Annotated in this window: 92 protein-coding genes, 1 tRNA gene and 1 pseudogene (2 of these 94 running past the window's edge); 53 read left to right on the forward strand and 41 right to left on the reverse strand. The window is 55.0% G+C overall.

Translation table 11 applies throughout. The annotated features are described in order from the left end of the window. From hcp to aqpZ, 3 genes are all read right to left on the reverse strand, one after another. Positions 1-497 carry the start of a hydroxylamine reductase gene (hcp, locus tag HMPREF0201_RS05890; protein ID WP_016535587.1) on the reverse strand. The gene continues 1,156 nt to the left of window position 1, outside the view, so 497 of the gene's 1,653 nt are visible here — the first part of the coding sequence; it begins with the start codon at positions 495-497; the stop codon falls past the left edge of the window. A gap of 141 nt (positions 498-638) precedes the next feature. Further along, a complete protein-coding gene (locus HMPREF0201_RS05895) occupies positions 639-1,538 on the reverse strand; it encodes a LysO family transporter (protein ID WP_016535588.1) in 900 nt (299 codons plus the stop codon). Positions 1,539-1,683: 145 nt separating this feature from the next. After that, positions 1,684-2,379, reverse strand: a complete 696-nt coding sequence (gene aqpZ, locus HMPREF0201_RS05900; RefSeq protein ID WP_016535590.1) for an aquaporin Z — start codon at positions 2,377-2,379, stop codon at positions 1,684-1,686. Positions 2,380-2,776: 397 nt separating this feature from the next. Here aqpZ and HMPREF0201_RS05905 point away from each other — a divergent pair, with 397 nt between their 5' ends. After that, the gene (locus HMPREF0201_RS05905) at positions 2,777-4,432 is read left to right on the forward strand and encodes an ATP-dependent endonuclease (protein ID WP_039898038.1); all 1,656 of its coding nucleotides are present in this window, start codon (positions 2,777-2,779) and stop codon (positions 4,430-4,432) included. Between the two features lie 22 nt (positions 4,433-4,454). Here HMPREF0201_RS05905 and HMPREF0201_RS05910 read toward each other — a convergent pair whose 3' ends face one another. Then, positions 4,455-5,402 carry a VirK/YbjX family protein gene (locus tag HMPREF0201_RS05910; protein ID WP_016535595.1) on the reverse strand — a complete coding sequence of 316 codons (948 nt, stop codon included), beginning with the start codon at positions 5,400-5,402 and terminating at the stop codon, positions 4,455-4,457. A 141-nt stretch (positions 5,403-5,543) separates the two neighbouring features. Between HMPREF0201_RS05910 and macA the strand changes: the two genes are divergently transcribed. Both macA and macB read left to right on the forward strand, forming a co-directional pair. Next, the gene (macA, locus tag HMPREF0201_RS05915; RefSeq protein ID WP_016535596.1) at positions 5,544-6,659 is read left to right on the forward strand and encodes a macrolide transporter subunit MacA; all 1,116 of its coding nucleotides are present in this window, start codon (positions 5,544-5,546) and stop codon (positions 6,657-6,659) included. Beyond that, entirely contained in the window at positions 6,656-8,602 is a 1,947-nt protein-coding gene (gene macB, locus HMPREF0201_RS05920; protein WP_016535597.1) for a macrolide ABC transporter ATP-binding protein/permease MacB, read from the forward strand. The genes macA and macB overlap by 4 nt, the downstream gene beginning before the upstream one ends. A 77-nt stretch (positions 8,603-8,679) precedes the next feature. On the opposite strand, the gene cspD is transcribed toward macB, so the two are convergent. Continuing rightward, positions 8,680-8,907 carry a cold shock-like protein CspD gene (gene cspD, locus HMPREF0201_RS05925; protein ID WP_016535598.1) on the reverse strand — a complete coding sequence of 76 codons (228 nt, stop codon included), beginning with the start codon at positions 8,905-8,907 and terminating at the stop codon, positions 8,680-8,682. A gap of 322 nt (positions 8,908-9,229) precedes the next feature. Between cspD and clpS the strand changes: the two genes are divergently transcribed. Beyond that, on the forward strand, positions 9,230-9,550 hold the full coding sequence (gene clpS / locus HMPREF0201_RS05930; RefSeq protein WP_008461103.1) for an ATP-dependent Clp protease adapter ClpS: 321 nt from the start codon (positions 9,230-9,232) through the stop codon (positions 9,548-9,550). A gap of 28 nt (positions 9,551-9,578) precedes the next feature. After that, positions 9,579-11,852: an ATP-dependent Clp protease ATP-binding subunit ClpA gene (gene clpA, locus HMPREF0201_RS05935; protein ID WP_016535599.1), complete on the forward strand. Its 2,274-nt coding sequence runs from the start codon at positions 9,579-9,581 to the stop codon at positions 11,850-11,852. 105 nt (positions 11,853-11,957) lie between these two features. Here clpA and infA read toward each other — a convergent pair whose 3' ends face one another. The 5 genes from infA to trxB form a co-directional block, all read right to left on the reverse strand. Next, positions 11,958-12,176, reverse strand: coding sequence for a translation initiation factor IF-1 (gene infA, locus HMPREF0201_RS05940; RefSeq protein ID WP_002211347.1), 219 nt, complete (start codon positions 12,174-12,176; stop codon positions 11,958-11,960). A gap of 283 nt (positions 12,177-12,459) precedes the next feature. Further along, a complete protein-coding gene (gene aat, locus HMPREF0201_RS05945; protein WP_016535600.1) occupies positions 12,460-13,155 on the reverse strand; it encodes a leucyl/phenylalanyl-tRNA--protein transferase in 696 nt (231 codons plus the stop codon). A gap of 51 nt (positions 13,156-13,206) precedes the next feature. Then, on the reverse strand, positions 13,207-14,928 hold the full coding sequence (gene cydC, locus HMPREF0201_RS05950; protein ID WP_016535601.1) for a heme ABC transporter ATP-binding protein/permease CydC: 1,722 nt from the start codon (positions 14,926-14,928) through the stop codon (positions 13,207-13,209). Further along, on the reverse strand, positions 14,928-16,694 hold the full coding sequence (cydD, locus tag HMPREF0201_RS05955; protein WP_016535602.1) for a heme ABC transporter permease/ATP-binding protein CydD: 1,767 nt from the start codon (positions 16,692-16,694) through the stop codon (positions 14,928-14,930). Before cydD ends, cydC begins: the two co-directional genes overlap by 1 nt. A 113-nt stretch (positions 16,695-16,807) precedes the next feature. Next, positions 16,808-17,776 (reverse strand): thioredoxin-disulfide reductase, encoded by a 969-nt coding sequence (gene trxB, locus HMPREF0201_RS05960; protein ID WP_016535603.1) that lies wholly within the window; start codon positions 17,774-17,776, stop codon positions 16,808-16,810. Between the two features lie 492 nt (positions 17,777-18,268). Between trxB and lrp the strand changes: the two genes are divergently transcribed. From lrp to HMPREF0201_RS06010, 10 genes are all read left to right on the forward strand, one after another. Beyond that, positions 18,269-18,763 carry a leucine-responsive transcriptional regulator Lrp gene (gene lrp / locus HMPREF0201_RS05965; protein ID WP_000228469.1) on the forward strand — a complete coding sequence of 165 codons (495 nt, stop codon included), beginning with the start codon at positions 18,269-18,271 and terminating at the stop codon, positions 18,761-18,763. 122 nt (positions 18,764-18,885) lie between these two features. Beyond that, a complete protein-coding gene (locus HMPREF0201_RS05970) occupies positions 18,886-22,620 on the forward strand; it encodes a DNA translocase FtsK 4TM domain-containing protein (protein WP_016535604.1) in 3,735 nt (1,244 codons plus the stop codon). A gap of 176 nt (positions 22,621-22,796) precedes the next feature. Further along, complete coding sequence (lolA, locus tag HMPREF0201_RS05975; protein ID WP_016535605.1) at positions 22,797-23,408, forward strand: outer membrane lipoprotein periplasmic chaperone LolA; 612 nt, start codon at positions 22,797-22,799, stop codon at positions 23,406-23,408. Positions 23,409-23,416: 8 nt separating this feature from the next. After that, positions 23,417-24,760: a replication-associated recombination protein A gene (locus tag HMPREF0201_RS05980; RefSeq protein ID WP_039898039.1), complete on the forward strand. Its 1,344-nt coding sequence runs from the start codon at positions 23,417-23,419 to the stop codon at positions 24,758-24,760. 94 nt (positions 24,761-24,854) lie between these two features. After that, a complete protein-coding gene (gene serS, locus HMPREF0201_RS05985) occupies positions 24,855-26,147 on the forward strand; it encodes a serine--tRNA ligase (RefSeq protein ID WP_016535607.1) in 1,293 nt (430 codons plus the stop codon). A gap of 348 nt (positions 26,148-26,495) precedes the next feature. After that, complete coding sequence (dmsA, locus tag HMPREF0201_RS05990) at positions 26,496-28,937, forward strand: dimethylsulfoxide reductase subunit A (RefSeq protein ID WP_016535608.1); 2,442 nt, start codon at positions 26,496-26,498, stop codon at positions 28,935-28,937. 10 nt (positions 28,938-28,947) lie between these two features. Next, the gene (locus tag HMPREF0201_RS05995; protein ID WP_016535609.1) at positions 28,948-29,565 is read left to right on the forward strand and encodes a DMSO/selenate family reductase complex B subunit; all 618 of its coding nucleotides are present in this window, start codon (positions 28,948-28,950) and stop codon (positions 29,563-29,565) included. Between the two features lies 1 nt (position 29,566). Then, entirely contained in the window at positions 29,567-30,427 is an 861-nt protein-coding gene (locus tag HMPREF0201_RS06000) for a dimethyl sulfoxide reductase anchor subunit family protein (RefSeq protein ID WP_039898040.1), read from the forward strand. Positions 30,428-30,723: 296 nt separating this feature from the next. Then, positions 30,724-31,872, forward strand: coding sequence for an MFS transporter (locus HMPREF0201_RS06005; protein WP_016535611.1), 1,149 nt, complete (start codon positions 30,724-30,726; stop codon positions 31,870-31,872). Between the two features lie 95 nt (positions 31,873-31,967). Continuing rightward, on the forward strand, positions 31,968-32,849 hold the full coding sequence (locus HMPREF0201_RS06010) for a LysR family transcriptional regulator (protein ID WP_016535612.1): 882 nt from the start codon (positions 31,968-31,970) through the stop codon (positions 32,847-32,849). Positions 32,850-32,880: 31 nt separating this feature from the next. On the opposite strand, the gene pflA is transcribed toward HMPREF0201_RS06010, so the two are convergent. The 4 genes from pflA to ycaO all read right to left on the reverse strand — a co-directional run bounded on the left by pflA (position 32,881) and on the right by ycaO (position 39,172). Then, on the reverse strand, positions 32,881-33,621 hold the full coding sequence (pflA, locus tag HMPREF0201_RS06015; RefSeq protein ID WP_016535613.1) for a pyruvate formate lyase 1-activating protein: 741 nt from the start codon (positions 33,619-33,621) through the stop codon (positions 32,881-32,883). 193 nt (positions 33,622-33,814) lie between these two features. After that, positions 33,815-36,097 (reverse strand): formate C-acetyltransferase, encoded by a 2,283-nt coding sequence (gene pflB, locus HMPREF0201_RS06020; RefSeq protein WP_016535614.1) that lies wholly within the window; start codon positions 36,095-36,097, stop codon positions 33,815-33,817. Between the two features lie 51 nt (positions 36,098-36,148). Next, on the reverse strand, positions 36,149-37,006 hold the full coding sequence (gene focA, locus HMPREF0201_RS06025) for a formate transporter FocA (RefSeq protein WP_039898041.1): 858 nt from the start codon (positions 37,004-37,006) through the stop codon (positions 36,149-36,151). A 402-nt stretch (positions 37,007-37,408) separates the two neighbouring features. Beyond that, positions 37,409-39,172 carry a 30S ribosomal protein S12 methylthiotransferase accessory factor YcaO gene (gene ycaO / locus HMPREF0201_RS06030; protein ID WP_016535616.1) on the reverse strand — a complete coding sequence of 588 codons (1,764 nt, stop codon included), beginning with the start codon at positions 39,170-39,172 and terminating at the stop codon, positions 37,409-37,411. Positions 39,173-39,479: 307 nt separating this feature from the next. Here ycaO and serC point away from each other — a divergent pair, with 307 nt between their 5' ends. From serC to HMPREF0201_RS06090, 12 genes are all read left to right on the forward strand, one after another. Beyond that, on the forward strand, positions 39,480-40,565 hold the full coding sequence (serC, locus tag HMPREF0201_RS06035; protein WP_016535618.1) for a 3-phosphoserine/phosphohydroxythreonine transaminase: 1,086 nt from the start codon (positions 39,480-39,482) through the stop codon (positions 40,563-40,565). A 77-nt stretch (positions 40,566-40,642) separates the two neighbouring features. Continuing rightward, a complete protein-coding gene (gene aroA, locus HMPREF0201_RS06040) occupies positions 40,643-41,926 on the forward strand; it encodes a 3-phosphoshikimate 1-carboxyvinyltransferase (protein WP_039899165.1) in 1,284 nt (427 codons plus the stop codon). Positions 41,927-42,118: 192 nt separating this feature from the next. Continuing rightward, positions 42,119-42,802, forward strand: a complete 684-nt coding sequence (gene cmk, locus HMPREF0201_RS06045) for a (d)CMP kinase (protein WP_016535620.1) — start codon at positions 42,119-42,121, stop codon at positions 42,800-42,802. A 118-nt stretch (positions 42,803-42,920) separates the two neighbouring features. Continuing rightward, positions 42,921-44,594 carry a 30S ribosomal protein S1 gene (gene rpsA, locus HMPREF0201_RS06050; RefSeq protein WP_016535621.1) on the forward strand — a complete coding sequence of 558 codons (1,674 nt, stop codon included), beginning with the start codon at positions 42,921-42,923 and terminating at the stop codon, positions 44,592-44,594. 117 nt (positions 44,595-44,711) lie between these two features. Then, the gene (gene ihfB, locus HMPREF0201_RS06055; protein WP_016535622.1) at positions 44,712-44,996 is read left to right on the forward strand and encodes an integration host factor subunit beta; all 285 of its coding nucleotides are present in this window, start codon (positions 44,712-44,714) and stop codon (positions 44,994-44,996) included. 201 nt (positions 44,997-45,197) lie between these two features. Beyond that, complete coding sequence (locus HMPREF0201_RS06060; protein ID WP_016535624.1) at positions 45,198-47,465, forward strand: ComEC family protein; 2,268 nt, start codon at positions 45,198-45,200, stop codon at positions 47,463-47,465. Positions 47,466-47,502: 37 nt separating this feature from the next. Then, positions 47,503-49,251 (forward strand): lipid A ABC transporter ATP-binding protein/permease MsbA, encoded by a 1,749-nt coding sequence (gene msbA / locus HMPREF0201_RS06065; protein ID WP_039898042.1) that lies wholly within the window; start codon positions 47,503-47,505, stop codon positions 49,249-49,251. Next, positions 49,248-50,231, forward strand: coding sequence for a tetraacyldisaccharide 4'-kinase (gene lpxK / locus HMPREF0201_RS06070; RefSeq protein WP_016535626.1), 984 nt, complete (start codon positions 49,248-49,250; stop codon positions 50,229-50,231). Before msbA ends, lpxK begins: the two co-directional genes overlap by 4 nt. Before the next feature lie 43 nt (positions 50,232-50,274). Next, positions 50,275-51,507 carry a winged helix-turn-helix domain-containing protein gene (locus HMPREF0201_RS06075; RefSeq protein WP_039898043.1) on the forward strand — a complete coding sequence of 411 codons (1,233 nt, stop codon included), beginning with the start codon at positions 50,275-50,277 and terminating at the stop codon, positions 51,505-51,507. Between the two features lie 48 nt (positions 51,508-51,555). Then, a complete protein-coding gene (gene ycaR, locus HMPREF0201_RS06080) occupies positions 51,556-51,738 on the forward strand; it encodes a protein YcaR (RefSeq protein WP_016535628.1) in 183 nt (60 codons plus the stop codon). Further along, entirely contained in the window at positions 51,735-52,481 is a 747-nt protein-coding gene (gene kdsB / locus HMPREF0201_RS06085) for a 3-deoxy-manno-octulosonate cytidylyltransferase (RefSeq protein ID WP_016535629.1), read from the forward strand. Before ycaR ends, kdsB begins: the two co-directional genes overlap by 4 nt. A 134-nt stretch (positions 52,482-52,615) precedes the next feature. Continuing rightward, entirely contained in the window at positions 52,616-53,509 is an 894-nt protein-coding gene (locus HMPREF0201_RS06090) for a YcbJ family phosphotransferase (RefSeq protein WP_016535630.1), read from the forward strand. Here the strand turns inward: HMPREF0201_RS06090 and elyC are convergent. After that, the gene (gene elyC, locus HMPREF0201_RS06095; RefSeq protein WP_039899167.1) at positions 53,489-54,265 is read right to left on the reverse strand and encodes an envelope biogenesis factor ElyC; all 777 of its coding nucleotides are present in this window, start codon (positions 54,263-54,265) and stop codon (positions 53,489-53,491) included. The two genes, HMPREF0201_RS06090 and elyC, sit on opposite strands and share 21 nt — an antisense overlap. Positions 54,266-54,397: 132 nt before the next feature. Here elyC and cmoM point away from each other — a divergent pair, with 132 nt between their 5' ends. The 7 genes from cmoM to HMPREF0201_RS06130 all read left to right on the forward strand — a co-directional run bounded on the left by cmoM (position 54,398) and on the right by HMPREF0201_RS06130 (position 65,077). Next, on the forward strand, positions 54,398-55,174 hold the full coding sequence (gene cmoM, locus HMPREF0201_RS06100; RefSeq protein ID WP_016535632.1) for a tRNA uridine 5-oxyacetic acid(34) methyltransferase CmoM: 777 nt from the start codon (positions 54,398-54,400) through the stop codon (positions 55,172-55,174). 3 nt (positions 55,175-55,177) lie between these two features. Next, positions 55,178-56,500 (forward strand): chromosome partition protein MukF, encoded by a 1,323-nt coding sequence (gene mukF / locus HMPREF0201_RS06105; protein WP_016535633.1) that lies wholly within the window; start codon positions 55,178-55,180, stop codon positions 56,498-56,500. Continuing rightward, positions 56,481-57,197, forward strand: coding sequence for a chromosome partition protein MukE (mukE, locus tag HMPREF0201_RS06110; RefSeq protein ID WP_039898045.1), 717 nt, complete (start codon positions 56,481-56,483; stop codon positions 57,195-57,197). Before mukF ends, mukE begins: the two co-directional genes overlap by 20 nt. Beyond that, positions 57,194-61,657: a chromosome partition protein MukB gene (gene mukB / locus HMPREF0201_RS06115; RefSeq protein ID WP_016535635.1), complete on the forward strand. Its 4,464-nt coding sequence runs from the start codon at positions 57,194-57,196 to the stop codon at positions 61,655-61,657. The genes mukE and mukB overlap by 4 nt, the downstream gene beginning before the upstream one ends. Before the next feature lie 160 nt (positions 61,658-61,817). Next, complete coding sequence (gene ldtD / locus HMPREF0201_RS06120; RefSeq protein ID WP_016535636.1) at positions 61,818-63,656, forward strand: L,D-transpeptidase; 1,839 nt, start codon at positions 61,818-61,820, stop codon at positions 63,654-63,656. A gap of 184 nt (positions 63,657-63,840) precedes the next feature. Continuing rightward, positions 63,841-64,389: a peptidoglycan L,D-endopeptidase MepK gene (gene mepK, locus HMPREF0201_RS06125; RefSeq protein ID WP_016535637.1), complete on the forward strand. Its 549-nt coding sequence runs from the start codon at positions 63,841-63,843 to the stop codon at positions 64,387-64,389. A 40-nt stretch (positions 64,390-64,429) separates the two neighbouring features. Then, positions 64,430-65,077 (forward strand): MBL fold metallo-hydrolase, encoded by a 648-nt coding sequence (locus HMPREF0201_RS06130; RefSeq protein WP_016535638.1) that lies wholly within the window; start codon positions 64,430-64,432, stop codon positions 65,075-65,077. 59 nt (positions 65,078-65,136) lie between these two features. Here HMPREF0201_RS06130 and HMPREF0201_RS06135 read toward each other — a convergent pair whose 3' ends face one another. From HMPREF0201_RS06135 to pncB, 4 genes are all read right to left on the reverse strand, one after another. Beyond that, on the reverse strand, positions 65,137-66,327 hold the full coding sequence (locus tag HMPREF0201_RS06135) for an amino acid aminotransferase (protein ID WP_039898046.1): 1,191 nt from the start codon (positions 66,325-66,327) through the stop codon (positions 65,137-65,139). A gap of 185 nt (positions 66,328-66,512) precedes the next feature. After that, complete coding sequence (locus tag HMPREF0201_RS06140; RefSeq protein ID WP_016535641.1) at positions 66,513-67,613, reverse strand: porin; 1,101 nt, start codon at positions 67,611-67,613, stop codon at positions 66,513-66,515. A 598-nt stretch (positions 67,614-68,211) separates the two neighbouring features. Further along, positions 68,212-69,612, reverse strand: coding sequence for an asparagine--tRNA ligase (gene asnS / locus HMPREF0201_RS06145; RefSeq protein WP_016535642.1), 1,401 nt, complete (start codon positions 69,610-69,612; stop codon positions 68,212-68,214). A 177-nt stretch (positions 69,613-69,789) separates the two neighbouring features. Continuing rightward, on the reverse strand, positions 69,790-70,992 hold the full coding sequence (gene pncB / locus HMPREF0201_RS06150) for a nicotinate phosphoribosyltransferase (protein WP_039899169.1): 1,203 nt from the start codon (positions 70,990-70,992) through the stop codon (positions 69,790-69,792). A gap of 380 nt (positions 70,993-71,372) precedes the next feature. Here pncB and pepN point away from each other — a divergent pair, with 380 nt between their 5' ends. Then, on the forward strand, positions 71,373-73,985 hold the full coding sequence (gene pepN, locus HMPREF0201_RS06160) for an aminopeptidase N (protein ID WP_016535645.1): 2,613 nt from the start codon (positions 71,373-71,375) through the stop codon (positions 73,983-73,985). Between the two features lie 65 nt (positions 73,986-74,050). Here pepN and ssuB read toward each other — a convergent pair whose 3' ends face one another. Genes ssuB through ssuE form a run of 5 tightly spaced genes read right to left on the reverse strand, consistent with a single transcriptional unit; the run spans position 74,051 to position 78,305 of the window. Further along, complete coding sequence (ssuB, locus tag HMPREF0201_RS06165; protein ID WP_016535646.1) at positions 74,051-74,821, reverse strand: aliphatic sulfonates ABC transporter ATP-binding protein; 771 nt, start codon at positions 74,819-74,821, stop codon at positions 74,051-74,053. After that, complete coding sequence (gene ssuC, locus HMPREF0201_RS06170; protein ID WP_016535647.1) at positions 74,818-75,609, reverse strand: aliphatic sulfonate ABC transporter permease SsuC; 792 nt, start codon at positions 75,607-75,609, stop codon at positions 74,818-74,820. The genes ssuB and ssuC overlap by 4 nt, the downstream gene beginning before the upstream one ends. 8 nt (positions 75,610-75,617) lie before the next feature. Then, complete coding sequence (gene ssuD, locus HMPREF0201_RS06175; RefSeq protein WP_016535648.1) at positions 75,618-76,763, reverse strand: FMNH2-dependent alkanesulfonate monooxygenase; 1,146 nt, start codon at positions 76,761-76,763, stop codon at positions 75,618-75,620. Next, complete coding sequence (locus HMPREF0201_RS06180) at positions 76,760-77,737, reverse strand: sulfonate ABC transporter substrate-binding protein (protein WP_016535649.1); 978 nt, start codon at positions 77,735-77,737, stop codon at positions 76,760-76,762. The genes ssuD and HMPREF0201_RS06180 overlap by 4 nt, the downstream gene beginning before the upstream one ends. Beyond that, positions 77,730-78,305: an NADPH-dependent FMN reductase gene (gene ssuE, locus HMPREF0201_RS06185; protein ID WP_016535650.1), complete on the reverse strand. Its 576-nt coding sequence runs from the start codon at positions 78,303-78,305 to the stop codon at positions 77,730-77,732. Before ssuE ends, HMPREF0201_RS06180 begins: the two co-directional genes overlap by 8 nt. Before the next feature lie 247 nt (positions 78,306-78,552). On the opposite strand from ssuE, the gene pyrD reads away from it, so the two are divergent. Both pyrD and zapC read left to right on the forward strand, forming a co-directional pair. Next, positions 78,553-79,563 (forward strand): quinone-dependent dihydroorotate dehydrogenase, encoded by a 1,011-nt coding sequence (gene pyrD / locus HMPREF0201_RS06190; protein ID WP_039898047.1) that lies wholly within the window; start codon positions 78,553-78,555, stop codon positions 79,561-79,563. 153 nt (positions 79,564-79,716) lie between these two features. Further along, positions 79,717-80,259 carry a cell division protein ZapC gene (zapC, locus tag HMPREF0201_RS06195; protein WP_016535653.1) on the forward strand — a complete coding sequence of 181 codons (543 nt, stop codon included), beginning with the start codon at positions 79,717-79,719 and terminating at the stop codon, positions 80,257-80,259. Here the strand turns inward: zapC and HMPREF0201_RS06200 are convergent. Further along, entirely contained in the window at positions 80,256-81,371 is a 1,116-nt protein-coding gene (locus tag HMPREF0201_RS06200; protein ID WP_039898048.1) for a YcbX family protein, read from the reverse strand. The two genes, zapC and HMPREF0201_RS06200, sit on opposite strands and share 4 nt — an antisense overlap. A 103-nt stretch (positions 81,372-81,474) precedes the next feature. Here HMPREF0201_RS06200 and rlmKL point away from each other — a divergent pair, with 103 nt between their 5' ends. From rlmKL to rmf, 6 genes are all read left to right on the forward strand, one after another. Further along, positions 81,475-83,598 carry a bifunctional 23S rRNA (guanine(2069)-N(7))-methyltransferase RlmK/23S rRNA (guanine(2445)-N(2))-methyltransferase RlmL gene (gene rlmKL / locus HMPREF0201_RS06205; RefSeq protein WP_016535655.1) on the forward strand — a complete coding sequence of 708 codons (2,124 nt, stop codon included), beginning with the start codon at positions 81,475-81,477 and terminating at the stop codon, positions 83,596-83,598. 5 nt (positions 83,599-83,603) lie between these two features. Next, the gene (locus HMPREF0201_RS06210; RefSeq protein WP_039898049.1) at positions 83,604-85,511 is read left to right on the forward strand and encodes an ABC transporter ATP-binding protein; all 1,908 of its coding nucleotides are present in this window, start codon (positions 83,604-83,606) and stop codon (positions 85,509-85,511) included. A 16-nt stretch (positions 85,512-85,527) separates the two neighbouring features. After that, a complete protein-coding gene (gene pqiA / locus HMPREF0201_RS06215) occupies positions 85,528-86,796 on the forward strand; it encodes a membrane integrity-associated transporter subunit PqiA (protein ID WP_039898050.1) in 1,269 nt (422 codons plus the stop codon). Next, positions 86,786-88,426: an intermembrane transport protein PqiB gene (gene pqiB, locus HMPREF0201_RS06220; protein WP_016535658.1), complete on the forward strand. Its 1,641-nt coding sequence runs from the start codon at positions 86,786-86,788 to the stop codon at positions 88,424-88,426. The genes pqiA and pqiB overlap by 11 nt, the downstream gene beginning before the upstream one ends. After that, positions 88,423-88,989 carry a membrane integrity-associated transporter subunit PqiC gene (gene pqiC, locus HMPREF0201_RS06225; RefSeq protein ID WP_016535659.1) on the forward strand — a complete coding sequence of 189 codons (567 nt, stop codon included), beginning with the start codon at positions 88,423-88,425 and terminating at the stop codon, positions 88,987-88,989. The genes pqiB and pqiC overlap by 4 nt, the downstream gene beginning before the upstream one ends. Positions 88,990-89,248: 259 nt before the next feature. After that, entirely contained in the window at positions 89,249-89,416 is a 168-nt protein-coding gene (gene rmf / locus HMPREF0201_RS22425; protein WP_008461244.1) for a ribosome modulation factor, read from the forward strand. Between the two features lie 69 nt (positions 89,417-89,485). Here the strand turns inward: rmf and HMPREF0201_RS06230 are convergent, their stop codons facing one another. The 5 genes from HMPREF0201_RS06230 to HMPREF0201_RS06250 form a co-directional block, all read right to left on the reverse strand. Then, positions 89,486-90,556, reverse strand: coding sequence for an ABC transporter ATP-binding protein (locus HMPREF0201_RS06230; RefSeq protein WP_016535661.1), 1,071 nt, complete (start codon positions 90,554-90,556; stop codon positions 89,486-89,488). Then, positions 90,549-92,318, reverse strand: a complete 1,770-nt coding sequence (locus tag HMPREF0201_RS06235) for an ABC transporter permease (RefSeq protein ID WP_016535662.1) — start codon at positions 92,316-92,318, stop codon at positions 90,549-90,551. Before HMPREF0201_RS06235 ends, HMPREF0201_RS06230 begins: the two co-directional genes overlap by 8 nt. 87 nt (positions 92,319-92,405) lie before the next feature. Next, positions 92,406-93,494, reverse strand: coding sequence for an ABC transporter substrate-binding protein (locus HMPREF0201_RS06240; protein ID WP_016535663.1), 1,089 nt, complete (start codon positions 93,492-93,494; stop codon positions 92,406-92,408). 232 nt (positions 93,495-93,726) lie between these two features. Beyond that, complete coding sequence (gene fabA, locus HMPREF0201_RS06245; RefSeq protein WP_016535664.1) at positions 93,727-94,245, reverse strand: bifunctional 3-hydroxydecanoyl-ACP dehydratase/trans-2-decenoyl-ACP isomerase; 519 nt, start codon at positions 94,243-94,245, stop codon at positions 93,727-93,729. Between the two features lie 68 nt (positions 94,246-94,313). Beyond that, a complete protein-coding gene (locus HMPREF0201_RS06250; protein WP_039899171.1) occupies positions 94,314-96,068 on the reverse strand; it encodes an AAA family ATPase in 1,755 nt (584 codons plus the stop codon). 176 nt (positions 96,069-96,244) lie between these two features. Here HMPREF0201_RS06250 and matP point away from each other — a divergent pair, with 176 nt between their 5' ends. Next, positions 96,245-96,697, forward strand: coding sequence for a macrodomain Ter protein MatP (gene matP, locus HMPREF0201_RS06255; protein WP_016535666.1), 453 nt, complete (start codon positions 96,245-96,247; stop codon positions 96,695-96,697). Positions 96,698-96,787: 90 nt separating this feature from the next. On the opposite strand, the gene ompA is transcribed toward matP, so the two are convergent. Together ompA and sulA are read right to left on the reverse strand one after the other, a co-directional pair. Beyond that, entirely contained in the window at positions 96,788-97,843 is a 1,056-nt protein-coding gene (gene ompA, locus HMPREF0201_RS06260) for a porin OmpA (RefSeq protein WP_039898052.1), read from the reverse strand. A gap of 357 nt (positions 97,844-98,200) precedes the next feature. After that, positions 98,201-98,710 (reverse strand): SOS-induced cell division inhibitor SulA, encoded by a 510-nt coding sequence (gene sulA / locus HMPREF0201_RS06265; RefSeq protein ID WP_039898053.1) that lies wholly within the window; start codon positions 98,708-98,710, stop codon positions 98,201-98,203. 217 nt (positions 98,711-98,927) lie between these two features. On the opposite strand from sulA, the gene HMPREF0201_RS06270 reads away from it, so the two are divergent. Further along, positions 98,928-99,557: a TfoX/Sxy family DNA transformation protein gene (locus HMPREF0201_RS06270; protein ID WP_016535669.1), complete on the forward strand. Its 630-nt coding sequence runs from the start codon at positions 98,928-98,930 to the stop codon at positions 99,555-99,557. On the opposite strand, the gene yccS is transcribed toward HMPREF0201_RS06270, so the two are convergent. Further along, complete coding sequence (yccS, locus tag HMPREF0201_RS06275; RefSeq protein ID WP_016535670.1) at positions 99,542-101,683, reverse strand: YccS family putative transporter; 2,142 nt, start codon at positions 101,681-101,683, stop codon at positions 99,542-99,544. The genes HMPREF0201_RS06270 and yccS overlap by 16 nt on opposite strands. A 9-nt stretch (positions 101,684-101,692) precedes the next feature. Then, positions 101,693-102,139, reverse strand: a complete 447-nt coding sequence (locus tag HMPREF0201_RS06280; RefSeq protein WP_016535671.1) for a YccF domain-containing protein — start codon at positions 102,137-102,139, stop codon at positions 101,693-101,695. A gap of 129 nt (positions 102,140-102,268) precedes the next feature. Here HMPREF0201_RS06280 and helD point away from each other — a divergent pair, with 129 nt between their 5' ends. Continuing rightward, complete coding sequence (gene helD, locus HMPREF0201_RS06285) at positions 102,269-104,323, forward strand: DNA helicase IV (RefSeq protein ID WP_016535672.1); 2,055 nt, start codon at positions 102,269-102,271, stop codon at positions 104,321-104,323. Here helD and mgsA read toward each other — a convergent pair whose 3' ends face one another. Both mgsA and csgI read right to left on the reverse strand, forming a co-directional pair. Beyond that, positions 104,324-104,782 carry a methylglyoxal synthase gene (gene mgsA, locus HMPREF0201_RS06290; RefSeq protein WP_016535673.1) on the reverse strand — a complete coding sequence of 153 codons (459 nt, stop codon included), beginning with the start codon at positions 104,780-104,782 and terminating at the stop codon, positions 104,324-104,326. It abuts the gene before it with no gap. A gap of 102 nt (positions 104,783-104,884) precedes the next feature. Continuing rightward, positions 104,885-105,541 (reverse strand): curli synthesis inhibitor, encoded by a 657-nt coding sequence (gene csgI, locus HMPREF0201_RS06295; protein ID WP_016535674.1) that lies wholly within the window; start codon positions 105,539-105,541, stop codon positions 104,885-104,887. A 169-nt stretch (positions 105,542-105,710) separates the two neighbouring features. Between csgI and HMPREF0201_RS06300 the strand changes: the two genes are divergently transcribed. After that, complete coding sequence (locus HMPREF0201_RS06300; RefSeq protein WP_016535676.1) at positions 105,711-106,124, forward strand: CoA-binding protein; 414 nt, start codon at positions 105,711-105,713, stop codon at positions 106,122-106,124. Positions 106,125-106,153: 29 nt separating this feature from the next. Here HMPREF0201_RS06300 and hspQ read toward each other — a convergent pair whose 3' ends face one another. Both hspQ and rlmI read right to left on the reverse strand, forming a co-directional pair. After that, positions 106,154-106,471, reverse strand: a complete 318-nt coding sequence (hspQ, locus tag HMPREF0201_RS06305) for a heat shock protein HspQ (RefSeq protein WP_016535677.1) — start codon at positions 106,469-106,471, stop codon at positions 106,154-106,156. Positions 106,472-106,532: 61 nt separating this feature from the next. Further along, complete coding sequence (rlmI, locus tag HMPREF0201_RS06310; RefSeq protein WP_016535678.1) at positions 106,533-107,723, reverse strand: 23S rRNA (cytosine(1962)-C(5))-methyltransferase RlmI; 1,191 nt, start codon at positions 107,721-107,723, stop codon at positions 106,533-106,535. 260 nt (positions 107,724-107,983) lie between these two features. Between rlmI and HMPREF0201_RS06315 the strand changes: the two genes are divergently transcribed. Together HMPREF0201_RS06315 and yccX are read left to right on the forward strand one after the other, a co-directional pair. After that, on the forward strand, positions 107,984-109,900 hold the full coding sequence (locus HMPREF0201_RS06315) for a M14 family metallopeptidase (protein ID WP_016535679.1): 1,917 nt from the start codon (positions 107,984-107,986) through the stop codon (positions 109,898-109,900). Between the two features lie 106 nt (positions 109,901-110,006). Then, a complete protein-coding gene (yccX, locus tag HMPREF0201_RS06320) occupies positions 110,007-110,303 on the forward strand; it encodes an acylphosphatase (RefSeq protein ID WP_016535680.1) in 297 nt (98 codons plus the stop codon). Here yccX and tusE read toward each other — a convergent pair. Both tusE and yccA read right to left on the reverse strand, forming a co-directional pair. Beyond that, on the reverse strand, positions 110,300-110,629 hold the full coding sequence (gene tusE / locus HMPREF0201_RS06325) for a sulfurtransferase TusE (RefSeq protein ID WP_039898054.1): 330 nt from the start codon (positions 110,627-110,629) through the stop codon (positions 110,300-110,302). The two genes, yccX and tusE, sit on opposite strands and share 4 nt — an antisense overlap. Positions 110,630-110,758: 129 nt before the next feature. Beyond that, positions 110,759-111,418 carry an FtsH protease modulator YccA gene (gene yccA / locus HMPREF0201_RS06330; protein WP_016535682.1) on the reverse strand — a complete coding sequence of 220 codons (660 nt, stop codon included), beginning with the start codon at positions 111,416-111,418 and terminating at the stop codon, positions 110,759-110,761. A gap of 227 nt (positions 111,419-111,645) precedes the next feature. Here yccA and HMPREF0201_RS06335 point away from each other — a divergent pair, with 227 nt between their 5' ends. Both HMPREF0201_RS06335 and HMPREF0201_RS06340 read left to right on the forward strand, forming a co-directional pair. After that, entirely contained in the window at positions 111,646-113,271 is a 1,626-nt protein-coding gene (locus HMPREF0201_RS06335; protein ID WP_016535685.1) for an ABC transporter substrate-binding protein, read from the forward strand. Positions 113,272-113,429: 158 nt separating this feature from the next. After that, positions 113,430-113,517 (forward strand) — tRNA-Ser (locus HMPREF0201_RS06340). 98 nt (positions 113,518-113,615) lie between these two features. On the opposite strand, the pseudogene HMPREF0201_RS06345 reads toward HMPREF0201_RS06340, so the two are convergent. After that, positions 113,616-113,771: pseudogene (locus tag HMPREF0201_RS06345) on the reverse strand (tyrosine-type recombinase/integrase); the annotation flags it as partial. 621 nt (positions 113,772-114,392) lie between these two features. Here HMPREF0201_RS06345 and HMPREF0201_RS23305 point away from each other — a divergent pair. Both HMPREF0201_RS23305 and tssK read left to right on the forward strand, forming a co-directional pair. After that, the gene (locus HMPREF0201_RS23305) at positions 114,393-114,572 is read left to right on the forward strand and encodes a type VI secretion system contractile sheath large subunit (RefSeq protein WP_016535689.1); all 180 of its coding nucleotides are present in this window, start codon (positions 114,393-114,395) and stop codon (positions 114,570-114,572) included. An 18-nt stretch (positions 114,573-114,590) separates the two neighbouring features. Further along, positions 114,591-115,343, forward strand: partial view of a type VI secretion system baseplate subunit TssK gene (gene tssK, locus HMPREF0201_RS06355; RefSeq protein WP_016535690.1) — the 5' portion only. 597 nt of this gene lie beyond the right edge of the window; the window shows 753 of its 1,350 coding nt (coding positions 1-753); its start codon is at positions 114,591-114,593; its stop codon lies off the right edge, out of view.

The raw sequence follows: 115,343 nt of genomic DNA on the forward strand, positions 1-115,343 counted from the left end.
ATGTAGGCGGCGGCACCTTTCATGCCGTACAGGCACAGCAGACGCAGGCCCAGAATATCTTCCCCGATGGCGGCTTTGTCGCGGTTTGGGGTGAATTCAGCCGCCTGGCGTTGCAGGTCGCCGAGATCGCTGCTGACCAACTGAAGGTCGGCCATTGGGTTGGCAACGGTTGCCGCCGGGTCAACGGCTAAGGTGCGGCTTTTGAGGCTTTCGCGCATGGCAATGGCGTCGCGCGCGTAGCCGACGATGCGAGCGGAGTCGAAGTTAACGTTGGTCAGCGTGGAGAAGAAAGCGCGAGGGGCGAAGTTATCAATATCATGATCGATAATTCCGCGTTCACGAGCGGCAACCGCCCAGGCGGAAAGCCCCTGCAAAGTGGCGATCAGCAGATCCTGCAGATCTGAAGTCTGAGCCGTTTTGCCGCAGACGCCCTGAGCGTAAGCGCAGCCGTCGCCCGCCGGGGTACGGATAGTTTGTTCGCATTGCACACAAAACATAATCACACCTTAAAGTTATATTTAGAATACATGTTTAAGGTTAGAGCGAGCTTTATAAGCTGAAAAGGACTTTTTGGCGCAACTTAAAAGGAGCTTGATGTAGCTCAATTTTGGCGGTAGCGGACTACCGCCAATGAGGTATCACGAGGCGAAGAAGGCAATAAGTAGCGGAGTGAGCAGGCTAAGAATAAAGCCGTGAACGATGGCGGCAGGAACAATTTCGACGCCGCCGCTGCGCTGTAAAACCGGCAGCGTAAAGTCCATAGAAGTGGCTCCGCACAGGCCAAGCGCCGTCGAGCGGCTGCGGCGTACCAGACCCGGGATCAGCATTATTGCCAGCAACTCTCGCACCAGATCGTTAAAGAAGGTGGCGCTGCCGATAACCGGCCCGTAAGACTCGGTCATCAGGATGCCCGAAAGAGAATACCAGCCGAAGCCGGAGGCCATCGCCAGCCCGGTTTTGATCGGCAGGCCGAGGATCAGGGCGTTAATCGCGCCGCCAACCAGCGAGCTGAGCACCACCACAATAGCAACAATCATCCCGCGCCGGTTGAGAACGATTTGCTTAAAGGTCATGCCGCTGTTTCTGAGCTGGATACCCACCAACAGCAGAAGGAAGATGAGCGTGTATTCGCTGGCTTCGGTGGCGTATTTAAGCAGTTCGAACCCGGTCAGACCCAGCAGAAAACCCAGCGCTACCACGCCGCACAGCTGCAAGGACTCCAGCGCCATTGCGAGGCGAGAAGGTAATTTTTCCTGCTTATGCTGGTGGTGCCACGGCAGCGAGCGCTCAAGCAGCAGCAGCCCGGCGGCGTTACACAGCAGAATGACCACCACGCTGATTGCCGAATAGTGCAGAATAGTCAACAGGTTGCTCGCCAGGTTATCGAGAAAAGCGAGGCTGATGCCCATAAAAAACAGGATCACATAAACAATCCAGCTGAGCAGGCGGTTGATAAGCCTTAACAGGCTGGTTTGTTTGAGCGGAATGAGGTAACCGACGATCAGCGGCACCAGGATAATTAATAATCCCGAAAACATGAGGGCGACAATCCTTGCAGGTAAAATGTAACGGCGAATGTCACACTACCGAAAGAAATGAAGCGAGTAAAGGTGAAGAAAAAGAGGGGGTTGGCGAAGCAGCAGGGAAAATATCAGGCTCGCCTGAGCGAGCCTGAATAAAACGTTAGCTACGTTTTTCCAGCAGGGTGCGGTAAATAACCCCGCCGAGGATCCCACCGATAATTGGCATGACCCAGAATAGCCACAGCTGATCCAGCGCCCATCCGCCCTGGAAAATAGCCACGGCGGTGCTACGAGCCGGGTTAACGGAGGTATTAGTTACCGGAATGCTAATCAGGTGGATTAAAGTCAGCGCCAGGCCAATAGCAATTGGCGCAAAGCCCGGAGCGGCAAATTTGTCGGTCGCACCGTGAATGACAATTAAGAAGCCGCAGGTTAATACGATTTCAATAACAATTGCCGACAGCATGGAGAAACCGCCAGGTGAATGCTCGCCGTAGCCGTTAGAAGCAAAACCGCTCGCCGCTGCATCGAAACCAGCTTTACCGCTGGCGATTAAATAAAGCACACCCGCAGCAACAATACCGCCGATTACCTGAGCAATGATGTAGCCAATAACGTCTTTGGCCGGGAAGCGGCCGCCGGCCCACAGGCCGAGAGTGACTGCCGGGTTAAAATGGCCGCCAGAGATATGGCCAACCGCAAATGCCATAGTGAGAACGGTTAAACCGAAGGCCAGCGCAACGCCGGCAAAACCAATCCCTAATTCCGGGAATGCTGCCGCTAATACTGCGCTACCGCAGCCACCAAATACCAGCCAAAACGTTCCGAAGAACTCGGCCGCTAATTTTCTGAACATAACCACCTCTGCTAAAAATCCACGAATAATCTGCGTTAGTGCAGTTACCGCTAATTCACCGTCATTAAGTGAATGACGAAAGTAATATTAAATGCGCGCTAATATTAGGTATTTCGTCAATTCGCCACCAGCACAATAAATTCAATTAATTTGATTTAGGGCAATGAGGTGTTATTCCTTTTATGAGGGTGGGTGTCAGAAGTATAGATTATCTTTGAATGAAGTAAGAATAATCCTGATAAGGAAAATAAATTCCCGTGAAGAAAGAAACAGCCTGCGGCCAGGTCCGGCAGTTTAGCGTTGTAACGCTTTGACATTGTGCGGTTACATTGGCATCGCGCTTGCCGCTATACTCGGAAAGAACGATGGAATTTAAGCTGCTGGCACAGGAGGGAATATGTTTCTCGAGCGGGTAGAGATTGTTGGCTTTCGCGGTATTAACCGGCTGTCGTTAATGCTTGAGCAAAACAACGTGCTGATTGGCGAGAATGCCTGGGGTAAGTCGAGCCTGCTGGATGCTCTGACGCTGCTGCTTTCCCCACATCGCGAGCTGTATCATTTTGTACGTGAAGACTTTTATTTTCCGCCCGGAGATATGCACGGCCGCGAGAGCCATCTGCATATCATCCTTACTTTCCGCGAGGCGGCTTCCGGCCACCATTTAGGGCGACGCTATCGCAACCTTGCTCCCGTTTGGGTTGCTGGCAATGACGGGTTCCACCGTATCCATTATCGCCTTGAGGGCGAGCTGGGTGAAGAGAATACCGTGCTGACGCTGCGTAGCTTCCTCAATGCAAACGGTCAGCCGCTGGAGCTGGAACAAATCGACGACCTGGCGCTGCATATCACCCGGCTTAACCCGGTATTGCGGCTGCGGGATGCCCGCTTTATGCGGCGTTTGCGTAACGGCAGCATGCCCGAAATGCCGGAAACGGAGCTGACGGCGCGGCAGCTGGATTTCCTCGCCCGCGAGCTGGTGTCGCGCCCTCAAAACCTTACTGATTCCCAGCTGCGCCAGGGGCTTTCCGCGATGGTGCAGTTGCTGGAGCATTATTTCTCCGAGCAGGGCGCCGTTGCCCATCAGCGGCTCATTCGGCGACGCTCCCACGACGAGCAAAGGAGCTGGCGCTATCTCGACGTGATTAACCGTATGATCGACAAGCCCGGCAGCCGCTCGCACCGGATGATTCTGTTGGGGATGTTTTCTACTCTATTGCAGGCGAAGGGGAGCGTGGCGCTGGATCGTGATGCCAGGCCGCTGCTGCTGGTGGAAGATCCTGAAACGCGCCTGCACCCGATTATGCTGTCGGTGGCCTGGCATCTGCTGAATTTGCTGCCGCTGCAAAAAATCACCACCACCAATTCAGGCGAATTGCTTTCTCTTACGCCGGTAGAGCAGGTTTGCCGCCTGGTGCGCGAGTCCTCTAAAGTCGCTGCGTGGCGGCTTGGACCGGGAGGCATGAGCGCCGAAGACGGCCGACGCATTGCGTTTCATATCCGCTTTAACCGGGCTTCTTCGCTATTTGCCCGCTGCTGGCTGCTGGTTGAAGGAGAAACGGAAGTCTGGGTGATGAACGAGCTGGCACGTCAGTGCGGGCACCATTTTGATGCCGAAGGGGTGAAGGTGATTGAATTTGCCCAGTCGGGGCTGAAGCCGCTGATCAAATTTGCCCGCCGCATGGGAATCGAGTGGCATGTGCTGGTGGACGGCGACGAAGCGGGTAAAAAATATGCCGCGACGGTGCGAGGGATACTGGACAACGACCGCGACCAGGAGCGGGATCATCTTACCGCGCTACCGGCGCTGGATATGGAGCACTTTATGTACCGTCAGGGCTTTTCCGATGTTTTTCATCGCGTAGCGCAATTGCCCGAAAACGTGCCAATGAACCTGCGCCGGGTGATAACCAAAGCGATTCATCGTTCGTCGAAACCGGATCTGGCCATTGAGGTTGCTATGGAGGCCGGGCGCAGAGGCGTGGATGCTGTGCCGCCCCTGCTGAGAAAAATGTTTTCCCGGGTACTTTGGCTGGCTCGCGGCCGGGCGGATTAACATCCCGGCCTGCTGAGCTGGTTTAGAAGTGAGAGTTGATGCTGCTCATCATGCCGTCCAGCAGCTCGTAGCGGCGGCGGTATTCCGCACGTTTTTTACTCGCAATGTCTTCCAGCGGCTTACGTTCCACTTTAGACGGCAGGGCAAACAGGCCGTCAGGGCGGAGTTCGCCGCTCATAGACAGCCAGAAACTGTCATAGTCGGCGTGTAAGCTGTCTTTTTTCTTTTTCTCATAGCGCCATGAGCGATAGATATGGGTGCTGTTACTCACCGCCAGGAGGCGCTCTGCATCGAGAAGTTTGGCCAGCTCGCAGGCAACTTCGAGCAGCATGCGTTTTGGGAACAGGCCGTGGCAGGCCTTGGTAGCGGCCTGAATGGCTTCGTGCGGAACCCAGGGCTTTGCCCCCTGCAGGCAGCCGATGAACAGCGTGTTTTTGCCTTCGAACTGGTTAAGGGTGAAGGTCATTCGCGCCAGCGGAACCCCGTCTTCATTACAGAAGTTGAGGAAAGACTCGCCTTCCTTGCCTTCCAGGTCATGGGAACTGAGATCGACAAACATCAGCTCGTTGTTTTTACCTACCAGAGTTGCCAGGCGATATCCTTCTGTCGAGAAGTGGCCGTTAAGCAATTTTTTCGGCATCTTCTCGTTAATTTTCTGGTAGTGGTAACCGATAGTATCGCGCGTATCCTTGCGGTTAAGGGGCAGCGCAATGTAGGGGCGATGCAGGCGGCAAGGCAGACCCTGCTGGGCTTTCAGCATGCTGGCCAGATGCGGCTGGCGGGCGAGGGTATTCATCAGGCTGATGGTATGCAGTGGCATCACCAGCGAGCGTAAAATAAACTTGCGGCGATAAGCCTTTTTGCCCCAGGATGCACCCGGCTGCCACTCTCCCGTTGCTAACGAAAGGAAGAGTTTCCAGCCAGTCTGTGGCAGGGTTTCGGTGACATGAGCGGCAGCAATCTGGGACATAATAAAAACCTGAATTCAACTAAGATGGCGTTATTTCACCACGTCGGATGTCAACCGATATTCAATCACTGTTACACTTCTTCACATTGTGCAGTTTGTTTAAGAATTGTTTAACCAAGCGTTAGCTATTTCAGGATTCATATGAAAATTAAGGGAAATTTCAAAAAGCGTTACTGGATTTATGCGCTGCTGCTGGTGATATTTTTCCTCTGGCTTTGGCAGTTTTTGCACGCACCGACTCCCCAGTACCAGACCATGATCGTGCGAAAAGGCTCGCTACAGCAAAGCGTACTGGCTACCGGGAAACTGGATGCGGTGCGCAAAGTAGATGTGGGCGCGCAGGTGAGCGGGCAGTTGAAAACGCTGTCGGTCAGCATTGGCGATAAAGTGAAAAAGGATCAGCTTCTCGGGGTTATCGATCCTGAGCAGGCGGAAAACCAGATAAAAGAAGTTGAGGCGACGCTAATGGAGTTGCGCGCTCAGCGTTTGCAAGCGGAAGCCGAAAGCAAGCTTGCCGCCGTCACGCTTTCGCGTCAGCAGGCGCTAGCTAAGAGCCTGGCCGTGTCGCGCCAGGACCTGGATAAAGCCGCGACCGATCTGGCGGTTAAACAGGCGCAAATTGGCACTATTGACGCACAAATCAAGCGCAATCAGGCTTCATTAAGCACCGCAAAAACCAATCTCGACTTTACCCGCATCGTGGCTCCGATGGCCGGAGAGGTCACGCAGATAACCACGCTCCAGGGGCAGACCGTTATTGCCGCGCAGCAGGCGCCGAATATTCTGACGCTGGCCGACCTCGGGACCATGCTGGTGAAGGCCCAGGTTTCAGAAGCGGACGTTATCCACCTGAAGCCGGGGCTGAAAGCCTGGTTTACCGTGCTTGGCGATCCAATGGTGCGCTATGAAGGCGTACTGAAGGATATTCTGCCGACGCCGGATAAGGTCAATGAGGCTATTTTCTACAACGCACGCTTTGAGGTGCCGAACCCGAAAGGCATTCTGCGTTTGGATATGACTGCCCAGGTTCATATACAGCTTGGCGGCGTGAAGGACGTGCTGACTATTCCTCTGGCGGCGCTGGGTGAGCCGATTGGCGACAATCGCTACAACATCACGGTGCTGCGTAACGGCGAAACCAAAGAGCGCGAAGTGACCATCGGCATGCGTAACGACACCCAGGTGCAGGTGGTTAACGGGCTTGAAGAAGGCGAAGAGGTGGTGATTGGTCGCTCCGGCACCGGGAGCAACAAATGACCGCGCTGCTTGAGCTAAAAGATATTCGCCGCAGCTATCCCTCGGGCGAAGAGCAGATCGAAGTGCTGAAGGGCGTCAGCCTGACGATTGAGGCCGGGGAGATGGTGGCGATTGTCGGCGCTTCCGGCTCCGGTAAGTCAACGCTGATGAATATTCTTGGCTGCCTGGATAAGCCAAGCAGCGGCAGCTATAAAGTTGCCGGTGTGGACGTCGCCGGGCTGGATAGCGATGCGCTGGCGACCCTGCGCCGCGAACATTTCGGCTTCATTTTTCAGCGTTACCATTTGCTCTCTCACCTTAATGCTTCCCAAAACGTTGAGGTGCCTGCGGTATACGCCGGAACAACGCGCGTTCAGCGTCAGCAACGTGCTCATGACCTGCTGGAGCGGCTTGGCCTGAAGGAGCGTGTTGAGTATTTGCCTTCTCAGCTTTCGGGCGGGCAGCAGCAGCGTGTCAGTATCGCTCGTGCGCTGATGAACGGTGGGCAGGTCATTCTGGCGGATGAGCCAACCGGCGCGCTGGACACACATTCCGGTGAAGAGGTAATGGCGACGCTGAAGCAGCTACGCGAGCGGGGGCATACGGTGATTATCGTTACCCACGATCCTTATGTTGCCGCCCAGGCCCAGCGGATTATTGAAATTCGCGACGGCGAAATTATTAGCAATCCTCCACCCACTGACCAGCCCGCGGCGCTCAAGGTTGAGAATCCGGCGCTGCGTAACGGCTCTTCGGTTCAGCAGGCCATCAGCAGCTTCCGCGAAGCGCTAAGCATGGCGTGGCTGGCGATGGCCGCCAATAAAATGCGGACTCTACTGACGATGCTCGGCATTATCATCGGCATCGCCTCGGTGGTTTCCATCGTCGTGGTCGGCGATGCGGCCAAGCAGATGGTGCTGGAGGACATACGCTCGATCGGCACCAACACCATTGACGTCTATCCCGGTAAGGATTTCGGCGATGACGATCCGCAGTTCCAGCAGGCGCTCAAGTATGACGATCTGGCGGCTATTCGCCAGCAGCCGTGGGTGAGTTCCGCCACGCCGTCCATCTCGAGCAATTTGCGCCTGCGCTATGGCAACGTGGATGCCGCCGCCAGCGTGAACGGCGTGAGCGGTGACTATTTTAATGTCTACGGCATGGTGATGAGCCAGGGCGCAAGCTTTAACGACGAGCAGATGGCCGGGCGGGCGCAGGTAGTGGTGCTGGACGCTAATAGCAAGCGGCAGCTGTTCCCGAATAAAAGCAACGTGGTCGGCGAAGTGGTGCTGGTTGGTAATATGCCGGCGACGGTAATTGGCGTGGCCGAAGAGAAGCAGTCGATGTTCGGCAGCAGCAAAGTATTACGCGTGTGGCTGCCTTACAACACCATGGCCGGGCGAGTGATGGGGCAAAGCTGGCTGAACTCCGTTACCGTGCGGGTGAAAGAAGGATATTCCAGCCACGAAGCGGAGCAGCAGCTAAATCGGCTGCTGTTGCTGCGTCACGGCAAGAAGGATTTTTTCACCTACAACATGGACGGGCTGTTGAAAACGGCGGAAAAGACCACACGTACTCTTCAGATGTTCCTGACGCTGGTTGCGGTTATTTCGCTGCTGGTGGGGGGAATAGGCGTGATGAATATCATGCTGGTGTCCGTTACCGAGCGAACCAAAGAGATTGGTATCCGTATGGCCGTCGGGGCCAGGGCGAGCGATGTACTGCAACAGTTTTTAATTGAGGCGGTGCTGGTTTGCCTGGTGGGCGGTGCGCTGGGGATCTCCCTGTCGCTGCTGATAGCCTTTACGCTTCAGATGGTGCTCCCGGGCTGGCAGATAGGTTTCTCGCCGGTTGCGCTGCTGACGGCTTTTGGTTGTTCCACCGCCACGGGCGTGCTGTTTGGCTGGTTGCCCGCGAGAAATGCGGCGCGACTGAACCCTATCGATGCTTTAGCTCGCGAATAGTCCGCGGCGGCAAAATAAAAATGCCAGCCTTACGGGCTGGCATTTTATCTGCGGGATGTACACAATTACTCAAGGGGTTACGCGACCGCTTCCGCTTCGGCTTCCTGAGGAAGGATCAGGCTGGCATGATTGCCTTTAGGTCCCTGATGTACATCAAACCTGACAACTTGCCCGGCTTTAAGCGTTCTGTATCCGTCCATCTGAATGGTGGAGTAGTGAGCGAATATATCTTCGCCGCCGCCTTCGGGGCAGATGAAGCCGAACCCTTTGGCGTTATTGAACCATTTAACAGTACCCGTCTCCATGCTTCGACATCCTTCGTAACTCTAATAGTGAGATGGAATCAACCGGTGGGTAAGGGCGGGCTGTTCAAAACCTCGCCAACTCACCCCGCTACAATGTAGATATTTTAAACACTGCGTCAAGCGTCGGGCGGGGTAGGGACGGCAACAATGAGTCAAAAATTTGAAGCAGTTAACGCTATTTTCATTAATGTGACGTGGCTCGCGAGCGGCGGGAAATGACAGCAACCAATACCAGGGAATGCGTTTGCTAAAAACGTATTACACTCAATCTAAGGCCTGGCCTGACGGTGCGTTGGGCTTTAACAAACGATGATAAATCGCAATGGGTAAGACGAACGACTGGTTGGACTTTGACCAAATGGCAGCGGATAAACTGCGCGAAACGCTAAAACCGCCATCCATGTATAAAGTTATACTGATGAACGATGACTACACGCCAATGGAATTTGTTATTGACGTACTGCAAAAGTTCTTTTCTTATGATGTTGAACGTGCCACGCAATTGATGCTCACGGTTCACTATCAGGGCAAAGCTATCTGTGGCATCTTTACCGCAGAGGTAGCGGAAACCAAAGTAGCGTTGGTGAACCAGTATGCAAGGGAGAACGAGTACCCGTTGCTGTGTACGCTAGAAAAAGCCTGACCAGGCCAATAATTTGGGGGAGGTGCCTATGCTCAATCAAGAACTGGAACTCAGTTTAAACATGGCTTTCGCCAGAGCGCGCGAGCACCGACATGAGTTTATGACCGTCGAGCATCTGTTACTGGCGTTGCTCAGTAACCCATCTGCCCGCGAAGCGCTGGAAGCGTGTTCTGTGGATATGGTGGCGCTGCGACAGGAACTCGAAGCCTTCATCGAACAAACTACACCGGTCCTGCCGGCAAGTGTTGAAGAGCGCGACACTCAGCCGACGCTCAGCTTCCAGCGCGTGCTGCAAAGAGCGGTGTTCCACGTACAGTCCTCCGGGCGCAGTGAAGTCACCGGCGCCAACGTGCTGGTCGCTATCTTTAGCGAACAGGAATCCCAGGCGGCCTATCTGCTGCGCAAACATGAAGTCAGCCGTCTCGATGTGGTTAATTTCATCTCTCACGGCACGCGTAAAGACGAACCAAATCAGTCATCGGGTTCTGAAAATCCGGTCAACGAAGAGCAAGCAGGCGGGGAGGAACGTATGGAAAACTTCACCACCAATCTTAACCAGCTTGCGCGCGTTGGCGGAATTGATCCGCTGATTGGCCGTGATAAAGAGCTGGAGCGTGCCATCCAGGTTCTGTGCCGTCGCCGTAAAAACAACCCGCTGCTGGTGGGTGAGTCCGGCGTGGGCAAGACCGCCATCGCCGAAGGGCTGGCGTGGCGTATTGTGCAGGGCGACGTGCCGGAAGTGATGGCCGACTGCACCATTTACTCTCTGGACATTGGCTCACTGCTGGCCGGAACCAAATACCGCGGTGATTTTGAAAAACGCTTCAAGGCGCTGCTGAAACAGCTCGAGCAGGATAAAAACAGCATTCTGTTTATCGATGAAATTCATACCATCATCGGCGCAGGTGCCGCGTCCGGCGGGCAGGTTGATGCTGCGAACCTGATTAAGCCGCTGCTCTCCGGCGGTAAAATTCGTGTTATCGGCTCAACGACTTATCAGGAATTCAGCAATATCTTCGAAAAAGACCGCGCCCTGGCGCGCCGTTTCCAGAAGATTGATATTACTGAGCCAAGCGTCGAAGAGACCGTGCAGATAATCAACGGCCTGAAGACCAAATACGAAGCTCACCACGACGTGCGCTATACCGCGAAGGCCATTCGCGCGGCGGTTGAGCTGGCGGTGAAATACATTAACGACAGGCATCTGCCGGACAAAGCGATAGATGTTATTGACGAAGCCGGGGCGCGTAGCCGCCTGATGCCGGTGAGCAAACGCAAGAAAACCGTCAACGTTGCGGATATCGAAACCGTGGTAGCGCGCATTGCCCGCATCCCGGAGAAAAGCGTCTCGGCGAGCGATCGTGATACGCTGAAAAGCCTTGGCGACCGCCTGAAAATGCTGGTGTTTGGCCAGGATAAGGCGATTGAAGCGCTGACCGAAGCCATCAAAATGAGCCGCGCCGGTTTGGGGCAGGATCATAAGCCTGTCGGTTCCTTCCTGTTTGCCGGGCCAACCGGGGTCGGGAAAACCGAGGTCACGGTTCAGCTTGCGAAGTCGCTCGGCATCGAGCTGCTGCGGTTTGATATGTCCGAGTATATGGAACGCCACACCGTAAGCCGCCTGATTGGTGCGCCTCCGGGCTATGTGGGCTTCGATCAGGGCGGGCTGCTGACCGACGCGGTGATTAAACATCCGCACGCGGTGCTGCTGCTCGATGAGATTGAAAAAGCGCACCCGGACGTCTTTAACCTGCTGTTGCAGGTCATGGACAACGGCACGCTGACCGATAACAACGGCCGCAAAGCGGACTTCCGTAACGTGATTCTGGTTATGACTACTAACGCCGGGGTGCGTGAAACCGAGCGTAAATCCATCGGGCTTATCCGTCAGGACAACAGCACCGATGCGATGGAAGAGATCAAGAAGATCTTTACGCCGGAATTCCGCAACCGTCTCGACAATATTATCTGGTTCAACCACCTCTCTACGGAGGTTATTCATCAGGTTGTTGATAAGTTTATCGTCGAGCTTCAGGTGCAATTGGATCAGAAAGGCGTGTCGCTGGAAGTTAGCCAGGAAGCGCGCGACTGGCTGGCAGATAAGGGTTATGACCGTGCGATGGGCGCTCGCCCAATGGCCCGCGTCATTCAGGACAGCCTGAAAAAACCGCTCGCCAACGAACTGCTGTTTGGCAGCCTTGTTGACGGTGGGCAGGTGACCGTTGCGCTGGATAAAGAGCAGCAGCAGCTGACCTTTAATTTCGCCAGTGCCCAGAAGCACAAGCCGGAGGCGGCGCACTAAGCGCCGTTTTACGGGCATAAAAAAGGCCGGGCAATGCCCGGCCTTTCTATTATTCACATATTCACACTCAACGCCGCCTGCTTTCAGGCCGCGGAATAAAAACTATCAACGGCTACGGAAGACAATGCGGCCTTTGCTCAGGTCGTACGGGGTCAACTCAACGGTGACTTTGTCGCCCGTCAGAATGCGGATATAGTTTTTACGCATTTTACCGGAGATATGAGCGGTTACCACGTGCCCGTTTTCCAGCTCAACGCGGAACATGGTGTTAGGTAACGTATCCAGTACGGTACCCTGCATTTCAATATTGTCTTCTTTGGCCATCTAATCCTCTGGGGTATCACTACCGTAGTTTGAACCGGCAAGATAATGCCGAAGTTCGCTTATCATGTAAAGAATTGTTGGTGAAATCACCAGTGAAAGTGCATTTTGCTTATTACCCGCCCGCTCCCTGCTTGTCGCACGGCGACGTCTGCGATGTAGTGCGCGAAGAGATAAACGGTGGGGCATTCCCTTGAACAATAAATCCCAAACGAGGCGGGGTAGCAGGCAAAAGCCACTTTGCGGCGCTAATTATAACACCCTCACATAAAATGTGCCGTAAACATTATTCACCGAGTTTTTGGGGAACCCAGCAGTGGCTGCTCAAATGTTTAGGGCGTAATTCAGCCAGCGCCTGAAGATAGTCCCGGCGCGGTATCTCCTGCACGCCAAGCGAAGCAGTGTGCTCGTTAAGTACCTGGCAATCAATAAGTTTCCCGCCGTGGCGCAGGAAATGCTGGCAGAATACCAGCAGGGCGGTTTTAGACGCATTAACCCGACGGCTGAACATCGATTCACCGCAAAACAGCGCGCCCTGAGCGACGCCGTACATGCCGCCAACCAGCTCGCCGCTTTCCCAGACCTCAATAGAGTGGGCATGCCCAAGTTCGTGCAGGCGCAGATAGGCTTCTACAATTTCGGCGGTGATCCAGGTTCCTTCGCTTCTGTCGCTCGCACAGCCGTAAAGTACGCGCTCAAAAGCGTGGTTGAGCGTGACGGAATAAGGCGAGGTGCGATGAAAGCGTTTCATGCTGCGGCTGAGATGAAATTGCTCCGGGTACAGTACGGCGCGAGGATCCGGTGACCACCATAGAATAGGATCGCCGGGAGAGAACCACGGGAAAATGCCGCGCTGATAGGCCATTAAAAGGCGTGCGGGGCCGAGATCGCCCCCCAGCGCCAATAAGCCATTGGGTTCACGTAACGCCCCTTCCGGCGAGGGAAAGGCAATCGAGTCACGAGACAGCTGCACCAGGCGCATGACGAACAACTCCAGGCGAATAATAAATTGATAATAGTCTATGTATAACGCTTACAGGCGCTGGCGGAATTGATAATAACGCCCGCCGGACGCCATCAATTCGGCGTGACTACCTTGCTCAATAATTTGCCCGTTGTCCATCACAATTATGCTGTCAAAAGCGTTCAAACCGCGTAACCGGTGGGTCACCATAAGAACGGTTTTGTTTTTTGTCACTTCAGCCAGTAAATCAAGGATTTGCCGTTCGGTTTCGGCATCAAGACCTTCGGTTGGCTCATCCAGCAACATCAGCGGTGCATTATGCAGAATTGCACGCGCAATCGCCATGCGGCGTAGCTCGCCGCCGGACAGCTGCCGGCCGCCTTCACCCAGCCAGCTATTCAGCCCGCCATCTTCCAGTAATTTGCCCAAACCTACCTGTTGGAGTGCCGCGCTCAGCTGTTCATCGCTCGCGTCCGGGGACGCCAACAGCAGATTATCACGCAGCGTAGCGCTGAACAGATGGACTCGCTGTGGAACGACGCTGGTAGCCGCCCGCAGGCTGGCTTCGTCGAATTCTTTGATAGCGATACCGTTAAGCCGGATCTCACCCTGCTGTGCATCCCACGCGCGGGTAAGCAGCTGTAGAAGGGTCGATTTCCCGCAGCCGGTGCGGCCCAGAATAGCCAGGCGCTGCCCCGCCTGTACGGATAAGGAAACGTCTTTCAGCGCCGTTTGTACCTGGCCTGGATAAGTGAAGCTAAGGCCGCTGATTTCCAGCGCTACCCGGCTTTGTACCTGCTGCTGAGCTGCCGGGAATACGACTTCCGGAGCCTGGCTGGTGATTTGAGTTACGCGCAGCGCCGAAGCGATAACCTGCCCGAGATGTTGAAAAGCGCCGGTAACCGGTGCCATGGCTTCAAATGCCGCCAGGGCACAAAACACAAACAGGGCGATAAGCGCTCCCGGCGACTGGCTTTCACCCACGCCCGCAGAGGCCATCCACAGCATGGCGATCACCGCTACGCCGCTAATCAGCAACATTACCGCCTGAGACAGCGCGGTGAGGCCTGCCTGGCGGCGCTGCGCTTCCTGCCAGCCGTTTTCCGTGGCGTCCAGCTGTTCGCGGGCGCGGGCGGCGGCACCAAAAATAGTGAGCTCGGCGTGACCTTGCAGCCAGGCGGTCAACTGTTGGCGGTAATTGCCGCGCTGTGCGGTCAGGGCCTCACCGGCAGGCTTTCCTGCGCGGTAGAACAGCGGCGGAAGCAGAAACAGGGTCGCGAGCAGAATGGCGCCGAGCGTTAAGGCCAGAGTGACATCCAGGAAGCTCAGGCCAAAGGTCACCACCAGAATCACGACAAAAGCGCCGATCAAAGGAGAAATAACCCGGAGGTAAAGATGGTCGAGGGTATCGACGTCCGCCACCATGCGGTTCAGCAACTCGCCCTGGCGGAAGCGAGCCAGTCCGGCAGGGGAGAGCGGCAGCAGCTTGCTGAAAGTTGAAACACGCAGGTGCTGGAGCACGCGGAACGTGGCGTCGTGGCTGACCAGTCGCTCAAAATAGCGACCAGCGGTGCGGGTAATGGCCGCGCCGCGGACGCCCGCTGCGGGCAGCATATAGTTGAAGCTGTAAAGCCCGGCCACGCCAACCACCGCAGAGGCAGAGAGGAACCAGCCTGAAAGCGTCAACAGGCCGATACTCGCGAGCAGGGTAATAATCGCGAGCACAACACCTAAAGAAAGTAACCATTTATGGCGGCGATAAAGCGCCAGATAAGGCAGCAGGGCGCGCATTAGATTTCCTCCTGACGGTTTGCCAGTAACCCGGCGAACGGCCCATCCTGAGCGGATAGCCCGGCATAGGTTCCTTGCTGGACGATTTGCCCGTCACGCATTACCCAAATTTGATTCCAGTCGCCGATATAATCCAGCTGATGGGTGACCATCAGCGTGGTTTGCTGGCGTGAGGCTTCGGTAAGCGCTTCCATCACCCGCTGCTCGCTATGTGCGTCGAGGCTTGCCCCCGGCTCGTCAAGCAGCAATACGCCGCACGGAGCAATCAGCGCCCGGGCAACCGCCACACGCTGGGCCTGGCCCACGGATAAACGCGTTGACTGGTCACCCAGAGGGGTATCTAACCCCTGAGGCAATAACGGCAGGAATTCGCTAACAGAGGCTTTATCCAGCGCGGCTTTCAGGCGGGATTCGTCTGCACCGGGCGAGCCTAATAATACGTTGTCGCGCAGAGTGGCTGCCGGTAGCTGAGGGTTCTGCCCGACCCAGCTTAGCTGCTCACGCCACCAGTCTGGAGAAAGCTGTGCCAGTTCTACGCCGTTTATCAGCAACTGGCCCTGATAAGGCAGGAAGCCGGAAATCACGTTAAGCAGCGAGCTTTTGCCCGCGCCGCTCTGCCCAACCAGCACCACGCGCTGCCCGGCAGGTAAAGAAAAGTTCAGCGGGCCCGCCAGCACTTTGCCTTCAGCGGAAAGAATGGTCAGCTCGCGAGCTTCAATGGCAAACGGACCGCTGCCGGAGAGCTGGCCGGTGCCCTGCTCGGGATGCTGTAGCGGCGAGTTGAGGAAAGTGGTCAGCGTGTCTGCCGCGCCAACGGCCTGCGCTTTCGCGTGGTAGAAAGTCCCCATATCACGCAGCGGCTGGAAAAATTCTGGAGCAAGAATCAGCGCCAGGAAACCGGCAAACAGCGTAACGCCGGTGCCATAATGGCCGAAATTGAGTTCGCCAAGATAAGAGAAGCCGAAGTAAACCGCGACCACGGCGATAGAGAGTGAAGCAAAGAATTCCAGCACGCCGGAGGAGAGGAAAGCCATGCGTAAAACTTCCATCGTACGCTGGCGGAAGTCCTGGCTTGCTGCCCTAATGTTTTCAGTTTCCGCCGCGCCGCGGTTAAATACGCGCAGCGTTTCCATACCGCGAAGGCGATCGAGAAAGTGGCCGCTAAGACGCGCCAGTGCCTGGAAATTGCGGCGGTTGGCATCCGCAGCGCCCATACCAACCAGCGCCATAAACAGCGGGATCAGCGGAGCCGTGACGAGCAAAATCAGCGCCGCCGCCCAGTTTATCGGGAAGATGGCAATGATAATCAGCAGCGGGACCATCACCGCGAGCGACATTTGTGGGAGATAGCGCGCGTAGTAGTCGTGCATATCTTCGATTTGCTCGAGCACCAGCGTAGCCCAGCTGCCGACGGGTTTGCCCTGAATCCACGCAGGCCCGGCCTGATGGAGCCGGTCGAGGACCTGGCGACGGATTTCCTGGCGAATATGCAGCCCGGCATGGAACCCCACCTTTTCCCGCAGCCAGACTATCCAGGCGCGCAGAATGAACACCAGCACCAGCAGAATAAACGGTATCAGCAGCGCTTCACGCGGAATATTCTCCATGATCATATGCTGCAAAATGCGGGCAAGCACCCAGGCCTGGGCGACAATCAATAAGCCGCTTATCAGGCCAAGCAGGCGTGAGAGCCCAAGCCAGCGGCGAGAGATAAAGCTTTGCTGCTTTAGCCAGAGGCTAAGTTCTTGTTCACGGGTTTTATTCATTGCGCGCCAGATGCTGGTAGAAGGAGGAATTCTCAGGCAATTTTGACTGGCAATGTTACATGGCAGGAAGAAGAAAGGCGACCAGTCAGGCCGCCTTTTTTAACATCTTTAAACTATTTACTCTGTTCGGCTAAACCGTCGAGGTAGCGTTCGGCGTCCAGCGCGGCCATACAGCCGGTGCCTGCGGAGGTGATAGCCTGGCGGTAAATATGGTCCATAACGTCACCGGCGGCGAATACGCCAGGGATGCTGGTTTGGGTCGCGTTACCGTGGATGCCGGACTGAACTTTAATATAGCCGTTTTCCAGTTCCAGCTGGCCGTTGAAGATAGCGGTGTTTGGGCTGTGGCCGATAGCCACAAACAGGCCGGCCACTTCCAGCTCTTCAACAATATCGGTGTTTTGCGTGTCGCGCAGGCGCAGGCCGCTCACGCCCATCTGATCGCCTGTTACTTCTTCCAGCGTGCGGTGGGTGTGCAGCACGATATTGCCGTTTTCCACTTTATCCATCAGACGTTTGATCAGGATTTTCTCGGCACGGAAGCTATCGCGACGGTGAATCAGGTGGACTTCGGAGGCAATGTTGGCCAGGTACAGCGCTTCTTCAACCGCCGTGTTGCCGCCGCCGATAACCGCGACTTTCTGGTTGCGGTAGAAGAAACCGTCGCAGGTTGCGCAGGCGGAAACGCCGCGGCCTTTGAACGCCTCTTCGGATGGCAGCCCCAGGTAGCGAGCGGAAGCTCCGGTGGCAACGATCAGCGCGTCGCAGGTGTATTCCCCGCTGTCGCCTACCAGGCGGAACGGACGGTTCTGCAAATCAACGCTGGTGATGTGGTCGAAGAGAATTTCGGTTTCAAACTTGGCCGCGTGCTCGTGCATACGTTCCATCAGCAGCGGACCGGTCAGGTCGTTAGGATCGCCAGGCCAGTTTTCGACTTCGGTGGTGGTGGTCAGCTGACCGCCTTTTTCCATTCCGGTAATCAGAACCGGTTTTAAGTTGGCGCGTGCAGCGTAGACCGCCGCGGTATAGCCCGCAGGGCCGGAGCCAAGAATAAGCAGCTTACTGTGTTTAGCTGTGCCCATGAGATCCTCATTGAACGTTTACTGACAATGAGGCTGATTGTAGGGAATTCGCTGCGTTAAAAAAAGAGTGCAGCGATGTTGTTAACGATGTGTGTCATCGTCGTTGCCTATAAGCGTAATGAATATGACCCACAGACTGCATAAAAAATCATTGTAATGGAGGGATAATCACGGGGCGAAAATGATGAATAATCATCAGCCAGAAGGAATATCTGGCACGTTCCACTAAAAATAGATGTTTTGCTTTGACAATCCCCTAAGCATTTGCGAAAACATTCGAGGAAGAAAAACATTTAGTGTTGAGCAAGCCTCATGCTTTTGCACAACCTGATGCAAATTTACCGAGTTATTGAAATTTACGCATAACGTGGACAGACGTTATACGTGATGTCGATAGTGGCCGTAAGGCATCGGTCTTCTCACGTACACCCTGAACAGTGACGTCATCAGGGTTATGGCAGGTGAAGGAAGGAATAGAGAGAGACTATAATAATGGTAGATAGCAAGAAGCGCCCGGGCAAAGATCTCGACCGTATCGATCGCAACATTCTCAACGAATTGCAAAAGGATGGGCGCATTTCTAACGTTGAGCTTTCCAAGCGTGTTGGGCTTTCGCCGACGCCGTGCCTTGAGCGCGTACGTCGTCTGGAACGTCAGGGTTTTATTCAGGGCTATACGGCGCTGTTGAACCCGCATTATCTGGATGCCTCATTACTGGTATTTGTTGAGATTACTCTGAATCGTGGCGCACCAGATGTGTTTGAGCAATTTAACGCCGCAGTGCAAAAACTTGAAGAAATTCAAGAGTGTCACCTCGTATCCGGTGATTTCGACTACCTGTTGAAAACACGCGTACCGGATATGTCGGCGTACCGTAAACTCTTAGGCGAGACCCTGCTGCGTCTGCCAGGCGTTAACGACACCCGTACTTATGTGGTCATGGAAGAGGTCAAACAGAGTAATCGTTTGGTCATTAAGACCCGTTAATACGGGCCAGGTGCAAAATTGGCGTATTTTGGTTACACTCCTGGGAATCCATACAGCAACAGTTCCGGTTAGCGCCGGTGCTGTTGTCTCCATTGCGTTTAAGGACACCTGGAGAGCCTTTCTTGAGCCAGGAATATACCGAAGATAAAGAAGTAACATTGAGGAAACTCAGCAGCGGGCGCCGTTTACTGGAGGCGTTGCTGATTCTTGTTGCCTTATTTGCCATCTACTTGATGGTAGCCTTGTTGAGTTTCAACCCATCAGATCCAAGCTGGTCCCAAACCGCGTGGCACGAACCTATCCATAATTTGGGTGGCGCGCCGGGAGCGTGGTTAGCGGATACGCTGTTCTTCATTTTTGGCGTAATGGCCTACACCATTCCGGTGATTATCATCGGTGCCTGCTGGTTTACCTGGCGTCAACGCGACAGTGAAGAGTTCATCGACTATTTTGCCGTGTCGCTGCGCCTCATCGGCGTGCTTGCTATGGTGCTGACCTCATGCGGGCTGGCGGCGATTAACGCGGACGATATCTGGTACTTTGCCTCAGGCGGCGTGCTGGGTAGCTTGCTCAGTACCGCAATGATGCCGCTGCTTAACAGCAGCGGCGGAACTATTGCGCTGCTTTGCGTTTGGGCTGCCGGGCTGACGCTGTTCACCGGCTGGTCGTGGGTAGGTATTGCCGAGAAGCTTGGCGGTGCGGTACTCACTGTTCTGACCTTCGCCAGCAACCGCACCCGTCGGGATAACACCTGGCAGGATGAGGATGAGTACGAAGAAGAAGAGCAATACGATCAACAGCCTCACGCATCACCAGAAAAACGTGAATCACGCCGCGCGCGTATTCTTCGCGGTGCGCTGGCGCGTAAACAGCGTCTGTCGCAGAAATTTGCTAACCCTAACGGCCGTAAAACTGATGCGGCGCTGTTCTCCGGTAAGCGAATGGATGACGAAGAAGATGATGTGTTGTTCAGCGCCCGTGGTGTTGAAGCCGATCCTGGCGATGTTCTGTTCTCCGGCAATAAAGCAACATTAGAGCAGGAGCAAGAGTACGATCCGCTGTTTAGCGGGCATTCTGCGGTTGAGCCCGTTGCAGCCGCTGCTGCGATGACGGTTGCCAGCCAGGCCTGGGCCGCACCTGTTCCGCCTGTTGCCCCTATGCCGCCGGTATCGACCCCGGCTCCGGTAGCCGAATCGGAACCTGCCGCACCGGCTATTGCATGGGAGCCTGCGCCTACTCCGGTCACGCCGGAGCCTGTGATTGCCCCCGCGCCGGAAGGTTATCTCTCTCCGCGCCCGGCCAATGTCCAGCAGCAGGTGCCGCATGAGAGCACCCAGAGCTGGTCAGAGCCCGTTGAGCCTGCGGTTGTTGAGCCTCAGCCGGAACCGCCGGAAGAGGTAAAATACGTTCGTCCGCCGATGTACCACTTCGAAGAAGTGGAAGAGAAGCGCGCCCGCGAACGCGAGCAGCTGGCGGCGTGGTATCAACCGGTTAACGATCCGAAGCCCGACCCGTATAACTATGCTCCGGCTCAACCAGCCAAAGTTGCCCCGGCTGAGCCGCCGGTTTCTACTCCGGCACCAGAACCGTTTACATCTCCGGTTTCTGCTCCGTTTACGGCGCCAGAGATCCCGGCGGTGGACGTCACACAAAGCGCTTCTGGCATTCAGCAGGGCGTCAAAGCTGCCGCAACTGCCGCCGCGTTTACGCCGATATTCAGTATTGCCGGAGATGCTCCGCGTCCTCAGGTTAAAGAGGGCATCGGCCCGCAGCTGCCGCGCCCTAACCGCGTGCGGGTGCCAACTCGTCGTGAACTGGCCTCCTACGGCATCAAGCTGCCTTCGCAGCGTATGGCTGAGGAACAGGCTCGCCAGGCGGAACTTCAGCAGCCTGAAGATGAGTATGGCGATGAAAATGATGCGCTCCAGCAACACGAACTGGCCCGCCAGTTTGCCGCTCAGCAACATCAGCGCTATGGCGAAGAGTACGAAGAAGAAAGCTGGTCTGAAGAAGACCAGGCCGCGGCGGAACAAGCCGAGCTGGCACGTCAGTTCGCCGCCCAGCAACAGCAGCGTTATTCCGAGCCGCAGCAGCAGAATGCATCTCCGTTCTCGCTCGATGATTTTGATTTCCAGTCATCGCTGAAAGAGCTGGTGGACGATACCCCGAGCGAGCCGTTGTTTATGCCGAGCGTGGAGCCCGCCCCTCAGCAACAGCCTCAGAGTTATCAAACTGCACCGCAGCAGGAGCAGTATGCTCAGGCCGCGCAGCATCAGCCAGCGGTACAGCAGCCTGCACCGCAGCAGCCAAAAGAGAGCCTGATCCATCCGTTCCTGATGCGTAACGGCGACGATCGTCCGCTGCAAAAGCCAACAACGCCGCTGCCGTCGCTGGATCTGCTGACTTCGCCTCCGACCGAGGTTGAGCCGGTAGACACCTTCGCAATGGAGCAAATGGCGCGCCTGGTTGAAGCTCGTCTGGCTGATTACCGTATCAAAGCCGACGTTGTGGATTACTCTCCAGGCCCGGTTATCACCCGTTTTGAACTCGACCTGGCTCCTGGCGTAAAAGCCGCGCGTATTTCTAACCTGTCCCGCGATCTCGCTCGTTCCCTGTCAACCGTGGCGGTGCGCGTGGTTGAGGTAATTCCGGGCAAACCTTACGTGGGCCTTGAGCTGCCGAATAAAAAGCGCCAGACCGTGTACCTGCGTGAAGTGCTCGATTGCGCGAAATTCCGTGATAACAGCTCGCCGCTTACGGTCGTGCTGGGCAAAGACATCGGCGGTGAGCCGGTGGTTGCCGATTTGGCAAAAATGCCGCATCTGCTGGTAGCGGGTACAACCGGTTCCGGTAAATCGGTTGGCGTAAACGCTATGATCATCAGCATGTTGTATAAGGCGACGCCGGAAGAAGTTCGCTTCATCATGATCGACCCGAAAATGCTTGAGCTGTCGGTGTATGAAGGTATCCCGCATCTGCTGACCGAAGTGGTCACGGATATGAAAGATGCCGCTAATGCGCTGCGCTGGAGCGTTAACGAGATGGAGCGCCGCTATAAGCTGATGTCCGCCCTCGGCGTGCGTAACCTTGCGGGTTACAACGAACGAGTGATGGAAGCCGAACGCATGGGCCGCCCAATTCCGGACCCGTTCTGGAAACCGGGCGACAGCATGGAAGTCGCGCACCCGATGCTCGAGAAACTTCCTTATATCGTGGTGCTGGTGGATGAATTTGCCGACCTGATGATGACGGTAGGTAAAAAAGTTGAAGAGCTGATTGCCCGCCTGGCGCAGAAAGCGCGTGCGGCCGGTATTCACCTGGTGCTGGCAACCCAGCGTCCGTCGGTGGACGTTATTACCGGCCTGATAAAAGCCAACATCCCGACGCGCATCGCGTTTACGGTATCGAGTAAAATTGACTCGCGTACCATCCTTGACCAGGGCGGCGCTGAGTCGCTGCTTGGTATGGGGGATATGCTTTATTCTGCGCCAAACTCCACTACGCCTGTGCGCGTGCACGGTGCCTTTGTCCGGGATGAAGAAGTTCATGCTGTGGTTCAGGACTGGAAAGCGCGCGGTCGTCCGCAGTACATCACCGGCATTACGGACGATGAAGGCAGCGGCGACGGCAGCGGCGGTGGCTTAGACGGCGACGAAGAGCTGGATCCGCTGTTCGACCAGGCTGTGGCATTTGTGGTTGAGAAGCGTAAAGCTTCCATCTCCGGCGTTCAGCGTCAGTTCCGCATCGGCTATAACCGTGCTGCAAGAATTGTCGAGCAGATGGAGAACCAGGGCATCGTTAGTCCGCAGGGGCATAACGGTAACCGCGAGGTTCTTGCGCCGCCTCAGTTTGAGTAATCCGGGCGAGCGCGAATCCACCGAGTGATAAAGAGCCGCACACGCGGCTCTTTTTGCAAAGATGGGTAAATTACCGGAAAATCAGCTTATTCTTCTGTTGCGGTAGCCAAAGACTTCACTACAGTGAGCAGCAGAAGCGCCATCGTCAGGTGGTCAATGAATCCAGAGGGAACATAATGAAAAAAATCGTAATTGCCTGTGCGCTGTTAACCGCGATGACTACAACCGGAGCCTGGGCTGATGCCGCCGGGGATTTGCAGGGCCGCCTCGGTAAAGTGGGCAGCTTCCACGCCAGCTTCACGCAGAAAGTGACCGACGGCAGCGGCGCTGCGGTGCAGGAAGGCCAGGGCGATTTATGGGTTAAACGCCCGAACCTGTTCAACTGGCATATGACCCAGCCGGATGAAAGTATTCTGGTTTCCGACGGCAAAACCCTGTGGTTCTATAATCCGTTCGTTGAGCAAGTTACGGCAACCTGGCTGAAAGATGCGACCAGCAACACGCCGTTTATGCTGATTGCGCGCAACCAGTCCAGCGACTGGAAGCAATACAATATCAAGCAGAGCGGGGATGATTTTGTGCTGACCCCGAAAAGCAGTTCCGGCAACCTGAAGCAGTTCACCATCAACGTTGGCAGCGATGGCACCATCCATCAGTTCAGCGCGGTTGAGCAGGATGACCAGCGCAGCAGCTATACGCTGAAAGCGCAGCAGAACGGCTCAGTGGATGCCGGTAAGTTTACTTTCACCCCGCCTAAAGGCGTAACGGTGGACGACCAACGTAAGTAGAGGCCTGAGTGAGCAATCTGTCGCTCGATTTTTCTGATAATACCTTCCAGCCTCTGGCCGCCCGTATGCGGCCAGAAAATCTGGAGCAGTATATTGGCCAGCAGCACCTGCTGGCCGCCGGTAAACCGCTGCCCCGGGCCATTGAAGCAGGCCACCTGCATTCGATGATCCTCTGGGGGCCGCCCGGCACCGGCAAAACCACCCTTGCCGAAGTGATTGCTCGCTATGCAAATGCCGACGTCGAACGTATTTCGGCGGTCACCTCCGGCGTGAAAGAGATCCGCGAAGCCATCGAGCGCGCCCGTCAGAACCGCAATGCCGGTCGCCGCACCATCCTGTTTGTCGATGAAGTCCATCGCTTCAACAAAAGCCAGCAGGACGCGTTCCTGCCGCATATCGAAGACGGCACTATTACGTTTATCGGGGCGACGACTGAAAACCCGTCGTTTGAGCTTAATTCGGCTCTGCTGTCCCGCGCCCGAGTTTATTTACTCAAGTCGCTGACCGTCGAAGACATTGAGCAAGTGCTCACTCAGGCGATGAGCGACAAAGAACGTGGCTACGGCGGGCAAAATATCGTGCTGCCTGACGAAACCCGAAAAGCCATTGCCGAACTGGTTAACGGCGACGCGCGTCGGGCGCTTAACACCCTGGAAATGATGGCCGATATGGCCGAAATTGATGGCGGCGGCCAGCGGGTGTTACAGCCTGAACTGCTGACGGAAATCGCCGGGGAACGTAGCGCTCGTTTTGACAATAAAGGCGACCGTTTTTACGACCTGATCTCCGCCGTACATAAATCCATTCGTGGCTCTTCGCCGGATGCGGCGCTTTACTGGTACGCCCGCATTATTACCGCCGGGGGCGATCCGCTCTACGTTGCGCGTCGGCTGCTGGCGATAGCTTCGGAAGACGTTGGGAATGCCGACCCACGCGGCATGCAGGTTGCCATCGCCGCCTGGGATTGCTTTACCCGTGTAGGCCCGGCGGAAGGCGAGAGAGCCATTGCTCAGGCGATTGTTTATCTGGCCTGCGCGCCGAAAAGTAATGCCGTTTACACCGCGTTCAAGGCGGCGATGAGCGATGCCCGCGAACGCCCGGACTTCGACGTGCCGGTTCATTTGCGTAATGCGCCAACCAGGCTGATGAAGGAAATGGGTTACGGCCAGGAGTATCGTTACGCACACGACGAACCCAACGCCTACGCCGCCGGGGAAGAGTATTTCCCGCCTGAAATGGCACAAACTCGCTATTATCGGCCGACCAACAGAGGTCTTGAAGGCAAGATTGGCGAAAAGCTAGCCTGGCTTACCGAGCAGGATCAGAAAAGCCCCACAAAACGCTACCGCTAATGCAGGCGTTGCGGTAAGGTTAGCAAGACTACATAGCGGCCGCAGGCTGTGGCCGCACTCCCTATAAATTCAATTCGATAAGCACAGGATAAGCATGCTCGATCCCAATCTGCTGCGTACAGAGCCAGACGCAGTCGCTGAAAAACTGGCACGCCGGGGCTTTAAGCTGGATGTAGAAACGCTGCGCTCTCTGGAAGAGCGTCGTAAAGTATTGCAGGTCAAAACGGAAAATCTGCAGGCTGAACGTAACTCGCGATCGAAATCCATCGGCCAGGCGAAAGCGCGCGGAGAAGACATTGAGCCGCTGCGTTTGCAGGTTAACCAGCTGGGCGAAGAGCTGGATGCAGCGAAAAACGAGCTTGATGCTCTGCTGGCTGAAATCCGCGATATCGCGCTGACCCTGCCAAACATTCCCGACGACTGCGTGCCTTTGGGCAAAGACGACAGCGAAAACGTTGAAATTAGCCGCTGGGGCGAGCCGCGCAAGTTTGATTTTGAAGTGCGCGACCACGTTACGCTGGGCGAAATGGCTAAAGGCCTGGACTTTGCCGCTGCGGTAAAATTGACCGGCTCACGCTTTGTCGTGATGCAGGGCCAGATTGCTCGCCTGCATCGTGCCCTGAGCCAGTTTATGCTGGATCTGCATACCGAGCAGCACGGTTACAGCGAAAACTACGTCCCGTACCTGGTTAACCAGGATACGCTGTACGGCACCGGCCAGCTGCCGAAGTTCGGCGGTGACCTGTTCCATACTCGCCCGCTGGACGAAGAAGCTGACAGCAGCAACTACGCGCTGATCCCAACCGCAGAAGTGCCGCTGACTAACCTGGTGCGCGATGAGATCCTCGACGAAGATTCTCTGCCGCTGAAAATGACCGCGCATACGCCGTGCTTCCGCTCCGAAGCGGGTTCTTACGGCCGCGATACGCGTGGTCTGATCCGTCAGCACCAGTTCGATAAAGTTGAAATGGTGCAGATCGTTCGCCCGGAAGACTCGATGGATGCGTTAGAAGAGCTGACCGCACATGCGGAAAAAGTTCTTCAACTGTTGAATCTGCCGTATCGCAAGGTGCTGCTGTGCAGCGGCGACATTGGTTTTGGTTCAGCTAAAACCTACGATCTGGAAGTCTGGCTGCCGGCGCAGAATACCTATCGTGAAATCTCATCTTGTTCAAACATGTGGGATTTCCAGGCGCGTCGCTTACAGGCTCGCTGCCGTAATAAAACGGACAAGAAAACCCGTCTGGTGCACACCCTTAACGGCTCCGGCCTGGCGGTGGGGCGTACCCTGGTTGCGGTGCTGGAAAACTACCAGCAGGCCGATGGCCGTATTGAAGTGCCGGAAGTACTGCGTCCGTATATGAAAGGCCTGGAATTCATCGGTTAATCGCCGTTTTCCCTGCTTTAAAAGCGCCTGCGGGCGCTTTTTTTATTGCTGAATAATCCCCACGCTCCGCGCCATTCCTGCCTTTCTTGATACCAGACAATAACCCCTACTCCCAAAGAAGTAATATGGCTCCCCGAAAGCGGGTGATGGTAGTTCAATTAAAACTTTAACCTAATCATCATTTGGCGGCCGTGCTTTACAAGGCGTAACGCGGCCAGGCCAATCCACAACATAACACTCTAATCGGACATCCCTTTCACGTTTTGGCTGCGCAACGGAATGCGGGCATTCAGCCCCGCGTGACCGCTGCTGGCTTATTCCAACTGTGAGCAAAACAAGTAGGTCCCTATGACTGATAAAACCCCTAACGCGATCCTCGCGGCAGAGGTCAGCCGTCGTAAGCTGGTCAAAACCACGGCAATCGGTGGTTTAGCTGCTGCAAGTAGCGCCTTTTCGCTTCCCTTTTCCCGGCTTGCATTTGCGGCTCAGCCCGCAAATTCCGCTGGCGCTGAGAAAGTTGTCTGGAGCGCCTGTACGGTCAACTGCGGCAGCCGCTGCCCGCTGCGTATGCACGTTGTGGATGGCGAAATCAAATATGTGGAAACCGATAACACCGGCAATGACGACTATGAAGGGCTGCATCAGGTCCGTGCCTGCCTGCGTGGCCGCTCGATGCGCCGCCGCGTCTACAATGCCGACCGCCTGAAGTATCCAATGAAGCGCGTGGGCGCGCGCGGTGAAGGGAAATTCGAGCGTATAAGCTGGGATGAAGCATTCGACACGATTGCCGACAGCATGAAGGGCATCATTAAAGAGTACGGCAACGAAGCCATATACCTGAACTACGGCACGGGTACGCTGGGCGGCACGATGACGCGCTCGTGGCCACCCGGTTCAACGCTGATTGCCCGCATGATGAACTGCTGCGGCGGCTACCTGAACCACTATGGTGATTATTCTACGGCACAGATAGCCGCCGGGCTGAATTACACCTATGGCGGCTGGGCGGACGGCAACAGCCCGTCCGATATTGAAAACAGCAAGCTGGTGGTGCTGTTCGGCAATAACCCGGGCGAAACGCGTATGAGCGGCGGCGGCGTCACTTACTACCTTGAAGAGGCTCGCCAGAAATCCAACGCGCGCATGATTATTATCGATCCGCGCTATACCGATACCGGCGCGGGGCGCGAAGATGAGTGGATCCCGATCCGTCCGGGCACTGACGCGGCGCTGATCTCTGCCCTGGCGTGGGTCATGATCGATGAGAACCTGGTTGACCAGGCGTTTCTCGACAAATACTGCGTAGGCTACGACGAAAAAACGCTGCCCGCCGGTGCACCGCGCAATGGCCACTATAAAGCCTATATTTTGGGGCAGGGTGCGGACGGCATCGCCAAAACGCCGCAGTGGGCCTCGCAGATTACCGGCATCCCTGTCGATCGCATTGTGAAGCTGGCCAGGGAAATCGGCAGCGCGAAACCCGCTTTTATTAGCCAGGGCTGGGGGCCTCAGCGCCATTCCAATGGGGAGCTGGTTTCCCGCGCCATCGCTATGCTTTCTATTCTCACCGGTAACGTTGGTATTCACGGCGGCAACAGCGGGGCGCGTGAAGGCTCCTACAGTCTGCCATTTGTCAGAATGCCAACGCTGGAAAACCCGGTACAAACCAGCATCTCGATGTTTATGTGGACCGACGCAATCGAGCGCGGCGCGGAGATGACGGCGACCCGGGACGGCGTGCGCGGCAAAGACAAGCTGGACGTGCCGATCAAAATGATCTGGAACTATGCCGGCAATTGCCTGATTAACCAGCACTCCCAGATCAACCGTACCCACGACATTCTGCAGGACGACAAGAAGTGCGAAATGATTGTGGTCATCGACAACCACATGACCTCTTCGGCGAAGTATGCGGATATTCTGCTGCCGGACTGTACCGCCTCCGAGCAGATGGATTTTTGCCTCGACGCCTCCTGCGGCAACATGGCGTACGTTATTTTTGCCGAACAGGCGATCAAACCACGCTTTGAATGCAAAACCATCTATGAAATGACCAGCGAGCTGGCGAAGCGCATGGGAGTTGAGCAGCAATTTACCGAGGGCCGCACCCAGGAAGGCTGGATGCGCCATCTGTATGCTCAATCGCGTCAGGCTATTCCCGAGCTGCCTGAGTTTGATGAATTCCGCCAGCAGGGCATGTTCAAAAAACGCGATCCGGAAGGACACCATGTCGCCTATAAGGCGTTCCGTGAAGATCCGCACGCCAATCCGTTAAGCACGCCTTCGGGTAAAATTGAGATCTATTCGGCCGAACTGGCGCAAATTGCCGCCACCTGGGAACTGCCGGAAGGTGACGTTATCGATCCGCTGCCCGTTTACAGCCCCGGCTTTGAAAACGTTGGCGATCCTCTGGTCGAAAAATGGCCGCTGCAAATGACCGGCTTCCACTACAAGGCCCGCGCACACTCCACTTATGGCAACGTTGACGTGCTTAAAGCCGCCTGCCGCCAGGAGATGTGGATTAACCCGCTGGATGCAAAACAGCGCGGCATCGCCAACGGCGACATGGTGCGTATCTTTAACGGCCGCGGCGAAGTGCGTATTAATGCCAAAGTAACCCCGCGCATCATTCCGGGCGTGGTCGCCCTTGGAGAAGGGGCCTGGTATAGCCCGGACGCAAACGGCGTGGACAGGGCAGGCAGCATCAACGTGCTGACCACTCAGCGCCCGTCACCGCTGGCAAAAGGCAACCCATCCCACAGTAACCTGGTTCAGGTTGAGAAGGCGTAAGGAGCAGTAAATGACAACCCAATACGGATTTTATATCGACTCCAGCCGCTGCACCGGGTGCAAAACCTGTGAGCTGGCCTGTAAGGATTACAAGAACTTAACGCCGGAAGTCAGCTTCCGCCGTATTTATGAATACGCGGGCGGTAACTGGCAGGAAGATAACGGCGTCTACCATCAGGATGTTTTTGCTTACTACCTCTCCATCTCGTGTAACCACTGCGAGGATCCGGCCTGCACTAAAGTTTGCCCGAGCGGTGCGATGCACAAGCGTGAAGACGGTTTTGTGGTGGTCAACGAAGAGGTGTGCATTGGCTGCCGCTACTGCCATATGGCCTGCCCATACGGGGCACCGCAGTACAACGAAGAGAAAGGTCACATGACCAAGTGTGACGGCTGCTACGAGCGGGTTGCGGAGGGTAAAAAACCGGTCTGCGTTGAATCCTGCCCGCTGCGTGCGCTGGACCTGGCTCCGATTGACGAACTGCGTAAGAAATACGGCACTCAGGCGGCCATTGCGCCGCTGCCTGCTTCGCACTTCACGAAGCCGAATATCGTTATCAAACCTAACGCCAACAGCCGCCCTAGTGGGGATACCAGCGGTTATCTGGCCAACCCGAAGGAGGTGTGAGATGGGAAACGGATGGCATGAATGGCCGCTAATGATCTTTACCGTGCTGGGGCAGTGCGTCGCGGGTGGTTTTATCGTTATGGCACTGGCTCTGCTGTACGGCGTGGACGACAAAGCAACCCGTAAACGTGCGGAACTGGCGATGGTGGTGCTTTGGGTGCTGATGGGCATCGGCTTTGTGGCTTCGGTGCTGCACCTTGGCTCGCCGCTGCGTGCTTTTAATTCGCTTAACCGCATAGGCAGTTCTTCGCTCAGTAATGAGATTGCGAGCGGCTCGGTGTTCTTTGCCGTGGGCGGTTTTTGGTGGCTGCTAACGGTGCTGGGGAAGATGCCGCAGGCGCTGGGAAAAGCCTGGGCGCTGGTCACGATGATTCTCGGCGTAGTTTTTGTCTGGATGATGAGCCGCGTCTACCTGATTGACACGGTACCAACCTGGTTCAGCATCTGGACGCCGCTGAGCTTCTTCCTGACGATGTTTATTGGCGGCCCGCTGCTCGGCTACCTGCTGCTGCGTGCGGCGGGTGTTAACGGCTGGGCGATGCGAGTCCTGCCGGTAGTCACGCTAATTGCGCTGCTGGTGAGCATGGTTGTGGTGCTGATGCAGGGGATGGAGCTGGCAACGCTGCACAGCTCTATTCAGCAGGCTTCGGCGCTGGTGCCGCAGTATGGGTCGTTGATGGCCTGGCGCATGGGGCTGCTGGTTGTCGCTCTGGTCTGCTGGGTTGCCCCGCAGTTAAAGGGGCGTCAGCCGGGCGTGGCGCTATTAACGCTGGCGATGCTGTTATTGCTGGCCGGTGAGCTTATCGGTCGCGGCGTATTCTACGGGCTGCATATGACCGTTGGTATGGCTATCGCGAGTTAACATTTCATCCGGTTATAAACGCGCCTCAGGGCGCGTTTTTTATCCCTTTCGCATAAGAAAATTTCACCTGAAGATCCATGAAATTTTTCTTTGTTCGCAGGAGGTGAATTTTCGCTATATCGCATCAAAAACAGAGAGATACATTTTACGTGACCTCTGTCACTTAATAGCAGGATAAGTTTTTCAAATCGTCGGGCCCAAAAACCGCTGTACCCCCCATTATTGCTGGATTGACAATCAATTTGCCGGTGGCATGATGCGCACAAATTTCCTTATTCCCTCACGGTTTTACACCCATGACCATCTATACCCGTCCCGTATTGCTGCTGCTTTGCGGGTTACTGCTGCTGACTCTGGCGATGGCGGTTTTAAACACGCTCGTCCCGCTTTGGCTGGCTCACGATAATCTTCCTACCTGGCAGGTCGGCATGGTCGGCTCGGCCTACTTCTCCGGTAACCTGGTCGGGACGTTGATTACGGGATGGGTGATTAAGCGCCACGGCTTCAACCGCAGCTACTACATGGCTTCGTTTATCTTTGCCGTCGGCTGCGTCGGCCTCGGGCTGATGGTAGGATTCTGGAGCTGGATGATCTGGCGTTTTATCGCCGGGGTTGGCTGCGCAATGATTTGGGTCGTGGTTGAGAGCGCGCTGATGTGCAGCGGCACCTCCCGCAACCGTGGTCGCCTGCTGGCCGCTTACATGACGATTTATTATATCGGCATGGTCGTTGGGCAATTGATGGTTAGCAAGCTGTCTACCGAGCTGATGAGCGTCCTGCCGTGGGCAACCGCTCTGGTGCTGGCGGCCATTCTGCCGCTGCTGTTTACTCATATCGTGAGCGACGGCGATGAGCACCGTGAAAATACTCCGGTGTGGCCGATGCTGCGCCTGCGACAGGCCCGGCTTGGTATCAACGGCTGCATTATGTCCGGCATTGTCCTGGGCTCACTGTATGGCCTGATGCCGCTGTACCTCAATCACCAGGGCGTTAGCGACTCCGGAATTGGTTTCTGGATGGCGGTGATGATTAGTGCCGGTATTGTCGGCCAGTGGCCGATGGGGCGCCTGGCGGATAAATATGGCCGCCTGCTGGTGCTGCGCGTGCAGGTCTTTGTCGTTATCCTCGGCTGCCTCGCCATGTTAAGCAATGCGGCGATGGGGCCAGCGCTGTTTGTGCTGGGCGCTTTCGGCTTTACGCTTTACCCGGTTGCGATGGCCTGGGCCTGCGAGCGAGTTGAGCGCCATCAGTTGGTGGCGATGAACCAGGCTCTGCTGCTTAGCTACACCATCGGCAGCCTGATTGGGCCAACGGTGACCGCGCTGCTGATGCAAAACTACTCCGATAACGTGCTGTTTATCATGATGGCCGCCGTATCGTTTGTCTATCTGATGATGCTCCTGCGCAAAGCTGGCCAGCATCCGACTCCGGTGGCTCACGCCTGAGTCTGAGCTCTCGTCGCTTTTCCCGCTGCGTATTCCTTTATCGGAATACGCAGCGATCTATGGGAAGATACCCCGGCAAATAAAAAGGGGAAGCGATGGATTCGGTAAACTTTACGCTGGCGCAAATAGAAGCTTTTGCCTGCGTCTGCGAATGTGGCACCTTGACGAAAGCCGCTAAAAAGCTGAAAAAAGACCGGACAACGGTCAGCCAGCTTCTGGACTACCTCGAAATCGATCTCGGCTACACGCTGTTCGATCGCGCAACCCGCCCTCTGACCTTAACTGAACCTGGAAAGTTACTTTATCGCCAGGCTCGGCTGTTTCTCCATGAAGCACGGGCGTTTTCCGAAGTCGCACGCCAGATGCCGGGGCAAATTGAGACCCGCCTGACCCTGTGTTACGACCCTTTGACTCCTCGTGAATTTTTACTCCGCCTGGTTGAGCGGCTGGCTCAGCAGCAAATCACCCTCGATTTATTACTGTGCGAGCGCGCCGATGCCGAGCGATGGCTCGACGAAGGGAAAGCGCATATTGGTATTTTTCAGGCGCTCAATCGTTCGGTTAATACTCATCTGCAGTGGCGCGCCGTGGGCAGCCTGGAGCTTGCGGTCTGGGCGAAGAGAGGGCTTTTCCCGGGCAAACCTGTCTCTCTTTTACACCTCGCAGCCGGTACGCAGCTGGTTCCCTTCCGCGAGATGCCGGACTCGCTGGCACAGCGCATCCAGATTGCCGACCGGGTAATACGGGTGAATGAGCTGACCCTGCTGGAGAAGCGGCTGTGCGCCGGGGAAGGGTGGGCCTTTCTGCCGCTGCATTTTGGGGTAGAAAACTGGCCGGGAATCGAACGGCTGGAAACGGAAATTGGGGATCGCGGGCTGATGCATCCTGTGGTGGCGCTCTGGAAGCCGGGGCACATAGCCCAAAGCCAGCTGGAGAAGGTGATAGCGGCAGTTGAATCCGCCTGGCAGACACAATAGCGCTCCCGTAAACGAGAGCGCCCGGTCTGAATTAGTACATGACCTTATGGCCGTACTGCTCCAGGATGCCTTTCACCCGCTCCATGGTCTCTTTTTTCGGCGGGTGAACGCCGTCCAGTTTGTATTCTTCGCCCATCGCAACCCATTTGTGTTTGCCCAGCTCGTGGTACGGCAGCAGCTCAATTTTCTCGACATTGCCCATATCACGCGTGAACTCACCGAGGCGATGCGCAGAATCATCATCGTCAGACCAGCCCGGTACAACCACGTAGCGGATCCACACTTTGATCTCTTTCTTAGAAAGATACTGCGCGAACTCCAGCGTGCGGTGGTTTGACACGCCAACCAGGTTTTGATGGATCTCGTCATTCATCTGCTTCAGGTCAAGCATGACCAGGTCGGTAACTTCAAGAAGCTCGTCAATGACCGGATCGTAGCGACGCACAAAGCCGTTGGTGTCCAGGCAGGTATGAATGCCTTCTTTGCGGCAGGCGCGGAACCAGTCGCGCACAAATTCGGCCTGCAGAATAGCTTCGCCGCCGGATGCGGTCACGCCGCCGCCGGATGCGTTCATAAAGTGGCGATAGGTCACCACCTCCTTCATCAGGTCATCTACCGTTACCTCTTTGCCACCGTGGGTATCCCAGGTGTCGCGGTTGTGGCAGTAGAGGCAGCGCATCAGGCAGCCCTGGAAGAAGGTAATGAAGCGAATACCGGGGCCATCCACGGTTCCGCAGGATTCAAAAGAGTGAATTCGTCCGATTGCTGACATTGCGGTGATTTCTCCAGGTGTGGCCCATCCGGGGCCTGTGGGTGCACAGCTCAAGCCGGCTGTGTTAAGTCTGTTTTGGCAGTTACCCAGAGTATAGATAGCTGGCAAAGCAGGCTGATAGCAGAGAGGTTAGTAAAAAGGCCCCACGGGTGTGGAGCCTTTATATATTACGCTTCTTCAGTCTAACAGGGAATTAGATGGACTGAGTGAAGGTACGGGTAATAACGTCCTGCTGCTGTTCTTTAGTCAGGGAGTTAAAACGTACTGCATAACCGGATACGCGGATGGTCAACTGAGGGTATTTCTCAGGGTTTTCCATGGCGTCCAGCAGCATTTCACGGTTCATCACGTTCACGTTCAGGTGCTGACCACCTTCGATGTTCGCTTCGTGGTGGAAGTAACCATCCATCAGGCCTGCAAGGTTGGTTTTACGCACGTCGTCGTCTTTACCCAGCGCGTTCGGCACGATAGAGAAGGTGTAAGAGATACCATCTTTAGCGTAGGCAAACGGCAGTTTTGCAACGGAGGTCAGAGAGGCAACAGCACCTTTCTGGTCACGGCCGTGCATTGGGTTAGCGCCTGGACCGAACGGAGTACCTGCGCGGCGACCGTCTGGAGTGTTACCGGTTTTCTTACCATAAACCACGTTAGAGGTGATGGTCAGAACGGACTGAGTCGCGATAGCGCCACGGTAGGTATTCAGTTTCTGAATTTTCTTCATGAAACGTTCTACCAGGTCAACGGCGATGTCATCAACACGCGGATCGTTGTTACCGAACTGCGGGTATTCGCCTTCGATTTCGAAGTCGATAGCCAGGCCATCTTCGTCGCGAATCGGTTTAACTTTGGCGTATTTGATTGCAGACAGGGAGTCAGCGGCAACGGACAGACCGGCGATACCGCAAGCCATGGTGCGAACAACGTCACGGTCGTGCAGAGCCATCAGAGACGCTTCGTAGCTGTACTTGTCATGCATGTAATGGATGATGTTCAGCGCGGTCACGTACTGCTTAGCCAGCCAGTCCATGAAGTGGTCCAGACGATCCAGAACGTTGTCGTAGTCCAGCACTTCAGCAGTGATTGGCGCTTCTTTAGGGCCAACCTGCATTTTCAGTTTTTCATCAACGCCGCCGTTGATAGCGTACAGCATGGTTTTCGCCAGGTTTGCACGAGCACCGAAGAACTGCATTTGCTTACCAACAATCATCGGGCTTACGCAGCAAGCAATCGCGTAGTCGTCGTTGTTGAAGTCAGGACGCATCAGGTCGTCATTCTCATATTGCAGAGAAGAGGTGTCGATGGAGACTTTAGCCGCGTATTTTTTGAAGTTCAGTGGCAGTTTTTCAGACCACAGAATGGTGATGTTCGGCTCCGGAGACGGCCCCATGGTGTACAGGGTGTTCAGGAAGCGGAAGCTGTTTTTAGTCACCAGAGTACGGCCGTCAACGCCCATACCGCCGATAGATTCGGTCGCCCAGATTGGGTCACCGGAGAACAGCTCATCGTATTCTGGGGTACGCAGGAAGCGAACCATACGCAGTTTCATGACCAGGTGGTCAATCATTTCCTGAGCGTCTTGCTCGTTGATTTTGCCTGCTTTGATGTCGCGTTCGATGTAAGCATCCAGGAAGGTGGATACGCGACCGAAGGACATTGCAGCGCCGTTCTGAGATTTAACCGCGGCCAGGTAGCCGAAGTAAGTCCACTGAATAGCTTCCTGAGCGTTGGTAGCAGGACCAGAGATATCGCAGCCATATTTAGCAGCCATTTCTTTGATCTGACCCAGCGCACGGTGCTGTTCGGAAATCTCTTCACGCAGACGGATAGTCGCTTCCAGGTCTTCACCGTTTTCCAGTTTGGTCTGCAGTGAGTTGAACTGAGCGAACTTGTCTTTCATCAGGTAGTCGATACCGTACAGCGCTACGCGACGGTAGTCACCGATGATACGGCCACGGCCATACGCATCTGGCAGACCAGTGATGACGCCGGATTTACGGCAGTTCAGGATGTCTTTGGTGTAAACGTCAAACACGCCCTGGTTGTGAGTCTTACGGTATTCGGTGAAGATTTTTTTCAGCATTGGGTCGAGTTCACGACCGTACACTTTGCAAGAACCTTCAACCATTTTGATGCCGCCGAACGGAATAATTGCACGTTTCAGAGGAGCATCAGTCTGCAGGCCCACGATGGTTTCGAGGGACTTGTTGATGTAACCAGCATCATGAGAAGTGATGGTAGAAGCAAGGTCGGTGTCAAAATCAACTGGCGCATGAGTGCGGTTTTCCAGTTTGACGCCTTCCATCACGCTGTCCCACAGTTTGGTAGTTGCGTCGGTAGCACCTGCCAGGAAGGACTCATCACCCTCGTACGGGGTGTAGTTTTTCTGAATAAAGTCACGTACGTTGACTTCATTCTGCCAGTCGCCTTTAGCAAAACCTTCCCAGGCTGTGGCTAACTTTTCATTAAGCTCGGACATGTAACACCTACCTTCTAATGTGGAGTTCTTAATCCTACGTGTTGGCTAAGCTTAGTGCTTATCGCCACCGCGCAGATAAATTACCCAGTATGTCAACCCAACCAGTAAACCCCCGCCGATGATGTTTCCGATGGTAACCGGAATCAGATTATCGGTGATGAAGTTCAACACGGTCAGATGCGAGAAACTTTCCGGAGAAGACCCTACTGCGGTCCAGAATTCCGGGCTGGCAAAATTGCGTACTACGATACCCATCGGGATCATAAACATGTTTGCGATACTGTGCTCAAAGCCGCTGGCAACAAACATGGCAACCGGAAGGATCATAGCAAACATTTTGTCCATCAGACTGCGGCCGGAGTAGCTCATCCAAACCGCCAGACAAACCATCAGGTTTGCGAGAATGCCGAGGCAGACCGCTTCGACAAACGTGTGGTGCATTTTATGGTCGGCGGTTTGCAGGACGTTCAGCCCCCATGCGCCGTTAGCCGTCATATACATTCCGGACAGCCAAATCAGCAGGACAAACAGCAGCGCGCCGATAAGGTTACCAATATAGACGTTGACCCAGTTACGCAGTAGCTGGCACCAGGTGATTCTGCCGCTGGCTTTGGCAACGACTATCAGGACGGTGGAAGTAAACAGGTCAGCACCGCAGATAACGCAAAGAATCAAGCCCAGCGAGAAACAGGTGCCGCCAATCAGTTTGGCAATCCCAAACGGGATAGTGGAAGTGCCGGTTGTGGCGGTAATGTAGAACACGAAGGCAATCGAAATGAAGACGCCTGCGGTAATCGCTAAGTAAAAGGTCGTTAGCGGTTGTTTTGTTGCTTTATAAACGCCAGCGTCTTCGGCAATTTTTGCCATCGCTGGTGGAAGCACTAGATCAAAAGGGTTGTCAGCTTTCACACTAACTCTCTCTTATTTAATTCGGCGAGGAGATACTAACAAAGCATTATAGAGTAAAATTTGATGTGGATCATATCTCGCCAAGCTAATAGGCACTGAAAAAGCAGGTCTATACCCGATTTTCAGCATAACTATTTGATTATCCCTGAAAAAATAAATTTTAATGTTTATAGATAAAATTGAATTTAGCCACAACTCCTTCTGAAATCGGTTAATTAAAATGGAGTATTTCAATATTTAAGCAACATTATTTTCTCTGTCGGCAAATAATGATTTACCCGAAATTAACCAAAAAATTACATAATAAATTATTATTGTTGCAATAATAAAAACGGGGCGCAAAAAGCGCCCCGTAATATAGCTCAGACCCGGTGCGGTTCGCACCCCTAAGTTGTTAATAAATCACTTTACCTGCCAATATTTGGCTTTGGCACGCTGCAATTTTTCGTAAGCGGCCAGCAAGGCCTGGTGAGCCGGGAAGGCTTTCAGGTCTTTATCCACCGGCTGGAGGCCGTAGAAGGCTGCTTCTCCGCTCAGCGCCGCGCTTGCCGCGTCTACCGCGTCCGCACCGTACATGCGCACGAAAGCGTTCAGATATTGCAGCGGCTCGCGTTCTTCTTCCTGAGACAGCAGCAGCAGAGTTTGCAGGCAGCGGTAGTAGTTGGCGCGCGCCGGGCTGAACAGCGAAGCGTTAAACTCCATGGTCCATTCGGTCCAGATAAGCGCCTGCTCCAGGTCGCCGCCCGCCAGCGCCAGCATCGCTTTCAGCTCGCCGATGCGCAGCGTGTACCAGCCGTTATCTTTCCCGGTCGCCAGGCCCAGCAGCTCGCGTACGCGGGTGAAGTCGTCATGGCCTTCGTCATCAAGCTGGGAGATAAGGTCCAGGTAATCCTGCTGTTCCCACTCGCTGTCCGGCAGCGCCAGGATCGTTTCGCGCAGGTGGCTGCCCATGCTGTTGTTGGCCAGCAGCAGGTCGTCCGCAGGGTAGATGTCGGACATGCCCGGAACGATAATACGGCAGGCGTACACGTCCAGATGCTCGTAGTCAGCGATATACACTTCCTGGTCTTCTGATTTGAAGATAGCCATCAGGGTGGCGAACTCTTCTTCCGTGGTGCCGGAGAAGCTCCAGTCGGCAAACGGATAATCGGCATCCTGCTTGAACATGTCCCAGGAGATCAGGCCGCTGGAGTCGATGAAGTGAGTTTCCAGGTTTGCATGCTCGGCCACTTCTTCATCGTCGAAGGTTGGTGGGGTGAAAACGTCCAGGTCTTTCAGACCACGGCCCTGCAGCAGCTCGGTTACGGTACGCTCAAGCGCGACGCCGAAGTCCGGGTGTGCGCCAAACGAGGCGAAGCAGGTGCCGTTCGCCGGGTTGAACAGCACCACGCAGATAACCGGATATTTGCCGCCCAGAGAACCGTCGTAGGCGAAGATTGGGAAACCTTCCGCTTCGAGCGTTTTAATCGACTCAACTACGCCAGGGTAGCGAGCCAGCACTTCCTGCGGGATCTCCGGCAGGCTGATGCTCTCGGCAATAATGCGGTTTTTAATATGGCGTTCGAACACTTCGGACAGGCCCTGAACGCGCGCTTCGTTGGCGGTGTTCCCGGCGGACATGCCGTTAGAAACGTACAGGTTGCCGATGATGTTCATCGGAATATAAACGGTCTGCTGGTCGGACTGACGGGTAAACGGCAGGGCGCAGATACCGCGCTCTTCGTTTCCTGACTGTAGATCAATAAGCATCCCGGCGGTTAATTCGTTTTCCGGATCGTAGAAGGCGCGCAGGCGGGCATCGAGGATACCTTCCGGCAGTTGTTCATCTTCCGGGATTGGGAACCACTTCTCATTTGGATAATGAACAAACGGGCCATTCGCGATAGTGTCGCCCAGCCAGAAGTCGGCAAAGAAGTAGTTAGTGGACAGACGTTCAAAATATTCACCCAGCGCGGAAGCCAGCGCCGCTTTTTTTGTTGCGCCCTTGCCATTGGTGAAGCAAAGCGCGCTGTCTTTATCGCGAATATGCACCGACCACACGTTCGGCACCGGGTTAAGCCAGGAGGCTTCTTCGATATTAAAGCCGAGGTCGGTCAGCTTGGTCTGGAAGCGAGCGATGGAGTCTTCCAGGGCGGCATCTTTGCCGGGGATAAAAGTCTGGGTCATGGGGTTCACTTTAATGGTACGCAAAACGCGCAATGATACGGGTTTTACCGGAGGGACGCTATCATCCGCCCGGTGCAGGCGACGCTAGCATAACAGGCTCTGCGGCATTGCTGTAACCCGGTGAGCTTAGAGTTTTTTGGCCTGACCGCCGGATATCGGGCAATTTTTTCTGCCGCCGGAAGATTGTGTTGTGTGATTTTGCGCACATTAACCCCCGGCACCGGATTAACCGTTGCAACACTGCGCCGCTGAATGATAAAACCGATAATGTAATAAAAACTTATTGCTCGAGGCGTGGTGAGGGGAAATGACACAGGTATACAATTTTAGTTCTGGTCCGGCGATGCTACCGGCTGAGGTTCTTCGTCGTGCACAACAGGAACTGTGCGACTGGCACGGGCTTGGCACTTCCGTAATGGAAATTAGCCACCGTGGTAAAGAGTTTATTCAGGTTGCCGAAGAGGCAGAAAAAGATTTTCGCGATCTGCTGCAAATCCCCTCCAACTATAAAGTTTTATTCTGCCACGGCGGCGGCCGCGGTCAGTTTGCTGGCGTGCCGCTGAATATCCTCGGCGATAAAACCAGCGCTGACTATATCGACGGCGGCTACTGGGCTAACAGCGCGATTAAAGAAGCGAAGAAATACTGCCAGCCAATTGCCCACGACGTGAAAATTACCGTCGATGGCAAACGTGCCATCAAACCGATGAGCGAATGGCAGGTTTCCGACAACAGCGCTTTCCTGCATTACTGCCCGAACGAAACCATCGACGGCATCTCAATTGATGAAACGCCTGACTTTGGCGATACCGTAGTGGCGGCGGACTTCTCTTCCACCATTCTTTCTCGTCCTCTGGACGTTAGCCGCTTTGGCGTGATTTATGCCGGTGCGCAGAAAAACATCGGCCCGGCTGGCCTTACGCTGGTTGTGGTGCGTGAAGATTTACTGGGCAAAGCACACAAAGCTTGCCCATCGATTCTGGACTACACCGTCCTTAACGATAACGATTCGATGTTCAACACGCCGCCGACCTTCGCATGGTATCTTGCTGGCCTGGTCTTTAAGTGGCTCAAAGAGCAGGGCGGCGTTGCGGCCATGGACCGTATCAATCAGGCGAAAGCCGAGCTGCTGTACGGCGTGATTGATAACAGCGATTTCTACCGCAATGACGTGGCGGCCTCTAACCGCTCCCGCATGAACATTCCATTCCAGCTGGCGGATAGCGCGCTGGATAAAGTGTTCCTCGAAGAGTCATTTGCCGCAGGCCTGCACTCCCTGAAAGGCCACCGCGTAGTGGGCGGCATGCGTGCCTCCATCTATAACGCGATGCCGCTCGACGGCGTGAAAGCGCTGACCGACTTTATGGTGGACTTCGAGCGCCGTCACGGTTAATTGTTGCCATAGCACTTTGCCCCGCGGCTTGCCTGCGGGGTTTTTATTCTGTTTGAGTTGAGAGTATTTTCCCCATGCTGGAATCCCTGACGTTACAACCCATCGCGCTGGTCGACGGCACCATCAATCTGCCCGGCTCCAAAAGCGTGTCTAACCGTGCGCTGCTGCTTGCCGCGCTGGCGAAAGGCACCACGGTTCTGAGCAACCTGCTGGATAGCGATGATGTCCGCCATATGCTTAATGCCCTGAAAGCGCTGGGCGTAAGCTATACGCTTTCTGCGGATCGTACTCGTTGTGAAGTCACCGGCGTGGCCGGGCCGCTGCAGGCGAAGGGCGAGCTTGAACTGTTTTTAGGCAATGCCGGAACGGCTATGCGCCCGCTGGCGGCCGCGTTGTGCCTCGGGAGCAACAACATTGTGCTCACCGGCGAACCGCGCATGAAAGAGCGCCCGATTGGTCACCTGGTTGACGCTCTGCGCCAGGGCGGGGCGCAGATTGATTATCTGGAGCAGGAAAACTACCCGCCTCTGCGCCTGCGCGGCGGCTTCAGCGGCGGCAAGGTTGAAGTGGACGGCAGCGTTTCCAGCCAGTTCCTGACCGCGCTGCTGATGACCGCGCCGCTGGCGGCAAATGACACCGAAATCACCATCAAAGGCGAGCTGGTTTCCAAACCTTATATCGATATCACCCTTCATTTAATGAAAACCTTTGGCGTTGAGGTGGAAAACCGCGACTACCGCAGATTTATTATTCGTGGCGCGCAGCAGTACCAGTCTCCGGGGGCATATCTGGTGGAAGGCGATGCCTCTTCTGCCTCTTACTTCCTCGCCGCCGGGGCGATTAAAGGCGGTACGGTGAAAGTGACCGGGATTGGCCGCAACAGCGTTCAGGGCGATATTCGCTTCGCCGACGTGCTGGAGAAAATGGGCGCGAAAGTGACCTGGGGCGATGATTTCATCAGCTGCGAGCGCGGGGAATTGAACGCTATCGATATGGACATGAACCATATCCCGGATGCGGCGATGACTATCGCGACCGCCGCGCTGTTCGCCAAAGGCACCACTACGATGCGTAACATCTACAACTGGCGCGTAAAAGAGACCGACCGCCTGAGCGCGATGGCGACCGAGCTGCGTAAAGTTGGTGCCGAGGTGGAAGAGGGCGAGGATTACATCACCGTCACGCCGCCTGCAAAGCTGCAGTTTGCCGAAATTGGCACCTACAACGATCACCGAATGGCAATGTGCTTCTCGCTGGTGGCGCTGTCCGATACGCCGGTGACCATTCTTGACCCGGGCTGCACCGCAAAAACCTTCCCGGACTATTTCGACCAGCTCGCCCGCATCAGCACCCTGGCCTGAGGCCACTCTAACCGCATCATATGATGCGGTTTTTTTATTCCCCTACGATTCCTTACAACCGTCGTTGCGCAATTCTTCTACACTCAGCCTGATTCCAGACGATATTTCCCCGGAAAGATAACAGTCCTGGCCGTTGCGGCGTATAATGCGCGGCGTTTATCAACCGCGAATCCAGCGAATGAGGAGAAAACGATGACGGCATCCGCCCCGGTAATAACGATTGATGGCCCAAGCGGCGCCGGTAAAGGCACGCTCTGCAAGGCCATGGCCGAAGCGCTGCAGTGGCATCTGCTGGACTCTGGTGCGATTTATCGCGTACTTGCGCTCGCTGCGCTGCATCACCATGTTGATGTCGCCTCTGAAGACGCGCTGGTGCCGCTTGCCGCGCATCTGGACGTCCGTTTTGTCTCTACGGAAGGTAACCTCGAAGTTATCCTCGAAGGGGAAGATGTGAGCGGCGAAATCCGTACTCAGGAAGTGGCCAACGCCGCATCGCAGGTCGCCGCTTTCCCTCGGGTACGTGAAGCGCTGCTGCGCCGCCAGCGAGCATTTCGCGAGGCGCCGGGCCTTATCGCCGACGGTCGCGATATGGGCACCGTCGTTTTCCCCGATGCCCCGGTGAAAATTTTCCTCGATGCTTCCTCAGAAGAGCGCGCCCACAGACGTATGCTACAGTTGCAGGGGAAGGGCTTTAGTGTTAACTTTGAGCGCCTTTTGGCCGAGATCAAAGAACGCGACGATCGCGACCGGAATCGGCCTGTAGCGCCGCTGGTACCCGCTGCCGATGCTTTAGTGCTGGACTCAACCAGTATGAGTATTGAGCAAGTGATTGAAAAAGCGCTACAATACGCCCGCGAAAAGCTGGCGCTCGCTTGAGATAGCGACCCTATTCCGATGTACCTGCTGCAATGGATTGTGAGCAGGCATGTGAAACAACCCCATCCGACATGAAGTCAGATGGACGTTAAATTGAAGAATCCTGAAGATTATCAATATGACTGAATCTTTTGCTCAACTATTTGAAGAATCCCTGAAAACAATCGAAACCCGTCCGGGTTCCATCGTTCGTGGTGTTGTTGTTGCTATCGACAAAGACGTAGTACTGGTTGACGCCGGTCTGAAATCTGAGTCCGCCATTCCGGCAGAGCAGTTCAAGAACGCCCAGGGCGAGCTGGAAATCCAGGTTGGTGACGAAGTTGACGTTGCTCTGGATGCAGTGGAAGACGGCTTCGGTGAAACCCTGCTGTCCCGTGAAAAAGCTAAACGTCACGAAGCTTGGATCACGCTGGAAAAAGCTTACGAAGAAGCTGAAACTGTGGTTGGTGTTATCAACGGCAAAGTTAAAGGTGGCTTCACTGTTGAGCTGAACGGTATTCGTGCGTTCCTGCCAGGTTCTCTGGTAGACGTTCGTCCAGTTCGCGACACCCTGCACCTCGAAGGCAAAGAGCTTGAGTTCAAAGTTATCAAGCTTGATCAGAAACGCAACAACGTTGTTGTTTCTCGCCGTGCGGTTATCGAGTCTGAGAACAGCGCAGAGCGCGATCAGCTGCTTGAAAACCTGCAAGAAGGCATGGAAGTTAAAGGTATCGTTAAGAACCTCACTGACTACGGCGCATTCGTTGATCTGGGCGGCGTTGACGGCCTGCTGCACATCACCGATATGGCATGGAAACGCGTTAAGCATCCAAGCGAAATCGTGAATGTTGGCGACGAAATCACTGTTAAAGTGCTGAAGTTCGACCGCGAACGTACTCGTGTATCCCTCGGCCTGAAACAGCTGGGCGAAGATCCATGGGTAGCTATCGCTAAGCGTTATCCAGAAGGTACCAAACTGACTGGCCGCGTGACCAACCTGACCGACTACGGCTGCTTCGTTGAAATCGAAGAAGGCGTTGAAGGCCTGGTTCACGTATCCGAAATGGATTGGACCAACAAAAACATCCACCCATCCAAAGTTGTTAACGTTGGTGATGTAGTGGAAGTTATGGTTCTGGATATCGACGAAGAACGTCGTCGTATCTCCCTGGGTCTGAAGCAGTGCAAAAACAACCCATGGCAGCAGTTCGCTGAGACCCACAACAAAGGCGATCGCGTTGAAGGTAAAATCAAGTCTATCACTGACTTCGGTATCTTCATCGGCCTGGACGGCGGCATCGACGGCCTGGTTCACCTGTCTGACATCTCCTGGAACGTTGCAGGCGAAGAAGCAGTTCGTGAATACAAAAAAGGCGACGAAATCGCTGCAGTTGTTCTGCAGGTTGACGCAGAGCGTGAGCGTATCTCCCTGGGCGTTAAGCAGCTGGCAGAAGATCCGTTCAACAACTACGTTGCGCTGAACAAGAAAGGCACTATCGTTACTGGTAAAGTAACGGCAGTTGACGCGAAAGGTGCTACAGTTGAATTGGCAGACGGCGTTGAAGGCTACCTGCGTGCTTCTGAAGCTTCCCGTGACCGCGTTGAAGATGCAACTCTGGTTCTGAGCGTTGGCGACGATGTTGAAGCTAAGTTCACCGGCGTTGATCGTAAAAACCGTGTTGTAAGCCTGTCTGTTCGTGCTAAAGACGAAGCTGACGAGAAAGATGCAATCGCTACTGTTAACAACAAACAGGAAGAAAGCAACTTCTCTAACGCAATGGCTGAAGCATTCAAAGCAGCTAAAGGCGAGTAATCGTCCGAGCGTTGTATCCTGGCTGTTGCTGGGGTATAAAATCAGGGCGGCTTCGGCCGCCCTTGTTCGATTGAGAGCTGTAAGCTAATTTTCCTGAATGGAAACCGGAGGAATCACATGACCAAGTCAGAATTGATAGAAAGACTTGCAACCCAGCAATCCCATGTCCCGGCGAAAGCGGTGGAAGATGCGGTTAAAGAGATGCTGGAGCATATGGCCTCTACGCTCGCCCAGGGTGAACGTATTGAAATCCGGGGTTTCGGCAGTTTCTCCTTACACTATTGCGCTCCTCGCACCGGACGTAATCCAAAAACCGGCGATAAAGTGGATCTGGAAGGTAAATACGTTCCGCACTTTAAACCAGGTAAAGAGCTACGTGACCGCGCCAATATTTATGGTTAATTCTTCGGAATTGACGAAAAAGGCACCTCGCCCGAGGTGCCTTTTTTTTGGCTTTACCAACGGGTTTGCGAACCATCTCCCTGCGGGAGATGTAACGTTGCTGGCTTAGCCGCTTAATGCATTACTCCGCGCTCATTTCCCCGCTAACCTTCTGATACTGATACCCGCTCAGCGCACACTGCTCCTGACAAGGAGGTGTGCATGTTTTCAATTCCGGGGGTTGCCTGCGTTGTTATATTGGCTTCATTGCCGCTGCTTTGGCTCCCGGTTATCCCGGCGACGTACTCTATTCTGCTGCTGCCCGTAGCGGCACTGCTACTCTGCGGCTGTTTTGGCCGTTATCGCTTTGCTCGTTATCTGGCTTTGTTTGTGCTGATGCTGAGCTGGAGCCTGCTGGCCGCCCGACAAACGCTGGATATGTTTGATGAGTTAGGGCAACAGCCGGTTTCAGCGCAGGTAAAAATAACCCGCAGCGACGGCGAGCGCCGCCATGAATTACGCATAGTGAGAGTCAACGGACGCTATCTGTTTCCTGCTCCCGGCGTGGCGCTCAAAAATAGCGTCTTTGCGCAGCCGGTATGCGAGGGGCAGGTATGGCAGATGAAGCTACGGCTTCGCCCGGTTCACGGGCAGCTAAACGAAGGCATATTTGACGGCCAGCGCTACGCGCTTTCACAGCTTCTCCCGTTCACTGGCCGGGTTCTGAGCGCTACGCTGCTATCAGAAAGCTGTAATTTACGTGGCGAATGGCTTCGCAGGGCAAAAGCGGCCACGCAGCACCTACCCTGGCAAGGTGTGATAATCGCACTCGGCTTTGGGGAACGGATAGATGTGAGCGGCGAAGTAAAAAAAATTATGCGTGATACCGGCACCGCCCATCTTATGGCGATATCCGGGTTACATATAGCGCTTGCGGGAGGCATTGGCTGGTTGTTTGCCAGGGTATTCCAGTTTTGCCTGCCGGCGCCCTGGATTGGTTATCGCCTGCCGCTGCTGGCGAGTTTTGGCGTGGCGTTGTTCTATACGTGGCTTTCGGGCATGAGCCCGCCAGCCGTTCGCACCATGGTGGGGATGGGCGTCTGGGCGGCACTCCGGCTGAGCGGCCGCCAGTGGCCATCGTGGCACGTATTGCTTTGCTGTGCAGCGGGCATCGTTTTCTGCGAACCGCTGGCTATCCTGGCGGACAGTCTTTGGCTATCGGCGCTGGCGGTAGGTGGGCTGATATTCTGGTATCAGTGGGTGCCGCAGCCGCGCCTGAATTTGCCCCGATATTTGAAGCCGCTAATCGATCTGCTCTATCTTCAGCTTGGCGTAACTCTTCTGCTGGTGCCGCTTCAGCTTCTACTGTTTCATGGCGTGAGCTTTACCTCACTGGTTGCAAACTTGTTTGCGGTCCCGGCAATTACGTTTATCAGCGTGCCGCTAATATTGTGTGGCATGGTTCTGGTCTCGCTGCCGGGGGCCGGTGCGGCGCTATGGTATCTGGCCGATAAATCTCTGGCCGTGGTGTTTGCTCTACTTGCGGGCCTTCCCGCCGGTTGGGTGGCGCTGGACCGGCGCTTTATCTGGCTGGCGTTTTTTGCCTGGTGGGGGATTGTTATCTGGCGATTTTGCCTTTGGCGCAGCTCTCCCGCGGCTGTCATCGCTATTCTGCTGTGCATGTCATCTCCTTTCTGGCGTAAACCTATTCCTGAAGGCTGGGCGATACATATGCTGGATGTCGGGCACGGGCTTGCCGTGGTTATTGAAAAAGAAGGGAAGGCCTTGCTGTATGATACGGGCAATGCGTGGCCCGGTGGCGATGCGGCAAGGCAAGTGATAATTCCGTGGCTGAAATGGCACAATCTTGAACCCGAAAACGCGATCATTAGCCATGAGCATCTGGACCACATCGGCGGACTTGGCAGCTTAGAGGAGGAGTGGCCCGGTCTGAAAGTCCGAAGCCCGCTGCCGGATAAAGGGCATCAACCCTGCTTTCGTGGCCAGCAATGGCGCTGGCAGGGGCTGCAATTTAGCGCTTTGTGGCCGCCGAAGGACACTCAGAACACGGGCAATAATCGCTCCTGCGTGGTGATGGTGAGCGACGGAAAATTCAGACTCTTGCTTACCGGAGATCTGGAGGCCGGGGCTGAACTGGCTATGCTAAGGAAGCGGTGGCAGGAATTAAAAGCAGATATTATTCAGGTTCCTCATCACGGGAGCCGCACATCTTCAAGCGGGCCGCTGCTGCGGGCGGTATCCGGCAGCGTGGCGCTGGCTTCCACATCGCGTTATAACGCATGGCGCTTACCTTCCCTGAATATTATTGAGCGCTACCACAAATATGGTTACCGCTGGTACGACACGGCTCTGTCGGGGCAGCTGACAATCACAATAAACAGTGATAAATGGCAAATCTCTGGCTTCAGAGAGCAAATATTGCCCCGTTGGTATCATCAGTGGTTTGGCGTCACCCGCGATAATGGGTAGAATATGCGGCTATTTCATAAAAGGCTGGTTCGACTTAATGCAGAACGATAAAGATCTCTCCACGTGGCAGACTTTCCGCCGGCTCTGGCCGATGATAACCCCATTTAGAACGGGTCTGATTGTGGCTGGGATAGCGTTAATCCTTAATGCTGCGAGCGACACCTATATGCTTTCGCTGCTGAAACCTCTGCTGGATGATGGTTTCGGCAAAACGGACTCATCGGTGCTGCTGTGGATGCCGCTGGCCGTTATCGCCCTGATGCTGCTGCGCGGTATCACAAGCTATGTCTCCAGCTACTGCATTTCATGGGTTTCGGGAATGGTGGTGATGAATATGCGTCGCCGCTTGTTCAGCCACATGATGGGCATGCCGGTCGCTTTCTTCGACCAGCAGTCGACGGGTACGTTGCTTTCACGTATTACCTACGATTCTGAGCAGGTTGCTTCTTCATCTTCCAGCGCGCTGATTACCGTAGTGCGCGAAGGTGCCTCGATTATCGGTCTGTTTGTGCTGATGTTTTGGTACAGCTGGCAGCTGTCGGTTATTTTGATCGTACTGGCGCCTATCGTTTCGTTTGCCATTCGCTTCGTGTCCAAGCGTTTTCGTAATATCAGCAAAAACATGCAGAACACCATGGGGCAGGTAACAACCAGCGCCGAACAGATGCTGAAGGGCCATAAAGAAGTGCTGATCTTCGGCGGCCAGCAGGTGGAAACCAGCCGTTTCGACAAGGTTAGCAACCGCATGCGTAACCAGGGGATGAAGCTGGTTTCTGCGTCTTCTATTTCTGACCCGATCATTCAGCTGATTGCCTCTTTCGCTTTGGCCTTCGTGCTTTATGCCGCAAGCTTCCCGAGCGTAATGGAGACCCTCACCGCCGGGACTATTACCGTCGTCTTCTCTTCGATGATTGCGCTGATGCGCCCGTTGAAATCACTGACCAACGTTAACGCCCAGTTCCAGCGCGGTATGGCCGCCTGCCAGACGCTGTTCTCCATCCTCGATTCTGAACAGGAAAAAGACAACGGCAAACAGGTTATCGAGCGCTCTAAAGGCGACGTTGAATTCCGCAATGTTACCTTTACCTATCCGGGGCGCGATGTTCCTGCCCTGCGCAATATCAACCTGACCATCCCGGCAGGTAAAACCGTTGCCCTGGTAGGCCGCTCCGGCTCCGGTAAATCAACCATCGCCAGTCTGATCACTCGTTTCTACGAGCAGGAAGAGGGTGAGGTTCTGATTGATGGCCTGGATATTCGTGAATATACCCTTGCTTCGCTGCGTAACCAGGTTGCTCTGGTTTCTCAGAATGTGCATTTGTTCAACGATACCATCGCCAATAACATCGCTTATGCCCGCACCGAGCAGTATTCGCGTGAGGATATCGAAAAGGCCGCGCGTATGGCCTATGCCATGGACTTCATTAGCAAGATGGAGAACGGGCTTGATACCATGATCGGTGAAAACGGCGTGCTGCTTTCAGGCGGCCAGCGCCAGCGTATTGCGATTGCTCGTGCGCTGCTGCGTGATAGCCCGATTCTGATCCTCGATGAGGCCACCTCTGCGCTTGATACCGAGTCTGAGCGTGCTATTCAGGCGGCGCTTGATGAGCTGCAAAAAAACCGTACCTCGCTGGTTATCGCCCACAGACTGTCAACCATCGAGCAGGCTGACGAAATCGTGGTAGTGGAAGATGGCCGCATCGTTGAGCGCGGGCCGCACCAGGAGCTGCTGGCTCACCGCGGCGTGTATGCCCAGCTTCATAAGATGCAATTTGGCGAATGATAGAGCGCATCTGGTCGGGTAAATCTCCGCTCTACCTGCTGCTATTGCCGCTTTCCTGGCTGTATGGCCTGGTGAGCGGCATAATCCGCCTCTCTTATCGCCTTGGCCTGCGCAAAGCCTGGCGTGCTCCGGTTCCCGTCGTTGTGGTAGGCAATTTGACCGCAGGTGGCAACGGGAAAACGCCGGTCGTTATCTGGCTGGTTGAGCAGCTACAGCGGCGCGGAATTCGCGTCGGTGTAGTTTCCCGCGGCTACGGCGGCAAGGCTGCCGCTTACCCTCTGCTGCTTGACTCTCAAACGACTCCCTCTGAAGCAGGCGATGAGCCGGTGCTGATTTTTCAGCGTACCGGTGCGCCGGTAGCGGTAGCGCCAAAACGCAGCGAGGCTGTTAAAGCGCTTATTCAGTCATCAGACCCGCAAATTATTATTACCGATGACGGGTTGCAGCATTACGCTCTGGCCCGCGATAAAGAAATTGTGGTGATTGACGGCGCTCGCCGCTTTGGCAACGGCTGGTGGTTACCCGCCGGGCCGATGCGTGAGAGGGCCGGGCGTCTGCGCAGCGTGGATGCGGTAATTGTTAACGGCGGCGTGGCGCAGTCCGGGGAAATAGCCATGCGCCTGGAGCCGGGGCTGGCCATTAATGTCCTGACCGGCGAGCGTCGCCCGGTAAATGCGTTGAGCAACGTGGTTGCTATGGCCGGTATCGGGCATCCTCCGCGCTTTTTTGCCACGCTCGAACAGTGTGGCGTGAAGCCGGTTAAAACCGTTGCGCTTGCCGACCACCAGGCCATTACCGAACAGGATATGCTCAACATCGCGGCACCCGGACAAACGGTGTTGATGACGGAGAAAGATGCGGTTAAATGCCGCGCTTTTGTGCAGGGGCATCCCGACTGGTGGTATTTGCCGGTAGATGCGCAGCTGACTTCGCCGTTGGCCGATGCTTTGCTCAGGGAGTTACTGGCTCTGGTGCGGTAGCGTTACCGGCACCGGTTTTGTGTTCGTTGATAACAGGTGTGCCATGACCGTTCCGCATCTTTCACTCCGCGCAGCCCGGAATCTGCACCTTGCCGCTCAGGGGCTTTTACAAAAACCTCGCCGCCGCGCTCGTCCTTCGGACATTAGCGAGGCGGTATCCCGCATGTCGCTTCTGCAAATTGATACCATCAATATTGTTGCCCGCAGCCCTTACCTGGTCCTGTTCAGCCGCCTTGGGCGTTTTGAGCAAAACTGGCTGGATAACGCGCTTGCGAACGGCGAGCTGATTGAGTATTGGGCGCATGAAGCCTGCTTCCTGCCAAAGCAGGATTTTTCCCTGATCCGCCACCGCATGCTCAGCCCGGAAAATATGGGCTGGAAATACCGCCCTGAGTGGATGGCGGAACATGCAGAGGATATAAAGCAGCTGCTGGCGTTTATCGAGCAAAACGGCCCGGTGCGCTCTGCCGACTTTGAACATCCCCGCAAGGGAGCCAGCGGCTGGTGGGAGTGGAAGCCGCAGAAAAAACACCTCGAAGGCCTGTTTACCGCCGGGAAGGTTATGGTTACCGAGCGGCGTAATTTCCAGCGCGTGTATGATTTGACTCACCGGGTGATGCCGCACTGGGACGACGCCGTCCATCTTATTGACCAGCAGCAGGCCGAGCTGAAAATGCTGGAGAACAGCGCCCGCAGCCTCGGCGTGTTTCGCCCCGAATGGCTGGCGGACTACTACCGCCTGAAAAACCTCGCGTTAAAACCGCTACTTGAGAACTGGATTTCTTCCGGCAGCGTCATCCGGGTTGAAGTCGAGAAACTGGGCGAAATGCTGCTGCATCACTCGCTATTGCCGCTGCTGGATAAAGCTCAGCAAAACCAGCTAAAAGCCACCCACAGCGCCGTGCTGTCGCCTTTTGATCCCGTAGTCTGGGATCGCAGAAGGGCGGAAGCGCTGTTTGATTTCTCCTACCGGCTCGAGTGCTACACGCCCGCTGAAAAACGCCGCTACGGCTACTTCGTTCTGCCGCTGCTGCACAATGGCGCTCTGGTTGGCCGAATGGACGCCAAAATGCACCGCAAGCAGGGAGAGCTGGAAGTGATAAGCCTTTACCTGGAGGAGGGTGTCAAAGTGACCCGCTCGTTGGTAGAAGGGTTACGGGGCGCGTTGAACGAGTTTGCCCTTTGGCAGTCGGCAACGAATATCTCCTTTGGCATGTTGCCGGAAGCGCTAAGAGAAACATGGGGGCCGGGTTGGGAAATGGCCCCGGCGGGCTAGTCATTTATGCTATTCTGGTGCCGTCGATGGCACTCATCTGGAGTAATTATGGAAAGTCGTTTACTTGAAATCATTGCCTGCCCGGTTTGTAACGGCAAGCTCTATTATAACCAGGAAAAGCAAGAGCTTATCTGTAAGCCCGATGGCCTGGCGTTCCCGCTGCGCGACGGCATCCCGGTTCTGCTGGAAACCGAAGCGCGTACCCTGAATTCGGACGAGACCAATCCATGAGTTTTGTGGCTATTATTCCCGCACGCTATGCCTCCACGCGCCTGCCGGGTAAACCTCTGAAAGATATCAACGGTAAAGCGATGATCCTCCACGTGCTGGACAGGGCGCGTGAGTCCGGCGCCGAGCGTATCATCGTCGCTACCGATCACCCTGAGGTTGCAAGCGTGGTTGAAGCCGCCGGAGGCGAAGTTTGCCTGACCAGCCCCGACCATCAGTCCGGCACCGAACGCCTGGCGGAAGTGATTGAAAAATGCGGCTTTAGCGATGAGACGGTTATCGTTAATGTGCAGGGCGATGAGCCGATGATCCCGCCGGTCATTATTCAGCAGGTGGCTAACAACGTTGCTAACAGCCAGGCCGGAATGGCGACGCTTGCGGTGCCGATTGACTCAGCGGAAGAAGCCTTTAATCCCAACGCCGTGAAAGTGGTGATGGACGCTCAGGGCTACGCGCTCTATTTCTCACGCGCAACCATTCCGTGGGATCGCGAGCGTTTTGCTAAGTCCCGCGAAGAGATTGGCGATACCTTCCTGCGCCATATCGGCATTTACGGCTACCGCGCCGGTTTTATCCGCCGCTATGTTAGCTGGGAGCCAAGCCAGCTTGAGCAGATTGAAATGCTGGAGCAGCTGCGGGTGCTGTGGAACGGGGAAAAAATCCACGTTGCCGTCGCTAAGGCTATCCCGAGTATTGGCGTTGATACGCCGGAAGATCTGGAGCGCGTCCGCCTCGCGATGCGCTAAGCCTTTCTTCTGTGCAAACAAACCGGCCCTTTGCGCCGGTTTTTCTTTTTCTGAATCCAGATTGATCTGAAGTGGTGACAACTTCCCCTGCTGCGCTCATTATTAAATCAACAGTATTACCAGGGGAAATCGGTATGGAATTGCTGCGTAAGGAGCTAAGTCACCTGCTGGGTGAGAAACTCAGCCGCATTGAGTGCATCAGCGAACATACGGAAACGTCGCTGTGGTCGCTGTATGACAGCGAAGGTCACGCTATGCCGCTGCTGGCAAAAAGCTTTACCTCGCCCGGGCTGGCCGCCCAGCTGGCGTGGAAAATGTCGCTGCTCGCGCGCTCGGGTACGGTGAGGATGCCGGTGGTTTACGGAGTTATCACTCACGACGACATTCCCGGGCCGGATGTTCTGCTAATGGAGCGGCTGCGCGGGGTGCCAGGTGAAGCACCGACGCGCACGCCCAACCGCTGGGAGCAGCTTAAAGATCAGATAGTCGAGGGGTTGCTTTCCTGGCACCGGGTAGACAGCGGAGGCTGCGTCGGCAACGTTGACAGCACCCAGGAAAACATCTGGCCGCACTGGTATCGCCAGCGGGTTGAGGTTCTGTGGAGCACGCTCAATCAATACCAAAATACCGGGCTGACGATGCAGGACAGGCGCATTTTGTTCCGCACCCGCGAGTGCCTGCCGCGCATGTTTGAAAACTTTAACGATAACTGCGTGCTCATCCACGGCAATTTTTCCCTCAGAAGCATGCTCAAGGACTCACGCAGCGACCAGCTGCTGGCGATGGTTAACCCCGGCATGATGCTGTGGGCGCCCCGGGAATACGAGCTGTTCCGGCTTTCAGAACCGGGCCAGTCGGAGAGCCTGCTGTGGCGCTATTTACAGCGTGCCCCGGTGGCGGAGTCTTTCCTCTGGCGGCGCTGGCTGTACGTGCTGTGGGATGAAATTGCTCAACTGTTGCAGACCGGCCGTCTTAACCGGCCTGCGTTTGATAAAGCCTCGAAGGAACTACTCCCCTGGCTCTCCTGAGGAGCCTTTCAGCCACTGCCAGGCGCGCCCCAACGTTTCATAACCCACCCGGTCACTGTGCAACAGCCAGACCGGGGACGGGATAATTCTCTCCCACGGATTAAGCGGGGAGGTTATCGCCAGCTGGTTAGCCGGAGCGGGAAGCGGGTGCAGCCCTGCGCGGGTAAAGAAGGTCATCGCGCGCGGCAGGTGGGAGGCCGAGGTCACCAGGATAAACGGCTGCTGGCCAATCAGCTGCGCAACCGCCTGTGCCTCTTCTTCCGTATCTTTTGGCGAGTCCAGGGTGATTATCTCATCTCGTGAAATTCCCAGACTTTCTGCGACTCGTGCCCCAACTTCCGCCGTACTGACGTTATTGCTCATCGCTCTGGCCCCGGTGAAGATAAGCTTTGCCCCGGGATTCAGATTTTTCAGGCGAATCGCTTCCGTCAGGCGCGGTAAACTGTTGTTGATAAGGTTGGAGCTGGGTGCCCATTGCGGATTCCACGTATAGCCGCCGCCCAGCACTACGATGTATTTAACATTATCGCCCTGCTGGCGCGTGGAGTAGGTATCTTCCAGCGGCTTAAGCATCCAGTCCGCAACGGGTTGCAGGCTAATCAGGAACAGAACCAGCCAGCTCGCCGTGAGTAAGCCCTTTGCGGTTCTCTGCCAGCGGGTAAACCACAGCAGCACAAGGGCAAGGCCCATGGCAAGCAGCAGGAAAGGCAGGGGCAACAGCAGCCCGCCGATGAATTTTTTCAGTATAAAAAGCATGAAATTCGGGTCCTTTTTAACCATCCGGCAGCGAAACGCCTGTGATATTACACCAGATGGGTTCATTCTCGCCCCGGCTGTGCCAAAATAGCGGTTTTGTCAGACGACCTCTTTTGCCACGGAGCTGTACCCATGGGTGACCGCAATTTTGACGATATTGCCGAGAAGTTCTCGCACAATATCTATGGCACAACAAAAGGCCAGTTGCGGCAGGAGATTTTGTGGCAGGACTTAGAGGCTTTTCTGGCAACCCAGCCTGAAAAACTGCGGGTGCTCGACGCGGGCGGTGGGGAAGGCCAGACGGCAACCCGGTTTGCTGAATTAGGCCACCAGGTGCTGCTTTGCGATGTCTCCGCCGGAATGATTGAACGTGCAAAAATGCTCGCTCAGGAGAAAGGTGTGAGCGACAACATGCATTTTGTACAATCCTCCGCTCAGGACATCGCCCAACATTTGGAAAGCCCGGTTGATCTGATATTGTTTCATGCGGTGCTGGAATGGGTAACCGATCCCCAGGCCGCGTTAAAAGCGCTTTGGGACTGTTTGCGCCCGGGCGGCACTTTGTCGCTAATGTTCTACAATGCAAACGGCCTGCTGATGCGAAACATGTTCGTGGGTAACTTTGAATATGTGCTGCAGGGCATGAAGAAAAATAAGCGTAAAACCCTTTCGCCCGACAATCCGCTGCAGCCAGAACAGGTTTACCACTGGCTGGAGCAAATTGGCTGGCAAATTACCGGTAAAACCGGCGTGCGGGTGTTCCATGATTACCTGCGAGACAAAAACAAACAACGAGATGGTTTTGACGATTTGCTGACGCTGGAGACGCGTTATTGCCGGCAGGAGCCGTTTATCAGTCTCGGCCGCTATATTCACGTAACCGCGTTTAAGCCGCAGAGCCAAGGATAAATTATGAGTGATTTTTCCCAGACAGTGCCTGAACTGGTTGCCTGGGCCAGGAAAAATGATTTTTCAATCTCGCTGCCTACCGAGCGCCTGACGTTTTTGCTGGCGGTTGCCACCTTAAACGGCGAACGCCTCGACGGTGAGCTTAGCGAGGGTGAACTTATTGATGCGTTTCGCCACGTCAGCGACGGTTTCGAGCAAACCAGCGAAACCATCAACGTGCGCGCCAACAACGCCATCAACGATATGGTGCGCCAGCGCTTGCTTAACCGCTTTGTCAGCGAGGTTTCCGAAGGGAATGCCATTTACCGCCTGACGCCGCTGGGCATCGGGATTACCGACTACTACATTCGCCAGCGCGAGTTTTCAACGCTGCGCCTCTCTATGCAGCTCTCTATCGTAGCCGGCGAGCTTAAGCGCGCCGCCGATGCGGCGGATGAGGACGGCGATGAGTTCCACTGGCACCGTAACGTCTATGCGCCGCTGAAATATTCGGTGGCGGAGATTTTCGACAGCATCGACCTTACGCAGCGCATCATGGACGAGCAGCAGCAGCAGGTGAAGGACGATATTGCCCAGTTGCTGAATAAAGACTGGCGGGCCGCCATCTCCAGCTGTGAACTGCTGCTCTCGGAAACTTCCGGTACGCTGCGCGAACTTCAGGATACGCTTGAGGCGGCTGGCGACAAACTGCAGGCCAACCTGCTGCGGGTGCAGGACTCAACGATGGGGCGCAACGATCTCCATTTTGTCGACCGCCTGGTGTTCGACCTGCAAAGCAAGCTCGACCGCATTATCAGCTGGGGCCAGCAGGCCATCGACCTGTGGATTGGCTATGACCGCCACGTTCACAAGTTTATCCGTACCGCTATCGACATGGATAAAAACCGCGTCTTTGCGCAACGCCTGCGCCAGTCGGTGCAGAGCTATTTCGATGCGCCGTGGGCGCTAACCCATTCCAGCGCCGATCGCCTGCTGGACATGCGTGACGAAGAGATGGCCCTGCGTGACGAAGAGGTCACCGGTGAACTCCCGAACGAACTTGAGTTCGAAGAATTTAACGAAATCCGCGAACAGCTGGCGGCGCTGATTGAAGCGGCGCTGCAGGTTTACAGAACCAAACAGGTTCCCCTCGATTTGGGCATTGTGGTGCGTGATTATCTTGCGCAGTACCCGCGCGCGCGGCATTTCGACGTGGCGCGTATTGTCGTGGACCAGGCGGTGCGCCTGGGCGTAGCGGAAGCGGATTTCACAGGATTGCCTGCGAAGTGGCAAACAATTAACGATTACGGAGCCAAGGTACAGGCGCATGTCATCAACAAATATTGAACAAGTGATGCCGGTTAAGCTGGCACAGGCGCTGGCCAACCCACTCTTTCCGGCGCTTGACAGCCAGCTGCGCGCCGGGCGTCATATTGGCCTCGAAGAGCTGGATAATCATGCCTTTTTGATGGACTTCCAGGAGTATCTGGAAGAGTTCTACGCTCGCTATAACGTTGAGTTGATTCGCGCCCCGGAAGGCTTTTTCTACCTTCGTCCGCGGTCTACCACGCTTATTCCTCGCTCGGTTCTCTCCGAGCTGGATATGATGGTTGGCAAAATTCTCTGCTACCTCTATCTCAGCCCGGAACGTCTTGCCAATGAGGGGATCTTTACCCAGCAGGAGCTTTACGATGAGCTGCTGACGCTGGCGGACGAGAGCAAACTGCTGAAGCTGGTCAACAACCGCTCCACCGGCTCTGACCTCGACCGCCAGAAGCTTCAGGAGAAGGTGCGCGCGTCATTAACCCGCCTGCGCCGCCTCGGCATGATCTGGTTTATGGGCCACGACAGCAGCAAATTCCGCATTACCGAGTCGGTGTTCCGCTTCGGTGCCGATGTGCGCAGCGGTGACGATCCGCGTGAAGCTCAGCTACGAATGATTCGCGACGGCGAAGCGATGGCGCTGGAAGCTCGTCTGCAGCTCAATGATGAGAGCGATGAGCCGCAGCCCGGCCTGGATAACGCGGAGGATGAACAGGAATGATTGAGCGCGGAAAATTTCGCTCGCTGACGCTGGTTAACTGGAACGGCTTCTTCGCCCGTACTTTTGACCTTGATGAGCTGGTCACCACGCTTTCCGGCGGTAACGGCGCGGGTAAATCAACCACCATGGCGGCGTTCGTCACGGCGCTGATCCCGGATTTAACCCTGCTGCACTTCCGTAACACCACCGAAGCAGGGGCCACTTCCGGCTCTCGCGACAAAGGCCTGCACGGTAAGCTGAAGGCCGGGGTGTGTTACTCAACGCTGGATGTTATCAACTCTCGCCATCAGCGAGTCGTCGTGGGCGTGCGCCTGCAACAGGTCGCAGGTCGTGACCGTAAAGTTGATATCAAACCGTTCGCTATTCAGGGTTTGCCTTCTTCTATTCAGCCGACCCAGTTGCTGACCGAAACCCTCAACGAGCGCCAGGCGCGCGTGCTCAGCCTGCAAGAGCTGAAAGATAAAGTTGAAGCTATCGAAGGGGTGCAGTTCAAGCAGTTTAACTCTATCACCGACTACCACTCGCTGATGTTTGACCTGGGTATCGTTGCCCGTCGTCTGCGCAGCGCTGCGGACCGCAGCAAGTATTACCGCCTGATTGAGGCTTCGCTGTACGGCGGTATTTCCAGCGCCATTACCCGCTCCCTGCGCGACTACCTGCTGCCGGAAAACGGCGGCGTGCGTAAGGCCTTCCAGGATATGGAAGCGGCGCTGCGTGAAAACCGCATGACGCTGGAAGCGATTCGCGTTACCCAGTCCGACCGCGATCTGTTTAAGCATTTGATTTCCGAGGCCACAAACTATGTGGCGGCGGACTATATGCGCCATGCCAACGAGCGACGCATCCACCTCGATAAAGCGCTGGAATTCCGCCGTGAGCTGCTGACCAGCCGTCAACAGCTGGCCGCCGAGCAGTACAAGCACGTCGATATGGCGCGCGAGCTTGGCGAGCACAGCGGTGCTGAAGGCGACCTGGAAACCGATTACCAGGCGGCGAGTGACCACCTGAATCTGGTGCAAACCGCTATCCGCCAGCAGGAGAAAATCGAGCGCTACGAAGCGGACCTCGACGAGCTGCAAATTCGCCTTGAAGAGCAAAACGAAATCGTTGCCGAGGCCCACGAACAGCAGGAAGAGAACGAAGCCCGCGCCGAAGCCGCCGAGCTGGAAGTGGATGAGCTGAAAAGCCAGCTGGCCGATTACCAGCAGGCGCTGGACGTACAGCAAACCCGCGCGATTCAGTACCAGCAGGCGCTAAAAGCGCTTGAACGTGCTCGCGAAATTTGCCATCTGCCGGACTTAACCGCCGACAGCGCGGACGAGTGGCTCGACACCTTCAAAGCCAAAGAAATTGAAGCGACCGACAAGCTGCTCTCCCTCGAACAAAAAATGAGCGTCGCCCAGGCGGCCCAGAGCCAGTTCGAGCAGGCTTACCAACTTGTTACGGCCATAGGCGGTGAAGTTAGCCGCAGCGAAGCCTGGGAAACCGCCCGCGAGCTGATTCGCGACAGCAATAACCAGCGCCATCTCGCCGAGCAGGTACAGCCGCTGCGCATGCGTCTGAACGAGCTTGAGCAGCGCCTGCGCGAACAGCAGGAAGCTGAACGCCTGCTGGCTGATTTCTGTAAGCGCCAGGGCAAACAGTTTGATCCTGAAGATCTGGAAACGCTGCACGACGAGCTGGAAGAGCGCATCGGTGCGCTACAGCAAACCGTTGCCGATGCCAGCGAACAGCGTATGGCTCTGCGCCAGGAGCTGGAACAGCTGCAGGCGAGCATTAAAACGCTGAACCTGCGCGCCCCAAGATGGATTGCGGCGCAAACCAGCCTGACTCAGCTGTGCGAGCAGAGCAACGAACAGTTTGAAACCAGCCAGCAAGTTACTGAATACATGCAGCAACTGCTGGAGCGCGAACGCGAGTCTACCGTTGAGCGTGACGAAGTCGGGGCGCGTAAACGAGCCATCGACGAAGAAATTGAGCGCCTGAGCCAGCCGGGCGGGGCAGAAGACCCGCGCCTGAATGCTCTGGCAGAACGTTTCGGCGGCGTACTGCTGTCCGAAATTTATGATGATATCGGCCTCGAAGATGCGCCGTACTTCTCGGCGCTTTATGGTCCGTCGCGTCACGCTATCGTGGTGCCTGACCTGTCGCTGGTGCGCGAACAGCTGGAAAATCTTGAAGATTGCCCGGAAGACCTTTACCTGATTGAAGGTGACCCGTCTTCGTTCGATGACAGCGTGTTTACCGTGGAAGATATGGGCGCGGCCGTTCTGGTGAAAACCGCCGAACGCCAGTGGCGTTATTCTCGCCTGCCGGAGCTGCCGCTGTTTGGCCGCGCCGCGCGTGAAAACCGCCTGGAATCGCTGCACAGCGAGCGTGAATCACTTTCCGAACGCTTTGCTACGCTCTCCTTCGACGTGCAGAAAAACCAGCGTCTGCATCAGTCATTCAGCCGCTTTATCGGCCAGCATCTTGGCGTAGCGTTTGAAGCTGACCCGGAAGCTGAAATTCGCCAGCTCAACAGCCGCCGCGGCGAAATTGAGCGTGCTATCAGCAACCATGAGAACGACAACCAGCAGCAGCGCCAGCAGTTCGATCTGGCGAAAGAGGGCGTGGCCCAGCTTAACCGCCTGCTGCCGCGCATTAGCCTGCTGAATGACGAAACGCTGGCCGACCGCTGCGACGAGATCCGCGAACATCTGGACGAAGCCGAAGAATCTGCCCGCTTTATCCAGCAGCACGGCAACCAGCTTATCAAGCTGGAGGCTATCGCCAGCGTATTGCAGAGCGACCCTGAACAGTTCGATCAGCTGAAAGATGATTATGCCCACGCCCAGCAGATGCAGCGTGATGCCCGCCAGCGTGCCTTCGCCCTTACCGAAGTGGTGCAGCGCCGCGCCCACTTCAGCTACAGCGACTCTGCCGCCATGCTGGACGGCAACAGCGATCTTAACGAGAAGCTGCGCCAGCGCCTGGAACAGGCTGAAGCGGAGCGTACCCGTTCACGCGAAGCCCTGCGTCAGCATGCTCAACAGCTGGGCCAGTACAGCCAACTGATGGCGTCGTTAAAAAGCTCGTTTGATACTAAAAAAGAGCTGCTTACCGACCTGCATAAAGAGCTACAGGATATCGGCGTTCGCGCAGATGCCGGAGCAGAGGAAAGGGCGCGTGCGCGCCGCGATGAGCTGCATACCGCTCTGAGCACCAACCGTTCACGCCGCAACCAGCTTGAGAAACAGCTGACCTACTGCGAAGCGGAAATGAACAACCTGACCCGCAAACTGAAGCAGCTTGAGCGCAATTACTTTGAAATGCGCGAGCAGGTTGTGACGGCGAAAGCCGGATGGTGCGCGGTGATGCGTATGGTGAAAGATAACGGCGTTGAGCGCCGCCTGCACCGCCGCGAGCTGGCCTATCTTTCCGGCGACGAACTGCGTTCCATGTCGGATAAGGCACTGGGCGCCCTGCGCCTCGCGGTTGCGGATAACGAACACCTGCGCGACGTGCTGCGTATGTCGGAAGATCCGAAGCGACCTGAACGTAAGATCCAGTTCTTTGTCGCCGTCTACCAGCACCTGCGCGAGCGTATCCGCCAGGATATCATCCGCACGGACGACCCGGTTGAAGCCATCGAGCAGATGGAAATCGAGCTGAGCCGCCTGACGGAAGAGCTGACCTCGCGTGAGCAGAAGCTGGCTATCAGCTCCCGAAGCGTGGCGAACATCATTCGTAAAACCATTCAGCGCGAGCAGAACCGTATTCGCATGCTCAACCAGGGCCTGCAAAGCGTTTCCTTCGGCCAGGTTAAAAGCGTTCGTCTTAACGTCAACGTGCGTGAGGCTCACGCTACGCTGCTGAACGTACTTTCCGAACAGCATGAGCAGCATCAGGACTTGTTTAACAGCAATCGCCTGACCTTCTCCGAAGCGCTGGCGAAGCTGTACCAGCGCCTGAACCCGCAAATTGATATGGGGCAGCGCACGCCGCAAACCATCGGCGAAGAGCTGCTGGACTACCGCAACTATCTGGAAATGGAAGTTGAGGTTAACCGCGGCTCCGACGGCTGGCTGCGTGCGGAGAGCGGGGCGCTTTCTACCGGGGAAGCTATCGGCACCGGGATGTCCATCCTGGTGATGGTTGTGCAAAGCTGGGAAGACGAATCTCACCGCCTGCGCGGGAAAGATATTTCGCCTTGCCGCCTGCTGTTCCTCGACGAAGCTGCGCGTCTGGATGCCAAGTCCATCGCCACGCTGTTCGAGCTGTGCGAGCGTCTGGAAATGCAATTAATCATTGCCGCACCGGAGAACATCAGCCCTGAAAAAGGGACGACCTACAAGCTGGTGCGTAAGGTGTTCCAGAACAGCGAGCATGTTCACGTTGTGGGCCTGCGCGGTTTCGCGGCGCCGGTCCTGCCTGAACCGGTGCCGGAGTCTGAGTCCGGAACGGCGGATGCATCATAAAAACGAAGCGGGCTAAGGCCCGCTTTTTTATTGGGCCGAAGAGTCTTAATCTTTAATATTCTTTACATTTTGTCAGGCAAATGGTTTTTACTGTTTATATACTAGTGGTAAATACTTCCCGCCTTTGACGGTGAGCACAGTGATAAACAGGGGGCAAGGGATGTTGCTGGAAAAAGTAAAACGTTTTCGATTGTCGGCGGTGGCTTACTGCCTGGCACTCAGTTTCGCTCCGCTGTTTACGGCGCAGGCCGACGAGCCTGCCGTGGTTCCGTCCGATAGCTCGGCTTTTCAAACCGACCGGCCAACGGAGCTGAATCAGCCTTTAGCGCAGTCTACGGCAACGGCGACAATGGCCGGCACGCTGCCAACTAATACTCCTGGCATGTCTGCCGCGCAAAGCCGTTCGCAGCTTAGCGCCGGGCTGCCTGCGGGCTACACGCCGGTTTACCTCAACGCGCTCTCGGCTTTTTATGCCGCCCGGGACATGAAACCCATGTGGGAAAATCGCGATGCGGTTAAAGCCTTCCAGCAGCAACTGGCGGAAGTGGCAATCGCGGGTATCCAGCCGCAGTTTAACCAGTGGGTAGAGTTGCTGACCGATCCTGCCGTTAGCGGCATGGCACGCGACGTGGTGCTTTCCGACGCCATGATGGGCTACCTGCAATTCGTCTCCGGGATCCCGGTTGACGGCAATCGCTGGCTTTACAGCACCACGCCGTACAAATTAAAAACGCCTCCGCTGTCGGTGATTAATCAGTGGCAGGTCGCTATCGACCAGGGCTCGCTGGTCAACTTTATCGGTACTCTTGCACCTCAACACCCTCAATATGCGCAGCTGCATCAGTCTTTAATCCACCTGCTGGCCGATACCCGTCCGTGGCCGCAAATGACCGGCAAAGAGACCCTGAGGCCGGGGCAGTGGAGTAATGATGTTGGCGCGCTGAGGGAGATTCTGGCCCGCACCGGCATGCTGCAGGCTCAGTCTTCGGGGAACGTGGGCACGCTGGCCGAAGTGACGGTAAGCCCCTCTGCGATAAATGTGGATGAGCCAGCCGCAGCGGCCGGTAAGAAAAAACCGCAGGCCGCCCGCGGTGTTTACGATCGTAGCCTTGTGGAAGGGGTTAAACGCTTCCAGCAGTGGCAGGGGCTCGGATCTGACGGGGCCATTGGGCAGCTCACCCGCGACTGGCTGAACGTGACGCCACAGCAGCGTGCCTCGCTGGTGGCGCTGAACATTCAACGCTTGCGCCTGCTGCCGGATAAGCTTGATACCGGCATTATGGTGAACATCCCCAACTATTCGCTGGTTTACTATCTGAACGGCAATGAAGCCCTGGCTTCACGGGTTATTGTTGGCCGTCCGGATCGCAAAACCCCGATGATGAGCAGCGCGCTGAATAACGTAGTGGTCAACCCGCCGTGGAACGTGCCGCCGACTCTGGCGCGCAAAGATCTCCTGCCGAAGGTGCGGCAGGACCCGGCTTATCTGGAGCGACATGGCTATAGCGTGATTCGCGGCTGGAGCAATAATGCCGAAACAATCGACCCGTGGCGCGTGGACTGGGCGACGATTACCGAAAGTAATCTGCCGTTCCGTTTCCAGCAAAAGCCGGGGACGCAAAACTCGCTTGGCCGCTATAAGTTCAACATGCCAAGCTCGGATGCCATCTACCTGCACGACACGCCAAACCATAACCTGTTCCAGAAAGAGGCCAGGGCGCTAAGCTCCGGCTGTGTGCGGGTGAATAAAGCGTCTGAACTGGCTAATATGCTGCTGCAGGATGCAGGCTGGAATGACTCGCGCATTTCAAGCACGCTTCAGGAAGGCAACACCAAATACGTGAACATCCGCCATAACATCCCGGTTAACCTTTATTACCTGACGGCGTTTGTCGGAAAAGATGGCCGCACCGAGTTTCGTACAGATATTTACAATTATGATCTCACCGCGCGATCTGGCGCACAAAACCTCGCAAAAGCCGGTTTATTAATCCGCTAAGCGCAACATTTCCAATGAATTAGTGGTCGTATAAAGTGTAAAACCCAGCCGGGCTCGCTACAGAGCCCGCTATTGCTGGGTTTTATCGCGCCTTGACTCACCGGATGCGGGCAGTTATGGTGCGTGGCAGTGCGCAAAAAGTGCATATTAAACCATCAATTTATTACTTGTAGACCTGGATATCATGGACAAATTTGACGCTAATCGCCGCAAGCTACTGGCTTTGGGAGGCGTGGCTTTCGGTGCCGCTCTCATGCCTTTGCCGTCGTTTGCCACCCTCTCGACGCCACGCCCGCGTATTTTGACTCTCAATAATCTGCATACCGGAGAGTCACTGAAAGCCGAGTTTTTTGACGGCAGAGGCTATATTCAGGATGAATTAGCAAGACTTAACCATTTCTTCCGGGATTACCGGGCGAACAAGATAAAATCCATCGATCCCTCGCTGTTTGACCAGCTTTACCGCCTGCAGGGGCTGCTGGGCACCAACAAGCCGGTGCAGCTGATTTCCGGCTACCGCTCTGTTGATACCAATAATGAACTGCGCGCCCACAGCCGCGGTGTGGCGAAGAAAAGCTACCACACTAAAGGCCAGGCGATGGACTTCCATATTGAAGGGGTTTCGTTAAGTAATATTCGCAAAGCAGCATTATCTATGCGCGCAGGTGGTGTAGGATACTACCCCAGCAGCGACTTTGTGCATATTGATACCGGGCCGGTAAGGCACTGGTAAAACAACGGAATCCGGCTTTTGTTGCCGGTAATGGAGCAGCATGAACTATCACATTATTCCGGTTACGGCTTTTGCCCAGAACTGTTCTTTAATTTGGTGCGAGGAAACGCAGCAGGCCGCGCTGGTGGACCCGGGTGGCGATGCGGCACGCATCAAGCAGGAAGTGGCGCAAAAAGGCGTAAAGGTCAGCCAGATATTACTGACCCACGGCCACCTTGACCACGTAGGCGCGGCGGCAGAGCTGGCTGCGGACTACGGCGTGCCGGTTATTGGCCCGGAAAAAGAAGATGAGTTCTGGCTGCAGGGACTGCCGCAGCAAAGCCGGATGTTTGGCCTCGACGAGTGTCAGCCTCTGACGCCTGACCGTTGGCTAAGCGAAGGTGAGAGCGTGTCCGTGGGGAATGTCACCTTGCAGGTGCTGCATTGCCCGGGGCATACGCCAGGCCATATCGTATTCTTCGATGAGGCTTCCCGCCTGCTGGTTTCCGGCGATGTCATTTTTAAAGGCGGAGTAGGGCGCAGCGACTTCCCGCGTGGCGACCATGCGGCGCTGATTGACTCAATCAAGCGCAAACTGCTGCCGCTGGGTGATGATGTGACCTTTATCCCCGGCCATGGCCCAATGTCTACTCTGGGCTACGAGCGTCTGAATAACCCGTTCTTACAGGACGAAATGCCGGTCTGGTAATTCGTTTCTCTGCAAAACAAAAAGAGCCGCGATTGCGGCTCTTTTGCTATCTGCTGCTCTTACAGCACGGCAACGATGGCTTCACACAGCGGCGCCATGTTGTCCGGCGTCATACCGGCAACGTTAACGCGGCCGGAAGCGACGGCGTAAACGCCAAACTCTTCGCGCAGGCGCAGCACCTGCTCTTTGGTCAGGCCGCTGAACGAGAACATCCCGTTCTGGTTGATGATAAAGCTGAAGTCGCGGTTAGCGCCTTTCTCCTGCAGGGTATTCACAAACAGCTGGCGCATGCGGTGGATACGCTGGCGCATATCGGTCAGCTCTTGCTCCCACATGGTACGCAGCGCGTCGTTGCTCAGAATAGTAGCTACCACGGATGCGCCGTGTGCCGGCGGGTTAGAGTAGTTGGCGCGGATCACGGATTTAACCTGGCTGAACGCACGATCCGCTGCGTCTGCCTCTGCGGCTACCAGAGTGAAGGCACCAACGCGCTCGTTGTACAGGCCGAAGTTCTTAGAGTAGGAGCTGGCAACCAGCAGTTCTTTGTGGCTGGCGGCAAAAATACGCAGGCCTTCGGCGTCTTCTTCCAGACCGCGGGCAAAGCCCTGGTAGGCGAAGTCAAACAGCGGCAACCAGCCTTTAGCCAGCGACATTTCGGCCAGCGTTTTCCACTGCTCGAAGGTCGGGTCGATACCGGTTGGGTTATGGCAGCAGCCGTGGAAAAGCACTACGTCACCGGCTTCAGCCGCCTGCAGGCTGGCAACCAGGCCGTCAAAGTCCAGGCTGTGGTTTTCCGCGTCATAGTACGCGTACTCTTTCACTTCCAGACCGGCTGAGTTAAACACGCTCTTATGGTTTGGCCAGCTTGGGTTGCTTACCCACACGCGTTTGGCGGAGGTGTTTTTAGCCAGGAAGTCGGCCGCTACGCGCAGCGCACCGGTACCGCCAGGGGTTTGCGCAGTACGGGCGCGTTTCTCAGCGCTCAGCGCATTGCCTTTCCCGAACAGCAGCGCCTGAGTGCAAGTGCCAAATTCGGGAATGCCATCAATACCCAGATAGTTTTTGGTGGTCTCGTTTTCCAGCAGATACAGCTCTGCTTTTTTCACGCTTGTCAGCACCGGCGTTTTGCCGGTCTCGTCCTTATATACCCCGATGCCGAGGTTGATTTTAGTTGGACGGTCGTCGGCGCGAAACAGGTCGGCCAGACCAAGAATAGGATCGGCAGGGGCGGCGGTAATGTTCTCAAACATGACGGGTTCCATTAGTGATATCGGGGGAAATCGCTTTCAGGTTAACTGCTGTTTTACGAATTGCCAACCGTTTGCGACAAAAAGAAACGCTTAACGCTAACATCGGGTTTATTCTACTTTTTTGCCATAAAAAAACAGGGCCGAAGCCCTGTTTTTAAACGTTTCAGACAAACAAGTTGCTGAAATTAGAACTGGTAGGCCAGACCAACAGCTGCCTGGTCGTCAGTACCGATACCGTAGGTTTTCGCGCTGTAGTCGTTTTCATCCAGCAGGTTGAAGCGGTAATCAACATACACGTTCATGTTTTTGTTGAAGTAGTAGGTTGCGCCCAACTGAATGTATTTAGCCAGATCTGCTGAACTTTGTGCACCATTCAGGCTCTTACCTTTGCTTTGTACGTAAGAGAGTGCTGGACGCAGACCGAAGTCGAATTGGTACTGTGCAACGGCTTCAAAGTTCTGAGTTTTGTTCGCCATTTCAGTGCCGGTGGTTGCACTGTCAACGATGGTCATGTTACGCGTTTCAGCATAAACAGTTGCCAGGTAGATGTTGTTCGCATCATATTTGGCACCGATAGCCCAGGATTCAGCATGCTTGCCGTTACCGTCACGGTTCTCTTGAGCATTAGTACGGTCAGAGTTGCTGTAGGCAGCAGACACGCCGAAGCCGCCAGCGAAGTCATAGGACGTTGAGTAAGCTACGCCATCACCGTTCTGCGCGTTGACGCTATGGTTATCCTGGTTTTTACCCTGGTACTGAACAGCAAAAGCCAGGCCATCAACCAGGCCAAAGAAATTGGTGTTACGGTAAGTCAGCAGGCCACCCGCACGGCTGGTCATGTAGTTATCGGTGTATGCGCCACCCCAGGTTTCACCTGAGAAGTACGGTGCCATATCGGTATAGGATTCCACATCGTATACCACACCGTAGTTACGGCCGTAGTCCAGAGAACCAACGTCAGTGACTTTCAGGCCTGCAAATGCAACACGAGTGTTGCCTGCGCTCTGCTCGCCTTCTGCTTTGTTAGCGGCAACGCGATATTCCCACTGGCCATAACCGGTCAGATCGCTATTGATCTGAGTTTCACCTTTGAAGCCAATCTGGCCATAAGATGCGTCTTTGCTGCTGTTATCGCCATTACCTGAAGTTGTCCAGGAAGTACGGCCTACAGCTTTACCGTAAAAGTCCAGTTTGTTGCCGTTTTTGTTGTAGATTTCTGCAGCGTTAGCTGCACCGGCTACCAGCAGAGCAGGGATTACCACTGCCAGAATATTGCGCTTCATCATTATTTATTACCCTCATTGTGGTTTTTATGGACACCTGCCACTGCCGTCAATAATTCTTTACGGAACTATTGATGATAGTTTGGTGTCTTTCTGTATCTGTCTGGCATCTTTCCATCCATGAAACCGTTTCGCTAGCCTGAAAGTGCTACAAATGCGCACATTGAGTTTCAAAAAGAAAATATGTGTAACACTTTGTGTATTTGAGGGAACTTTGTGAACCATTTCAAATTTCGCTGTTTGCAACCCGGCAATGCGGGTTTTCTAAACATATATATATGAATTACTTATGTTTAATCCGCATAAAGCAAAATAAGCGCAAAAATCGATTTATAACTGTACGTTTTTTGACTTATTTTTGGACATCCAGATGTCTGAGCATAAAATAGACAATTGTGCTAAGCCTTCAGATGGCAAGCATATCCAGAGCATTGGAGCAACAATTTTGTGAATAATTGTGATGTGGAAACAGTTGGTAACTTGCTGGCGAGAGGATGGGGTTGAAATTGACGTTTGTTTAAGAATCGTTGAAGAAAAAATACTCTTTGTGGTGGGGCACAAAAAAGGCCAGCTGCTGCTGGCCTTTAGTAACAGTCAGAACTTAGAAGCTCGCGTTACGTGGAGTACGTGGGAATGGAATCACGTCTCTTACGTTCTGCACGCCGGTAACGTAGGCAATCAGGCGTTCGAAGCCGAGGCCGAAGCCGGAGTGCGGTACGGTGCCGTAGCGGCGCAGATCGCGGTACCACGAATAATCTTCTTTGTTCAGGCCCATTTCAGCCATGCGCGCGTCCAGCACGTCCAGGCGTTCTTCACGCTGGGAGCCACCGATGATTTCACCGATGCCAGGTGCCAGAACGTCCATCGCGGCGACGGTTTTCCCGTCTTCGTTAAGGCGCATATAGAAGGCCTTGATGTCCTTCGGATAGTTTTTCACGACTACCGGTGCCTTGAAGTGCTGTTCGGCCAGGTAACGCTCATGCTCGGACGAGAGATCGACGCCCCAGTAAACCGGATTTTCGAACTTCTGGCCGCAGTTCAGCAGGATTTCAACCGCGTCGGTGTAATCCACCTGTGCGAAGTCTGCGGAAATGAAACGCTCCAGGCGTTCAATCGCTTCCTTATCTACGCGCTCGGCGAAGAACTGCATGTCGTCCATACGCTCTTCCAGCACCGCTTTGAAGACATACTTCAGCATGGCTTCCGCCAGGCCTGCTACGTCATTCAAATCGGCAAATGCAACTTCCGGTTCCAGCATCCAGAACTCAGCCAGGTGGCGGCTGGTGTTGGAGTTTTCCGCACGGAAAGTTGGGCCAAAGGTGTAAATTTTGGATAACGCACAGGCGTAGGTTTCGCCGTTCAGCTGGCCGGATACGGTCAGGAACGCTTCTTTACCGAAGAAGTCTTTATCGAAGTCCACTTTGCCTTCGGCGGTGCGCGGCAGGTTTTCCAGATCCAGCGTTGAAACGCGGAACATTTCGCCCGCGCCTTCGGTGTCGGAAGCGGTGATCAGCGGAGTAGACACCCAGAAGTAGCCGTTTTCATGGAAGAAACGGTGCAGCGCCTGAGCCAGAGTGTGGCGAACGCGAGCAACCGCGCCGATCATATTGGTGCGCGGGCGCAGGTGAGCCACTTCGCGCAGGTATTCGATGCTGTGGCGTTTTGCCGCCATCGGATAAGTATCCGGATCGTCAACCCAGCCGGTCACTTCAACTTTGCTGGCCTGTATTTCAAACGCCTGGCCCTGGCCCTGAGACTCAACCACTTTACCGGTGACAACGACCGAGCAGCCGGTGGTCAGGCGCAGAACGTCTTCATTGTAATTGGGCAGAGAATTATTAATGACGGCCTGTACTGGAGAGAAGCAGGAACCGTCATAGACGGCGAGGAAGGAGATACCAGCTTTTGAATCTCTTCGAGTACGCACCCATCCGCGCACGGTGACTTCGCTGTCAACGGCGGCACGGCCCTGGAGTACGTCGGCTACAGGCACAACGCTCATAGTTTTCTCTCTATTAAATGGTCAATGACAAAAAAAATAGTAACCCATATAGGGGGGTTATCTATGTTACCTGTCACGCGCCATCAGACAAGCAGAATTCGCGTTGCTTACGAAGAAATAAAGGAAAGGAAGGAAAGCGGCGAAGAGTCGGTTCACTCTTCGCCTGTTATCTCTGAATCAGCTGGCTTTTTTGACCAGCGGCAAATCAAACGCTTTGCGCAGGGCGCGCACGAACGCTTTATCGTGGCAGATGGTTTTGCCAGGGCTGTCGGAAAGCTTGGCAACCGGTTTGCCGTTGCACTCCACCAGCTTAATCACGATGTTCAGCGGCTTAACCTGAGGAATATCGCAGGTAAGGCGGGTGCCGATGCCGAAGCTCAGATTAACCCGCGCGGAGAAGTGGCGATACAGCTCCACCGCCTTGTTTAAATCCAGGTTGTCGGAAAACACCAGCACTTTGCTGAGCGGGTCGATCCCCAGCTTCAGATAGTGAGCGATAGCTTTCTCGCCCCATTCTACCGGGTCGCCGGAGTCGTGGCGCAGTCCCTGATAGCGGGTGGCAAACTCGTGACCGAAATCGCGCAGGAAGGCATCCATAGTAATGCAGTCGGTAAGCGCAATGCCCAGTTGGTCCGGATATTCATCAAGCCACGCCTGCAGCGCCGCCCGCTGGCTATTGGCCAGCACCGGGCTAATTTGCTGATGCGCCTGGAACCATTCGTGGGCCTGAGTGCCCATTGGTGTGAGATCCAGACGGCGGGCAAGATCGTAATTGCTGGTGCCGATAAACCACGGCTCCTGCTTCAGGCGTTCGACGATGGCCTGCTGCACTTCACGGGAGAAGCGGCGGCGAGTGCCGAAGTCCATCAGGCGGAAGCGGGAAAGATCCAGCCCGGAAGTCAGAGTATTGAATTCGCTGAGCTTGCTCTCAAGATGATCGAGCGCCATCTGCGGCGTCACGCCGGGCGCGCGATGTTGATGAACAACTTCGCTAATCACCGCCAGCAGCGGAACCTCCCACATAATCACTTCTCGCCACGGCCCGCTCAGGCGGATATCTAAGTGGCCATTATTATTGGTCACCTGAACCTGGGAAGGGTCATAACGGAAGTTGCGCAGCCAGTCGAGATAGTCGGCCTTAAAAAAGGGCAGGCTTTTTAGCCAGTGAAACTCTTCGTCACTGAGGCGCAGATGCTGCATAGCAGCCACCTGGTCACGAATAGCGTCAGCATGAATGCCCAGCAGATCGTCACCGCGGCAGCGGAATTCCGCCGCGACGTCAACGTCGTAATAGCGGTGAAAAACAGCTTGCTGCATATGAAGCTTATAGGCATCAGTATCCAGCAGCGTTTGCAAAATCGGGGAAGCGTGTCGTGTCATGGCGCGTTTCAGCATCCTCTCACAGGAGCGTTTCCATCAGGTCCGGGCAAATAAAGACGCGGGAGTATACCCTGATTATCTGTTTATTGAAGCAGGATCACAACATATGGCAGGGGAAGGGGGGATGGCAATTTGTGCCGCATAGGCCAAAAGCCGGGTACAATGCCTTGAATCACCTGATGTTTAGGGTACTAAACAAAATGTGCGGCAACAGGATCAGCGCCGTCTTTACCTGCGCCATTAAGCCGGAGGAGACAGTCCTTGCGCCGCTAATATTTTTTTTGCATCACATGCGAAAGATGAAGATTCTGCGTGGCAACATTCCGGCAACAGGAATAGACTGAAGCTCGTTATCTTACGGACGATGTATAAGGTTTTTTATGACACAACAGCCACAAGCCAAATACCGCCACGACTACCGTGCAGCGGATTATACGATAACCGATATCGATTTGACCTTTGACCTGGATGCCGAAAAAACTCGGGTCACCGCCATCAGTAAAATTACCCGCCAGGGCGCTGCCGATGCGCCGCTTCATCTGGACGGGGAAGACCTTACCCTTATTTCTATCGACGTAAACGGCACCGCCTGGCAGCATTATCGTCAGGAAGAGGGCGCCCTGATTCTGGAACAACTGCCGGACAGCTTTACGCTGACCATCGTTAACGAAATTAGCCCGGCGAGCAATACCGCGCTGGAAGGGCTGTATCAGTCCGGCGAGGCGCTGTGTACCCAGTGTGAAGCCGAAGGTTTCCACCATATTACCTGGTATCTCGACCGCCCGGACGTGCTGGCGCGCTTTACCACGAAAGTGATTGCCGATAAGAGCAAATACCCTTATCTGCTGGCCAACGGCAACCGCATTGCCGAAGGCGAACTGGAGAATGGCCGCCACTGGGTGCAGTGGCAGGATCCGTTCCCAAAACCTTGCTATCTGTTTGCCCTGGTCGCAGGCGATTTCGACGTGCTGCGCGATAGCTTTAAAACCCGTTCAGGCCGTGATGTTGCGCTGGAGCTGTTCGTGGACCGCGGCAATCTCGATCGTGCCGACTGGGCGATGACCTCCCTGAAAGCCTCGATGAAATGGGATGAAACCCGTTTTGGCCTCGAATACGACCTCGATATCTATATGATAGTCGCCGTCGACTTCTTTAATATGGGCGCAATGGAAAATAAAGGGCTGAACATTTTCAACTCTAAATACGTCCTGGCCCGCGCTGAAACTGCAACCGATAAAGATTACCTCGATATCGAGCGCGTTATCGGCCATGAATATTTCCATAACTGGACCGGCAACCGCGTGACCTGCCGCGACTGGTTCCAGCTCAGCCTGAAAGAAGGCCTGACGGTATTCCGCGACCAGGAGTTTAGCTCTGACCTCGGTTCCCGTGCGGTAAACCGCATTCAGAACGTGCGCACCATGCGCGCGATGCAGTTCGCCGAAGACGCCAGCCCGATGGCGCACCCGATTCGCCCGGACAAAGTTATTGAGATGAATAACTTCTACACCCTGACGGTGTATGAAAAAGGTTCCGAAGTGATTCGTATGCTCCACACTCTGCTCGGAGAAGAGAACTTCCAGAAAGGGATGCAGCTCTACTTCGAACGCCACGACGGCAGCGCAGCAACTTGTGATGACTTTGTGCAGGCGATGGAAGATGCTTCCAACGTTGACCTGTCGCACTTCCGCCTCTGGTATAGCCAGGCGGGTACGCCGGTGGTAACGGTTCGCGACGACTACAACCCGGAAACCGAGCAGTACACGCTTACCATCAGCCAGATGACGCCGCCGACCGCGGAACAGCAGGAAAAACATCCGCTGCACATTCCGTTTGATATCGAGCTGTACGACAACGAAGGCAAGGTTATTCCGCTACAAAAGGATGGCCACCCGGTACATCATGTGCTGAACGTGACCCAGGCCGAGCAGACCTTCGTCTTCGATAACGTTTACTTCCAGCCTGTACCTTCTCTGCTGCGCGAATTCTCTGCGCCGGTGAAGCTTGAGTACAAATGGAGCGACCAGCAGCTGACCTTCCTGATGCGCCACGCGCGTAACGATTTTTCTCGTTGGGATGCGGCGCAGAGCCTGCTCGCGACCTATATCAAGATTAACGTTAACCGCAGCCAGCAGGGCCAGCCGCTTTCGCTGCCGCTGCACGTAGCGGACGCCTTCCGCGCCATTCTGCTGGATGAGAAAATCGACCCGGCGCTGGCCGCTGAGATCCTGACTCTGCCTTCGCAGAACGAAATTGCCGAGCTGTTCCAGACCATCGACCCGCTGGCGATTGCGGAAGTTCACGGCGCGCTGACCCGCACGCTGGCGTCGGAGCTGGCGGACGAATTCCTCGCCATTTACAACGCCAACAAGCTGGAGAGCTATCGCGTTGATCACGGCGATATCGGCAAGCGCGCGCTGCGTAATACCTGCCTGCGCTACCTGGCATTTGGTGATGCTGAACTGGCAGAACAGCTGGTGCGTGAGCAGTACCAGCAGGCGGATAACATGACCGATTCCATCGCCGCGCTGTCCGCCGCCGTGGCCGCTCAGCTGCCGTGCCGCGATGAGCTTCTGGCTCACTATGATGAGAAGTGGCACAAAGATGGCCTGGTGATGGACAAATGGTTTGTGTTGCAGGCGACCAGCCCGGCGAGCAATACGTTGAGCAAGGTTCGCGAGCTGCTGAATCATCGCTCATTCAGCCTGGGCAACCCAAACCGCGTGCGCTCCCTGATTGGTGCCTTTGCTGCCAGCAATCCGGCGGCGTTCCACGCCAAAGACGGCAGCGGTTATCAGTTTATGGTGGAAATGCTCACCGAGCTGAACAGCCGTAACCCGCAAATTGCCTCGCGCCTGGTTGAGCCGTTGATTCGCCTGAAGCGTTACGATGCCGAACGTCAGAGCAAGATGCGTGCGGCGCTGGAACATCTGAAAGGGCTGGAGAACCTCTCCGGGGATCTGTTCGAGAAGATAGCTAAAGCGCTGGCTTAATCTTTGCCCCTCACCCCATGTCTCCGGTATGTACGCAGGGAGAAGGCTGGGGTGAGGGTATAAACTTAGCCGGTGCGCACCGCGCGTACCGGTTCTTCCGTACTTCGCTTCATCACTCTTGCCAGTACCTCCGCCTCAAGTTCGGCAAGCTTCACCGACCCCAGCCGTCGCGGGCGCGGTAAATCTACCGTCAAATCCAAACCAATCTTGCCTTCTTCTATTAGCAGCACCCGGTCGGCCATTGCCACCGCCTCGCTAACATCGTGGGTAACCAGCAGAACGGTAAAGCCGTGCTCTTGCCAAAGGGAGACGATCAGCTCCTGCATTTCAATGCGGGTTAACGCATCCAGCGCGCCGAGCGGCTCATCGAGCAGCAGCAGGCGGGGGCGGTGGATTAGCGCGCGTGCCAGGGCGACGCGCTGTTTTTGCCCGCCTGAAAGCGCTGCGGGCCACTCGGAGGCTCGGTTTTCAAGGCCCACTGCGGCCAGAGCATCAAGCGCTGCGTCACGCCAGATGCCTTTAAGCCCGAGCCCGACATTATCGATAACCGTTTTCCACGGCAGCAGCCTGTCGTCTTGAAACATCAGGCGCGTATCGTCCTGGCTGTCGCGCAGCGGCGCGTTACCGGCCAGCAGCGAACCGCCGCCGGGCTTCTCCAGCCCGGCAAGCAGGCGCAGGAGGGTGCTTTTCCCCCCGCCGCTGCGCCCGACTACCGCCACGAACTGCCCGGCCGGTATTCGCAGTTCCAGCTGGTTGAGTATGGTTTTATCGCCGTAACTTTTACTCACGTTGCTGAGCAGCAGCGGCGTACCCTGGTTTAAACGAGCAGTACTCATGCCGTTTCCTCCTTTAATTGATAAGCCGGATGCCAGCGCAGCCAGACACGTTCCAGCAGCTGGGCGCTAATATCGGCGAGCTTGCCGAGCAGGGCGTAAAGAATAATGGCGACGACAACAACGTCGGTTTGCAGGAATTCCCGGGCGTTCATCGCCAGATAGCCAATCCCTGAGTTAGCGGAGATAGTTTCTGCGACAATCAGCGTCAGCCACATCAGCCCGAGCGCAAAACGCACGCCCACCATAATCGACGGCAAAGCGCCGGGCAGGATAACGTGAGTAAACAGGCTAAAGCCCGACAGGCCATAGCTGCGCGCCATTTCCAGCAGCCCGCGGTCGATATTACGGATGCCGTGCCAGGTGTTGATATAAATCGGGAACAGCGTACCCAGCGCCACGAGGAAAATCTTTGCGCTCTCATCGATGCCGAACCAGAGGATAACCAGCGGGATCAGCGCCAGATGAGGGACGTTACGCAGCATCTGAATCGAGCTATCCAGCAGGCGCTCGCCCCAGCGCGAAAGCCCGCTTATCAGGCCGAGAGCCAGCCCCAGCGAACCGCCGATGCTAAAGCCTACCAGCGCACGCCAGGAGCTGATCGCCAGATGTTGCCACAGCTCGCCGCTGGCTGAGAGGCTCCAGAACGCCTGCACCACGCCCTCCGGAGAGGGCAAAATGCGGGTAGAAAGCCAGCCGACGGAAGAGGCTAACTGCCAGAGGACGACTATGGTTATCGGCAAGCCCCACGGTGCGAGGCGCAGCAGCAGTTTGCGAGTAGATGCTTTCATCTTTCCCCCTAGCTTTGCGCCACTTTACGCGGAATAAAATCGTTAGCGACGACCTCGCCTTTTTCCTGCACCTGGCGGGGCTGTGGGATTTCAGGGATAGCGACATCGAGATGCGGAAACAGCAGCTCTCCGGCCCGGTAGACTTCTTCCAGATGCGGGTAGCCGGAGAGGATAAAGCTGTCGATGCCCAGCTCTGCATATTCATTAATCCGGGCGGCAACCGTTGGCCCGTCGCCAACCAGCGCCGTACCGGCACCGCCGCGAACCAGCCCGACTCCAGCCCAAAGATTTGGGCTTATTTCCAGCTTGTCGCGTTTGCCTCCGTGCAGGGCAGCCATGCGGTGCTGGCCTACCGAATCGCTGCGGGCAAATGCGGCCTGGGCTTTGGCAATCGTCAGGTCATCGAGATGGGAAATCAGGCGATTGGCCGCCTGCCATGCCTCTTGTGTTGTTTCGCGGACAATAACATGCAGACGAATGCCGAAACGTACCTGGCGGCCCTGTGCGGCCGCTTTAGCGCGTACCTGTTCAATTTTTTCTTTCACCAGATGCGGCGGTTCGCCCCAGGTCAAATAGAGATCAACCTGCTCGGCGGCCAGATCCTGAGCCGCGTCCGAAGAGCCGCCAAAATAAAGCGGCGGGCGGGGCTGCTGCACCGGAGGGTAGAGCAGCTTCGCGCCCTTAACCTTGATATGTTTGCCTTCGTAGTCGACTGTTTCACCTTCCAGCACGCGACGCCAGATGCGGGTAAATTCCGCCGAAGCTTCATAGCGCTCTTCATGATTGAGGAACACACCTTCGCCTTCCAGCTCTTCGGCATCGCCGCCCGTGACCAGGTTAAACAGCGCTCGCCCGTTGGAAAGGCGATCCAGCGTAGCCGCCTGGCGGGCTGCAAGGGTGGGAGAGACTACGCTCGGGCGCAGCGCCACCAGAAACTTGAGGCGCTGGGTAACTGGGATCATCGAAGCCGCGACCAGCCAGGCATCCTCACATGAACGCCCTGTGGGGATCAAAACGCCGGTAAAGCCAAGTCTGTCGGCGGCCTGGGCGATTTGTTGCAAATAAGCGTGATCCACCGGGCGTGCGCCTTCATTACTGCCCAAATAGTGACCGTCGCCGTGGGTCGGCAGAAACCAGAACAGATTAAGACTCATGATTTAGCTCCTTGTGTCGTCGCGGCGGGCTGCCAGACTCGGGTGCGGATATCGACTTTCTTTGGCACCAGGCGGTTGTCGTAAAACAGGTCGGCGGTATTTTGCTGCTTTGCAGCGGTGTCTTCATTTACCGGGGTAATGGCTGAAGGAGGGCGGTGATCTAAATAACTGCTAATGACCGCTTCCGGCAGCCCCATGGTTTTTGCCAGCAGCGTGACGCTTTCGGCGCGCCGGGTACGGGTCAGCTCGTCGGCATCGCTAAAGGCTTTCAGTACCTGTTGAAGGAAGGCGCCGTTCGCTTCGGCATAGGGGCGGGCAGCAAGGTAGAACGAGCCGGTTTGATTAAGCTTACTGCCGTCCGCCAGCACGCGAACGCCGCCGTTCAGCAGCGCGGCCGAGTAATACGGGTCCCAGATGGCCCAGGCGTCTACGTTACCCTGCTGAAAAGCGGCTCTGGCATCGGCGGGTGTGAGATAAGCGGGCTGGATATCTGAAAATTTCAACCCTGCCTGCTGCAACGCCCGCAGCACCAGGTTATGAGAGCTGGAGCCTTTCTGGAAGGCCACTTTGTGCCCCTTCAGGTCGGCAACGCTTTTTAGCGGGCTGTTTTCCGGCACCAGAATGACTTCGGCCTGAGGCTTTGGCGGCTCGGAACCGACATAAACCAGATCCGCTCCGGCGGCCTGGGCGAAGATCGGCGGAATATCGCCGGTGCTGCCTAGATCAATGCTGCCGACGTTAAGCGCCTCAAGCATTTGCGGCCCGGCGGGAAACTCGACCCAGGAGACTTTTGTATTAGGGTAACGTTGCTCCAGCAACTGGTGGCTTTTTGCCAGCACCATGCTGACCGAGCCTTTCTGATAGCCGATGCGCAGTTGTTCCGGGCCGCTCTCTGCCGCGTTGCTATAGGCGGAAAACGCGATCATGCCTGCAAAGACCAGCCACGGGGAGCGGCGTTTCAGTGAATTAAACATGGGTCACCCCCAGGCGGCTGAAAGGGGAAGGGACGGCAATATCGCGGCGATGCAGCGCCTGCCAGAAGGTCTCCAGCGAATCGTCGAGGCGTTTTTGCAGGTTCGCCGTAAACTGCGGCTTATGCTGGTAGTCGGTTATCTGGCCGTCGTCGGCAAACACGCCGTGCAGAATTTCCTGGGCTTTGAGCGCGTTAAGCACCGGCTTGAGGGCGTAGTCCACCGCCAGCATATGGGCGACGGTGCCGCCCGTAGCCAAAGGAAGCACGACTTTTTTCTCGAGCGCGCGCTCCGGTAGCAGGTCGAGCAGCGTTTTCAGGGCGCCGGAAAATGAAGCTTTATAGACGGGAGTGGCAATGATCAGTCCGTCGGCGGTGCTGAGCTGTTCGATAAGCGCCAGCAGGGCCGGGCTATCAAACCGGGCGTAGAGCAGGTCCTCGGGGGAGAAGTTTTGCAGATGCCAGTGGTAAACCTCGACATCGAGGGCGCTCAGTTTCTCCCGAGCATATTCCAGCAGCGAGCTGGAACGGGACGGATAGCGGGGGCTGCCGGCCAGGGTAATTACACGCATCACGACTCCTTATAACCAATTGTTCGTTTTTATCTAACATTGATAACAATTAGCTTGATAGTCGCAGAGCCGTTTTATTCCACTAAGTGATTTTTCCGGGATAGATTTGCAAAAAAGCGCATATCGCAAGGGAGGAAAGAAAACGTTTGCCTCTATTCAGGCTTTTTTGCCGCAGGTCAATTCCAATCCCTGCCCGGATGGTGAATAATAGCGCCCCGGTCTGCACACCGGGAATCCAGGAGAGTTCATGTACTACCCCTTCGTTCGTAAAGCCCTTTTTCAGCTCGATCCAGAGCGCGCCCATGAGTTCACTTTTCAGCAATTACGTCGCGTATCCGGCACGCCCTTCGAACGTCTGGTTCGCCAGAACGTGCCGTCAAAACCCGTCAGCTGCATGGGGTTAACCTTTAAGAACCCGCTGGGTCTGGCCGCAGGTCTGGACAAAAATGGCGAATGCATCGACGCTTTTGGCGCCATGGGCTTTGGCTCTATCGAGATAGGCACCGTAACGCCGCGCCCTCAGCCGGGGAACGACAAGCCGCGTATTTTCCGCCTGGTAGAGGCAGAAGGGCTGATTAACCGCATGGGCTTTAATAATCTCGGGGTGGATAACCTGGTCGAAAATGTAAAAAAAGCGCATTTCGACGGCATACTCGGGATTAATATTGGCAAGAATAAAGACACGCCGGTTGAGCAGGGAGCAGATGATTATCTGACCTGTATGGATAAGATTTATCCGTATGCGGGTTATATAGCGATTAATATTTCTTCGCCGAACACTCCGGGATTACGCACGCTGCAATATGGTGAAGCGCTGGACAGTCTTTTAAGCGCCATAAAAAATAAGCAGCAGGAGCTGCAAGCGATCCATCATAAATATGTTCCAGTGGCGGTGAAGATCGCTCCGGATCTTTCTGTAGAAGAATTGATCCAGGTGGCAGATAGTTTAGTTCGCCATAATATTGATGGGGTCATTGCGACCAATACTACTTTGGATCGTAGCCTTGTTCAGGGCATGAAACATTGCGACGAAACCGGTGGTTTAAGCGGGCGTCCGGTACAGTTAAAAAGTACCGAAATTATTCGTATGCTGGCGCAGGAATTAAATGGCCGGTTACCTATTATCGGCGTCGGCGGTATTGATTCAGTGATTGCCGCTCGTGAGAAGATTGCCGCCGGTGCGACGCTGGTGCAAATATACTCCGGGTTCATTTTTAAAGGCCCACCGCTGATTAAAGAAATCGTTACCCACCTCTAAGCATTTACCTTTTGCAAACAACCAGGGCTTTATTTTCGGCTCTGGTTGTTTTATATTCCGCTACTGTTGCTAATTTAAACATATTGGTCTTTTATTAATATGGTGAGAATTTGAGTGGCAATTCAGATGCGGGATAAATGAAGGGTAAGCAATATGCGGATAAAACCGGACGATAATTGGCGTTGGTATTTCGATGAAGAGCACGATCGAATGATGCTCGATTTGGCCAATGGAATGCTGTTCCGTTCGCGTTTCCCTCGTAAAATGTTGACTCCCGATGCCTTTGAAAACACAGGATTTTGTGTTGACGATGCGGCGCTTTATTTCTCGTTTGAAGAAAAATGTCGTGATTTAGCGCTGGAGAATGAACAGCGCGCCGAACTGGTGCTGAACGCGCTGGTAGCGATCCGTTTCCTGAAACCGCAAATGCCAAAAAGCTGGCACTTTGTCTCCCACGGCGAATGCTGGCAGCCGATGACGGGCGACGGCGCCTGCGTCTGGATTAGCGAAGATATGCAGCAGGTGAATCTGCTGGTGGTTGAAACCGGCGATAACGCCGCGCTTTGCCTGCTTGCGCAGCCAGGATTAATACTGGCGGGGCGTACGATGCAGTTGGGCGATGCGATCAAAGTGATGAACGATCGGCTCAGGCCGCAGCCGATCTCAGGTAACCTCAGCCTCGATCAGGCCGTTTAACGCGGCGCTACGCTAACATTCCCCGCAGGTACGCAGCTACAGCACAGGATCGTACCGTCTGTGCCGATCGATCCTTTCTTTAAAGCTTTTACTTCGCCGTCCACCAGACGAATGCGGCAGCTGCCGCAGATCCCGGCCCGGCAGGAATAAGGCACGCGAATACCCTGGCTTTCCAGCTGTTCCAGCAGGATTTGCTGATTATTCCCCTGGAAGCTTTGCCCGGCCCAGTCAATGGTGACGCTGCTTGCTGGCTGGCTCACCGGCTCAAGGCTTTCGACAACTTCGCCCGGACCATAAACGTTAGCAGGTTTATTGGCGAGTACTTCCAGCTCGTCGCCCACGCGCACGATACCGCTATTGCGGGCAATTAAATTCTGGCCAAAATCTACCGCGCCGCTGTTATCCTGCGCGGTGCGGAAGTTTTGCAGGGTTTTCAGCGGTTCGCCGCTTGGGTGTTTGCGGCCACGCTCCGGGCTAACGGTGGTAAAGATACAGCGGCTGCAGGGTCTGATAACGTCGAAGGTGACGCCGCCGATGCGCACCACTTTCCAGGTATCCTCGGCCCATGCCGGTGCGCCGGTCACTACCAGGTTAGGGCGGAACTGGATCATTTGTACGCTGGCAGGGCAGCGGTTTTGCAAATCCCGCAGCGAAGCTTCGTTGGTCAGCAGATACGGAAAACCGTCGGCAAACGACAGCGGAACCTCTTCATGGCGTTTGACCCGACGAGTTGGTAACTCCCCAACCCAGCGCAGCTGAACCTGGCGCGAGAAAAAGCCGCTCAGCCACTGGTTAATCTCGTCGGGGGCGATAAGCGCGGTAAAATGCGTTCCCCAAACTTCGGTTGCCGCAGGCTCCGCAGAGAAATCGGCGAAGCGTATACTGGCCGAGCTGCCGTCCGGCGCTGACAGATAAAGGCCGTCGTGGGTAAACGCGGGAGTGAACAGCACCATCTGCGGATGCTGGCGGGCTGTAATAAAGGTGCCATCAAGTTCGGTAAGCATAAAAATGCGGTCGAATGCCAGGCCGGTGGCGGTTGCATTCGCGTGGGAGAGCGCCATTCCGCGCATTGATTTTACCGGATGAATAAAGAGTTGAGACAAAGTAATCACGGCGCCCTCCGTGGGAAGTAAATTAAGAGGGGCAACTTTATGACATGCGTGCCGGATTAGCTATAATGCGCCACAATTTTCTTTTTACCTGATAAGTGACGATATGAATTCTCTGTTTGCCAGTACGGCGCGTGGGCTTGAAGAGCTGTTAAAAACTGAACTGGAAAATCTTGGCGCCCAGGGCTGCCAGGTGGTTCAGGGCGGCGTACATTACCAGGGGGATACTCGTCTACTCTATCAAAGCCTGATGTGGAGCCGTCTGGCTTCGCGTATTCTGCTGCCGCTTAGCGAGTGCAAAGTCTACAGCGATCTCGACCTTTACCTCGGCGTAATGGCGATTGACTGGCCGGCGCTGTTTGGGCCAAACGCGACCTTTGCCGTTCACTTTAGCGGCCTGAACGACACCATCCGCAACAGCCAGTACGGCGCGCTCAAGGTTAAGGATGCAATTGTTGACTCCTTTACCCGCAAAAATCTGCCGCGCCCTGATGTTGACCGCGAGCAGCCAGACCTGCGTATTAACGTCTGGCTTAATAAAGAAACCGCAAGTATTGCGCTGGATCTCAGCGGCGAAGGTCTGCACCAGCGCGGCTACCGTGACGCTACCGGCGCTGCGCCAATCAAAGAAACTCTCGCGTCGGCCATCGTGCTGCGCTCCGGCTGGCAGCCGGGTACTCCACTGCTCGATCCGATGTGCGGCTCCGGCACGCTGCTGATCGAAGGCGCTATGATCGCCACCGATCGCGCCCCGGGCCTGCACCGCAAACGCTGGGGTTTCCTCGGCTGGGCAAAACATGAAGTGGACGTGTGGAAAGAGGTTGTGACCGAAGCGCAGGTTCGCGCTCGCCGCGGCCTGAGCGAATATCAGTCCCGCTTCTATGGTTCGGATAACGACAGCCGCGTGATTGAACGTGCCAGGGCTAACGCCCGTCGTGCAGGCCTTGCCGATATTATTACTTTTGACGTAAAAGACGTGGCGAAGCTCAGCAACCCGCTGCCGGAAGGCCCGGTGGGTACGGTTGTCAGTAACCCTCCTTACGGCGAGCGTCTGGAAAGTGAACCGGCTCTGATTGCGCTGCACAGCCTGCTTGGTCGCCATATGAAAACCCAGTTTGGCGGCTGGAACCTGTCCCTGTTTAGCGCCTCGCCGGAGCTGTTAAGCTGCCTTCAGCTGCGTGCTGACCGCCAGTTCAAAGCGAAAAACGGCCCGCTGGATTGCGTACAGAAAAACTATCAGCTGGCGGCTAACCCGGCGGGTACGGCGGCGGGCGGCGGCCAGATTGCCGAAGACTACGCCAACCGCCTGCGCAAGAACGTTAAGAAGCTGGACAAGTGGGCGCGTCAGGAAGGGATTGAGTGCTACCGCCTGTACGACGGCGATTTGCCGGACTACAACGTTGCCGTGGACCGCTACGGCGACTGGGTTGTGGTTCAGGAGTATGCTCCACCAAAAACTATCGATCCGAACAAAGCGCGCCAGCGCCTGTTCGACGTTATTGCCGCGACTCTCGCGGTGCTGGAATTGCCAACCAACCGGCTGGTGCTGAAAACCCGTGAACGCCAGAAGGGGAAAAATCAGTACCAGAAAATGGACGAGAAAGGCGATTTCATGGAGGTGAGCGAATATGACGCACGTCTGTGGGTTAACCTCACCGACTACCTCGATACCGGCCTGTTCCTCGACCACCGTATCGCCCGCCGTATGCTGGGCCAGATGAGCAAAGGGAAAGACTTCCTGAACCTGTTCGCCTACACCGGCAGCGCAACGGTACACGCCGGGCTTGGCGGCGCTCGCAGCACAACGACCGTTGATATGTCCCGCACCTATCTGGAATGGGCGGAGCGTAACCTGCGCCTTAACGGCTTAACGGGCCGTGCACATCGCCTGGTTCAGGCGGATTGCCTGGGCTGGCTGCGCGATAGCGACGAACAGTTTGATCTGATCTTTATCGACCCGCCGACCTTCTCGAACTCCAAGCGTATGGAAGATTCTTTCGACGTGCAGCGTGACCATATTGCGCTGATGAAAGATCTGAAGCGCCTGCTGCGTCGCGGCGGTACTATCATGTTTTCCAATAACAAACGTGGCTTCAAAATGGACTTCGCCGGGCTGGCAGAGCTTGGCATGGTTGCGCAGGAAATTACTCAAAAAACCCAGTCGCAGGACTTTGCACGCAACCGTCAGATCCACAACTGCTGGTTAGTTACTCACGAATCCCGGGATTAATAGTTATGTCATTAATTAGTATGCACGGCGCATGGCTGTCGTTTAGCGACGCGCCGCTGTTAGATAACACCGAATTACACATCGAAGAAAACGAACGCGTCTGTCTGGTTGGCCGTAACGGCGCGGGCAAATCAACGCTGATGAAGATCCTCAACCGCGAGCTGCCGCTGGACGATGGCCGCATGGTTTACGAACAGGATCTTATTGTCGCTCGCCTGCAACAAGACCCGCCGCGTAATGTTGCGGGCACGGTGTATGACTTTGTGGCCGAAGGCGTAGAAGAGCAGGCTGAATATCTGAAGGCCTACCACGACATCTCACATAAAGTGATGACCGATCCGAGCGACAAAAATCTTAACGAGATGGCTCGCATTCAGGAGATCCTGGATCATCAGGGGCTCTGGCAGCTCGACAGCCGGATTAACGAAGTGCTCGAACAGCTTGGCCTGGAAGCGGATACCGAACTGTCCGCGCTTTCCGGCGGCTGGCTGCGTAAAGCGGCGCTGGGCCGCGCGCTGGTTAGCTCTCCGCGCGTGCTGCTGCTCGACGAACCAACTAACCACCTCGATATCGAAACTATCGACTGGCTGGAAGGCTTCCTGAAAGAGTTCCAGGGCAGCATTATCTTTATCTCCCACGACCGTTCCTTTATCCGCAATATGGCGACCCGTATTGTCGATTTGGATCGCGGCAAGCTGGTCTCTTACCCTGGCGATTACGATCAGTATCTGCTGGCGAAGGAAGAAGCGCTGCGCGTGGAAGAGTTACAAAACGCCGAGTTTGACCGCAAGCTGGCGCAGGAAGAAGTGTGGATCCGTCAGGGTATTAAAGCCCGTCGTACCCGTAACGAAGGCCGCGTTCGCGCGCTGAAGGCGATGCGCCGTGAACGCGGTGAACGGCGTGAAGTGCTGGGCAGCGCGAAGATGCAGGTTGAAGAGGCGAGCCGCTCGGGCAAAATCGTCTTCGAGATGGAAGACGTTAACTACCAGGTTGCCGGTAAAACGCTGGTTCGTGATTTCTCCGCCCAGGTTCAGCGCGGCGACAAAATTGCGCTGGTGGGGCCAAACGGCTGCGGTAAAACAACCCTGCTGAAACTGATGCTCAGCCAGCTGCAGGCCGACAGCGGCCGCGTGCACTGCGGTACCAAGCTGGAAGTGGCCTACTTCGACCAGCACCGTGCCGAGCTTGATCCTGACCGCACCGTGATGGATAACCTGGCGGAAGGCAAGCAGGAAGTGATGGTTAACGGTAAGCCACGCCACGTGCTGGGCTACCTGCAGGACTTCCTGTTCCACCCTAAACGCGCCATGACGCCGGTGCGTGCGCTTTCCGGCGGGGAGCGTAACCGCCTGCTGCTGGCGCGCTTGTTCTTAAAACCAAGCAACCTGCTTATCCTCGATGAACCGACCAACGACCTGGATGTCGAAACCCTGGAGCTGCTGGAAGAGCTTATCGACGGCTACCAGGGCACGGTCATGCTGGTTAGCCACGACCGTCAGTTTGTTGATAACACGGTCACCGAGTGCTGGATTTTTGAAGGCCAGGGCAGAGTGGGGCGCTACGTTGGCGGCTACCATGACGCGAAGGGCCAGCAGGGCTCTGCTCAACCGCTGCGCCAGGCGGCTGCGGCAAAAGCCGAGAAGGGCGAGCAGCAAAAAGCAGAACCTGTTAAACGTGCCAATAGCAAACTAAGCTATAACCTGCAGCGTGAATTAGAGCAGCTGCCTCAACGGCTTGAGGAGCTTGAGGCCGCGCTGAGCGTGTTACAGGCCCAGGTCGGTGATGCCGATTTCTTTAACCAGCCGCACGACGCCACGCAAAAAGTGCTGGCCGACATGGCCGCAGCGGAGCAGGCGCTTGAAGAAGCCTTTGAACGCTGGGAGTATCTCGAAGCGCTGAAAAACGGTTCGTAATCTAAGGAGAGTTACGATGTGTGCCACACACCACCATCGCTCGCATATTTTGTGTCGACAATGTGATTTGCTGGTGGCGTTGCCGGAGCTGCAGGATGGTCATAAGGCCTCCTGCCCGCGCTGCGGCACACCCTTGGTCACGCAGTGGTATTTACCGCGTCAGCGGCCAACGGCGTATGCCCTGGCCGGGCTGTTTATGCTGCTGCTGGCCAACCTGTTCCCCTTCATTAATATGAAGGTCGCTGGCATCAGCAGCGAAGTGACGCTGATGCAAATCCCCGGCGTTATGTTTTCTGAAGATTACGCCAGCCTCGGCACCTTCTTTCTTCTCTTTGTTCAGGCGGTACCGGCTTTTTGCCTGGTGACCATTCTGCTGTTGGTCAACCGGGCGAAGCTGCCTTCCGGGGTAAAACGCGCCCTCGCCAGAGTGCTGTTCCAGCTGAAAAGCTGGGGCATGGCTGAAATATTCCTCGCGGGCGTGCTGGTCAGCTTCGTGAAGCTGATGGCCTACGGCGATATTGGCGTTGGCAGCAGCTTTATTCCCTGGTGCCTGTTTTGTATTTTGCAGTTGCGGGCTTTTCAGTGCGTGGACAGGCGCTGGCTGTGGGACGACATTGCCCCCATGCCGCCGGTGCATAAGCCGCTAAAAGTGGGTGTATCAGGCATACGGCAGGGGCTACGCTCCTGCTCTTGTTGTACGGCGATTGTTGACGCAGACACGCTGGTTTGCCCCCGCTGCGGTACTCACGGCCACGTGCGCCGCAGGCACAGCCTGCAGTGGACCCTGGCGCTGCTGATAACCTCGATCATGCTCTATCTACCGGCGAATATACTGCCGATAATGATAACGGAGATGCTGGGCAGCAAATATCCGTCCACTATTCTGGCGGGGGTTATCCTGCTCTGGAGTGAAGGGTCTTACCCGGTAGCGCTGGTGATTTTTATCGCCAGTATCATGGTGCCGACGCTGAAAATGATCGCCATCGCCTGGCTATGCTGGGACGCAAAGGGGCATGGAAAACGCGACAGCGAGCGTATGCACCTGATTTATGAAGTAGTGGAATTTGTTGGCCGCTGGTCGATGATTGACGTATTCGTGATTGCCGTGCTTTCCGCCCTGGTGCGGATGGGCGGGCTGATGAATATCTACCCGGCTTTAGGGGCGTTAATGTTTGCTTTGGTGGTTATTTTGACGATGTTTGCGGCGATGACCTTTGACCCTCGCTTGTCCTGGGATCGAGCAGACGATGTAACTGATGAGGAGTCTTCCGAGCATGGAAAATAAAAGCGGCGAGGCGAAGGTACAGAAGGTAAAAAACTGGTCGCCGGTTTGGATCTTTCCCATCGTAACGGCGCTGATCGGCGCCTGGATCTTGTTTTATCACTATAGCCATCAGGGGCCGGAAGTGACCCTGATAACCGCTAATGCAGAAGGTATTGAAGGCGGTAAGACTACCATCAAGAGCCGAAGTGTAGATGTTGGCGTGGTGGAAAGCGCGCAGCTGACCGATGACCTGCATCATGTTGAAATTAAGGCGCGTCTCAATTCCGGCATGGAAAAGCTGCTGCATAACGATTCCGTGTTTTGGGTGGTGAAGCCGCAGGTTGGCCGCGAAGGTATCTCCGGGCTGGGGACGCTGCTGTCGGGGGCATACATCGAGCTACAGCCGGGCAGTAAAGGCGAGCAGCCGGAGCGCTATGACTTGCTTGATGCGCCGCCGCTGGCTCCGCCTGATGCCAAAGGCATACGCATCACGCTGGACAGCAAAAAAGCCGGCCAGCTCACGCCGGGAGACCCGGTACTGTTCCGGGGTTATCGCGTGGGGTCGGTAGAAACCAGCACCTTTGACACCAATAAACGCGCCATTACCTATCAGCTGTTTATCGGCGCGCCCAACGACAAGCTTATTACCAGCAACGTGCGGTTCTGGAAAGACAGCGGCATTGCCGTGGACATGTCTTCCCAGGGGATGCGGGTTGAAATGGGCTCCCTCACTACGCTGTTCAGCGGCGGCGTGAGCTTTGACGTGCCGGAAGGCTGGGAGTGGGGCAAGCCGGTTGAGCCGGGTACCGACTTTAAGCTGTTCGACGATCAGAAAAGTATTCAGGATTCGCTGTATACCGACCACATCGATTACCTGATGTTCTTTAAAGATTCGATTCGCGGCCTGCAGCCGGGCGCGCCCGTTGAGTTCCGCGGTATTCGTCTTGGCACGGTGGCTCAGGTGCCGTTCTTTAACGAGAGCATGCGCCAGAAGCTGAACGACGACTTCCGCATTCCGGTGCTTATCCGCATTGAACCCGAACGCCTGAAAAATATGGTGGGCAACGAGGCGGATATCCCGTCTAACCTGAAGGCGCTGATTCAGCGCGGGCTTCGTGCCTCAATGAAAACCGGCAACCTGGTGACCGGCGCGCTGTATATCGATCTCGACTTCTATCCGAACGAGAAGAAGGTGACTGAAATACTGAGCGTAAGCGGCTATCCGGTGATCCCGACGATGAGCGGTGGCCTGGCGCAAATTCAGCAAAAACTGCTGGAAACGCTGGATAAAATCAACAATCTGCCGATTACGCCGATGCTGGAGCAGGCGACCAATACGCTTGGCGAAAGCCAGCGCACCATGCGCCATCTACAGCAGACGCTGGATAATCTGAACAAGATTACCGCCAGCCAGTCGATGCAGCAGCTGCCGGAAGATATGCAAAAAACGCTGCGCGAGCTGAATCGCAGCATGCAGGGCTTCCAGCCGGGTTCAGCGGCTTATAACAAGATGGTGGCGGATATGCAGCGCTTCGATCAGGTGCTGCGCGAACTCCAGCCGGTGTTACGCACGCTGAACGATAAGAGCAACTCGCTGATATTTGAAGCGAAGGATAAAAAGGATCCGCAGCCGAAGAGGGCACAACCATGAAAAAGTGGCTAACGCTGGCAGCCGTCATCACGCTTTCCGCCTGTAGCGGCAGCGATAACGGCAAAACCTGGTACCAACTGCCGCAAACTTCACAGCCTGCAATGCAGGCGGTGAGCCAGCCGGGAACGCATTTGCTGTGGGTCGATCAGGTCTCGGTGCCTGACTTCCTCGCCGGCACCGGCGTGGTTTATCAAACCACCGACGTTCAGTACGTTATTGCCACCAACAACCTGTGGGCCAGCCCGCTTGACCAGCAGCTGCGTAATACGCTGGTCAGCAACCTGAGCAGCGCGCTGCCGGGCTGGGTGGTTGCATCCCAGCCTCTGGGCAACGACCAGCAGGCGCTTAGCGTCAACGTTACCGGCTTCCATGGCCGCTATGACGGGAAGGTGATTGTTAGCGGTGAGTGGCTGGTGAAACGTCAGGGCGAGATAATTAAGCGTCCGTTCCATATTGAGCTAAAGCAGCAGGCTGACGGTTACGACTCGATGGTGAAAACGCTGGCGCAGGCCTGGCAGCAGGAGGCGCAAAGCATCGCTTCGCAGATCACACGCCTTAATTAATAGGTAAAATTAATAGTACAAAAAAGCTGCGATTTTCGCCGAAAGGCGGTCGCAGCTTTTCTTTTTCTGTGAACCTGTTAGCAAACCACAAGGCTCTTTTTTTGCCGAAAAGATAATCAGAATAGCGCGTGAATATGACATTGGCGTGAATTTTGCGCATTGACGGTCGGCTGATTTCACGTTATCCCTTATCTGTGGTTGCACATTTTGTAATCACTGTTTTCTTTTCCACCAGACAATGTAATGAGGGAAACGAGGCATGAAGAGACAAAAACGAGATCGCCTGGAACGGGCACATCAACGTGGTTATCAAGCAGGCATCGCCGGACGCTCAAAAGAGATTTGTCCATATCAGACTCTGAATCAGAGGTCCTACTGGATGGGAGGCTGGCGAGAAGCCATGGAAGACAGGGCGGTTACTGCGTAATCACTGTCTCTTTAGAAAAAGAAACCTCCGCAGCGCGGAGGTTTCGCCTTTTTAGCGGTATGTAAACCATCAGAGTTTAGGGAAGACCCAAACGTGCTGCTCGGGCAGAGACAAGCCATATTCACGAGCTTCACGTATCTCGCTGCCATAGGCACGGACAACAAAGTCATCGCCCGCGGTGCGGAACAGATACTCCCAGCGGTCGCCAAGGTACATGCTGGTCAACAGCGGCAGCTTCATGCCGTTATCACCCGGCTGTTCCACCAGACGCACCTGCTCGACTCGTATTACGGCAGTGCCTTCCTGCCCGGCTTCGACGCCTTCACCTGCCAGCCCCCACAAAGCCCAGCCGCTGCCTTCTATGCGGGCTTTACCGTCTCGAACTTCAGTCACTTTGCCGTTTAGCCGGTTATTACTGCCCATAAACTCGGCGGTAAACAGCGTTTTTGGCGAGCCGTACATCTCCTGCGGCGTACCCTGCTGCTCTATTTTGCCGTTGTTCAGCAGCAGGATGCGGTCGGAAATCGCCATCGCCTCATTCTGGTCGTGGGTGACCATCAGCGCCGACAGCCCCAGCTTGATAATCAATTCGCGCAGGAACACTCTGGCCTCTTCGCGCAGCTTGGCATCAAGGTTGGAGAGCGGCTCATCAAGCAGAATAACAGGGGGGTTATAGACCAATGCCCGCCCGATGGCTACCCGCTGCTGCTGGCCGCCGGAGAGCTGGTAAGGGTGGCGTTTGCCGAGATGGCCCAGGCCCAGCTGGTCCAGCACCGCCTGAACCCGCTGGTTGATTTCCGCCGCCGCCACTTTGCGCAGTTTCAGCGGATAGGCAACGTTCTCAAACACCGTTTTATGCGGCCACAGCGCGTAGGACTGAAATACCAGCCCCAGATTACGCTCTTCCGCCGGGATTTCTTTGCGAGTAGCGCCGTCAAAAACGTTATTTTTGCCGATAACAATAGCGCCCTGGCTCGGTTTTTCCAGCCCGGCAACGGCGCGCAGCAGCGTGGTTTTACCGCTTCCCGAAGGGCCAAGCAGCGACACGACCTCGCCGCGTTTTAGCTCCATAGAAACGCCTTTCAGCACCGGATTATCGCCGTAGGTTAAGTGCAGGTTCTCGACCGATAACTCAATCATGTAATTTCACTCCAAAACGAAGGGCAATGCCCAGCCCTAACACCACAAGCAGAATATTAATAAACGAGAGCGCGGCGACGATATCAATCGCGCCAGCCGCCCAGAGCGAGACCAGCATGGAACCGATGGTTTCGGTGCCCGGAGAGAGCAGGTATACGCCGGTGGAATACTCGCGCTCGAAAATCAGGAACATCAGCAGCCATGAGCCGATCAGGCCGTATCGCGACAGCGGGATGGTGACGTGGCGGGTAATTTGCCCGCGCGTGGCTCCGGTACTGCGCGCGGCCTCTTCCAGCTCCGGCCCAACTTGTAATAGCGTTGAGGAGATAAGCCGCAGCCCGTAGGCCATCCACACTACGGTATAGGCGAGCCAGACGCTGAAAATGGTGCTGCGCAGCGAACGTAGCCAGACAATCAGGTTGTCACGCAGCCACTGTGACCACGGCATGCCGGAAAGCCAGCCGGATTTCAGCGCATTGTCGAGCCACATCGGCAGGAATAAAAACACCCACAGAAAAGCAAGACCGGCCAGCAGGCCCGGTACGGCGCGCGGCACCAGTACGCTGTAGTCGAGGAAGCGGGTTACGTTATCCGGCTTGCGGTGCATCGCGATGCCGATAAATAGATAACACGCTACCGCCAGCGCGCCGCCGATAACGCCGATAGCCATTGAGTTAACGATGGCGCGCAGCAGGTTCGGCTGCTCCCAGATGGTGCGGAAGGTGTTCAGAGACAGCTCGTCCCACAGCGAAACGCCGACGCCCCAGTTGGAAATAAAGGCGCGCAGCACCACGCCAATTAGCGGCACGCCGATGGTTACGGTCAGCCAGAAGGCGACAACCGCTCCGGCAACCCAGCGCCATTTACCCAGCGGCAGGGCACGAGCCTGAGAGGCTTTGCCTTTGACGGTGACAAACCGGTTGGCGGTGCGCATAAGACGGCGCTGGAGCATCACCAGCGGGATAGTGATGCAAATCAGCACCACGGCTACCGCCGCCATCAGATGATAAGACGGCGTCCCAAGTTTATTGGTCAACTGGTAGAGATAAGTTGCCAGTACCATGTTGCCTTCAGGGTCACCCAGGACCAGCATCAGGCCAAACACTTCCAGGCCGAGGAAGAACAGCAACACCGTGGCGTACAGCATCGCCGGGCGCACCATCGGCAGGCTGACGGCGGTCATCACCTGAAGAGGAGAGGCTCCGGCGGTACGGGCCGCTTCTTCGACATCTGAGCCAACGCTGCGCAGCGCCGAAGAGATATAGAGATAGGCGTGCGGAACGTGGGTCAGCCCGGCAATCACCACGATGCTGGACATGTCGTAGATATTCCACGGTACAAAACCAATCAGCGACTGCGCCCACAGAGAGAAGAAGCCCACCGGCCCGGCGGCCACAACATAGCCAAAGCCGAGAACCATAGGCGAAACAAAGATGGGCACCAGAATCAACGGCTCAATGATACGCCTGCCAGGCAGGTCGGTACGCACCATCAAAAAGGCCAGGATCCCACCCAGCGGAATAGCGATGACTACCAGCCCGAATGCCAGAATAAAGCCGCTCTTCAGCGCCTTATAGAAGTCAGGGTCGGTAAAGATGAAAGCAAAGGACTCAAGACTCCACTCTTTTGACGGCGAGAAAAACGGCGCGGAGAGGAAGCTTTGTATAACGATAAACGACAGCGGAATATAGATAACCAGCGCAGTTATCAGCACCACAATGCCGCGCGGCAGGCTCTGCCACTTTCTGCGAAATGCATCCATGTAACTATCCCTCAGGTCAGTAAGCCTGAATAACGTAGTGCGTTGGAGTAATAGGAGGCACTCCCGAAGAAGCGCCTCATGCAGGGGTTATTTGGCGGCGGCTTCGCGCCATTGCTTGATGTAATCGAGGCGTTTTTTCTGCTGCAAGTATTCGAGCAGGGTTTCATCAACCGGGATAGGTTTCAGCGCGTTGCCCAGCTTTTTGGTCAAGCCGTCAATATCGTTGTCGCCTTCTACGTCATTGCGGATAGACGGAATATCCGCCTGGTTGGCGAGGATGTTCTGCCCTTTCTCAGACAGCACATAGTCTATCCACAGCCTGGCGGCGTTGCCGTTTTTAGCCTGTTCGCTGATGAAGGACACGCGGGAAAGCACCAGCGTGTAGTCTTTGGGATAAGCAATACCCAGCGAGGCGTCCGTTTTGGCGCGGGCTTCGGCGTAGGAGCCGAGGATGTTGAAGCCGATAAGGTTTTCACCGGAGGAGACTCGCTCCATCATCGTACCGGTGGAAGACTGGACCGCCAGACCACCTTTAGCAACGTCTGCCAGGGTCTTGAAGTAGTTCGGATCGGCCTTATAGTCCTGCACCGAGAGCATAAAACCGAGGCCAGATTTTTCGATATCGTAAGTGGTGACTTTTTTGCTGAACTTTTCCGGCTGGCTGGCGATAAGCTTAGCCAGCGCCGCGTGGCTGTCCGGCACTTCATTAGCCGGGATCAGGCGTTTGTTATAGATAAAGATAACCGGCTCGTAGGTCGTGCCGTAGGCTTTGTCTTTCCACACCGCCCATTTAGGCAACTGGCCCTGCTCGGGAGATTTGTATTCCTGAGCGTAGTCGGTGGCAAGCTTGAGCGCGGTATCCATCGAGGAGCTCCAGACCACGTCGCCGCTGGTACCGCCTGCCGCCTGCTCGCTGATATAACGGTTGTACAGCTCGGTACTGTTCATATCGTTATATTCTACCTTAATGCCCGGGTAAGCCGCTTCGAACCCCTGGATAAGCGGTGCGGCGGTTTTGGTATCGGTGGTGGAGTAGAGCACCACTTTGCCTTCTTTGGTCGCGGCGTCGATGATTTTTTGATATTCGGCCGGGTAACCCTGAGGCACGGCAGAAAGCGCGGAGGTAGAGAGCAGCACGGTAGAAGCGATTAAAGAGATGCGTAACTTATTCGACATTATTGTTAACCTCTAGTTACATTTGAGAAACTAAAAATCAACATAGCGTATAACCTTTGCCAGACAAGAGGGGGCGTTTTTTATCTTTACGATTTGTGATTTCGAACGTTGTTTAAGCAATTAACACCATAAAAACCACGGAGGAAGTTCGCGGATTGGCGTTTGGCAAAAACAAAAAAAGCACCCATTGATGACAATGGATGCCTTATCGGTAAAGCTTAATGAAATCGTATTAGAAAGCGGTAGTGTCTTTAAACAGACCCACTTTCATGTCGGTGGCGGTGTAAATCACGCGGCCATCAACCAGCACTTCGCCATCGGCCATGCCCATAATCAGGCGACGATTGATAACGCGCTTAAAATGAATACGGTAGCTGACTTTTTTTGCCGTTGGCAGGATTTGCCCCGCCAGTTTGACCTCGCCCACGCCCAGCGCGCGGCCTTTGCCTTCGCCGCCGAGCCAGCCCAGGTAGAAACCAACCAACTGCCACATTGCGTCCAGGCCCAGACAGCCAGGCATTACCGGATCGCCAATAAAGTGGCAAGCAAAGAACCAGAGATCAGGGGTGATATCTAATTCTGCTTCAACGTAACCTTTATCGAAGTTACCGCCGTCTTCGGTCATCTTGACCACGCGGTCCATCATCAGCATAGGAGGTGCGGGTAACCGTGGGCCTTCAGCGCCAAACAGTTCGCCACGCCCTGAGGCAAGAAGATCTTCTTTCGTATAGGATTCGCGTTTATCTACCATGTCTACAGTAAGCCTTTTTATAATGAAGCACGCAGGTTAGCTAACACGTGTACGCTCAACAAGTCCGATCAGTTGTGGTTGAACCAGTTGAGCCAGCGTAGCGGCCAGGGGAAACGATGGCGAACATCCGGTGCCAGCGCCTGAGCAATACGCTCCTGCACCGCGCGCATCAGGGTATTCTGCCCTTCGCCGTCCCACGGGAGACTGGTCAATAACGGTAATGCATCGGCTATGTCGTCAATTGCCCAGATGGAAAATTTATTTTGCTCAACGGCTTCCAGCACATCTTTATGCAGCGAAAGATGGCGCACGTTGGCCGAAGGAATAATCACGCCCTGCTGGCCGCTGAATTCACGCTGCTGGCAGATGCGGAAGAAACCTTCAATTTTTTCGTTCAGCCCGCCCACCGGCTGCACGCGACCAAACTGATCTACCGATCCGGTAATCGCGATGTGTTGATAAATCGGCACATTGGAGAGGGCGCTGATAAGCGCACACAGCTCGGCCATCGAGGCGCTATCGCCATCCACTTCGCTGTAGGACTGCTCGAAGGTGATGGAAGCTGAGAACGGGATCTGCTGATCGAGCTGCAGCTCGGACATCAGAAACGCCTGCATGATCATCATGCCTTTGGCATGAATGTTACCGCCAAGCTCGGCTTTACGCTCAACGTCGGTGAACTCGCCGTCGCCCACGTGTACCACGCAGCTAATGCGGGACGGCTCGCCAAACGCGCGAGGGTGGCCGGGAAACTCAATCACCGACAGGGCGTTGATTTGGCCTATCATCTCGCCTTCGGTTTCAATCAGGATTTGCTCGAGCAGGATTTCATCCTGCATGCGCTCGGCAAGGAAACCTTCTCGCCATTCGCGTTGCTCGAGCATTTGCTGAAGCTGCTCCGCGGTGAAGGTGCTTTCCCCGGTAAACGGCGCGACTTCGCGCAGCTGGCGTGAAATCCATGAAGGGCAGAGCGGGAGCATCTCCTGGTCGCCGGTATAGCGAACCGCTTCGCGAATCAGAGGCTGCCAGGCATCTGCCGCTGGAGCTGGTAAGGATTTAGCGTCGGCAACGGCGTAGATCCACTGGCACCACAGCGCCATTTCGTCAGGCGAGGCGATTTGCAGGTTATCTTCAAACTCGCTGTAGATTGCCGATGAAACCAGGTCCATCTCCATTTCCTGGAAGTCCGCCAGCGAGTCACGCTCGCCGACCAGAATTAGCTTGAAATCAAGCTCCAGCGAAGGGATTTTAACCGGCAGCGGGCGCGTTTCGTCCGGCGAGACCCAGTCGAAGCGACCCTGGATCATCATCTGTTTTAAGCGTAACCACAGTAGAGGCTGAGCCAGCACGCTGCGTAGGGAGAGGATTAATACGCCGCCGTTGGCACGATGGATAAGGCCTGGCTCCAGGGTGACTTCCCCGGCAAATTGACGCACGCAGCCGAAAAGCTGCTCAGACTCAACCCAGTCAGCGGCGATAATTTCTCCGCTGGAGGCGAAGTTATCATCGCTTTGTTCAGCCGGACGCAGGCTAACGCGGCTGCCTTCAATAAGGTAATGTCCGCCGGTAAGCACTTCGGCTTCACCGCGCGTTTCCTCAACGGCCGCTGCAATAAGATCCAGATATTCTTGCTCTTCCGGGGCTTTTATTAGCATCAGGTCTGAGGAAGAGACGGAAAGGTTGAGTTGCTCAATCCCATAAACTAAACGGGGCTGAACGGCGGAGAGAGGGGCAGAGTCGGTATCATAAGGCTGTGCAAAAATTTCCTGATAGCTTTCGGTATCAGGCACCAGGGCACGCCAGTCAAGTCGATTAGTCGTCAAAGTCGCTATATTTTTTAATGAGATGTCAAAGGCGCGATTATACAAGAATCGCTCGGGTAGCACACGGATAAAGCAGCAACACAGTTTTATCCCCCTCACAGCTTTGATTTTCAGTTCAGCGAATGGCGTAAAAACTGTTATTCTGAACTAAGTTACACGGTCACACTGAGATCGCAATGAAATATCAACAGTTGGAAAATCTCGAGAGCGGCTGGAAGTGGAAGTATCTGGTCAAGAAGCATCGCGAAGGAGAGTTGATCACGCGGTACATCGAAGCCAGTGCAGCCCAGGAGGCCGTGGAGCAGCTTCTGACGCTGGAAAATGTGCCTGTTCTGGTCCAGAACTGGATTGAACAGCATATGAATCCGGCGCTGCATAACCGCATGAAGCAGACGATTCGCGCGCGGCGTAAGAGGCATTTTAACGCCGAGCATCAGCACACCCGTAAAAAATCCATCGACCTGGAATACCTGGTCTGGCAACGTCTGGCCGGGCTTGCGCAGCGGCGCGGTAATACGCTTTCCGAAACCATCGTTCAGCTGATTGAAGATGCCGAACGTAAAGAGAAAGTAGAAACCACGATGTCGACGCTGAAGCAGGATCTGCAGGCTATGCTGGGCAAAAAGTAGTTTGCCCCTGAAGGCGGTGGCGTGAAATTCGCTAAATAACTACCAATAAAAAACCCCGCCATGGCGGGGTTTTTGTCAAGGAAGGGTAACTTATGCCGCAGGCTGAGTTACAACTTCTTTAACACCTTTAACTTCGATCTCAACACGACGATCTGGAGCCAGGCAGTCGATCAGTTTAGCTTTAGGCGCTACGTTGTCACAGGTGTTGCCAGTAACTGGGTTAGCTTTGCCCATGCCACGTGGAGAGATTTTGTTTGCCGGGATACCTTTAGAGATCAGGTAATCAACAACGCTCTGTGCACGTTTTTCAGACAGTTTAGCATTGTACTGCTCAGAACCGATACGGTCAGTGTAGCCCAGAACAACTACGGAACCGTCTTTCGGATCCAGGTTGCTCAGCTGGGTGTACAGCTGATCCAGAGCCTGCTGGCCTTCTGGTTTCAGAGTAGCTTTGTTGAAGTTGAACAGAACGTCAGACTTCAGAGTGAAGTGCTTGGTCTGTACTTCTGGAGCTGGTGCCGGAGCTGGAGCTACAACCGGAGCTGCATCTTCCTGCTGACCGAAACGGTAGGAAACACCTACGCTCAGCATGCCGTTGTCCGGACGAACACCTACAGTCTGTGCGTCGCCGATGTTGTTAACCCACTGGTATTCCAGACGGGTAGCGATGTCACGGGTAACAGCCCACTCAACACCACCAGCGAATACTGGGGAAACACCGGTGTCGTGGTCTTTACCAGCGATGCTGTTTTTGGAGTCTGCACGCCAAACCATACCACCCAGACGAGTATAAACGTCCAGATCGTCAGTGATTGGGTAACCCAGTTTAGCGGTCAGCTGTACGCCCTGTGCTTTGAAAGCACCGCTAACTTCGCTGCCTTTGTAAGGCATACGGCCAAGCCAGTCGTAACCCATTTCAAAACCAACGTACGGGTTAACCTGATAACCACCGAAGGCACCAGCGCCCAGTTGGCTTTCATGCGTTGCGCCGTTGTTTTGCAGGTCCTTGTTATACCAGCCGGTATCGTGGAACTGAGACCAGCCCAGTTTGCCACCTGCATACCAGGTGTTATCTTTCGGTGCGGCCTGCGCTACGGTAGCGAAGCCAGCCAGTGCCACTGCAATCGCGATAGCTGTCTTTTTCATTTTTTGCGCCTCATTATCATCCAAAAGGCCATGAGCTCTAAACCAATTTAAAGCCCAGGGTTAAATCCTTCGCCCGGGTTTATGCTCAATTGTTACTCTACCGATATATCGGTGTTATGAAGAGCAACCCTGGCGAGGTAAAGTCTACAACGTAGTTGAAAAGTTACAAGTGTGAAGTCCGTCAGGCATATGAAAAAAAACGACTTGCATACATATTTTATTACAGAATGGCCTGTTTTTTGAACACTGGGTTCCATGGAAGAACCCAGTGGATCCGCCGTATGACGGGGAATTTTGAGTAATGACAGCGGATTATATGGCACGGAGAAAAAATACCAGGATTTCTCCTAAATTTACTTAATGATACAAACTAGAATGAATTTTTAGGCCATTTCGCGGTCTGGAACCGGATGATCCCCTGCTGGTTGGACGCATAATGAAGCCCATTGCGTTGCCAGCTTCAGCGGCGAGGGTCAGTCTCAAATGTTCTTCATCTGTTAATTCTTCGGGCAACCAGCCTATCACTACGCTGTAATTTCCGGTTTGCAGCGCCTTTACCATCGCCTCTACTGTATAGAGCGGATCTAACTGGCTTGCCTGCATCACTTTTGCCAGCGGAAGCCCGGCGGCCTGCAGCCATTCACGGCTGAGCTTTTGCTGCGGGGTAAGCCATAACTGCCAGCGAGATTGTTGCCCTAGCTGCTGCAATAAAGGTAGCAGAATAAACTGTGTTACCCACGGGCAGTCTTCACTGTAGACCATTTCACTGATTAACCCCTGTGTACTGTTATCAGATAACGGCCGGGCAGGGGAGTGCGCGGCTACTGCAACATGACGAAAGTGAGTTTGTAAGTTCTGTGAGTGCATAGTGAGTCCCGCCTGATGGGTTACTGTATGAATATACAGTAATGCCTGTCAGGACAAAGATCAACCGAAATTTCGGAAAGTGTCTCGCAATTTCTTTATGCAGATCCGGCGTAAAACAAATTGTCGTTGCTATAGCAGATAACGTTACTTATTTTCTGTTATTAGGGAGGCGAGTAACGCGGCCATTAATTTACTGTTTGATATATAAGGACAAACCATGAAGGACGTCACGTATGTCAGGATCCATAAATCTCAAGAATGCCTTTCTCCGTTAGGAGACATTGGCTTTCGTCCGCTGTTCGGCGGCTACAGTCTGGCAGTCGAAGGCATTATCTTTGCTATGGTTTCCGAGGGGGAACTTTATCTTCGTGCCTGCGAGCAATGTGCTGACTATTTCAGCCAAAAATCTGCTCCGACGCTGATGTTTTATAAAAGAGGGTTACCGATTGAACTTAACTACTATCGCGTTGATGAAGAACTTTGGAGCAATCATGACAAGCTTATCCAGCTTTCTTTTCAGTCTCTGAGCAGTGCGAGGCGGGAAAATGTACAGCGTAAGTTCAATTCTCACAGATTGAAGGATCTGCCTAACCTCTCGATGAACATAGAAGTTATGCTGCGGGAAGTGGGTATTGGCGATTTTAATACTCTGCGCGTGTTTGGTGCCAAGCGGTCATGGCTCAGGCTGCGCAAGATTAAGAAACCGGTGGGGATTAAAGTGCTGCTGGCGCTGGCCGGCGCGATCCAGGGCGTGCATGAGGCGGTACTGCCGCTGGCCGTTCGTGAAGAGTTGACGGAATGGTGGCGCCGCTATGAGCAGCGCCAGCAACGTTATTCCGAGCAGTGAGTGATTTGCTGCTGAAGACGAGATATCTCAGGTAGCAGAGCAATCAGTAGCCCAATTTGCTGCAACACCAGCGGTTCTTTGGTTTCCGGGCGGGCCTCAAGCTGCGCGATGCGGGCAGAAAGCTGCTGCAAAGCGCTCTGAACGCGCAGTTCGTCGACCGGCAGATGATGCAGTGCGTCGTCAACATAACATACGGCGTCATCAAGCAGCAGCAGCGTTTCACCGTGGTTCAGTTTTTCGCGGTGCGCCCCCAGCGCGGAAATATAGCTGTTAAAAGAATGGTTAAGGCACAGCAGCCGGAAAGCCGCTTCACGCATCTCCGGCGAAACTCGCGGTTCAGATGACATATTCGAGACAACCGAAGCGAGTTCCGCATCTTTATTGTGTGCATCCCGCCGCGCAATGCGGTATTCGACACGGTTATCTCGTCCCTGATGGTATTGCTCAAGAATGGCATCCAGATAGCGGCAATTGGCGTTGAAAGCGCGCTCCACCACCAGCGGCAGCCTGCGGAACCGCCAGTCCGGCCAGACAAAACTCACCGCCGCCCAGGCAATTGCGCAGCCGAGCAGCGTATCGATAACACGCGGTAGCGCCACCTCAAAACCTTCGCCCAGCAGGTTAAAGCACAGCAGTACCAGCAGGGTGATAAACATCGTGGCGTGGGCATACTGCACATTGCGAAAAGCAAAGAACAGCACGCCGGTTATCACTATCAGCAGCAGCTGACCTTCAAGAGAAGGAACCAGCCAAAGCAGCGGCAGGCCGACGGCAACCCCAATTAACGTTCCGATTATTCGCAACGCCAGCCGCCGCCGGGTAGCGCTGTAGTTAGGCTGGCAAACAAACAGGCTGGTGAGCAGGATCCAGTAGCCGTGCTGAAGGCCGGTTATCTGAATAAACGCGTAGCCCACGCACAGAACCAGCGACATACGCACCGCATGGCGGAACAGGGCGGATTCCGGCGTCAGATTACGAGCCAGGCGCTGCCAGATGTCACCGAAGCCGGTCAGCCGGTCATCTGCAAGGCGGTTATCCGGGTCATTCTGCGGCTCGGCTATTGCCTGTTCGGACTCGATATTGGCCAGTTGAGCATCTATTGCCCGCAGGTTATTAATCAGGAAACCCAGCGCTTTAATTTCGGAGGCGGACGCATGCCCCGCCCGAATTCGATCAAGCGCCGAGTCGAGGTGATTAAAAGCGCGCTCAAAGCGCGGATCGTGCTGGTAGGGCACGCGCAGCAGAATAGAGCGAGAAAGCTGCTGGCAGGCCTGAGATTGCATGGTTAGCAGCCGCTGAAAGCGAAACATTACATCGCTGTAGCGGAATTTATCGCGCAGAGCCTGGTATTGAATATGCGAGGAGCTGGCGCGTTCATGAATATCCTGGGCAACAAAATAATAATGCAGCGTTCTGCGCGTTCCTCTTTGCCCGCGATCGCCCCGCAGGCGCGTGAGTAGCGAACCTTTGGTCTGGTTCAGCGTGGTCACCAGCTGGCTGTTGGCCATTGCCAGTTCCAGCATGGGGGCCTGGCTCTCTTCTTCTATATCCGGGTCAAACAGCGTGGCTTTAATTTCAAGATAGCTGGCAAGATTTTCGTAGCAGCGGGCGAGGTTATCCTGCAGCGGGCGGATGGGGAAAATTAAATGCCCTGCCAGCGTCAGCAGGTTATACCAGACAGCGCCTGCCAGCAGGAACAGCGGCTGTTGATACCAGTGCTCATACAAAGAAATGCCGAGCATGGTATAGATAGCTATCAGCAGGGCGCCAAAGGCAATCGTGGCGTAGCGCTGGCCCAGACCGCCGAGCAAAATAAAGCCGCTGGTTGAAATGGTCAGCCCCAGGGCAAACAGCCATGGCCACGGGAACAGCAGTTCCACGGAGGCGGAGGCAATAAAAAAACTCACCAGAGTAATCAGTAAATTGCGCAGCCGTCCGCTCAGGCGATCGTCCAGATCCGTCAGCGCCGCGGCGACTACGCCCAGCGTCAGCGGGATGGTTAGTTTGACTTCCCCCAGCCACCACGGCAGCGCCACGGTGCCGGTAAGCGCAATAAAAATGCGTAAGTTATAGAGCCAGGCGCTGTTCCAGGTATAGCGACGGACAAGAGGGCTAAGGGTCAGCACAAGCGCTCCTTATTGGAAACGACGGCGGGCGTTAGCCTCGCGAGCGGCTTGTGCGGTTTCAACAGATACCACGCGGCGGCCAACCGGCCACAGGGCGATGGCGGCAATCTTGAAGTTCGCTATCCCCACCGGAATACCGATAATAGTGATGCACTGCGTAACGCCAGCCATGATATGCATAAGGCATAACCACCAGCCGAAGAAGATAAACCACAGAACGTTCAGCAGCGTACCGCCGGTATTCATCAACGCATTTTTTGACTGTGGGTTCAGATCGTCAACGTGAATAGCCTCGTTGCCGTACGGTAAGAAGGAGAGTTTGGTAATTTCCCAGCAGGAGCGGGTCAGCGGCAGGGTAAAAATCAGCACGATGCTAACCAGCGTAGCAAATAGCCAGGACAGGGTAGTGAAGAAACCACCTAAGACAAAGTTAAGGACATTTAATACAGTACGCATAATCACGCTTCCCTGGCAGAAAGTAACAGAATTGATAACCACAACAATTGTAACGCGTTTTTACTCTGGAGCGTCATTCCATCGGCAGTTAAACTTAAGCTACAACCATCTCCAGGATTGGGCAATGTAATGGAACTCAAAGCAACCTCTCTCGGCAAACACCTGGCGCAGCATCCGTATAATCGGGTCAAACTGCTGTCTGCTGGCGTTGAGGTCAAAGGCGACCGACATGAATATCTTATCCCATTCAACCAGTTGATAGCGATCAACTGCAAGCGTGGCCTGGTGTGGGGAGAACTGGAGTTCGTGCTCCCGGATGACAAAGTCGTTCGCCTGCACGGAACAGAGTGGGCGGAGACGCAAAAATTTTTCCATCATCTCAATACGCTGTGGCTTAGCTGGAGCGAAGAGATGAGCGAAGTCGCCGCTGGGGTTCTTACCGCCCAGCGGGAAGAAATTGCCCGGCGAACTCGCCAGGAAAAATGGTTCAAACGCAGCGACATGCTCGAGTTACAGCAAAATCTGCGGGGAGCGATAGCGGCTCTGCCTTTGCCGCAAGGCCGCCTGACTGAATTTGAAAACTGCCGCGAAGCCTGGGCAATATGCAAGGCCTGGCTTGAGCAGGGCGAAGAGCGGCGTCACCAGCGCAATGCCGCCTATACCGAGCGCATGCTGGAAAAATATGCCTCATTCTTCGAACAGGTGGAAAGCTCGGCACTGAACCCATCTCAGGCAAGAGCGGTAGTCAACGGTGAAGATGCGTTGCTGGTTTTGGCGGGAGCAGGGAGCGGTAAAACCTCTGTGCTGGTGGCTCGTGCGGGCTGGCTATTGCAGCGCGGCGAAGCCACGGAAGATCAAATTTTGCTGCTGGCGTTTGGCCGCCAGGCCGCGCAGGAAATGGATGAACGCATCTCCAGCCGCCTGAACACCGAGGCTATCTCAGCCAGGACGTTCCATTCCCTGGCGCTGCATATTATTCAGCAGGGCAGCAAAAAAGCGCCGCGAGTGAGCGAACTGGAAAGTGATACCGCCGCTCGCCACCAGTTGCTAATTGAGAGCTGGCGGCAGCAGTGCCGCGAGAAAAAAGCAATGGCAAAGGGCTGGCGTCAGTGGCTGAGTGAGGAGCTGGAATGGGATGTCCCCGAAGGCGAATACTGGCTGGATGCGCGCCTGGCAAAACGGCTTGCGGGTCGCCTGGATCGCTGGCTTGGCCTGATGCGCATGCACGGCGGGTCGCAGGCAGAAATGATTGCCAGCGCACCCGAAGAGGTGCGGGAGCTGTTTACTAAACGCGTCAAGCTGATGGCTCCGCTGCTGAAAAGCTGGAAGAGCGCGCTTAAGGCAGAGGAAGCTGTTGATTTCTCCGGGCTGATTCATCAGGCGATAAATGTGCTCGAGAAGGGGCGGTTTATCAGCCCGTGGAAGCATATTCTGGTGGATGAATTTCAGGATATCTCCCCGCAGCGAGCGGCGTTGTTAGCCGCTCTGCGTCGTCAAAATTCCCACACCTCGCTCTATGCCGTGGGCGACGACTGGCAGGCGATTTATCGCTTTAGCGGCGCGGAAATGGCGCTGACTACCGCCTTCAGCCACCATTTTGGCGAGGGTGACAGCTGCGCGCTGGATACGACGTATCGTTTCAATGACCGCATCGGGGAAATTGCCAACGGCTTTGTACAGCAAAACCCGCATCAGCTACGCAAGCCGCTGAACAGCCTCTCAAAAGGGGATAAAAAAGCCGTGATGCTGCTGGCGGACGACAGGCTTGAGGATTTGTTAGACAAGCTCAGCGGTTACGCCCTCCCGGAGCAGCGCATTCTGGTACTGGCGCGCTATCACCATCTGCGCCCGGCTAGCCTGGAGAAAGCCGCTACCCGCTGGCCGAAACTGAATATCGATTTTATGACTATTCACGCCAGTAAAGGCCAGCAGGCGGATTATGTGATTATTCTGGGCCTGCAGGACGGGAAAGATGGTTTCCCGGCTCCGGCTCGCGAGTCAATCATGGAGCAGGCGCTTCTGCCGCAGCCGGAGGACTTCCCGGACGCCGAGGAGCGCCGTTTGCTTTATGTCGCGCTGACTCGTGCCCGGCACCGGGTTTGGCTGATGTTCAACAAACAGGAACCTTCTTCGTTTGTTGAGATACTGAAGCACCTTGGCGTGCCGTCTGCCAGTCGGCCCTGATTATTTCAGGCGCTCGCTGAGATAGCGCTGGTAGTCAGGGATAAGAATATCAACGCTTTCGTTAAAGCCCGGCGACTGGATAATAAAATCAGCCGTGGAGAGGTTAGTGGCGACCGGAATGTTCCACACCGTCGCCAGGCGCAGCAGCGCTTTAACATCCGGGTCGTGCGGCACGGCGTTAAGCGGGTCCCAGAAGAAAATCAGGACGTCAATTTTACCTTCTGAAATCAGGGCGCCTACCTGCTGGTCGCCGCCCATTGGGCCGCTAAGCATCGCATGGACGTCAAGACCGGTGGCCCTCTGAATAAGATTACCCGTGGTTCCGGTTGCGTACAGCGTATGCCTTGCGAGCGTTGCTTTGTGGCGCTGTACCCACTTCAGGAGCGCATCTTTACAGTGGTCGTGAGCCACCAGCGCGATATGTTTCTTTACCCCGAGGGTGCGGGTTGTTAATTCCATTGTTTTTTCCTGGGCTGTTTTTTAACTGCAGACAGCTTACTGGAAGCGCCCGGCGCTGCAAGAGAAGGGGATAAAAAAGCATGATGCTTTGTGAGCGGCGTCCTACGGCGCAGGGCTTTCTCTCGCCCAGCGTAAGAATTTTGCGCGCGTGGATTTGTCCGCCTGGTTAAACCAATATTTCAGGCGCTGTTCGGTAAGGGTTTCTGACGGTACGCGATCCAGCCCGTTTGCTGCCAGATCCTGCGTTTTATTCTCCATCGCAAGATCGGCAAAAGCCGGTATTGAAGCCTTTTTCCCCGCTTTGTTATAGCGCTGGGTTTCTTCTTCGTAATCCGTTCCGCGAGGATCGGGATGGATTTCAAGCTTATCCAGCCTGGCGGCGATAGGCTTTGAGAGGCCATCGACCAGCTTTATCTGGGGCATTGCCGCAAACCGTTCCCCCTCTTTGCGGGTATCAATATGCGGCAGCACTATGTTTACCTGGTCTATCTCTTTGCTATCAAAACTCAGCACCAGCGGCGGTGAAATCCAGGTATATCGCCCGGGCGGGCCAGCGCTAAAGTTTTTTTCAACCCGCAGCACCAGCTGGTGCGGGCCATTATCTATTTCTATACTGTCAGCGCCTTTCAGCAGCGAGCTGGAAACCCTTTTACCGTCGAGTACCAGCAAATCTATCTCGCCTGACAGACGCAGAGTCGTTCCCCAGGCCAACGCTGGCATCATCAGAATCAACGCTACTAAAGATAAGCCGGCTCTCATTTCACTCTCCCTGGTTGAGCATGCTGGGCGGATATTTCAAATCTTTACTCAAACTCCATCTATTAACATATAGACATATTTTCGGAAATTGCGCTCTTTGCTCGCGGCAGAAACATGGCCGGGGGGAGTGGATTGGCATACACTTCAGACAACATCCAACGGGGGCGCTATGAAACCGAACGAAATCGAAACAATCCTGAAAACGACCCGCACCATTGCGCTGGTGGGTGCCAGCGACAAGCCCGACCGCCCGAGCTATCGGGTGATGGACTATCTGTTGAAGCAGGGTTACGAAGTGATCCCCGTGTCGCCAAAAGTGGCCGGTAAAACATTACTGGGGCAGCAGGGCTACGCGACGCTCGCCGATATCCCGAAAAAAATCGATATGGTTGATGTTTTCCGTAATTCAGAAGCCGCGTGGGGCGTTGCTCAGGAAGCAATAGCTATCGGGGCTAAGACGCTGTGGATGCAGCTTGGCGTCATCAATGAACAGGCCGCGGTGCTGGCGCAGAATGCTGGATTAAACGTGGTGATGGACAAGTGTCCGGCAATTGAGATACCGAGGCTCGGGCTGGCTAAATAAGAAAAACCCCGCAAGAGCGGGGTTTTTTGTCAGTTACGCAGGCGCGGAGCCTGGAGCTGTTGGCGTATCGAGGCGGCCAGTTCGTCCATTGAAGGCTGCTCGGGGTGCTCGTCGTCGTCTTCAGAACTGAGCTGAGCTTCGGCGAGATAGGTATGAATCGCCTGGCCATCATCATCTTCCATCACAACGTGGTACCAGGGAGCGGCGCGAAGTGCGCTATTGTCGGCCAGCTCATCTTCCTGAGGCTCATCGAGCGAATACTCGGGGTCGATATCGACCACTACGCCCAAATAGCCCAGCAAAGAATGGCGAACCTGCTGACCAATACCGTATTTGCTGGCAATCATAGTCACCTCCCGGGAACATTACTCTGCATACTAATATGCGGGCAACCTTCCGCTTTTCAAGCTACATGACTCGACAGGCAAACCCCTTCAGATACAGCCCTTCCGGGTAGGTTGCGATCACCGGGTGATCGGCGGCCTGACGGAACTGCTCTATAAATTGTACATCACGCCCGGCATCTACGGCGGCGTCGGCGATGATTTTCTGGAATAAATCCGTGGTCATCAGGCCGGAGCAGGAGAAGGTCATCAGGATGCCGCCCGGGTTGAGCAGCTGGATTGCCAGCATGTTGATGTCTTTATACCCACGGCAGGCGCCCGACAGCTGGTTTTTGTTTTCAACGAACTTTGGCGGATCCATCACGATGACGTCGAATTTCTCGCCCTGGTCACGGTATTTACGCAGCAGCTTGAATACGTCATCGCGCAGGAATTCGGCTTTGCTGAGGTCGAGCTTGTTCAGCTCAACGTTCTGCTTCGCAATATCCAGCGCGTCCTGAGAGGTGTCTACGCTTATCACCTGGCGGCAGTTGCCCATCAGGGCAGAAACGGCAAAACCACCGGTATAAGAGAAGCAGTTCAGCACGCGCTTGTCTTCTACGTAGCGGCGGGTAGCGAAGCGGCTATCGCGCTGGTCAAGATAGTAGCCGGTCTTGTGCCCGGCCTGAATATCAACCAGCAGCTTCATGCCGTGCTCTTCAATCGGCAGCAGGGCAGGAGGCAGCTCGCCGCTTACCGGACCCTGAGTTAGCTCCATCCCTTCTTTTTTACGCACCGCAACGTCGGAGCGGTCATAAATAGAGCATTCCGGGTACAGGGTTTGCAGGGCTGCAACCAGCGCCGGGCGCTGATATTCGGCACCAGCCGACAGCAATTGCAGCACCAGGAAATTGCCAAAGCGGTCGATAGTCACGCCCGGCAGGCCGTCGGACTCACCGGCAATCAGGCGGTAGCTGTCCAGACCGTCACGTTTAGCCAGCCAGTCACGCCACTGCTGCGCCTGCTGCAGGCGACGGGTGAAGAAGGCGATGTCGATGCTCTCATCCTGGTTAAAGGTCCAGACGCGGGCGCGAATTTGCGACTCGGGTGAAAACGCAGCGCGAGCCAGCCATTTCCCCTGGCTGTCTACTACATCAACCGTTTCGCCGAGATTGGCCTTGCCTTCAAGGCGCGCAACCGCACCGGAGAAAACCCATGGATGACGGCGCAATAACGATTTCTCGCGCCCTTTGGCTAACACTAAACGTACGCTCATAATTTTTTTGCTGCTTTGCTAAGAAATGGGCGCCATTTTCAGGTTTAGGGCGGGTAATTGCAATGGAATAACGCGAAAAGTGCCGCCGGGCTGCAACAGAATATCCTGTAATTATAATTGAATATATATGCTTAATTTCGGTATTTATATTTATTATGATATTTTTAATTGGTTGATGAGCATGGCATTTTGTTTTTATAAATGTGGGTATAAATGTTCTGCGTATTATTCGAACCCTTCATTTCTCAAGGAGAGACACCATGTCTATTTTTTGTGCGCGTCGCCTGGCATTAACGGCGGGCTCGCTGCTGCTGACAAGCCTGCCTGTTTTGGCAGCACTGCCTCAGGCACCTGGTTATATTGACGACGCAGGCACAACGGCAGCGGCGAAAACCCGCATTCTGCCCCCGATGTTTGAGCAGGCTCTGACCAGCACTAAATTCCTCGCGGACGCTAAAAACCCGCTAATTACGCTTGCTGAGAGCAGTGATTTTCATAAAACCAGCAACTATCAGCAAACCGTGGAGTATATGAACAAGCTTGCGGACGCTTCTGGCGGCCTCATCAGGTTAGAGTGGCTGCCGGAAAAAAGCGCGGAAGGCTATCAGATGATGCTGGCGGTAGCCTCGACTTCTCAGGATAAAAGCGCCGCAGGTCTAAGGGCCTCAGGAAAGCCAACGGTGCTGATTGAGGCGGAAATTCACCCCGGCGAAGCTAACGGCAAAGATGCTATGTTCATGCTGCTGCGGGATATGAGCACCGGCGACAAACCTCTGGCAGCGCTGCTCGACAAGGTCAATATTCTGTTTATTCCGACGGTGAATATTGATGGAGATATGCGCACCAGCGCGTACGGCAGAATTAACCAGAACGGCCCGGACATCACCGGCTGGCGGGTTAATGGCCAAAACCTTAACCTTAACCGTGATTTTACCAAACTCGACAGCGCCGAAATTCGCAATGTCGCCTGGGTTTTCAACCAGTATGACCTGAGTTTCTTCGCCGACACGCATTCTACCGACGGCGCTATGTACCCCTATGACAGTTCATACTGCAACAACGGCCAGGGCTGGTCACCCGCCGCTACGCGCTGGATGGATAGCGTGATGCAGCCTCATGTTTACCAGCAAGTTCAAAGCTACGGGCATCACATTCATGAATGCATCAGCCTGAACAGCAACCAGGATCCGACCCAGGGCTATTACCCGTATCGCACCGACCTTGCTCGTTTTTCTAACCAATATGGCGATATTCGTAGTGTGCCTTCTATCCTGATTGAGCAGCATGCGCTCCATCCCTATAAAACTCAGGTGCTGGGCAATTACGTCATGCTAAAGGCGATGTTTGAGTCCATCGGCGATAATGCAGATTCGCTGAAAAAAGCCATCGCAGCAGACAAGGAAAAAGCGCTGACCGACAAAGACGTCATCCTTACATGGAAACCGGGAGCGCCAACGCAGGTGCCGTTTATTGTGGGTGACTGGCACTACGAAGTCTCTCCGATAACCGGGCAAAAGACGATTAAATGGAGTAATAAACCGAAAACCATTACCGTGCCGGTGACCGCCAATGACGTACCGGATTTAACGCTTTCACGGCCGTCCGGGTACATCGTTCCGGCCCAATGGGGAACGGTGATAGAGCGGCTTCGGGCTCACGGCATTCAGATGAAAACTCTGGAGAAGGCCACGCCGGTTGAGGTGACTTTATATCGCATGGATAACGTGAAACTTGCGGATGGCTTTGAGCCAGATCGTGCGGCAAAAGGGCAGATCCCGGGTTATGAAGGGCATTTGTTAGTGAGCGGTGAGCCTCAGCCTTTCAAGCGCCTGCAAACTTTCCCGGCAGGATCGGTAGTTATCTCTACCCATCAACCGTTAGGCGTTCTGGCTATGGACCTGCTTGAGCCAGCCAGCCCTGACTCCTTCTGGGCCTGGGGGTTCTTTAACTCCACGCTGGTTTCTGCCGAAGAGCCGGAAGAGTATGTTATGGAGCCGATGGCCCGCAGGATGCTGGAGCAGGACCCGAAACTGAAAGCCGAATTCGAGCAGAAGCTGAAATCGGATAAGGCGTTTGCCGCCGACGGCAGCGCGCGGCTGGAGTGGTTTTATAAACATACGCCGTTTTACGATGCCAATGCCTGGGTCTATCCGGTAGGGCGAGTCGAGGGCAAATAGCTCTCTGTCTCGCAAAACGGCCGTGCCGGTGGCGCGGCCGTTCTCATTACGGATGAAAAAACCTCACGGGCTGTTAGACTTGAGTCAGGCTTACGTGCGGGAGTAAATGATGGCAAACGACTCACAAAAGCAGTGCATAAAGTGCTGGGTTCACGGAATGGTTCAGGGCGTTGGGTTTCGCTACAGCACGCAGCGGGAAGGCGAGAAACTTGGCTTAACCGGCTACGCCTGCAACCTTGACGACGGTAGCGTCGAGGTGGTGGCCTGCGGTGAGGCGAAGCAGGTCGAAAAGCTGCTGGCCTGGCTGAAAGCGGGCGGGCCACGCAGCGCCAGGGTTGATAAAGTCCTCGTTGAGCCTCACCAACCCGAGCGTGAATGGGTTAACTTCGGCATCCGCTTCTAGATGCACTTCACCGGTTTAGGTAATCCCGCGATTTTGGTGGCCTGCTTCGCCGGGCCCTTCGGGAACAGGCGATAGAGATAACGGCTGTTGCCTTTCTCTTCGCCAAATTTATTTGCCATCGCTTTCACCAACATGCGGATAGCCGGGGAGGTATTAAACTCCAGGTAAAATTCGCGCACAAAGCGCACCACTTCCCAGTGCTCCACCGCGAGGGTTATGCCTTCCCCGGCGGCAATGATTTCCGCCAGCGGTTCGCTCCACTCTTGGCTATTTTTCAGATAGCCGTCGGCATCTGTCTCTATTTCTCTACCTTCGAAGGTCAACATAATTATTCGCTGTATCATTCAAACCGGCGGCAGTGTAGCAAAAATTCTCCGCCAGCTTAAGAACCTGGGGAACGGGCAAAAAAAAAGAGAATGCACCAGGCATTCTCTTTTTGGGGATGACTGCATCAGTTAGTCACGGCTGGCAAAACCAAGAATGCTCAGCAGGCTAACGAAGATGTTGTAAAGAGATACGTACAGGCTCACCGTGGCGCGAATATAGTTGGTTTCGCCGCCGCGGATGATGTTGCTGGTCTCAAACAGGATTGCGCCGGAAGAGATCAGGATAAACACCGCACTGATTGCCAGATGCAGGGCAGGGAGCTGCAGGAAGATGTTTGCCACCATCCCGATAAGCACCACGACCACGCCCGCCATCAGCATGCCGCCGAGGAAGGACATGTCTTTGCGGGTGGTCAGCACATACGCTGAACAGCTGAAGAACACCAGCGCGGTGCCGCCCAGCGCCATACCGATGACGTCGCCCATTCCGGCAGACAGGTAGGCGTTAAGCATCGGCCCCAGGATATAGCCCAGGAAGCCGGTAAAGGCGAACGCAGACAGAATGCCCACCGGTTTGTCAGCGGTTTTATAGGTCAGGAACATCAGGCCGTACATGCCGACCAGGGTCAGAATCAGCCCCGGAGAAGGCAGCATCAGCACGGTGCTGGCGGTTGCGGTCAACGCCGAGAAAGCCAGCGTCAAACTCAACAGGAAATAGGTATTACGAAGCACTTTGTGGGTGCTGAGCAGTGACGAACGGTCACGCGAGGAGGTAATAATGCGATCCATTCTTAAACTCTCTCTTATACAGGTGTTTTATGGTGATGAGCATAATGCCCGCCTTTATTACACAAAAGCCTTTTTACCCATCTTTACCTCGTGCAGTTTATCACATTGTATAAAATTACTTCCATAACTACCGCTTATAGGTGGCTGAAAAATATTGCTTTATTGAAAAAAGACGACTAAGAGTGTTAGCCGTACCGTCGTTAAATAACATCAATAAGGCGTAGGTCATGAAAACAAACAACAACACATTCACAAAATCATTGCTTGCTCTGGGTTTACTCAGCGCTTTTTCAGGCGCATGGGCGGCAGACGTTCCGCCGGGAACCGAGCTTGCAGCTAAACAGGAGCTGGTACGTAATAACGGCAGCGAACCGGCGTCGCTTGACCCGCATAAGGTCGAGAGTGACGTTGAGGGTAATATCATTGGCGATTTCTTTGACGGGCTGATCCGTGTCAAAAATGACGGGACTATCGAGCCTCACCTGGCCGATAAGTGGGAGAATCAGGATAACAAAGTCTGGACTTTCCACCTGCGCCCCGGCATCAAGTGGTCTAACGGCGAGCCGATTACCGCTCAGGACGTGGTCTGGAGCTGGAAACGCCTGGTTGATCCTAAAACGGGTTCGCCTTATGCAACCTATCCCGGCACGATGCAAATTGAAAACGCCAATGATATTGCCGAAGGCAAGAAACCGGTTGATAGCCTGGGCGTGAAGGCGCTGGATTCCAGCACCGTGCAGGTTACGCTGAACCAGCCGACGTCGGCCTTCCTGCTGATGTTGGGCCACACCTCGATGGTGCCGGTAAGCGAAGCCGCGGTAGAAAAATTTGGGGATAAATGGACCCAGCCCGCCAACTTCGTGAGCAGCGGCCCTTATAAGCTGTCGCAGTGGGTGGTAAACGAGAAAGTTGTCGGCGAGCGTAATAAGCAGTACTGGGACGACGCGCATACGGTTATCAATCAGGTAACTTATTTGCCTGTTACCTCCGGTACGGCGGATGTTAACCGCTATAAAGCGGGCGAGATCGACATTACTTATACCGTTCCGGAAACTCTCTTTGCCTCGCTTAAAAAATCCATGCCGGACCAGGTCCGCGTCACACCTTATCTGTCTACTTATTACTACGAATTCAATACCACGAAAGCGCCGTTCAACGATCCGCGCGTTCGCCTGGCGCTGAATATGGCGCTGGATAAAGACATCATAGCCGGGAAAGTATTAGGGCAGGGGCAAAAACCCGCGTGGCTGGTTAGCCAGCCTAAAATTGGCGGTGTTGAGCTTAAACCTGCGGATTACGGCAGCTGGAGCCATGACAAACGCGTAGCGGAAGCGAAAAAACTGCTGGAAGAGGCGGGCTTTAACGAGAAACATCCGCTGCAATTCAACTTGCTTTACAACACCTCTGAATCTCACCAGCGCATCGCCATTGCCGCCAGTTCGATGTGGAAGAAAAACGTTGGCGTTGAGGCTAAGCTGCAAAATCAGGAATGGAAAACCATGCTGGATACCAAACGTACCGGCAACTACGACCTGGTGCGCTACGGATGGATTGCCGACTACGATGACGCCGCTACCTACCTGAACAACTTCCGCACCGGCGACAGCCAGAACAGCTCTAAATACAGCAACCCTGCTTATGACGAGATTATTGCCAAAGCTTCGCAGGCCACCACCCTGGAAGAGCGCGCAAAATACTATCAGCAGGCAGAAGACATCCTGGCTAAAGACGTCCCGACTATCCCTATCTACCATTATGTGAAGGTTCAACTGGTGAAACCTTACGTCGGCGGCTATGCGCCAAGCACGTTGGGTAAATATCTGACCCAGGATCTCTACATTAAAAAGCACTGATGCTGGCTCTGCCCCCCGCCCGGGGGCAGTTAGAGCGGCTCGAAAGTAATCATATTGCTGATGTTTCAGTCAAATAACACAAATGTGATGAAATTTCAGGCGATTGAACAAAAACGTGCTTTACATGAAGTATGGCTATGTTTATAGTTCGCCTCGTTGGAAGTGTGGCCGAGCGGTTGAAGGCACCGGTCTTGAAAACCGGCGACCCGAAAGGGTTCCAGAGTTCGAATCTCTGCGCTTCCGCCAACATTTACAAGGGGTTGCCGAAAGGCAGCCCCTTTTTGTTTTGGGCTATTGGTATAGTGTTGGTATATTCACCTGGTATATTCCTGCCTCCAGCCACCTCATTTCTCTTCTGTTTTGGTCAACATCGGTGCCGCCAGTGTGGGTGAAATTTTCACTTTGCGCTCATACGTCGTCACCTGACTTTCCGTTTTGTGTCCCCTGAATAACTGCTTATCTTTGCTGCTTCCCTCAAAATCAGAAATCGCTTTGCCTTGATTTGCTTCTTCTCTACCTTGCTGGATGAATATCCCGCTGTCGGAAAGGTTCACATAGCACTTTATTTTGACGAAAATAAATTAGCCCCGTTTAAGTAGATAATAAAAAGTTATGCAAGCCTGGAAATGTCGTCAGTTTTTCACATGCCCAGTCACGTCCTGCTTCTTATTTTTGATAAAAATAAAAAATCAGACATTTCACGTGATTGATGGGGTTTTGCACAATTTTAATCACTAAGTTGCATTGATCGTTTTGTGTACACCCTTGCCCCGCAAGGCTTGAGCGATTTTTTATAGAAAATTCTTATAAATCAGAAAGATGATCGAGTTTTGTTAAAAGCCTGAAGCGTAAAACATTGTTACATTTTTTTGTTTCCAATCAGACCGTGGACGTTTCTACACTCCCGCTATTGAGTCTTATCCGAAATTTTTTCATTTCGTATAAATACACAAAAATAAAGTGTCGATATGCTGGTGAATGGAATGCGCCTGCTTTTAATTCCGGGGTTTTATTCTCGTCGGATGATGTGAATCGGAAAGTTGTTCTGGCAAGGTAAATTTTTCTTATTAATTTCTCACTGGTATTCACCGTTTCTATAATTCCATAGAACAGGGACAGCCATGTCTAACTCTTCCTATCAGACCGAAATTCCCAGGGCGCGTATTAATCTAAAACTCGATCTGCATGCGGGTAGCCCGGGCTTCTTTCGCGTGAATCTGTATGCGATCCCGCACTTCCAGGTGGAAGGTATGGACGTCAACCTGCCATTGGTTTCTCTGAGGCCAAAAACCAAATCTTAAAGCGAGGGGAAATCAGGGATGAAAATTTATCGTCCGCTATGGAATGAAGGGGCGCTTCTGGCCCCTCAACAGTTTCAGCAGCAGTCTGAATGGGATGCACTTTCCCGGGCCGGTGTTGCCACTCGTGGCAGTGCCTTCCCCTGGGGCGTCGGTCTTGTAGAACTGGATGAGGCGATGCTGGCTTCCGGGCGGGTCCAGGCACAGTCCCTGCTGCTGTGGCTTCCGGATGACACGCTGGTTGACACCCGCAACAGTGACCTGCCGCCAGAGCCCCGTGAAGTGGATATTCCGGCCTCCGCGGGGAATGGGCCGGTCACGGTGTATCTCGCGCTGCCGGTCATGCAGGCTGGGATCGCCAACGTACAGACCGACACACAATCGGCAGAGCGTCCGCTGCGCTATGTCGAGGCCTGGGAGACTATCACCGACCGGTTTGGCCAGGGTGAAGAGTCAATGGCGGTGGCCCGTTTTAATCTGGCCTTCCGCTTTGACTATGAGGACAACAGCGCCTGGGAAACTTGTGCGGTTGCCCGCCTCCTGCGGGACGGACAGGGGGGGTGGTGTCAGGATCCTAATTTTATCCCGCCGATGGCCCTGTTCTCGGCAAGCCGCGGACTGCGTGAGCGTCTTGCGCTGCTGAATCGCCAGCTGCGCTCCCGTCGCCAGCGTCTGATGTCCATGCGCCGTGAAAGTAATGACCGGATGGCGGATTTTGCCGTCGCTGACGTGTCGCTGTTCTGGCTGCTGAATGCCCTGAACTCCCATGCACGG

Source organism: Cedecea davisae DSM 4568 (genome assembly GCF_000412335.2).
GTDB lineage: Bacteria > Pseudomonadota > Gammaproteobacteria > Enterobacterales > Enterobacteriaceae > Cedecea > Cedecea davisae.

Excerpts from the sequence above, each read along its gene's own strand:
- HMPREF0201_RS05895 (WP_016535588.1), bottom strand. The coding sequence starts at position 1,538 with ATGTTTTCGGGATTATTAATTATCCTGGTGCCGCTGATCGTCGGTTAC.
- aqpZ (WP_016535590.1), bottom strand. The coding sequence starts at position 2,379 with ATGTTCAGAAAATTAGCGGCCGAGTTCTTCGGAACGTTTTGGCTGGTA.
- HMPREF0201_RS05905 (WP_039898038.1), top strand. The coding sequence starts at position 2,777 with ATGTTTCTCGAGCGGGTAGAGATTGTTGGCTTTCGCGGTATTAACCGG.
- HMPREF0201_RS05910 (WP_016535595.1), bottom strand. The coding sequence starts at position 5,402 with ATGTCCCAGATTGCTGCCGCTCATGTCACCGAAACCCTGCCACAGACT.
- macA (WP_016535596.1), top strand. The coding sequence starts at position 5,544 with ATGAAAATTAAGGGAAATTTCAAAAAGCGTTACTGGATTTATGCGCTG.
- macB (WP_016535597.1), top strand. The coding sequence starts at position 6,656 with ATGACCGCGCTGCTTGAGCTAAAAGATATTCGCCGCAGCTATCCCTCG.
- cspD (WP_016535598.1), bottom strand. The coding sequence starts at position 8,907 with ATGGAGACGGGTACTGTTAAATGGTTCAATAACGCCAAAGGGTTCGGC.
- clpS (WP_008461103.1), top strand. The coding sequence starts at position 9,230 with ATGGGTAAGACGAACGACTGGTTGGACTTTGACCAAATGGCAGCGGAT.
- clpA (WP_016535599.1), top strand. The coding sequence starts at position 9,579 with ATGCTCAATCAAGAACTGGAACTCAGTTTAAACATGGCTTTCGCCAGA.
- infA (WP_002211347.1), bottom strand. The coding sequence starts at position 12,176 with ATGGCCAAAGAAGACAATATTGAAATGCAGGGTACCGTACTGGATACG.
- aat (WP_016535600.1), bottom strand. The coding sequence starts at position 13,155 with ATGCGCCTGGTGCAGCTGTCTCGTGACTCGATTGCCTTTCCCTCGCCG.
- cydC (WP_016535601.1), bottom strand. The coding sequence starts at position 14,928 with ATGCGCGCCCTGCTGCCTTATCTGGCGCTTTATCGCCGCCATAAATGG.
- cydD (WP_016535602.1), bottom strand. The coding sequence starts at position 16,694 with ATGAATAAAACCCGTGAACAAGAACTTAGCCTCTGGCTAAAGCAGCAA.
- trxB (WP_016535603.1), bottom strand. The coding sequence starts at position 17,776 with ATGGGCACAGCTAAACACAGTAAGCTGCTTATTCTTGGCTCCGGCCCT.
- lrp (WP_000228469.1), top strand. The coding sequence starts at position 18,269 with ATGGTAGATAGCAAGAAGCGCCCGGGCAAAGATCTCGACCGTATCGAT.
- lolA (WP_016535605.1), top strand. The coding sequence starts at position 22,797 with ATGAAAAAAATCGTAATTGCCTGTGCGCTGTTAACCGCGATGACTACA.
- serS (WP_016535607.1), top strand. The coding sequence starts at position 24,855 with ATGCTCGATCCCAATCTGCTGCGTACAGAGCCAGACGCAGTCGCTGAA.
- dmsA (WP_016535608.1), top strand. The coding sequence starts at position 26,496 with ATGACTGATAAAACCCCTAACGCGATCCTCGCGGCAGAGGTCAGCCGT.
- HMPREF0201_RS05995 (WP_016535609.1), top strand. The coding sequence starts at position 28,948 with ATGACAACCCAATACGGATTTTATATCGACTCCAGCCGCTGCACCGGG.
- HMPREF0201_RS06000 (WP_039898040.1), top strand. The coding sequence starts at position 29,567 with ATGGGAAACGGATGGCATGAATGGCCGCTAATGATCTTTACCGTGCTG.
- HMPREF0201_RS06005 (WP_016535611.1), top strand. The coding sequence starts at position 30,724 with ATGACCATCTATACCCGTCCCGTATTGCTGCTGCTTTGCGGGTTACTG.
- HMPREF0201_RS06010 (WP_016535612.1), top strand. The coding sequence starts at position 31,968 with ATGGATTCGGTAAACTTTACGCTGGCGCAAATAGAAGCTTTTGCCTGC.
- pflA (WP_016535613.1), bottom strand. The coding sequence starts at position 33,621 with ATGTCAGCAATCGGACGAATTCACTCTTTTGAATCCTGCGGAACCGTG.
- pflB (WP_016535614.1), bottom strand. The coding sequence starts at position 36,097 with ATGTCCGAGCTTAATGAAAAGTTAGCCACAGCCTGGGAAGGTTTTGCT.
- ycaO (WP_016535616.1), bottom strand. The coding sequence starts at position 39,172 with ATGACCCAGACTTTTATCCCCGGCAAAGATGCCGCCCTGGAAGACTCC.
- serC (WP_016535618.1), top strand. The coding sequence starts at position 39,480 with ATGACACAGGTATACAATTTTAGTTCTGGTCCGGCGATGCTACCGGCT.
- cmk (WP_016535620.1), top strand. The coding sequence starts at position 42,119 with ATGACGGCATCCGCCCCGGTAATAACGATTGATGGCCCAAGCGGCGCC.
- rpsA (WP_016535621.1), top strand. The coding sequence starts at position 42,921 with ATGACTGAATCTTTTGCTCAACTATTTGAAGAATCCCTGAAAACAATC.
- ihfB (WP_016535622.1), top strand. The coding sequence starts at position 44,712 with ATGACCAAGTCAGAATTGATAGAAAGACTTGCAACCCAGCAATCCCAT.
- HMPREF0201_RS06060 (WP_016535624.1), top strand. The coding sequence starts at position 45,198 with ATGTTTTCAATTCCGGGGGTTGCCTGCGTTGTTATATTGGCTTCATTG.
- msbA (WP_039898042.1), top strand. The coding sequence starts at position 47,503 with ATGCAGAACGATAAAGATCTCTCCACGTGGCAGACTTTCCGCCGGCTC.
- lpxK (WP_016535626.1), top strand. The coding sequence starts at position 49,248 with ATGATAGAGCGCATCTGGTCGGGTAAATCTCCGCTCTACCTGCTGCTA.
- HMPREF0201_RS06075 (WP_039898043.1), top strand. The coding sequence starts at position 50,275 with ATGACCGTTCCGCATCTTTCACTCCGCGCAGCCCGGAATCTGCACCTT.
- ycaR (WP_016535628.1), top strand. The coding sequence starts at position 51,556 with ATGGAAAGTCGTTTACTTGAAATCATTGCCTGCCCGGTTTGTAACGGC.
- kdsB (WP_016535629.1), top strand. The coding sequence starts at position 51,735 with ATGAGTTTTGTGGCTATTATTCCCGCACGCTATGCCTCCACGCGCCTG.
- HMPREF0201_RS06090 (WP_016535630.1), top strand. The coding sequence starts at position 52,616 with ATGGAATTGCTGCGTAAGGAGCTAAGTCACCTGCTGGGTGAGAAACTC.
- elyC (WP_039899167.1), bottom strand. The coding sequence starts at position 54,265 with ATGCTTTTTATACTGAAAAAATTCATCGGCGGGCTGCTGTTGCCCCTG.
- cmoM (WP_016535632.1), top strand. The coding sequence starts at position 54,398 with ATGGGTGACCGCAATTTTGACGATATTGCCGAGAAGTTCTCGCACAAT.
- mukF (WP_016535633.1), top strand. The coding sequence starts at position 55,178 with ATGAGTGATTTTTCCCAGACAGTGCCTGAACTGGTTGCCTGGGCCAGG.
- mukE (WP_039898045.1), top strand. The coding sequence starts at position 56,481 with ATGTCATCAACAAATATTGAACAAGTGATGCCGGTTAAGCTGGCACAG.
- mukB (WP_016535635.1), top strand. The coding sequence starts at position 57,194 with ATGATTGAGCGCGGAAAATTTCGCTCGCTGACGCTGGTTAACTGGAAC.
- ldtD (WP_016535636.1), top strand. The coding sequence starts at position 61,818 with ATGTTGCTGGAAAAAGTAAAACGTTTTCGATTGTCGGCGGTGGCTTAC.
- mepK (WP_016535637.1), top strand. The coding sequence starts at position 63,841 with ATGGACAAATTTGACGCTAATCGCCGCAAGCTACTGGCTTTGGGAGGC.
- HMPREF0201_RS06130 (WP_016535638.1), top strand. The coding sequence starts at position 64,430 with ATGAACTATCACATTATTCCGGTTACGGCTTTTGCCCAGAACTGTTCT.
- HMPREF0201_RS06135 (WP_039898046.1), bottom strand. The coding sequence starts at position 66,327 with ATGTTTGAGAACATTACCGCCGCCCCTGCCGATCCTATTCTTGGTCTG.
- HMPREF0201_RS06140 (WP_016535641.1), bottom strand. The coding sequence starts at position 67,613 with ATGATGAAGCGCAATATTCTGGCAGTGGTAATCCCTGCTCTGCTGGTA.
- asnS (WP_016535642.1), bottom strand. The coding sequence starts at position 69,612 with ATGAGCGTTGTGCCTGTAGCCGACGTACTCCAGGGCCGTGCCGCCGTT.
- pncB (WP_039899169.1), bottom strand. The coding sequence starts at position 70,992 with ATGACACGACACGCTTCCCCGATTTTGCAAACGCTGCTGGATACTGAT.
- pepN (WP_016535645.1), top strand. The coding sequence starts at position 71,373 with ATGACACAACAGCCACAAGCCAAATACCGCCACGACTACCGTGCAGCG.
- ssuB (WP_016535646.1), bottom strand. The coding sequence starts at position 74,821 with ATGAGTACTGCTCGTTTAAACCAGGGTACGCCGCTGCTGCTCAGCAAC.
- ssuC (WP_016535647.1), bottom strand. The coding sequence starts at position 75,609 with ATGAAAGCATCTACTCGCAAACTGCTGCTGCGCCTCGCACCGTGGGGC.
- ssuD (WP_016535648.1), bottom strand. The coding sequence starts at position 76,763 with ATGAGTCTTAATCTGTTCTGGTTTCTGCCGACCCACGGCGACGGTCAC.
- HMPREF0201_RS06180 (WP_016535649.1), bottom strand. The coding sequence starts at position 77,737 with ATGTTTAATTCACTGAAACGCCGCTCCCCGTGGCTGGTCTTTGCAGGC.
- ssuE (WP_016535650.1), bottom strand. The coding sequence starts at position 78,305 with ATGCGTGTAATTACCCTGGCCGGCAGCCCCCGCTATCCGTCCCGTTCC.
- pyrD (WP_039898047.1), top strand. The coding sequence starts at position 78,553 with ATGTACTACCCCTTCGTTCGTAAAGCCCTTTTTCAGCTCGATCCAGAG.
- zapC (WP_016535653.1), top strand. The coding sequence starts at position 79,717 with ATGCGGATAAAACCGGACGATAATTGGCGTTGGTATTTCGATGAAGAG.
- rlmKL (WP_016535655.1), top strand. The coding sequence starts at position 81,475 with ATGAATTCTCTGTTTGCCAGTACGGCGCGTGGGCTTGAAGAGCTGTTA.
- HMPREF0201_RS06210 (WP_039898049.1), top strand. The coding sequence starts at position 83,604 with ATGTCATTAATTAGTATGCACGGCGCATGGCTGTCGTTTAGCGACGCG.
- pqiA (WP_039898050.1), top strand. The coding sequence starts at position 85,528 with ATGTGTGCCACACACCACCATCGCTCGCATATTTTGTGTCGACAATGT.
- pqiB (WP_016535658.1), top strand. The coding sequence starts at position 86,786 with ATGGAAAATAAAAGCGGCGAGGCGAAGGTACAGAAGGTAAAAAACTGG.
- pqiC (WP_016535659.1), top strand. The coding sequence starts at position 88,423 with ATGAAAAAGTGGCTAACGCTGGCAGCCGTCATCACGCTTTCCGCCTGT.
- rmf (WP_008461244.1), top strand. The coding sequence starts at position 89,249 with ATGAAGAGACAAAAACGAGATCGCCTGGAACGGGCACATCAACGTGGT.
- HMPREF0201_RS06230 (WP_016535661.1), bottom strand. The coding sequence starts at position 90,556 with ATGATTGAGTTATCGGTCGAGAACCTGCACTTAACCTACGGCGATAAT.
- HMPREF0201_RS06235 (WP_016535662.1), bottom strand. The coding sequence starts at position 92,318 with ATGGATGCATTTCGCAGAAAGTGGCAGAGCCTGCCGCGCGGCATTGTG.
- HMPREF0201_RS06240 (WP_016535663.1), bottom strand. The coding sequence starts at position 93,494 with ATGTCGAATAAGTTACGCATCTCTTTAATCGCTTCTACCGTGCTGCTC.
- fabA (WP_016535664.1), bottom strand. The coding sequence starts at position 94,245 with ATGGTAGATAAACGCGAATCCTATACGAAAGAAGATCTTCTTGCCTCA.
- matP (WP_016535666.1), top strand. The coding sequence starts at position 96,245 with ATGAAATATCAACAGTTGGAAAATCTCGAGAGCGGCTGGAAGTGGAAG.
- ompA (WP_039898052.1), bottom strand. The coding sequence starts at position 97,843 with ATGAAAAAGACAGCTATCGCGATTGCAGTGGCACTGGCTGGCTTCGCT.
- sulA (WP_039898053.1), bottom strand. The coding sequence starts at position 98,710 with ATGCACTCACAGAACTTACAAACTCACTTTCGTCATGTTGCAGTAGCC.
- HMPREF0201_RS06270 (WP_016535669.1), top strand. The coding sequence starts at position 98,928 with ATGAAGGACGTCACGTATGTCAGGATCCATAAATCTCAAGAATGCCTT.
- HMPREF0201_RS06280 (WP_016535671.1), bottom strand. The coding sequence starts at position 102,139 with ATGCGTACTGTATTAAATGTCCTTAACTTTGTCTTAGGTGGTTTCTTC.
- helD (WP_016535672.1), top strand. The coding sequence starts at position 102,269 with ATGGAACTCAAAGCAACCTCTCTCGGCAAACACCTGGCGCAGCATCCG.
- mgsA (WP_016535673.1), bottom strand. The coding sequence starts at position 104,782 with ATGGAATTAACAACCCGCACCCTCGGGGTAAAGAAACATATCGCGCTG.
- csgI (WP_016535674.1), bottom strand. The coding sequence starts at position 105,541 with ATGAGAGCCGGCTTATCTTTAGTAGCGTTGATTCTGATGATGCCAGCG.
- HMPREF0201_RS06300 (WP_016535676.1), top strand. The coding sequence starts at position 105,711 with ATGAAACCGAACGAAATCGAAACAATCCTGAAAACGACCCGCACCATT.
- hspQ (WP_016535677.1), bottom strand. The coding sequence starts at position 106,471 with ATGATTGCCAGCAAATACGGTATTGGTCAGCAGGTTCGCCATTCTTTG.
- rlmI (WP_016535678.1), bottom strand. The coding sequence starts at position 107,723 with ATGAGCGTACGTTTAGTGTTAGCCAAAGGGCGCGAGAAATCGTTATTG.
- HMPREF0201_RS06315 (WP_016535679.1), top strand. The coding sequence starts at position 107,984 with ATGTCTATTTTTTGTGCGCGTCGCCTGGCATTAACGGCGGGCTCGCTG.
- yccX (WP_016535680.1), top strand. The coding sequence starts at position 110,007 with ATGATGGCAAACGACTCACAAAAGCAGTGCATAAAGTGCTGGGTTCAC.
- tusE (WP_039898054.1), bottom strand. The coding sequence starts at position 110,629 with ATGTTGACCTTCGAAGGTAGAGAAATAGAGACAGATGCCGACGGCTAT.
- yccA (WP_016535682.1), bottom strand. The coding sequence starts at position 111,418 with ATGGATCGCATTATTACCTCCTCGCGTGACCGTTCGTCACTGCTCAGC.
- HMPREF0201_RS06335 (WP_016535685.1), top strand. The coding sequence starts at position 111,646 with ATGAAAACAAACAACAACACATTCACAAAATCATTGCTTGCTCTGGGT.
- HMPREF0201_RS23305 (WP_016535689.1), top strand. The coding sequence starts at position 114,393 with ATGTCTAACTCTTCCTATCAGACCGAAATTCCCAGGGCGCGTATTAAT.